This is a genomic window from Nocardia sp. NRRL WC-3656 (assembly GCF_000720265.1).
Classification (GTDB): domain Bacteria; phylum Actinomycetota; class Actinomycetes; order Mycobacteriales; family Mycobacteriaceae; genus Nocardia; species Nocardia nova.
This window is the reverse complement of record NZ_JOJF01000005.1, coordinates 1-114,470: the sequence shown is the minus strand read 5'-3', so window position 1 is coordinate 114,470 and position 114,470 is coordinate 1. Positions and strand designations below refer to the sequence as shown.

At 68.0% G+C, this 114,470-nt stretch carries 106 protein-coding genes and 6 pseudogenes (1 of these 112 running past the window's edge); 50 read left to right on the top strand and 62 right to left on the bottom strand.

Translation table 11 applies throughout. The features are described 5' to 3' along the window. Positions 1-703, bottom strand: the 5' portion of a protein-coding gene (locus tag IG65_RS0109230; RefSeq protein WP_231509112.1) for a DUF2071 domain-containing protein. The gene continues 83 nt to the left of window position 1, outside the view; 703 of the gene's 786 nt are visible here — the first part of the coding sequence; its start codon is at positions 701-703; its stop codon lies off the left edge, out of view. Positions 704-717: 14 nt separating this feature from the next. After that, positions 718-1,053 carry a metalloregulator ArsR/SmtB family transcription factor gene (locus IG65_RS0109225; RefSeq protein ID WP_030514434.1) on the bottom strand — a complete coding sequence of 112 codons (336 nt, stop codon included), beginning with the start codon at positions 1,051-1,053 and terminating at the stop codon, positions 718-720. Positions 1,054-1,555: 502 nt separating this feature from the next. Here IG65_RS0109225 and IG65_RS0109220 point away from each other — a divergent pair. Together IG65_RS0109220 and IG65_RS0109215 are read left to right on the top strand one after the other, a co-directional pair. Further along, complete coding sequence (locus IG65_RS0109220) at positions 1,556-2,698, top strand: hypothetical protein (protein WP_156055543.1); 1,143 nt, start codon at positions 1,556-1,558, stop codon at positions 2,696-2,698. Positions 2,699-2,849: 151 nt separating this feature from the next. Further along, the gene (locus IG65_RS0109215; protein ID WP_197039809.1) at positions 2,850-3,662 is read left to right on the top strand and encodes an SAM-dependent methyltransferase; all 813 of its coding nucleotides are present in this window, start codon (positions 2,850-2,852) and stop codon (positions 3,660-3,662) included. Between the two features lie 24 nt (positions 3,663-3,686). Here the strand turns inward: IG65_RS0109215 and IG65_RS0109210 are convergent, their stop codons facing one another. Continuing rightward, a complete protein-coding gene (locus IG65_RS0109210) occupies positions 3,687-6,860 on the bottom strand; it encodes a carboxyl transferase domain-containing protein (RefSeq protein ID WP_030514431.1) in 3,174 nt (1,057 codons plus the stop codon). A gap of 48 nt (positions 6,861-6,908) precedes the next feature. On the opposite strand from IG65_RS0109210, the gene IG65_RS0109205 reads away from it, so the two are divergent. Continuing rightward, positions 6,909-7,538 carry a TetR/AcrR family transcriptional regulator gene (locus IG65_RS0109205; protein ID WP_030514430.1) on the top strand — a complete coding sequence of 210 codons (630 nt, stop codon included), beginning with the start codon at positions 6,909-6,911 and terminating at the stop codon, positions 7,536-7,538. 74 nt (positions 7,539-7,612) lie between these two features. Then, complete coding sequence (locus tag IG65_RS0109200; protein ID WP_030514429.1) at positions 7,613-8,371, top strand: MerR family transcriptional regulator; 759 nt, start codon at positions 7,613-7,615, stop codon at positions 8,369-8,371. On the opposite strand, the gene IG65_RS0109195 is transcribed toward IG65_RS0109200, so the two are convergent. Together IG65_RS0109195 and IG65_RS0109190 are read right to left on the bottom strand one after the other, a co-directional pair. Continuing rightward, the gene (locus tag IG65_RS0109195; protein ID WP_030514428.1) at positions 8,361-9,314 is read right to left on the bottom strand and encodes a DMT family transporter; all 954 of its coding nucleotides are present in this window, start codon (positions 9,312-9,314) and stop codon (positions 8,361-8,363) included. The genes IG65_RS0109200 and IG65_RS0109195 overlap by 11 nt on opposite strands. A 33-nt stretch (positions 9,315-9,347) precedes the next feature. Then, positions 9,348-10,022, bottom strand: coding sequence for an NAD(P)H-binding protein (locus IG65_RS0109190; protein WP_030514427.1), 675 nt, complete (start codon positions 10,020-10,022; stop codon positions 9,348-9,350). A gap of 248 nt (positions 10,023-10,270) precedes the next feature. On the opposite strand from IG65_RS0109190, the gene IG65_RS0109185 reads away from it, so the two are divergent. From IG65_RS0109185 to narI, 4 genes and pseudogenes are all read left to right on the top strand, one after another. After that, the gene (locus IG65_RS0109185; protein WP_030514426.1) at positions 10,271-13,966 is read left to right on the top strand and encodes a nitrate reductase subunit alpha; all 3,696 of its coding nucleotides are present in this window, start codon (positions 10,271-10,273) and stop codon (positions 13,964-13,966) included. Further along, positions 13,963-15,608 (top strand): annotated as a pseudogene (narH, locus tag IG65_RS34520) (nitrate reductase subunit beta). The gene IG65_RS0109185 and the pseudogene narH overlap by 4 nt, the downstream one beginning before the upstream one ends. Next, entirely contained in the window at positions 15,605-16,240 is a 636-nt protein-coding gene (gene narJ / locus IG65_RS0109175) for a nitrate reductase molybdenum cofactor assembly chaperone (RefSeq protein WP_030514425.1), read from the top strand. Before narH ends, narJ begins: the two are co-directional and overlap by 4 nt. Then, positions 16,237-16,971 (top strand): respiratory nitrate reductase subunit gamma, encoded by a 735-nt coding sequence (narI, locus tag IG65_RS0109170; protein WP_030514424.1) that lies wholly within the window; start codon positions 16,237-16,239, stop codon positions 16,969-16,971. The genes narJ and narI overlap by 4 nt, the downstream gene beginning before the upstream one ends. Positions 16,972-17,026: 55 nt before the next feature. Here narI and IG65_RS0109165 read toward each other — a convergent pair whose 3' ends face one another. Further along, the gene (locus IG65_RS0109165; RefSeq protein WP_030514423.1) at positions 17,027-18,340 is read right to left on the bottom strand and encodes a cytochrome P450; all 1,314 of its coding nucleotides are present in this window, start codon (positions 18,338-18,340) and stop codon (positions 17,027-17,029) included. Positions 18,341-18,523: 183 nt separating this feature from the next. Here IG65_RS0109165 and IG65_RS0109160 point away from each other — a divergent pair, with 183 nt between their 5' ends. Genes IG65_RS0109160 through IG65_RS39035 form a run of 3 tightly spaced genes read left to right on the top strand, consistent with a single transcriptional unit; the run spans position 18,524 to position 20,363 of the window. Continuing rightward, positions 18,524-19,150: a DUF308 domain-containing protein gene (locus IG65_RS0109160; RefSeq protein WP_051755630.1), complete on the top strand. Its 627-nt coding sequence runs from the start codon at positions 18,524-18,526 to the stop codon at positions 19,148-19,150. A gap of 9 nt (positions 19,151-19,159) precedes the next feature. Further along, positions 19,160-19,720 carry a hypothetical protein gene (locus tag IG65_RS0109155; protein WP_030514421.1) on the top strand — a complete coding sequence of 187 codons (561 nt, stop codon included), beginning with the start codon at positions 19,160-19,162 and terminating at the stop codon, positions 19,718-19,720. Positions 19,721-19,751: 31 nt separating this feature from the next. Continuing rightward, positions 19,752-20,363, top strand: coding sequence for a DUF4232 domain-containing protein (locus IG65_RS39035; RefSeq protein WP_231509111.1), 612 nt, complete (start codon positions 19,752-19,754; stop codon positions 20,361-20,363). Between the two features lie 29 nt (positions 20,364-20,392). On the opposite strand, the gene IG65_RS0109145 is transcribed toward IG65_RS39035, so the two are convergent. From IG65_RS0109145 to IG65_RS0109070, 16 genes and pseudogenes are all read right to left on the bottom strand, one after another. Then, positions 20,393-21,217 carry a cyclase family protein gene (locus IG65_RS0109145; RefSeq protein WP_030514419.1) on the bottom strand — a complete coding sequence of 275 codons (825 nt, stop codon included), beginning with the start codon at positions 21,215-21,217 and terminating at the stop codon, positions 20,393-20,395. Positions 21,218-21,254: 37 nt separating this feature from the next. Next, entirely contained in the window at positions 21,255-22,076 is an 822-nt protein-coding gene (locus IG65_RS0109140; RefSeq protein ID WP_030514418.1) for an SAM-dependent methyltransferase, read from the bottom strand. A gap of 110 nt (positions 22,077-22,186) precedes the next feature. Then, positions 22,187-23,444, bottom strand: a pseudogene (gene nuoN / locus IG65_RS34515) (NADH-quinone oxidoreductase subunit NuoN). A 59-nt stretch (positions 23,445-23,503) separates the two neighbouring features. Further along, complete coding sequence (locus IG65_RS0109130; RefSeq protein WP_030514417.1) at positions 23,504-25,153, bottom strand: NADH-quinone oxidoreductase subunit M; 1,650 nt, start codon at positions 25,151-25,153, stop codon at positions 23,504-23,506. Further along, positions 25,150-27,054, bottom strand: coding sequence for an NADH-quinone oxidoreductase subunit L (gene nuoL / locus IG65_RS0109125; protein WP_030514416.1), 1,905 nt, complete (start codon positions 27,052-27,054; stop codon positions 25,150-25,152). Before nuoL ends, IG65_RS0109130 begins: the two co-directional genes overlap by 4 nt. 1 nt (position 27,055) lies before the next feature. Continuing rightward, entirely contained in the window at positions 27,056-27,355 is a 300-nt protein-coding gene (gene nuoK, locus IG65_RS0109120; RefSeq protein WP_025350204.1) for an NADH-quinone oxidoreductase subunit NuoK, read from the bottom strand. Then, on the bottom strand, positions 27,352-28,212 hold the full coding sequence (locus IG65_RS0109115) for an NADH-quinone oxidoreductase subunit J (RefSeq protein ID WP_051755628.1): 861 nt from the start codon (positions 28,210-28,212) through the stop codon (positions 27,352-27,354). The genes nuoK and IG65_RS0109115 overlap by 4 nt, the downstream gene beginning before the upstream one ends. Beyond that, complete coding sequence (nuoH, locus tag IG65_RS39025) at positions 28,209-30,071, bottom strand: NADH-quinone oxidoreductase subunit NuoH (protein ID WP_369801494.1); 1,863 nt, start codon at positions 30,069-30,071, stop codon at positions 28,209-28,211. Before nuoH ends, IG65_RS0109115 begins: the two co-directional genes overlap by 4 nt. Next, complete coding sequence (locus tag IG65_RS0109105) at positions 30,064-32,532, bottom strand: NADH-quinone oxidoreductase subunit G (protein ID WP_030514413.1); 2,469 nt, start codon at positions 32,530-32,532, stop codon at positions 30,064-30,066. Before IG65_RS0109105 ends, nuoH begins: the two co-directional genes overlap by 8 nt. Then, entirely contained in the window at positions 32,529-33,884 is a 1,356-nt protein-coding gene (nuoF, locus tag IG65_RS0109100; protein ID WP_036523812.1) for an NADH-quinone oxidoreductase subunit NuoF, read from the bottom strand. Before nuoF ends, IG65_RS0109105 begins: the two co-directional genes overlap by 4 nt. Next, a complete protein-coding gene (nuoE, locus tag IG65_RS0109095) occupies positions 33,884-34,645 on the bottom strand; it encodes an NADH-quinone oxidoreductase subunit NuoE (RefSeq protein WP_030514411.1) in 762 nt (253 codons plus the stop codon). The genes nuoF and nuoE overlap by 1 nt, the downstream gene beginning before the upstream one ends. After that, positions 34,642-35,973, bottom strand: coding sequence for an NADH dehydrogenase (quinone) subunit D (nuoD, locus tag IG65_RS0109090; protein ID WP_030514410.1), 1,332 nt, complete (start codon positions 35,971-35,973; stop codon positions 34,642-34,644). Before nuoD ends, nuoE begins: the two co-directional genes overlap by 4 nt. Then, positions 35,973-36,599, bottom strand: a complete 627-nt coding sequence (locus IG65_RS0109085) for an NADH-quinone oxidoreductase subunit C (RefSeq protein ID WP_051755668.1) — start codon at positions 36,597-36,599, stop codon at positions 35,973-35,975. Before IG65_RS0109085 ends, nuoD begins: the two co-directional genes overlap by 1 nt. A gap of 170 nt (positions 36,600-36,769) precedes the next feature. After that, entirely contained in the window at positions 36,770-37,324 is a 555-nt protein-coding gene (locus tag IG65_RS0109080) for an NADH-quinone oxidoreductase subunit B family protein (protein WP_030514408.1), read from the bottom strand. A 103-nt stretch (positions 37,325-37,427) separates the two neighbouring features. Beyond that, a complete protein-coding gene (locus tag IG65_RS0109075; protein WP_030514407.1) occupies positions 37,428-37,808 on the bottom strand; it encodes an NADH-quinone oxidoreductase subunit A in 381 nt (126 codons plus the stop codon). Positions 37,809-38,152: 344 nt separating this feature from the next. Beyond that, the gene (locus IG65_RS0109070; RefSeq protein ID WP_030514406.1) at positions 38,153-38,560 is read right to left on the bottom strand and encodes a chemotaxis protein CheY; all 408 of its coding nucleotides are present in this window, start codon (positions 38,558-38,560) and stop codon (positions 38,153-38,155) included. Between the two features lie 230 nt (positions 38,561-38,790). Between IG65_RS0109070 and IG65_RS0109065 the strand changes: the two genes are divergently transcribed. Beyond that, a complete protein-coding gene (locus tag IG65_RS0109065) occupies positions 38,791-39,219 on the top strand; it encodes a CBS domain-containing protein (RefSeq protein WP_030514405.1) in 429 nt (142 codons plus the stop codon). Between the two features lie 226 nt (positions 39,220-39,445). Here IG65_RS0109065 and IG65_RS39555 read toward each other — a convergent pair whose 3' ends face one another. Continuing rightward, positions 39,446-39,568 (bottom strand): hypothetical protein, encoded by a 123-nt coding sequence (locus IG65_RS39555; RefSeq protein WP_255359451.1) that lies wholly within the window; start codon positions 39,566-39,568, stop codon positions 39,446-39,448. A gap of 318 nt (positions 39,569-39,886) precedes the next feature. Here IG65_RS39555 and IG65_RS0109055 point away from each other — a divergent pair, with 318 nt between their 5' ends. Then, on the top strand, positions 39,887-40,279 hold the full coding sequence (locus IG65_RS0109055) for a PASTA domain-containing protein (protein WP_030514403.1): 393 nt from the start codon (positions 39,887-39,889) through the stop codon (positions 40,277-40,279). 3 nt (positions 40,280-40,282) lie between these two features. On the opposite strand, the gene IG65_RS0109050 is transcribed toward IG65_RS0109055, so the two are convergent. After that, on the bottom strand, positions 40,283-41,266 hold the full coding sequence (locus IG65_RS0109050) for an aldo/keto reductase (RefSeq protein ID WP_030514402.1): 984 nt from the start codon (positions 41,264-41,266) through the stop codon (positions 40,283-40,285). A 98-nt stretch (positions 41,267-41,364) separates the two neighbouring features. After that, positions 41,365-41,823 carry a MarR family winged helix-turn-helix transcriptional regulator gene (locus IG65_RS0109045; protein WP_030514401.1) on the bottom strand — a complete coding sequence of 153 codons (459 nt, stop codon included), beginning with the start codon at positions 41,821-41,823 and terminating at the stop codon, positions 41,365-41,367. A gap of 923 nt (positions 41,824-42,746) precedes the next feature. Between IG65_RS0109045 and IG65_RS0109040 the strand changes: the two genes are divergently transcribed. Then, a complete protein-coding gene (locus tag IG65_RS0109040; RefSeq protein WP_030514400.1) occupies positions 42,747-44,804 on the top strand; it encodes a TcpD family membrane protein in 2,058 nt (685 codons plus the stop codon). Positions 44,805-44,830: 26 nt separating this feature from the next. Here IG65_RS0109040 and IG65_RS0109035 read toward each other — a convergent pair whose 3' ends face one another. Then, the gene (locus IG65_RS0109035) at positions 44,831-45,802 is read right to left on the bottom strand and encodes a LysR family transcriptional regulator (RefSeq protein WP_231509110.1); all 972 of its coding nucleotides are present in this window, start codon (positions 45,800-45,802) and stop codon (positions 44,831-44,833) included. 192 nt (positions 45,803-45,994) lie between these two features. On the opposite strand from IG65_RS0109035, the gene IG65_RS0109030 reads away from it, so the two are divergent. The 6 genes from IG65_RS0109030 (at position 45,995) to IG65_RS0109005 (ending at position 51,836) form a co-directional block, all read left to right on the top strand. Further along, positions 45,995-47,437 carry a form I ribulose bisphosphate carboxylase large subunit gene (locus IG65_RS0109030; protein ID WP_030514398.1) on the top strand — a complete coding sequence of 481 codons (1,443 nt, stop codon included), beginning with the start codon at positions 45,995-45,997 and terminating at the stop codon, positions 47,435-47,437. 41 nt (positions 47,438-47,478) lie between these two features. Then, on the top strand, positions 47,479-47,901 hold the full coding sequence (locus tag IG65_RS0109025; RefSeq protein WP_030514397.1) for a ribulose bisphosphate carboxylase small subunit: 423 nt from the start codon (positions 47,479-47,481) through the stop codon (positions 47,899-47,901). Between the two features lie 25 nt (positions 47,902-47,926). Then, positions 47,927-48,958 carry an AAA family ATPase gene (locus IG65_RS0109020; protein ID WP_030514396.1) on the top strand — a complete coding sequence of 344 codons (1,032 nt, stop codon included), beginning with the start codon at positions 47,927-47,929 and terminating at the stop codon, positions 48,956-48,958. After that, a complete protein-coding gene (locus tag IG65_RS0109015) occupies positions 48,943-50,019 on the top strand; it encodes a class 1 fructose-bisphosphatase (RefSeq protein WP_030514395.1) in 1,077 nt (358 codons plus the stop codon). The genes IG65_RS0109020 and IG65_RS0109015 overlap by 16 nt, the downstream gene beginning before the upstream one ends. A 26-nt stretch (positions 50,020-50,045) precedes the next feature. After that, positions 50,046-50,924 (top strand): phosphoribulokinase, encoded by an 879-nt coding sequence (locus tag IG65_RS0109010; protein ID WP_030514394.1) that lies wholly within the window; start codon positions 50,046-50,048, stop codon positions 50,922-50,924. A gap of 75 nt (positions 50,925-50,999) precedes the next feature. After that, positions 51,000-51,836, top strand: a complete 837-nt coding sequence (locus IG65_RS0109005; protein ID WP_156055542.1) for a hypothetical protein — start codon at positions 51,000-51,002, stop codon at positions 51,834-51,836. A 3-nt stretch (positions 51,837-51,839) separates the two neighbouring features. Here IG65_RS0109005 and IG65_RS0109000 read toward each other — a convergent pair whose 3' ends face one another. The 4 genes from IG65_RS0109000 to IG65_RS0108985 all read right to left on the bottom strand — a co-directional run bounded on the left by IG65_RS0109000 (position 51,840) and on the right by IG65_RS0108985 (position 54,046). Next, entirely contained in the window at positions 51,840-52,373 is a 534-nt protein-coding gene (locus tag IG65_RS0109000) for an OmpA family protein (RefSeq protein ID WP_030514392.1), read from the bottom strand. A 38-nt stretch (positions 52,374-52,411) separates the two neighbouring features. Continuing rightward, positions 52,412-52,681, bottom strand: a complete 270-nt coding sequence (locus IG65_RS0108995; RefSeq protein ID WP_030514391.1) for an SHOCT domain-containing protein — start codon at positions 52,679-52,681, stop codon at positions 52,412-52,414. 11 nt (positions 52,682-52,692) lie between these two features. After that, positions 52,693-53,157 (bottom strand): DUF6325 family protein, encoded by a 465-nt coding sequence (locus tag IG65_RS0108990; RefSeq protein ID WP_030514390.1) that lies wholly within the window; start codon positions 53,155-53,157, stop codon positions 52,693-52,695. A gap of 178 nt (positions 53,158-53,335) precedes the next feature. Next, complete coding sequence (locus IG65_RS0108985; protein WP_081879358.1) at positions 53,336-54,046, bottom strand: YoaK family protein; 711 nt, start codon at positions 54,044-54,046, stop codon at positions 53,336-53,338. A gap of 51 nt (positions 54,047-54,097) precedes the next feature. On the opposite strand from IG65_RS0108985, the gene IG65_RS0108980 reads away from it, so the two are divergent. Beyond that, positions 54,098-55,288 (top strand): winged helix DNA-binding domain-containing protein, encoded by a 1,191-nt coding sequence (locus IG65_RS0108980; RefSeq protein WP_231509109.1) that lies wholly within the window; start codon positions 54,098-54,100, stop codon positions 55,286-55,288. A gap of 142 nt (positions 55,289-55,430) precedes the next feature. Here IG65_RS0108980 and IG65_RS0108975 read toward each other — a convergent pair whose 3' ends face one another. Continuing rightward, the gene (locus IG65_RS0108975; protein ID WP_030514387.1) at positions 55,431-56,390 is read right to left on the bottom strand and encodes a patatin family protein; all 960 of its coding nucleotides are present in this window, start codon (positions 56,388-56,390) and stop codon (positions 55,431-55,433) included. 105 nt (positions 56,391-56,495) lie between these two features. On the opposite strand from IG65_RS0108975, the gene IG65_RS0108970 reads away from it, so the two are divergent. Further along, the gene (locus IG65_RS0108970; RefSeq protein ID WP_030514386.1) at positions 56,496-56,915 is read left to right on the top strand and encodes an NUDIX domain-containing protein; all 420 of its coding nucleotides are present in this window, start codon (positions 56,496-56,498) and stop codon (positions 56,913-56,915) included. 15 nt (positions 56,916-56,930) lie between these two features. On the opposite strand, the gene dinB is transcribed toward IG65_RS0108970, so the two are convergent. After that, positions 56,931-58,157, bottom strand: coding sequence for a DNA polymerase IV (gene dinB / locus IG65_RS0108965; RefSeq protein ID WP_063833557.1), 1,227 nt, complete (start codon positions 58,155-58,157; stop codon positions 56,931-56,933). 232 nt (positions 58,158-58,389) lie between these two features. Here dinB and IG65_RS0108960 point away from each other — a divergent pair, with 232 nt between their 5' ends. The 3 genes and pseudogenes from IG65_RS0108960 to IG65_RS0108950 all read left to right on the top strand — a co-directional run bounded on the left by IG65_RS0108960 (position 58,390) and on the right by IG65_RS0108950 (position 60,918). Then, entirely contained in the window at positions 58,390-58,887 is a 498-nt protein-coding gene (locus IG65_RS0108960) for a pyridoxamine 5'-phosphate oxidase family protein (RefSeq protein ID WP_030514384.1), read from the top strand. 39 nt (positions 58,888-58,926) lie between these two features. Next, positions 58,927-59,769 (top strand): annotated as a pseudogene (locus IG65_RS0108955) (RNA polymerase sigma factor); the annotation flags it as partial. Positions 59,770-59,877: 108 nt separating this feature from the next. After that, the gene (locus IG65_RS0108950; RefSeq protein ID WP_030514382.1) at positions 59,878-60,918 is read left to right on the top strand and encodes a fused (3R)-hydroxyacyl-ACP dehydratase subunits HadA/HadB; all 1,041 of its coding nucleotides are present in this window, start codon (positions 59,878-59,880) and stop codon (positions 60,916-60,918) included. Positions 60,919-60,925: 7 nt separating this feature from the next. On the opposite strand, the gene IG65_RS0108945 is transcribed toward IG65_RS0108950, so the two are convergent. Beyond that, the gene (locus IG65_RS0108945) at positions 60,926-61,387 is read right to left on the bottom strand and encodes a hypothetical protein (RefSeq protein WP_030514381.1); all 462 of its coding nucleotides are present in this window, start codon (positions 61,385-61,387) and stop codon (positions 60,926-60,928) included. 71 nt (positions 61,388-61,458) lie between these two features. Then, positions 61,459-62,073 (bottom strand): bifunctional 2-polyprenyl-6-hydroxyphenol methylase/3-demethylubiquinol 3-O-methyltransferase UbiG, encoded by a 615-nt coding sequence (locus IG65_RS0108940; protein WP_030514380.1) that lies wholly within the window; start codon positions 62,071-62,073, stop codon positions 61,459-61,461. 88 nt (positions 62,074-62,161) lie between these two features. Between IG65_RS0108940 and IG65_RS0108935 the strand changes: the two genes are divergently transcribed. The 4 genes and pseudogenes from IG65_RS0108935 to IG65_RS39760 all read left to right on the top strand — a co-directional run bounded on the left by IG65_RS0108935 (position 62,162) and on the right by IG65_RS39760 (position 64,793). Next, positions 62,162-62,839 carry a HEAT repeat domain-containing protein gene (locus tag IG65_RS0108935; protein ID WP_030514379.1) on the top strand — a complete coding sequence of 226 codons (678 nt, stop codon included), beginning with the start codon at positions 62,162-62,164 and terminating at the stop codon, positions 62,837-62,839. Further along, the gene (locus IG65_RS0108930) at positions 62,833-63,876 is read left to right on the top strand and encodes a MerR family transcriptional regulator (protein ID WP_030514378.1); all 1,044 of its coding nucleotides are present in this window, start codon (positions 62,833-62,835) and stop codon (positions 63,874-63,876) included. The genes IG65_RS0108935 and IG65_RS0108930 overlap by 7 nt, the downstream gene beginning before the upstream one ends. 52 nt (positions 63,877-63,928) lie before the next feature. Further along, a pseudogene (locus tag IG65_RS39765) lies at positions 63,929-64,543 on the top strand (aldehyde dehydrogenase family protein); the annotation flags it as partial. A 61-nt stretch (positions 64,544-64,604) separates the two neighbouring features. Then, positions 64,605-64,793, top strand: a complete 189-nt coding sequence (locus IG65_RS39760) for a hypothetical protein (protein WP_051755621.1) — start codon at positions 64,605-64,607, stop codon at positions 64,791-64,793. Positions 64,794-64,827: 34 nt separating this feature from the next. On the opposite strand, the gene IG65_RS0108920 is transcribed toward IG65_RS39760, so the two are convergent. Further along, a complete protein-coding gene (locus IG65_RS0108920) occupies positions 64,828-65,277 on the bottom strand; it encodes an SRPBCC domain-containing protein (protein WP_036523855.1) in 450 nt (149 codons plus the stop codon). 336 nt (positions 65,278-65,613) lie between these two features. Here IG65_RS0108920 and IG65_RS0108915 point away from each other — a divergent pair, with 336 nt between their 5' ends. The 3 genes from IG65_RS0108915 (at position 65,614) to IG65_RS0108905 (ending at position 68,063) form a co-directional block, all read left to right on the top strand. Beyond that, positions 65,614-66,732 carry a nitronate monooxygenase family protein gene (locus IG65_RS0108915; RefSeq protein WP_030514376.1) on the top strand — a complete coding sequence of 373 codons (1,119 nt, stop codon included), beginning with the start codon at positions 65,614-65,616 and terminating at the stop codon, positions 66,730-66,732. A gap of 315 nt (positions 66,733-67,047) precedes the next feature. Beyond that, on the top strand, positions 67,048-67,803 hold the full coding sequence (locus IG65_RS0108910) for an HNH endonuclease family protein (protein WP_030514375.1): 756 nt from the start codon (positions 67,048-67,050) through the stop codon (positions 67,801-67,803). A 35-nt stretch (positions 67,804-67,838) separates the two neighbouring features. After that, positions 67,839-68,063, top strand: a complete 225-nt coding sequence (locus tag IG65_RS0108905; RefSeq protein ID WP_081879356.1) for a hypothetical protein — start codon at positions 67,839-67,841, stop codon at positions 68,061-68,063. A 49-nt stretch (positions 68,064-68,112) separates the two neighbouring features. On the opposite strand, the gene IG65_RS0108900 is transcribed toward IG65_RS0108905, so the two are convergent. Together IG65_RS0108900 and IG65_RS0108895 are read right to left on the bottom strand one after the other, a co-directional pair. Further along, on the bottom strand, positions 68,113-68,553 hold the full coding sequence (locus IG65_RS0108900; RefSeq protein WP_030514373.1) for an SRPBCC domain-containing protein: 441 nt from the start codon (positions 68,551-68,553) through the stop codon (positions 68,113-68,115). 49 nt (positions 68,554-68,602) lie between these two features. After that, positions 68,603-69,187, bottom strand: coding sequence for a TetR/AcrR family transcriptional regulator (locus tag IG65_RS0108895; protein ID WP_030514372.1), 585 nt, complete (start codon positions 69,185-69,187; stop codon positions 68,603-68,605). Between the two features lie 39 nt (positions 69,188-69,226). Between IG65_RS0108895 and IG65_RS0108890 the strand changes: the two genes are divergently transcribed. The 4 genes from IG65_RS0108890 (at position 69,227) to mtnC (ending at position 74,104) form a co-directional block, all read left to right on the top strand. Continuing rightward, positions 69,227-70,471: a KasA/KasB family beta-ketoacyl-ACP synthase gene (locus tag IG65_RS0108890; RefSeq protein ID WP_030514371.1), complete on the top strand. Its 1,245-nt coding sequence runs from the start codon at positions 69,227-69,229 to the stop codon at positions 70,469-70,471. A gap of 623 nt (positions 70,472-71,094) precedes the next feature. Further along, positions 71,095-72,807: a bifunctional S-methyl-5-thioribose-1-phosphate isomerase/methylthioribulose 1-phosphate dehydratase gene (locus IG65_RS0108885; RefSeq protein WP_030514370.1), complete on the top strand. Its 1,713-nt coding sequence runs from the start codon at positions 71,095-71,097 to the stop codon at positions 72,805-72,807. Then, a complete protein-coding gene (locus IG65_RS0108880; protein ID WP_030514369.1) occupies positions 72,804-73,376 on the top strand; it encodes an acireductone dioxygenase in 573 nt (190 codons plus the stop codon). The genes IG65_RS0108885 and IG65_RS0108880 overlap by 4 nt, the downstream gene beginning before the upstream one ends. Continuing rightward, the gene (gene mtnC, locus IG65_RS0108875) at positions 73,373-74,104 is read left to right on the top strand and encodes an acireductone synthase (RefSeq protein ID WP_051755619.1); all 732 of its coding nucleotides are present in this window, start codon (positions 73,373-73,375) and stop codon (positions 74,102-74,104) included. Before IG65_RS0108880 ends, mtnC begins: the two co-directional genes overlap by 4 nt. A gap of 30 nt (positions 74,105-74,134) precedes the next feature. Here mtnC and IG65_RS0108870 read toward each other — a convergent pair whose 3' ends face one another. From IG65_RS0108870 to IG65_RS0108850, 5 genes are all read right to left on the bottom strand, one after another. Then, a complete protein-coding gene (locus tag IG65_RS0108870; protein ID WP_030514367.1) occupies positions 74,135-74,716 on the bottom strand; it encodes an ATP/GTP-binding protein in 582 nt (193 codons plus the stop codon). A 6-nt stretch (positions 74,717-74,722) separates the two neighbouring features. After that, entirely contained in the window at positions 74,723-75,106 is a 384-nt protein-coding gene (locus IG65_RS0108865) for a DUF742 domain-containing protein (RefSeq protein WP_030514366.1), read from the bottom strand. After that, complete coding sequence (locus tag IG65_RS0108860) at positions 75,103-75,528, bottom strand: roadblock/LC7 domain-containing protein (RefSeq protein WP_030514365.1); 426 nt, start codon at positions 75,526-75,528, stop codon at positions 75,103-75,105. The genes IG65_RS0108865 and IG65_RS0108860 overlap by 4 nt, the downstream gene beginning before the upstream one ends. Further along, positions 75,506-77,950, bottom strand: coding sequence for a sensor histidine kinase (locus tag IG65_RS0108855; RefSeq protein ID WP_030514364.1), 2,445 nt, complete (start codon positions 77,948-77,950; stop codon positions 75,506-75,508). The genes IG65_RS0108860 and IG65_RS0108855 overlap by 23 nt, the downstream gene beginning before the upstream one ends. 215 nt (positions 77,951-78,165) lie before the next feature. Then, entirely contained in the window at positions 78,166-79,392 is a 1,227-nt protein-coding gene (locus IG65_RS0108850) for an MFS transporter (protein ID WP_051755617.1), read from the bottom strand. 242 nt (positions 79,393-79,634) lie between these two features. Between IG65_RS0108850 and IG65_RS0108845 the strand changes: the two genes are divergently transcribed. Continuing rightward, positions 79,635-81,188 (top strand): succinic semialdehyde dehydrogenase, encoded by a 1,554-nt coding sequence (locus IG65_RS0108845; protein WP_030514362.1) that lies wholly within the window; start codon positions 79,635-79,637, stop codon positions 81,186-81,188. A 50-nt stretch (positions 81,189-81,238) separates the two neighbouring features. Here the strand turns inward: IG65_RS0108845 and IG65_RS0108840 are convergent, their stop codons facing one another. Beyond that, entirely contained in the window at positions 81,239-81,574 is a 336-nt protein-coding gene (locus IG65_RS0108840; RefSeq protein ID WP_051755615.1) for a hypothetical protein, read from the bottom strand. 123 nt (positions 81,575-81,697) lie between these two features. Here IG65_RS0108840 and IG65_RS0108835 point away from each other — a divergent pair, with 123 nt between their 5' ends. Next, entirely contained in the window at positions 81,698-82,426 is a 729-nt protein-coding gene (locus IG65_RS0108835) for a M50 family metallopeptidase (RefSeq protein ID WP_197039808.1), read from the top strand. On the opposite strand, the gene IG65_RS0108830 is transcribed toward IG65_RS0108835, so the two are convergent. The 4 genes from IG65_RS0108830 to IG65_RS0108815 form a co-directional block, all read right to left on the bottom strand. Beyond that, entirely contained in the window at positions 82,414-83,205 is a 792-nt protein-coding gene (locus tag IG65_RS0108830; RefSeq protein WP_030514359.1) for a tetratricopeptide repeat protein, read from the bottom strand. The two genes, IG65_RS0108835 and IG65_RS0108830, sit on opposite strands and share 13 nt — an antisense overlap. A 95-nt stretch (positions 83,206-83,300) precedes the next feature. Then, entirely contained in the window at positions 83,301-83,507 is a 207-nt protein-coding gene (locus IG65_RS0108825; RefSeq protein ID WP_231509108.1) for a hypothetical protein, read from the bottom strand. A gap of 25 nt (positions 83,508-83,532) precedes the next feature. Further along, positions 83,533-84,450 carry a DAPG hydrolase family protein gene (locus tag IG65_RS0108820; RefSeq protein ID WP_231509107.1) on the bottom strand — a complete coding sequence of 306 codons (918 nt, stop codon included), beginning with the start codon at positions 84,448-84,450 and terminating at the stop codon, positions 83,533-83,535. Between the two features lie 209 nt (positions 84,451-84,659). Next, a complete protein-coding gene (locus IG65_RS0108815) occupies positions 84,660-85,202 on the bottom strand; it encodes a hypothetical protein (RefSeq protein ID WP_030514356.1) in 543 nt (180 codons plus the stop codon). Between the two features lie 449 nt (positions 85,203-85,651). On the opposite strand from IG65_RS0108815, the gene IG65_RS0108810 reads away from it, so the two are divergent. Both IG65_RS0108810 and IG65_RS0108805 read left to right on the top strand, forming a co-directional pair. After that, complete coding sequence (locus tag IG65_RS0108810; RefSeq protein WP_156055541.1) at positions 85,652-86,815, top strand: CdaR family transcriptional regulator; 1,164 nt, start codon at positions 85,652-85,654, stop codon at positions 86,813-86,815. 147 nt (positions 86,816-86,962) lie between these two features. Further along, positions 86,963-87,943, top strand: coding sequence for a hypothetical protein (locus tag IG65_RS0108805; protein WP_030514354.1), 981 nt, complete (start codon positions 86,963-86,965; stop codon positions 87,941-87,943). 11 nt (positions 87,944-87,954) lie between these two features. Here IG65_RS0108805 and IG65_RS0108800 read toward each other — a convergent pair whose 3' ends face one another. The 5 genes from IG65_RS0108800 to IG65_RS0108780 all read right to left on the bottom strand — a co-directional run bounded on the left by IG65_RS0108800 (position 87,955) and on the right by IG65_RS0108780 (position 92,616). After that, positions 87,955-88,992, bottom strand: coding sequence for a phosphotransferase family protein (locus IG65_RS0108800; protein WP_030514353.1), 1,038 nt, complete (start codon positions 88,990-88,992; stop codon positions 87,955-87,957). Next, a complete protein-coding gene (locus tag IG65_RS0108795) occupies positions 88,989-89,759 on the bottom strand; it encodes an SDR family oxidoreductase (RefSeq protein ID WP_030514352.1) in 771 nt (256 codons plus the stop codon). Before IG65_RS0108795 ends, IG65_RS0108800 begins: the two co-directional genes overlap by 4 nt. 1 nt (position 89,760) lies before the next feature. Further along, positions 89,761-90,984 carry an acyl-CoA dehydrogenase family protein gene (locus IG65_RS0108790; RefSeq protein WP_030514351.1) on the bottom strand — a complete coding sequence of 408 codons (1,224 nt, stop codon included), beginning with the start codon at positions 90,982-90,984 and terminating at the stop codon, positions 89,761-89,763. 37 nt (positions 90,985-91,021) lie between these two features. Continuing rightward, positions 91,022-91,840, bottom strand: a complete 819-nt coding sequence (locus IG65_RS0108785; protein WP_030514350.1) for an SDR family oxidoreductase — start codon at positions 91,838-91,840, stop codon at positions 91,022-91,024. Between the two features lie 137 nt (positions 91,841-91,977). Beyond that, complete coding sequence (locus tag IG65_RS0108780; RefSeq protein WP_030514349.1) at positions 91,978-92,616, bottom strand: TetR/AcrR family transcriptional regulator; 639 nt, start codon at positions 92,614-92,616, stop codon at positions 91,978-91,980. 123 nt (positions 92,617-92,739) lie between these two features. Here IG65_RS0108780 and IG65_RS0108775 point away from each other — a divergent pair, with 123 nt between their 5' ends. Then, complete coding sequence (locus IG65_RS0108775) at positions 92,740-94,653, top strand: VWA domain-containing protein (protein WP_231509106.1); 1,914 nt, start codon at positions 92,740-92,742, stop codon at positions 94,651-94,653. Positions 94,654-94,725: 72 nt separating this feature from the next. On the opposite strand, the gene IG65_RS0108770 is transcribed toward IG65_RS0108775, so the two are convergent. The 9 genes and pseudogenes from IG65_RS0108770 to IG65_RS0108735 form a co-directional block, all read right to left on the bottom strand. Next, positions 94,726-95,859, bottom strand: coding sequence for a polyprenyl synthetase family protein (locus tag IG65_RS0108770; RefSeq protein ID WP_081879355.1), 1,134 nt, complete (start codon positions 95,857-95,859; stop codon positions 94,726-94,728). A 149-nt stretch (positions 95,860-96,008) separates the two neighbouring features. Continuing rightward, the gene (locus IG65_RS0108765) at positions 96,009-96,989 is read right to left on the bottom strand and encodes a terpene synthase family protein (RefSeq protein WP_063833556.1); all 981 of its coding nucleotides are present in this window, start codon (positions 96,987-96,989) and stop codon (positions 96,009-96,011) included. A gap of 578 nt (positions 96,990-97,567) precedes the next feature. After that, on the bottom strand, positions 97,568-98,170 hold the full coding sequence (locus IG65_RS0108760; protein ID WP_030514345.1) for a TetR/AcrR family transcriptional regulator: 603 nt from the start codon (positions 98,168-98,170) through the stop codon (positions 97,568-97,570). A gap of 9 nt (positions 98,171-98,179) precedes the next feature. Beyond that, a complete protein-coding gene (locus tag IG65_RS34505) occupies positions 98,180-98,794 on the bottom strand; it encodes an alpha/beta fold hydrolase (RefSeq protein ID WP_036523805.1) in 615 nt (204 codons plus the stop codon). After that, a complete protein-coding gene (locus IG65_RS38420) occupies positions 98,770-99,042 on the bottom strand; it encodes a hypothetical protein (RefSeq protein WP_030514344.1) in 273 nt (90 codons plus the stop codon). Before IG65_RS38420 ends, IG65_RS34505 begins: the two co-directional genes overlap by 25 nt. Positions 99,043-99,135: 93 nt before the next feature. After that, entirely contained in the window at positions 99,136-100,269 is a 1,134-nt protein-coding gene (locus tag IG65_RS0108745) for an LLM class flavin-dependent oxidoreductase (protein ID WP_030514343.1), read from the bottom strand. After that, positions 100,266-101,276: pseudogene (locus tag IG65_RS0108740) on the bottom strand (NtaA/DmoA family FMN-dependent monooxygenase); the annotation flags it as partial. The gene IG65_RS0108745 and the pseudogene IG65_RS0108740, both read right to left, overlap by 4 nt. Continuing rightward, positions 101,267-101,476, bottom strand: a pseudogene (locus IG65_RS39755) (LLM class flavin-dependent oxidoreductase); the annotation flags it as partial. The pseudogenes IG65_RS39755 and IG65_RS0108740, both read right to left, overlap by 10 nt. A 205-nt stretch (positions 101,477-101,681) precedes the next feature. Beyond that, positions 101,682-102,368, bottom strand: a complete 687-nt coding sequence (locus IG65_RS0108735; protein WP_030514341.1) for a rhomboid-like protein — start codon at positions 102,366-102,368, stop codon at positions 101,682-101,684. Between the two features lie 275 nt (positions 102,369-102,643). On the opposite strand from IG65_RS0108735, the gene IG65_RS0108730 reads away from it, so the two are divergent. The 5 genes from IG65_RS0108730 to IG65_RS0108710 all read left to right on the top strand — a co-directional run bounded on the left by IG65_RS0108730 (position 102,644) and on the right by IG65_RS0108710 (position 106,584). After that, positions 102,644-103,840 (top strand): Ig-like domain-containing protein, encoded by a 1,197-nt coding sequence (locus tag IG65_RS0108730; RefSeq protein ID WP_030514340.1) that lies wholly within the window; start codon positions 102,644-102,646, stop codon positions 103,838-103,840. Between the two features lie 30 nt (positions 103,841-103,870). Then, positions 103,871-104,308 carry an META domain-containing protein gene (locus IG65_RS0108725; RefSeq protein WP_030514339.1) on the top strand — a complete coding sequence of 146 codons (438 nt, stop codon included), beginning with the start codon at positions 103,871-103,873 and terminating at the stop codon, positions 104,306-104,308. Between the two features lie 231 nt (positions 104,309-104,539). Further along, positions 104,540-105,046, top strand: coding sequence for a hypothetical protein (locus IG65_RS0108720; RefSeq protein ID WP_030514338.1), 507 nt, complete (start codon positions 104,540-104,542; stop codon positions 105,044-105,046). A 185-nt stretch (positions 105,047-105,231) separates the two neighbouring features. Beyond that, entirely contained in the window at positions 105,232-106,119 is an 888-nt protein-coding gene (locus tag IG65_RS0108715) for a serine/threonine protein phosphatase (protein ID WP_231509105.1), read from the top strand. 51 nt (positions 106,120-106,170) lie between these two features. Continuing rightward, complete coding sequence (locus IG65_RS0108710; RefSeq protein WP_030514336.1) at positions 106,171-106,584, top strand: VOC family protein; 414 nt, start codon at positions 106,171-106,173, stop codon at positions 106,582-106,584. Between the two features lie 132 nt (positions 106,585-106,716). Here IG65_RS0108710 and IG65_RS0108705 read toward each other — a convergent pair whose 3' ends face one another. After that, complete coding sequence (locus IG65_RS0108705) at positions 106,717-107,478, bottom strand: dienelactone hydrolase family protein (RefSeq protein ID WP_030514335.1); 762 nt, start codon at positions 107,476-107,478, stop codon at positions 106,717-106,719. 350 nt (positions 107,479-107,828) lie between these two features. Between IG65_RS0108705 and IG65_RS0108700 the strand changes: the two genes are divergently transcribed. The 4 genes from IG65_RS0108700 (at position 107,829) to hrpB (ending at position 114,375) form a co-directional block, all read left to right on the top strand. After that, on the top strand, positions 107,829-109,226 hold the full coding sequence (locus IG65_RS0108700) for an amidase (RefSeq protein WP_231509104.1): 1,398 nt from the start codon (positions 107,829-107,831) through the stop codon (positions 109,224-109,226). Between the two features lie 81 nt (positions 109,227-109,307). Then, positions 109,308-110,234 carry a cyclase family protein gene (locus tag IG65_RS0108695; RefSeq protein WP_030514333.1) on the top strand — a complete coding sequence of 309 codons (927 nt, stop codon included), beginning with the start codon at positions 109,308-109,310 and terminating at the stop codon, positions 110,232-110,234. 77 nt (positions 110,235-110,311) lie between these two features. Continuing rightward, entirely contained in the window at positions 110,312-111,937 is a 1,626-nt protein-coding gene (locus IG65_RS0108690) for a class I adenylate-forming enzyme family protein (RefSeq protein WP_030514332.1), read from the top strand. Beyond that, positions 111,934-114,375, top strand: a complete 2,442-nt coding sequence (hrpB, locus tag IG65_RS0108685) for an ATP-dependent helicase HrpB (RefSeq protein WP_156055540.1) — start codon at positions 111,934-111,936, stop codon at positions 114,373-114,375. Before IG65_RS0108690 ends, hrpB begins: the two co-directional genes overlap by 4 nt. Positions 114,376-114,470 lie beyond the last annotated feature (95 nt).

Genomic DNA, 114,470 nt, shown 5'->3' with positions numbered 1-114,470 from the left:
ACCCGCAGGGCGGAAGGGGGCGCCAGGACACCGGCACCTGGCGCATGAGCAAGGCGCAGTCGAGCACTGCGGTGCCGGGCGGGAACCGGTCCCGGTCGTCGAAGACCGTGGACCGAACCGCGCAGACCTCGACCGGCTCGACGTGCCACGAGTTCGTCTGGAGCTCGAGCCCATCGAGGCATTGACCGCCACGCGTGGCCGAGAATCCGGCCGAGCCATGCCGGAAGAAGTCCGATGCCTGCGCGAGATCGGCGAACAGTTCGCTTCCGTGGAACCGCTCGGCGGTCCGGACATCCACGCTCACGGAGAGGGACCCGTCATGACTGGCGAAGGCCACATGCAGGTCCTGCGTCGTCTCCCGCACGTCGAACCGCGCCAGACTGTGCTCACCCGGAAACAGTCGGCCACCGGCAAGGACATTGATCACCGAGCCACTGTCGCGACGCGAGATGTACACACCGGTCGAGCGTCCCTGCGGACCATCCCACTCAACCGCGATGCGATGTGCCGCGTTCTCGCTGCGCAGCCCGACCCAGCCGGGTAGCCGACTGGGTCGGAACTGTCCGAGGCGGATCAGGCAGATGCCGGCAACCGCCCAGCCGCCGACCAATTGAGGTCGCATCGGCGGCGGCACCAAGCTCGCGGCAGCCTCAGGGGCGACGCGGTAGTTCACAAGAAGGCGTCGCTCGACGACGCTGGACATCCGCGGAGGTCTCATCAGTTTCCCCTGTTCTTGGTGGTTCGGGGTCTGCGCTGTCTGACGATGACCTGCTCCGGGCAGATCGCGCTCAGGAACCTGCCGACACACAAAGCCAGTCGTTCCTCGACAAGCGAGTAGAAGATTCGATTGGCGGCTCGTCGCTCTCGGACGAGCCCGGCTGCCTTGAGTACGCCCAGATGCCGGGAGATCGACGGACCACTGATCGGAAACTTGGCGGCGATTTCCCCTGCGGTCAACTCGCCGGAGCGCAAATCCTCGAGGATCTGTCGGCGCGTGGGGTCGGCCAGTGCGCGAAACACTCCGGCTTCCTCTTCAGGCCCGATCTCGGTCATATTTGGATTTTAGCACTATAGCTAAATAGCGAACAACGACAGGATTCCAGCCGTCAGATCACATCGTGGTCAAGGTGTTCGGTGAACTGTTTGTTCGTCAGTGGCGCAGCGCACGTATCCGACGCGGAAGGGTTCGACCGCACCGGCGATCGCTCCATATGACGGGGGGCATCCCGAAGCCGGTCAAGCCATTGTCGTTGTTCTTCGCGCGAGTTCTACCGGGACTCCGCGTGTTTCAGGCGCCGAGTGCAACCTCGGGTCCGATTGGTACGTCCGTACCACCGGGCACAGTTTTTGGTGGGTTGCGTTGTAGTTACGTTTAGTTGGGTGCGACCAAACGGAAAGGTAATAGCCAGAGGAGATTTGAGAGCGAAGCGCAGGGCTGACCTCCGATAAGGTTCACTTATCGGAGGCTAGGCAGGAACGGAATCCGCTGGCGTTTCCTAGCTTTCGTTTCGTGTCGTTCCGTTGGTAGTGACGAAACAAACGCTACGATTCCCTGGTGTCGAGCATCTGTAACTTCCCCGGCTGTACGCGCACCATCACCCGCGGCGGGACTCCGGGACGGCCGTCGGAATATTGCGACCATCCCGAACACACGCGATGGCGGGCATGGCGGGAGCGTCAGCGTCGTCAGCAGGAGGGTGAGGGGACGGAGGCGAACGTCACTGTGACGCAACCGGGTCCGGTGACTGCCGCCCGGTTGCGGGCCGACGAGATGCTCACTCAGTTCCGGACTCTGGCCGACCAGCTGAGCAATACGCTGTCGGTCGCCGTGGCCGAATTGTCGACCCTGGCCGACCCCTCGGTGGCCGAGGCGCAGGTCCAGGCCGTGCAGGCCGATGCCGCGCGGCGCATCGCGGAGGCCGAGGTCGCCACCGTCGCGGCGGAGAAGGCGCGGCGCGAGGCCGAAGAAGCCCGCGACGCAGCGGAATCGGCGGCCGAAGATGCCGCCGCGGCCGCCGAGACGGCCGAAGCGCGTATCGCGGAGGCACTCACCGCACGCGACGACGCACTGCGGGAAGTGCAGCGCGTCAGCAAACAGGCGGCCGACGACGTATTCGCCGCACGCACCGAGGCCGACGCCGAGATCCGCGCGGTTCGGGCGCAGTGCGCGCACGACGTCGACGAGGCGCGGCGGGAGGCCGCCGAGCAAATCGAATTGGCGCGCACCACGTTCACCGCGGAACTCGAACAGGTGCGTCGCGACAGTGCCCAGCGCATCACCGCCGCCGGCGCCGAACGCGACCTGGCCGTCCAGCGCGCCGCCGACGCCGAACGCGCCATCGAACGCGCCGAATCGGCCGTCGCGGAACGAAACCGGACCCTGGAGGAGATCAAGGCGGAACTGGCCCGCGCCCGCGGCGAGATCGACCGGATGCGGACGGAGGCGAACGCGGCACAACAGCGCGCCGCCGACGATATCGCCGCCGTGCGCGCCGAAGCCGCCGCGGCCGCCGAACACGTCGCGCAGCAGACCGCGGCCCGGCTCGCGGCGGTCGAGGACGCACGCCGCCAGACCCTGGCCCGGGCCGAACGGGCCGAGGCGCAACTCGACGCCGAACTGTCGCGGCGGACCGGCACGCGTACCGCGCGGGAAAGCGAATCAGGCACTGGCGCACCAGAAATGGCCGATCCCCGTTGACGTGGTGATCAATCACGCAATCAACCGGCGACAGGCTTGGAAACCACGCCGAGACCGAGTCGATCGTCGGCTTCGGCGGGGGTCGACCGCTATGCTCGACAACTAATCAGCCACGGCTGCGACGGGCGTCGTGGGAATCGAGAGGTGACAAGTGAACGACGACGCCATGCGAGCGCGGCAAGCAAGGCCGAGCGTGGCACGGGTATACGACTACATCCTCGGCGGGCGGGACAACTACGGAGTCGACCAGAACCTCGCCGACTACTTCATCGACTTCCTGCCCGGTTCCGAACAGGTCGCGATCACCGCTCGCGCGGCCACGCTGCGCGCCGTACGCAGCATGTGCGCCAACGGAATTCGCCAATACATCGATCTGGGATGCGGACTGCCCACCACCGAGAACGTGCACGACGTGGTGCGCCGCCAGCATCCCGACGCGCCGATCGTCTACGTCGACAACGATCCGTTCGTCGTCGCCCACGGCCGCGCGCTGCTGTCGGTCGACGATCGGATCGCGGTGCTGGGTCGCGACCTGTGCCAGGTGTCCGACATCGCCGACCATGCCGACGTCCAGCGGCTGATCAACTTCGACGAACCGGTGGGCCTGCTGTTCGGGGTCGTGCTGGCTTTCGTGGAGGACAACGAGAATCCCGCCGGTGTGGTCGGTGACTGGGCCGCCCGTGTTCCGGCCGGCAGTCAGGTCTACATCTCCCATTTCCGCTCCGGGCACAACCGCGAGACCAACACCACCGAGCGGAAGGTGCTCGACGCCTTCGGGCGCGGTCGCTGGCGCAACGACGACGAGATCGAGGCGCTGTTCGGCGACCTGGAACTGATCGATCCGGGCCTGCAGCCGTGCGCGCGCTGGTGGCCGCGCTCGGCCGCCGAGGATTCCGGCAGTGGCCGCGAACTCAGCGTGTGGGAGCAACTGATCGTCGCCGGACTGGCCCGCAAATCCGCCTGAGCCGCACCGGATCGGCACCCGCGCTCAGCGCAGGGTGCCGATCCAGCGGCGCGTCTGCGCCGGATCGATGACGTCGTCGAGTTCGAGTACCGTCGCGGCGGTGAGCGCCTTCCCGCTCTCGTACGCGGCGCGGACCAGATTGTCGAATGCGGTGGCCCGCTGCACCGGATCCTCGATCGCCGCGAGTTCCTTCGCGAACCCCAGCCGTACGGCTCCCTCCAGACCCATTCCGCCGATTTCCCCGGTGGGCCACGCGATGACGAAGCGCGGGGCGCGAAACGATCCGGCCGCCATCGCCTGCGCACCCAATCCGTAGCCCTTGCGCAGAATGACGGTGCCCCACGGCACCGACATGGCGGCCGCGTCGATGAACAGGCGGCTGAACTTCGTGACGGTGGCATGGGTTTCGGCCTCCGGACCGACCATGAAACCCGGTGTGTCACACAGCGATACGATGGGCAGTCCGTGTGCGTCGCACAGTCGCAGGAAGGCGCTGAGCTTGTCGGCCGCCGGGGCGTCGATGGCGCCGCCGAGGTGATGGCAGTCGTTGGCGATGAGCCCGAAGGGCCTGCCCTGCACGCGGATCAGCGCGGTGACCACGCCCGCGCCCCAATCGCGGCGCAATTCCAAGACCGAACCGGTGTCGGCGACCGCGGCGACGGCCGCGCGGATGTCGTAGGCGCGCAGCCGGTCCTGCGGCACCACATGGCGGGCCAGCCGCGGGTCCGGCTCCTCCCACGTGTCGAGGGCCCCTTGGAAATATCCGAGGTAGTCACGCGCGATCGCCACCGCCTCGGCCTCGTCGCCCGCGACGATGTGCACCACACCGTTGCGGCGCTGCACCCGCACGGGGCCGATCTCTTCCGGTGCGTAGACACCCAGGCCACCGCCCTCGATCATCGCGGGTCCGCCCATGCCGATATTGGCGTCCGGCGTGGCGATGACGACATCGCACATGCCGAGCAGCGCGGCATTTCCGGCGAAGCAGCGCCCGGACACGATGCCGATCAGCGGGACCGTGCCCGAGAGGGCGGCCATCGCACGGAAAGTCGTCACGTCCAGCCCCGAGATACCCGAGTGATCGGTGTCGCCGGGCCGTCCGCCGCCGCCCTCGGTGAAGAACACCACCGGAAGTCGCTGTTCGCGTGCCAGTTCCAGCATGCGGTCGGTCTTGGCGTGATTGCGCATGCCCTGAGTACCGGCCAGCACCGTGTAGTCGTAGGACATCACCACCGCCCGGGCGCGGTCGTGACCGAATCGTCCGGCGTTGACGGTCGCCACGCCCGCGACGAGTCCGTCGGCCGGCGTATTCGCGATGAGATCGTCGATACTGCGCCGGGAACGCTGCGCCGCCACCGCCAACGCCCCGTATTCGACGAAACTGTCGTCGTCGACCAGATCGGCGATGTTCTCGCGGGCGGTGCGACGCCCCAGCCGGTGTCGCTTGGCCACCGCCTCCGGGCGTGCGTCGTCGAGTCCGGCACGGTGGCGGGCCCGCACCTCCGCGAGATCGTCGCGTTCGGCGTCGAGGTCCACGGCGGTGAGGCCGGCATGTTCGCCGTCGTGGTCCGCGTTGTCCCACACCAGCAGTGCCGCATGCGGATCCACCACCGTCGCGGGTTCGGCCAGCACCCGCACCACTCGCAACGACTGTCCGGCGCGGACCACGTGATGCATCTTCATCGCCTCCACGACGGCGACCTCGGCGCCCGCGGCCACCACCGTGCCCGGTTCGACCACGCTGATCACCGTGCCACCCAGGGGTGAGCGCAGGACTTGCTCGCCGTCGTCGAACTGCTCCGCCGGGGCCGGGGCACCGGCCGCGGGCGGTGTCGGCGGGGGAGCGGATTCCTCGGCCCGGCGCGCCAATTCGGCGCTGTGGCGTTCGAACCACAGCGTGTCGACCGTGGTGTCGCCGGGCAAGGCGTCGAGGACGGCGCGCTGCAGGGCAACCGTGGTGTCGACGCCGTCGATCGTGGTTTCGGCCAGCGCGTCGGCGGCGCGCCGCAGCGCCGCCGGACAGGTCGGTCCGCGCGCGATGATCTTGGCCAGCAGTGAATCGAAGCCGGCGCCCTGACGCATCCCGCTGTAGGCGGCGGTGTCGACGCGCACACCGGATCCGGTCGGGGGAGTGAATCGAGTGAGCACGCCGGTGCTGGGCAGCACATCGCCTGTCGCGCTGAGGATTTCGGCATTGACGCGCACCTGCACCGCATATCCGCGGGCGGCGTGCGGCAGCGCGAGATCGTCCAGTGTGTGGCCCTGAGCGAGGTCGAACTGTACGGCCACCAGATCCAGGCCCGTCACCTCCTCGGTGACGGTGTGCTCGACCTGCAGCCGCGGATTGACCTCGAGGAACCACGCGGTGTCGCCGTGCACCAGGAATTCGACCGTGATCACGCCACGACAACCGACTGTTTCGGCCAGTCGTACCGCCTCGGCATGCAGGCGCTCGCGCATATCCGGCGCGAGCGAGGGCGCGGGTGCGATTTCGATCAATTTCTGGCGGCGCCGCTGCACGCTGCAATCGCGATCGCCGACCGCGACCGCGCGCGAACCGTCGGCGACGATCTGCACCTCGATGTGGCGGGCGTGTTCGACCAACGCCTCGGCGTAGACGGTGTCGTCACCGAAACCCGCGCGAGCCTCGGCGCGGCAATGGGCATAGGCCTGCGCCAGTTCCTCGCGACGGCGCACCACGCGCATCCCACGTCCGCCGCCACCGGCCGTCGCCTTGATCATCACACCCTCGGGGTGAGCGAGGAGCAGGGCCTCGATCTGCTCGGGCCCGGCGGCGCCGGCGGTCGCGGGTAACACCGCGACACCGGCCTGTTCCGCGGCACGCCGGGCCGCCACCTTGTCGCCGAAGGTCCGCAGCACCTCCGGAGCCGGCCCGACGAACACCAGTCCCGCTGCCGCGCATGCGGCGGCGAAATCGGCGCTCTCGCTGAGGAATCCGTAGCCCGGATGTACCAACGCGCCTGGCCCCGCACTACCGGCGGCCGCGACGACGGCGTCGATGTCGAGGTAGGCCGCGGCGCCCGAGCCCGGCAACCGGACCGCCTCGTCGGCCAGCCGCACCGGCATCGCGTCCGGCTCGTCCGCCGTCGACAACGCCCGCGTGCCGTAGCCGCGCTCTCGCGCCGTACGCAACACACGGACCGCCACTTCACCTCGGTTCGCCACCACCACCTGCATGCCGCCAGTCTGATTGACATTGACGTCAACGTCAATATGCTGGACGGTATGACCTCGTCGTGGAGTGTGCGAGCGGCCCGGGAGCGTTCGGATACCGACCGGCATCGTGCCCTGCTCGATGCCGCGGCCGACGTTTTCATCGAACGCGGCTACGCGGCGACGACGGTGGCCGCGATCACCGCCCGGGCCGGTGTCTCCCGCGCGACGCTGTATGTCTACTTCGCCTCGAAGGACGAGATCTTCCACGCGCTCGCCACCCGGGTTCGCGACGAATTCCTCGCCGCCCAGGAACCCGAACTGGCCGATTCCGATCCGCGAGAGATGTTGCGCGCCACCATAGAATCGTTCGCCGAGGCGGTCCTGCACGCCGGCCCGCTGCTGCGGTTGATCGAAGAGCGCGGCGCCGTCGACCCCGAGATCGGCGAGCTGGCCGCCGAAATCTCCGAACGTCCCATCCGCCGCTTCGCCCGCTACCTGGACCGGGAACACCGTGCCGGGACCGTCACCCCCGCGGCGCCGGTTCGCGTGGTCGCCGAAACAGTCGGCTATGCGCTCACCAGCGGCATGCTCGCCCGCCGGGCCGATCCGCCGCCCGAGCGCGCCCGGTATCTCGCCGAGATGCGGCAGATCGCCGAAACCCTGCTCGGGCTGCGCCCGGCCGCCGAATTTTCGGCTTGACCTTCACGTTACGGCAACTTCTACCGTCGAAGACGAGGCCGGAGCGACCGGCCTCAGGACAGATGGGAAGCACCATGAGCTGGTCGATCGCGGAGGTGGCGAAGATGTCGGGAGTTACCGCCCGCACCTTGCGCCACTACGACGACATCGGTCTGCTCACCCCGGCCCGTGTGGGCAGCAACGGCTATCGCTACTACGACGAGCAGAGTCTGTTGCGGCTGCAGCAAATCCTCGTGCTGCGCGAGCTGGGGCTCGGTCTCGCCGAGATCGCCGAGGCGGTCGACTCCGAACCGGACACGCTGGCAGCGCTCAAACGCCAGTACGCCCGGCTGCTCGCCGAACGCGACCGGCTGGGACGGATGGCCGAGACCGTGGCGCGCACCATCGCCGAACTCGAAGGGAACAAGGAGATGTCAGTGCAGATCAACCGCCCGGAAAATCTGTTCGCGGGCTTCGATCACACGCAGTACGACGACGAGGCCCGGGAGCGCTGGCCCGAACAGTTCGAGCAGTCGCGGCAGGCGACCGCCGACATGACCGCCGAGGACGTCGAGCGCATGCAGCGGGAACTTACCGCCGCGATGATCCGGATGGCCGAATTCATGGCCGCCGGAACACCGGTCGAGGATGCGGCGGTACAGGCCGAAATCCACGCTCAGTACGAGGGGATCCGCCGTTTCTGGAGTCCGAACCGGAGTGCGTACACCTGCCTCGGCCAGATGTATGTCGACGACGAACGGTTCAAGGCGAACTACGAGCGGATCGCGTCCGGATTGGCCGAATACCAGCGCGACGCCATGGCCGTCTACGCCGAGCAGCGGCTCACCGACTGATCGGCGTAGATACGGCCGCCTCGCCGCGGCGCACGATGAGCACGCCGGTGAGGACCAGCACGCCGCCGAGCAACTGGACGGGGTGCGGGGCCTCACCGAGCAGTGCCCACGCGACGATCAGGGCCGCCACCACTTCGAGCAGCCCCGTGAACGCCGCCGCCCGGGAGCCGAGCAGGCGGGTGGCGGCGATGCCGGCGACGTAGGCGAGGGCAGCGGTCACGATGCCGAGGATCGCGATCGGCAGCCACCACGGCATCGTGGCACCTTGATACACAACGGGATTCGCGGTGGCTCGCAGCGGAAGGACGCCCGCCGCTCCGGCGGCGAGCAGTCCGAGTCCGCCGACGAGCAGCCCACCGGTGGCCAGGACGGTTCCCGGCAAGGTGCCGTGGCCGTGCGCCGAGAGCAGAAAGTACACCACCCCGCAGGCCATCGCCAGCAGTGCCCAGCAGATGCCGATCCAGTCGGTGGCCGCGCCCGACCGCAGATCGATCACGAAGAACAAGCCGGTGAGGCCGAGGAAAGCTCCGGCCACCGTCGGCGCGGCCGGACGCTGGTGGCGACGCAGCCACAACCAGCCGACCACCGCGATCGGCGAGGTGTACTGGATCAGCAACGCCATTCCCACGGCCAGACGCGATACGGCGGTGAAATACGCCAGCTGCACTCCGGCGATCGCCACCAGCCCGTAGCCGAGGATCAGAACCGCGTTGCCGCGCACCGACTTCCAGTTGTTGCGCAGTGCGACGGCCGCGATCGGCGTGAGTGCCGCGGCGCCGACCAGGACGCGCACGATCACCACCGCCGCGGAACTCCAGCCGGCGTTCATCAGGCCGCGCGCCAAGGGGCCCGAGAGTGCGAACGACACCGCCGACACCACCGCGCACCCCGTGCCCGAACCCAGCCGGTCCCCGGCGGTGACCTCGGGCGCGATCCTCGACATGCCCGAGAACGCTAGGCCGGGCGGCGTCGGCTGTCACATGGTTTTGCGCGGGGTGGTCGCGGCCACCAGTTCGGCCACCGCGTCGGCTACCGGAGTGCTGCCGCCGGTGAGCTCGACGATGACCCGGTTCAGTGCCGGTTCGTGCAAAGCCGCGTCGATGAAGGCGGCGACGTCGTCGCGGGAGACCGAACCGTATTCGATGGCCAGGCCGGCGGTGACGGTGCCGGACCCCGGATCGTCGAGCAGCGTTCCCGGACGCACGATGAGCCAGTCCAGCGCGATGTGGGTCAGATGGACGTCCGCGGACTTCTTCACCCGCATGTAGTGCTCGAACCCTTCCGAGGTTTCGCGGTCGCGCCCGGCATCGGGGAATACCGACACCAGCACGAAGCGCGAGACGCCCGCCTGCGCTGCGGCCGCTGCGGCCTTCTCCAGTCCGGCGCCGTCGATGGCGGTGGTCTTGTCGGGGCCGGTGCCGTGCGCGCCCGCGGAGAACACCACCGCGTCGTGCCCGGCGATCTCGGCCGCCAATTCCTCCACCGTGTCGTGGATCAGATCGCCGGCCACCGGCGTCGCCCCGGTCGCCGCGACGGTCTCGGCCTGTTCGGGATTGCGATGCATACCGGTGACCTGGTCACCGCGGTCCGCGAGCCGTTGCGCGAGGCGGCGGCCCACGCCGCCCGCCGCGCCGATCTGGAATACCTTCACGAGCGATCACCTCTCTGTCGGCGAGTGCGGTCCACTGCCGATTGTGGACTCCGCGCCGAAACGTCCCGCGCCCGGGTACGCCGCGGCACGGCATGCTGGGTGATCGCTGATCGTCACCGATTTCGACTCCGTATCCGCTGTCGCCGAAATACGGCGATTGCCATTGATTAGCGATTACGGTGCCAATGTTCGTGTGATGGGGTGAGGCGATCGCGCGGGACACCGCGATCCGGGCGAGAGGCGGGCAGATGGCACGTACCGCACGCGGCGACGGCGCGGCCTTGGATTCCGAGGTGACGGCGGCGCTGATTCGCAGCCGGCGATTCTTCACCCGCGCCACCGTCTCCGCGGATCTGCGTACCGAATACGTGCGTGGCGGCCGCCAGGCCGACGAGTTCTATCTCGAACGCTGGGCCCACGACAAGGTGGTGCGCTCCACGCACGGCGTCAACTGCACCGGATCCTGTTCGTGGAAGGTGTATGTCAAGGACGGCATCATCACCTGGGAAACCCAGGCCACCGACTATCCGTCCGTCGGTCCCGACCGCCCCGAATACGAGCCCCGCGGCTGCCCGCGCGGTGCGGCCTTCTCCTGGTACACCTATTCACCCACCCGCATCCGCTACCCGTACATCCGCGGTGTGCTGCTCGAAATGTATCGAGAAGCCAAGGCGCGCACCGGCGATCCGGTCACCGCCTGGGAATCGATCGTCTCCGACCCGGAGGCAGCGCGCCGCTACAAGAGCGCCCGCGGTCGCGGCGGACTGGTCCGCGCCGGCTGGGAGGAGGCGGTGGAGCTGGTGGCCGCCGCCCATGTGCACACCATCAAAACCTTCGGACCCGACCGGGTCGCGGGATTTTCTCCGATTCCCGCGATGTCGATGGTGTCGTTCGCGGCCGGTTCGCGGTTCATCTCGCTGATCGGCGGGGCGATGCTGTCGTTCTACGACTTCTACGCCGATCTGCCCGTCGCCTCCCCGCAGGTCTTCGGCGACCAGACCGATGTGCCCGAGTCCGGAGACTGGTGGGACGCGGGCTACCTCATGATGTGGGGTTCGAACGTCCCGGTGACCCGCACCCCGGATGCGCACTGGATGACCGAGGCGCGCTATCGCGGCCAGAAGGTGATCGCGATCGCGCCCGACTACGCCGACAACGTCAAATTCGCCGACGAATGGCTGGCCCCGCATCCGGGCACCGACGCCGCGCTGGCCATGGCGATGGGCCATGTGATCCTGCGGGAGTTCTTCGTCGACCGGCAGGTGCCGTATTTCGAGGACTACGTGCGCCGGTTCACCGATCTGCCGTTCCTGGTGCGGCTGGAGGAACGCGACGGCGTGCACCGCCCCGGCAAATTCCTCACCGCCGCCGATCTCGACGAATTCGCCCGCACCGAACACGCCGAATTCAAGACCGTTCTGCTGGACCGGCAGGGAAATCCGGTGGTGCCCAACGGATCTCTGGGATTCCGCTACGGCGCCGAAGGTGCCGGACGCTGGAATCTGGAGTTGGGCGGTGTGGAGCCGGCGCTGTCGGCCGCCGGCGACAGGGCGGTGGTGGTGGAACTGCCTCGCTTCGACACCGCCGACGGCGCCGCCGCCGTCGTGCGACGAGGCGTTCCGGTGCGCACGGTCGGCGGCCATCTCGTCACCACGGTGTTCGATCTGATGCTGGCCCGCTACGGCGTGCAGCGTGAGGGCCTGCCGGGGGAGTGGCCCACCGGATACGACGACGCCGCCCATCCCGGAACACCGGCGTGGCAGGAGCCGATCACCGGGGTGCCGGCCGACGCCGCGGCTCGCATCGGCCGCGAATTCGCCGCGAATGCCGAACAGACCCAGGGCCGTTCGATGATCATCCTCGGCGCCGGCACCAACCACTGGTTCCACTCCGACACCATGTATCGCACCTTCCTGGCCCTCACCACACTGACCGGCTGCCAGGGGCGCAACGGGGGCGGCTGGGCGCACTACGTGGGCCAGGAGAAGTGCCGGCCCGTCACGGGCTGGGCGACGGTGGCCAACGCGACCGACTGGACCCGCCCGCCGCGGCACATGAACCAGACCGTCTACTGGTACCTGCACACCGATCAGTTCCGCTACGACCCGTTCGCCGCCGACACCCTCACCACGACCACCGGTCCCGGGAATCTGTCCGGACGCAGCACCGCCGACCTCATCGCGCAGGCGGCCCGCATGGGCTGGACACCCTCGTATCCGACCTTCGACCGCAACCCCCTCGATCTGGCCGACGAGGCCGAACGAGCGGGCCGCGCACCCGCGGACCATATCGTCGACCAATTGACCTCGGGCAAACTGCGATTCGCCTGCGAGGATCCCGACGCTCCGGCGAACTTCCCGCGCGTGCTGTCGATCTGGCGATCCAATCTGCTCGGCTCCTCCGCCAAGGGCAACGAGTACTTTCTGCGTCATCTGCTCGGCGCGGACGCCTCGCTGCGCGCTGAGGAAGCACCGCCGGATGCGCGCCCGCGCGACGTGGTGTGGCACGAGCAGGCACCGGCCGGGAAACTGGATCTGCTGCTGACCCTGGATTTCCGGATGACCAGCACCACCATGTACTCCGATGTGGTGCTGCCGGCCGCGACCTGGTACGAGAAATACGATCTGTCCTCCACCGATATGCACCCGTTCGTGCATTCGTTCAGCCCGGCGATCGCACCGCCGTGGCAGACCCGCACCGACTGGGACGCCTTCCTGAGCATCGGCGCCGAATTCAGCCGCCTGGCCCGGCGCCACCTCGGGGTGCGCACCGACATCGTCGCGACACCACTGCTGCACGACACCCCCGACGAACTCGCCACCCCGCACGGTGCGGTGCGGGACTGGAAAACCGGTGCGTGCCAACCCGTTCCGGGTCTGACGATGCCGCGACTGACCGTCGTCGAACGCGACTACGGCGCGGTCCGCGCGAAAATGGGCGCGCTGGGGCCGCTGGTCGACCGGCTCGGCGCGGCCACCAAAGGCGTCACCTTCGACGTGGGTCAGGAGGTGTCGGACCTGGCCGCGCGCAACGGCATCGTGCGCGGCGGACCGGCCGCCGGGCGCCCCAGCCTCGAACGCGATATCGACGCCTGCGAGGCGATCCTGGCGTTGTCCGGCACCACCAACGGACGGCTCGCGGTGCAGGGCTTTCGCACCCTCGAGCAGCGCACCGGGACCCCGCTGGCCGATCTGGCCGCCGAACACGCGGGCAAGCGCATCACCTTCGCCGACACCCAGGTCGCGCCGGTGCCGGTGATCACCTCACCGGAATGGTCGGGATCCGAAAGCGGCGGGCGGCGATATTCGCCGTTCACCGTCAATGTCGAACGCGCGAAACCGTGGCACACCCTCACCGGACGCCAGCATTTCTATCTCGATCACGACTGGATGGCCGAGGTCGGCGAGCAAATGCCGGTCTTCCGGCCGCCGCTGGACATGTCGGCCCTGTTCGACGAGCCCGGACTGGGGGAGCAGGGTGAGCGCGGATTGTCGCTGCGCTATCTGACTCCCCATTCGAAGTGGTCCATCCACTCCGAATATCAGGACAACCTGTTGATGCTGAGCCTGTCGCGCGGCGGTCCGACGATCTGGATCTCCGATCGGGACGCGGCGAAACTCGGTGTGCGCGACAACGAATGGATCGAGGCGGTCAACCGCAACGGCGTCGTGGTGGCCCGCGCCGTCGTCTCGCATCGCATGCCGGAAGGCACGGTCTACATGCATCACGCGCAGGACCGATTGATCGATGTACCGCTGGCCGAAACCTCCGGCAAGCGTGGCGGCATCCACAATTCGCTCACCCGGCTGCTGATCAAGCCCACCCATCTCATCGGCGGCTACGCGCAATTGTCCTTCGCGTTCAACTATCTCGGCCCGACCGGCAATCAACGCGACGAGGTGACCGTGATCCGCCGCCGCGGCCAGGAGGTGACCTACCGATGAGGCCGATGACGCAACTGGCGATGGTGATGAACCTCGACAAATGCATCGCTCGGTGACCTGCAAACAAACCTGGACCAACCGCGCCGGAGTCGAATACGTCTGGTTCAACAACGTGGAAACCCGCCCGGGCCAGGGGTATCCGCGCACCTACGAGAATCAGAGCCGCTGGAAAGGAGGCTGGGTCCTCGACCGCAAGGGCAGGTTGCGGCTGCGTCGCGGCGGCCGCATGCGGACACTGTTCACGATCTTCGACAATCCGACCCTGCCCGAACTGTCCGACTACTACGAGCCGTGGACATATGACTACGACACGCTGACCACCGCTCCGCTGCAACGTCATCCGCCGGTGGCGCGGCCGCGTTCGCTGATCACCGGCCGCGATACCGCCATCACCTGGTCGGCCAGCTGGGACGACAATCTGGCCGGCGCCCCCGAACTCGCGGCGGCCGACCCGCTGCTGGAAAAGGTCGGCGACAAGGTCAGATTCGAGTTCGAGCAGACCTTCATGTTCTATCTGCCGCGCATCTGCGAACACTGCCTCAACCCGGCTTGTATGGCGGCCTGTCCGTCGGGGGCGATCTACAAGCGCGCCGAGGACGGCATCGTGCTGGTCGATCAGGACCGCTGCCGCGGCTGGCGCATGTGCGTGTCGGGATGCCCGTACAAGAAGGTGTATTTCAACCACCGCACCGGCAAGGCGGAGAAATGCACCTTCTGCTTCCCGCGGCTCGAGGTCGGCCTGCCGACGGTGTGCGCGGAAACCTGTGTCGGACGGCTGCGCTATATCGGCGTGCTGCTCTACGACGCCGACACCGTCACCGATATCGCGGCCACCCCCGACGAACGCGACCTGTACGCCGCGCAACGCGACGCCTTTCTCGATCCGTTCGATCCGCAGGTGATCGCGGCATGTGAACGTGCCGGAATTCCGCGCGACTGGGTGCAGGCCGCGCAGCGTTCCCCGGTGTACGCGCTGATCCGCACCTATCGGGTCGCTCTGCCGCTGCATCCGGAATACCGCACGGTGCCGATGGTCTGGTACATCCCGCCGCTGTCGCCGGTGGTGGACGCGCTGCGCGATACCGGCCACGACGCCGAGGACCACGGCAACCTGTTCGCGGCGATCGAGGCCTTGCGCATCCCCGTCGACTATCTGGCGCAGCTGTTCACCGCGGGCGACACCGCGCCGGTCGAGGCGGTCCTGCGGCGCATGGCCGCGATGCGCAGCTATATGCGCGATATCAACCTCGGCCGTCCGCCGCGCCCGGAGATCGCCGCCGCCGTCGACATGTCCGAGGAACAGCTCTACGACATGTATCGGCTGCTGGCGCTGGCGAAATACGAGCAGCGCTACGTCATTCCCACGGCGCATGCCGAACAGGCGCACGGCCTCGAGGAACTGGCCACCGAATGCGATCTGGACCGCGACGGCGGCCCCGGAATGGGCGGCTGGGGTCCCTTCGGCGAGAGCTCCGGCGGCCCGACACCCGTTGCGGTGGAGAACTTCCGCATGTTGCAGGACCGCCAGACCGCCGACGCGCCCACCTCCGAACCGACCCGGGTGAACCTGCTCAACTGGGACGGACGCGGGCGGCCGGAAGGCCTGTTACCGCGGCGCCGGGGCGGGAGGTACCGCACATGACCCGCACGACGACGCGCTGCGCGGCGTGGCAGATCCAATCGCTGCTGCTCGGCTATCCCGATGCGGCGCTGCTGGATTCGCTGCCGCTGCTCACCCGGGCCACGGCGGCGCTGCCGGTGGCAGTCGGCGCACCCGTGCGTCCGCTGCTGTCCCACCTCGCGAGTACTCCGCCGATGTTGCTGGGCGGCGAATACGTCGACACCTTCGACCACCGCAAACGGTTCAGTCCCTATCTCACCTACTTCTCCCACGGCGACACCCGCAAACGCGGGATGGCGTTGCTGCGCCTCAAGCAACTCTACCGCCGCGCCGGGTGGCAACTCGACGACGCGGAACTTCCCGACCACCTGGCGGTCGTCCTCGAATTCGCCGCCACCGAACCGGAAGCCGGCCTGCGGGTGCTCACCGACCATCGCGCCGGCGTGGAGGTGATGCGAGCAGCCCTGCGCGAGTGCGGATCCCCCTGGGCCGGGGTCCTGGATTCGGTCTCGGCCACCCTGCCGCCGCTGCGTGGCACCGACAGCGAGGCCGCCGCCCGGCTCATCGCCGCCGGTCCGCCCGGTGAGGAGGTCGGCACCGAACCGTTCGCACCGCCCACCTACATGCCGACGCCGATCGGAGGCCGCCGATGACCGTGAGCGCGACCGATGTCCTGCTGTGGGTGGCGGTGCCGTATGCGGCGCTGGCGATCTGCGTGGTGGGGCTGATCTGGCGCTACCGCTACGACAAATTCGGCTGGACCACCCGCTCCTCGCAGCTGTACGAGAACAGGCTGCTGCGGCTGGGCAGCCCGCTGTTCCACTACGGCATCGTGTTCGTCTTTCTCGGTCACGTCCTGGGCCTGGTGATCCCGCAGTCGTGGACCGAGGCGGTCGGTATCGGTGAAAACGCCTATCACATCGTGTCGTTCAGCCTCGGCGCCGTCGCGGGCATCGCGACCGTGGCCGGGCTGGCCATCCTGATCTACCGCCGCCGCACCGTGGGTTCGGTGTTCTCCGCGACCACCCGCAACGACAAGATCATGTACGTACTGCTGGGCGTGACTCTGGTGCTCGGGCTCGCCGCCACCGTCTACGGCAATGCGACCGGCAATCCGCACAACTACCGCACCGACGTCTCGCCGTGGTTCCGGTCGCTGTTCTACCTCGATCCGCACCCCGAACTGATGGCCGCGGCGCCGCTGGGCTTCCAGCTGCACGCCCTCTCGGCCTGTGCGTTGTTCGCGTTCTGGCCGTTCAGCCGGCTCGTCCACGTGTTCTCGGCGCCCGTCGGCTATCTGACGCGGCCCTATCTGGTGTATCGCAGTCGGGACGTGTCGCTCGGGGCGCACCGGCCGCCGCGCGGCTGGGAACGAGTGCAGTAGCGGGCCGGAGCGCCGCGGGATCTACGGAATCGGCGCTGCGGGATCGGTTGTGGGATCAGAGCGTGCCCGGATGCGGTCGCAGCAACACCGGCGCACCGTGGGCGGGCACATTGGTGATGTTGCGGATGCGGCCGCGTTCATGGGTGCGCACCGGCGCCAGGGCGAATCGACCCAGCACTTCCGACAGCACCGCCGTGCCCTCCATGAGTGAGAATCCGGCGCCGATACAGCGACGCACACCACCACCGAACGGCAGCCAGGTGTTGGCGGCCACGCTGCCGTCGAGAAAGCGTTCGGGACGGAAACTTTCGGGTTCGGGATGATTGTCCGGATTCGCATGCGCCAGCACGATCGAGGTCTGCACGACGGTGCCGCGGGGCAGGGTGTACCCGCCGATCGTCGTCTCGCGCGTGAGCCGGCGCAGTGTGCCGCCGATGACCGGATGGCGGCGCATCGCCTCCTTGAGCACCGCTTCCAGATATTTGTCGTCGCCCTCGGCGGCCGCGCGGCGCGCCCGCTGCTGCACCTCGGGATGGGCGGCCAATTCGAACATCGCCCACGACAGCGCCGACGCGGTGGTTTCGTGCCCGGCCAGCAGCAGGGTCACCAACTGATCGCGCAGTTCGGCATTCGAGAGCGGCTCGTCGCCGGGCTCCGCGCCCACCGCGAGCAACCGGGCCAGCACGTCGGCGCGCTCACCGGGATCCGCCTCGTCGCGCCGGCGCGCGATCTCCTCGTACAGCAGCGCGTCGATCGCATTCTTGTTGTCGGCGAATCGCTTCCACGGGCCGAAACGCTGCAGCCGATGCCATTTCCAGCCCAGGAAGATCAGCGGGCCGACATCGACCAGGTACCGCAGCCGCGGCGCGAGCTCGGCACGTCCGCGCTGCTCGCTGATGCCGAACACCACCTGCATGATCACATCGAGTGTCAGTTCGTTCATCCGTGGCAGCGTCACCAGCGTGGTATCCGGCTGCCACTGGTCGATGTGGTGTTTGGCGATCGCCTCGACCAGGTCGCGGTAGCCGCGCAGCGCCGAGCCTGTGAACGCCGGCATCAGCAGCCGGCGGGCTCGCGCGTGCTCGTCCTCGTCGGTGAGCAACAGCGAATGCTGTCCCATCACCGGCTCCAGCACCCGATTGCCTTCGCCGGCATGCAGATCGGCCGGGGCGCCGGCGAAGATCTCGCGGATGTGTTCCGGACGCGAGAACACCACCAGATTCTCGGCATACGGTGCGATCATGCGCATCGTGTAGACATCGCCGTAGCGGCGCGAGGCCACCCCGGCGAACCAGCCCCGCCACTTCGCGTGCAACAGCGTCTGCGCCACCCGCGGCAGCCGGGGACCCGGCGGGAACACAGTGGTCATGGGGCTACCTCCCGACGGTCCGCGGCGGTGCGAGATCCGATATCCACCCCACGGTAGCCCGGTAACCGTTACCGGACCACACACGTTCCATGAGCAGTGGGCGGCTGTCCGATAGCTGGATCGGCCGGGCCGAAGCCAGGAAATTGCGCAGGGTGCACCGTCCGGGGCCATATCATCGGGGCCATGCCCACCTTCCGAGCGGCCGGACGCAGGGATATCTTCGCTGGTGATGCCTGGCACCTGGCGTGCGCGATCGGCTGTGCGTCGATCACCGTCGGGGTGCTTCTGCTCGTTTGGCCCGATAAGTCCGTTCCGGTAGCGGAACTATTGCTCGGAACGACACTGCTGCTGACTGCCGCGTGGCAGTTCACGGTCGCCTTCCGCGCGCGCATCCGCGGCGGGCTCAAGGCGCTGGAATTCGGGAGCGGGGCCCTGTCGGTGCTGCTGGCGCTGTGGTGCATGCGCAGCGGTGACTGGGTGGCGTTGCTGGCGATGTGGGTCGGCATGGGATGGATGATCCGCGGCATCGTGCAGGCGATCGTCGCGGCCTGGTCGGAGGACCTGCCGAAGCCGGGCCGGCGCGAGGGCTACGGCCTGGCCACACTGCTGGCCGGGCTCCTCGTGCTGGTGTGGCCGATCGACACCGTCGCGGCCCTGTCGGTTCTGGCCGGCGTCTGCCTGATCCTGCTCGGCGCGATGGAGATCCGCATGGCCGTCCGCGTCCGCCGTCCCGAACGCGGCGGCGACCAGGTCGGGGTGCGCGGCCTGCTCGGACCGCGCGCGCAGACCCCCGTCCGGGCCGCGGATTAGGGTCGGGACATGGCTGTCGTACACCACACCACCCTCGAGCCCGGCAAACTCGAACTGCTCACCGCATGGCTGCCGACGCGCGAATGGTTCACCGGCACAACGCCGCACCTGCACAAGGCGGGCGGGTTCCGGCTCGACGACCCCGCCGGCGAGGTGGGCATCGAGCACATGCTCGTCGTCGACACCGCCGATCCCCGCCACCCCGTCTACCACGTGCCGATGACCTATCGCGGCGCCCCGCTGCCCGGCGCGGAGGCGGCGTTGATCGGCACCTCCGAACACGGTGTGCTCGGGACCCGGTGGATCTACGACGCCGCGCACGACCCGGTGGCCCTCGCGCAGATGGCGGCGCTGCTCGCCGGGCGCGCGGTGGCCCAGGACCAGAACCGCAGCGACGCCCCCGCCGACACCGTCGAGGTGTCCGCCGCCGATCCGGAAACGCCGAACGCGGTGCGCGTCAACCGGATTCCCTCGTCGGCCGTCTCAACGCCCGGGTGGGTCCGGGTGAGCTGGACCGATGCGGAGGGCGCGCCGGCGGCGGGGGTAGTGCTGGAGGTAGCGGTGAACTGAGCGCGTACGCGTGCGGTCGGAAGGAGTCGAGGTGAGGTTCGGCAGATACGGATATCGGACGGCTGCGGTGGTGCTGCTCGGCGCGAGCGCCGCCACCACCCTCGCCGGTTGTGCGCAACGCGACTCCGGGACTGCGCCCTCCGCGCGGCCAGCCACCGAAACGCCTGCCGCGCAGTCACCTTTGCCGCAGCACACCCCCACACCGGGGCCCACCACCGCCGCGCCGGCCGTCGTGGCGTGCCGGCCACGCCAGCTGGACATCACCGCCCACACCCTCTCGCCGGGGATGATGCATCGCGGCGTCGAACTGAGCTTCACCCTCGCCCCCGACACCCCGCCCTGCACGATCGGCGGCTATCCCGGCGTCGACACCGGCGAGGGCGGCCCGGTCCTGCACGCCCGACGCACCCCGCGCGGATATATGGGTGGCCTGCCCCGCGACGACGACACTCCGCCCGCCGTCACGGTGCTGCCCGGTCGCCCCGCCCGCGCGATCGTTGAAGGCTCCGCGATGGGCCCGGCCGGCGAGGACTGCCCGCTGTACACGAGTCTCGATGTGACAGCTCCCGATTCGACCGACACCCGCACGGTGCACACCGCCATCGACACCTGCGCCCTGGAGGTGCATCCGGTCACCGGCTGAGGCGATTCGAGCCGGCGGGGTGCCGGGCCTCAGGTGTAGGCGAGCATTCGGCACGGTCGGCCCGTACCGCCGATGTGTTCGGGCGCGCCGACCACGACGGTGGCACCGGTCGGCGGGACCGAGCCGAGATTGGCCACCATCTCCACGCCGTAGCGCCCGCCGCCGAGGAAGGCGGTGTGTGCGCCGTAGTCGGGATCGGCCGCGTGGTCGAGGCTGAGTGTATCCACCCCCGCGCCGACGATATCGCGCTGGCGCACAAGGTAATCCGCGGCCTCGGCGCAGAAGCCGGGCGCATGCGGGGTGCCCTGGACGTCGAGGTTGACGAAGGCCGCCGGATGGACGAGCCGGCGTTCCCACCCGGAGTACATGGCGACGAAGGCCCGGGGCGGAATGCGGCCGTAGATTCGCTCGAACGCATCGATGTCGTCGATCGTGACCGTCGCGTCGACGTCGAACGCCGCTTTCGCGCTGATGTCGATCACGATGAGCGGAGCCACCAGATCACGCACCGAGATGGCGCCGGCCGACGCCCCGCCGGAGGCGCGGCGCAGCGGCGCATCGACATGGGTTCCGGTGTGCTCCCACAACGCGATCGTGTTCTGGTCGAAACCGCCCAGCGCATGCCATGCCACCGGAACCATCGCGAACGGCGGATTGCCCGGCCACATCGGCGTATTCGGGCCCACCGGATGGGTGAGATCGACGACGGCTCCGGCACGCGGGCGTGCGACGGGTGCGGTGGCCGCGACCGCCAGCGCCGCGAGGCCGGCCGCGCCCGCCAAGGCGCGCCGCGACGGGACCGTCGCGAAATCGGCACCGTCGTGGGCGATCCGGACGATCCGAGGTGCGCACATGGTGCCCGGAAGCTTAGTGCCCCGCGACGTGTGACCGCTACGACTTACGGGCCAGGGCGCATGCGATCAGTTGTTCCCACAGCGTGGGTTCGCGCTCGGCGGGGCCGATGCGCGAGACCGAGGCGTCGGCTTCGGCGGGCCGCCACCGGGCGCAGATCTCCAGCCCCGGCTCGAGCACCTCGAGATCGCCGAACAGATCGAGGATCTCCTCGTCCGACCGCCAGCGGCCACGCCCGAAGGTCGCCTGGAGCTTCTCCTCCGCGGCCTGCGTCTCGTCGTTGAAGCCGGAGCGGAAATGCGAGATGTAGATCTGTGAGCCCACCGGGATCCGGTCGGTCCACCACTTCACCAGGTCGGCCGGATTCTCGTCGTTGTTGAGGTGGTGCAGGATCGCGCTGAAGATCACCGCCACCGGCTCGTCGAAATCGATCAGCCGCCGCAGGTCCGTATGGGCGAAGATGACCTCCGGATCGCGCAGATCCGCGTGGATTACCGTGGTGTTGTCGTCGGCGGACAGCAGGGCGCGACCATGGGCCAGCACGATCGGATCCTTGTCCACGTACACCACGCGCGCGGTGTCGAGGTGACGCTGGGCGACCTGATGCACATTGTCGACGGTCGGCAACCCGCTGCCCATATCGATGAACTGGCGCACACCGGAGTCGGCGATATCGGCGACCGCGCGAATCATGGCCTGCCGATTGGCATAGGCGATGGCGACCGAACCAGGTAGATCGTTGATGAAGTAGTCACCGACCTTGCGGTCGACGGCGTAATTGTCGCGCCCGCCCAGCAGATAGTCGTACACGCGGGCGATGCTCGGCTTCGATTGATCCACCTGTGCGGCGCTGTCGGTCATGGCACCAGTTTCTGTGCGCGGAGGTCGTCGTCGGACTCGATCCTAGAGCCACCGTTGACGTTTCGGTGCGGCCTCGACGAGAACCGTTGTCCCCGAAGCGGTCTCCGGCATCATCCGCTGACGAATCCGACCGCGCGGTTCGCCAGGTCGAGCAGCGGCTGCGGCACGATACCGAGGGCGAGTGTGGCGGCGCCGGTGACGATGACGACCATCGTGGTCACCGGCGCGGTGACCACGGCGGGCGGCGCCTCCGGGGGATCGGTGAAGAACATCTGCACGATGACGCGAATGTAGAAGAACACGGCGATCGCACTCGAGATCACACCGACGATCACCAGATACGCCGCATGTCCGGCGGCGGCCGCCGAGAACACCGCGAATTTCCCGACGAAGCCACTGGTCAGCGGAATACCCGCGAACGACAGCAGAAACAACGCGAAAACCGTTGCCAGCCATGGCGAACGGCGTCCGAGCCCCGCCCATGCCGACAGTGCGGTGGCCTCGTCTCCCACGCGGTCGCGCACCAGCGTGACCACCGCGAACGCGCCCACCGTGCTCACGCCGTAGACGGCCAGATAGAACAGCACCGCCGACACACCGTCGGAATTGGCCGCCACCAGCGCGGTGAGGATGAAGCCGGCGTGCGCGATGGAGGAGTAGGCGAGCATGCGCTTCACATCGGTCTGAGTGACGGCGAGAATCGCGCCCAGCACCATCGTGGCCACCGCCACGGCACCCAGGATCGGACGCCAGTCCGCACTCAGTCCCGGCACCGCGACCTGCAGGATGCGCAGTAGAGCTCCCACCGCCGCGATCTTGGTCGCCGCGGCCATGAACGCGGTCACCGCGGTCGGCGCCCCCTGATACACGTCGGGCACCCACGACTGGAACGGCACGGCGCCGATCTTGAACAGCAATCCCACCGCCAGCAGCGCCACCCCCAGCACCGCAAGGGTTTTCGAGCCGGAATCGCGCGCCACGGCGTCGGCGATCCCGGAGAGGCGAACCGTGCCGGCGTAGCCGTACAGCAGCGCCATCCCGTACAGGAAGAACGCCGAGGCGAACGCGCCCAGCAGGAAGTACTTCAACGCCGCCTCCTGCGACAGCAGCCGACGCCGCCGAGCCAGCCCGCACAGCAGATACAATCGCGACCACCAAGATGGTGCCCTGCAGCATCAGCGTCACGTTGTCGACGGCGACCGCGCCGACGGCCACCGTGGCATGAGTGCCCGCGAGCGCGATCACGGCCACCAATGCCGCCACCAAACCGCCCAGCGCGAGCACCAGCTGGACCGGATAGCGCCACGACCGGGGCAGGAACGCCTCGGCGATCACCCCGGCGACGGCCACACCGAAGACGACGAGCATAGGTGACAAAGCGTGATATTCGATCGAAGGAGCCGGAACCGTCGCGGCCAGAAGCTGATTCACCGGTGGTTACCTCCGCTCGGAGTGGTCGCGGCCGGGACGGTCGCGGCATCCGGCGCGACCGTGGGCGCCGGATCGTGTTTGCCGATGGTGGTGAGCGTGCCGGCCACCGCCGGATTGATCCGGTCGAGAACCGGTTTCGGATACGCGCCGAGGACCAGCAACGCCGCCAGCAGCGGCACCACGACCACCAGTTCGCGCGGCAGCAGATCCGGCAATCGCTCGTTGCCCTTGCGGACCGGTCCGGTCATCATGCGCTGGTACATCCACAGCACGTACAGCGCCGCCAGCACCAGTGCGCCGGTGGCGAACACGGCCGCCACCGGATAGCGGGTGAACGTGCCGGCCAGGACGAGGAATTCGCTCACGAACGGCGCGAGGCCGGGCAGTGAGAGCGTCGCCAGGCCCGCGATCAGGAAGGTGCCCGCCAGTACCGGCGCCACCTTCTGTACCCCGCCGAATTCCGCGATCACCCGAGTTCCGCGGCGCGACACCAGGAATCCCGCGATGAGGAACAGCGCCGCGGTCGAGATGCCGTGGTTGACCATGTACAGCGTCGCACCCGACCCGCCCTGATTGGTCATCGCGAAAATGCCGAGGATGATGAAGCCGAAATGCGAGATCGAGGTGTAAGCGATCAGGCGCATCACATCGGTCTGCCCGATGGCCAGCAGCGCGCCGTAAAGAATGCCGATCACCGCCAGCACGCTGATCATCGGCGCGTAGGTGGTCGAGGCGGCCGGGAACAGCAGCAGGCAGTAGCGCAGCATGCCGAAGGTGCCGACCTTGTCGACCACCGCCATCATCAGTACCGCGCTCGCCGGTGTGGCCGACACCGCCGCGCCGGGCAGCCAGGTGTGCAGCGGCCACAGCGGCGCCTTCACCGCGAAGGCGAACATGAAGCCGAGGAACAGCGCGTTGAGCACGGCCGGACCGGCGCCGAGCTGCCCGGAATTCGCCGCCGCCGTGACCGCCCGGAAATCGAAGGTGCCACCCGCGCCGCCGAGATGTGCCCGTGCGGTGAGTACGTAGAGCCCGATCACGGCGGCCAGCATGATCAGGCCGCCGAACAGGTTGTACAGCAGGAATTTCACCGCCGCGCGCGAACGCTGCTGCCGCAGTGCCAGTTCCGCGGCCGCCGATTCACCGCCGCTGGTGCGGGGCCCGAATCCGCCGATGAGGAAATACATCGGGATCAGCATGACCTCGAAGAACACGTAGAACAGCAGGATGTCGAGCGAGACGAACGAGATCAGCACCATCGACTCGACGATCAGGATGAGCGCGACGTAGATGTGCGCGGCCCGCCGCCCGCCGCCCGCTTCGCGGTCGTCCTTCCATCCGGCGAGGATCAGCAGCGGCACCAGTGCGGCGGTCAACAGCAGCAGCACCAGCGCGATGCCGTCGACGCCGAGGGTGTAGCCGGCGCCGAAAGCCGGTATCCAGCGGTGTGATTCGACGAGTTGGTATTGCGGGCCGCCGGGATCGAACCGCACCGCGACCACGATCGCGACGGCCAAGGTGGCCAGCGACAACACGAGTCCGGCCACCCGGGCCACGGTGCGCCGGCCGGCCGGAACGGCCAGCACGACGACGGCGCCGGCCAGAGGCAGCACCCACAGTGTGGTCAGCCAGGGATACTCCGTCACAGCAACCTCACCGCCAGCAGGGCCGCGACCACCAGGGCCGCGCCGGTGAACATGGACAGGGCGTACGAGCGCACGAAACCCGTTTGCACGCGCCGGATTCGCGCCGACAGGCCGCCGATCACCGCGGCCGTGGTGTTGACGATGCCGTCGATACCGCGGTTGTCGAGGAAAACCAGCGAGCGGGTCAGGTGGGTGCCCGGACGCATGAACGCGGCTTCGTTGAACGCGTCGCCGTACAGATCGCGGCGAGCCGCCACGGTCAACGGCGTGACGTCCTGCGGGGCGGCGCGCGGCACCGGGCGCCGCGCGTACTGGCGGTAGGCGACCGCGACACCGATCGCGACCACGACCAGCGCGGCCACGGTGACCGCCCACGCCGGCACGGCGCTTTCGGCGTGTTCGGTGCCGACCACCGGTGCCAGCCAGTTCTGCAGCGACGATCCGAAGACGAACACCCCACCGGAGAACACCGAGCCGATCGCCAGCACGATCATCGGGCCGGTCATCACCGCGGGGGCTTCGTGCGGATGCGGCTCCGGCTCGGAATCGCCCGCAGTCCAACGCTTTTCACCGAAGAACGTCAACAGCATCACGCGCGTCATATAGAAGGCGGTGATCCCGGCGCCGAGCAGCGCGGCGGCGCCGAGGGTGATGCCGTTCGCGCCGCCGTAGCCGAACGCGGCCTCGATGATCCGATCCTTGGAGAAGAACCCCGCGAACGGCGGCACCCCGATGATCGCCAGATAGCCGAGCCCGAAGGTGACGAACGTGATCGGCAGATACTTTCGCAGCCCGCCGTAATGGCGCATATCCGTCTCGTCGTTCATCGCGTGCATGACCGATCCGGCGCCGAGGAACAATCCGGCCTTGAAGAAGCCGTGGGTGAGCAGATGCATGATCGCCACGGCATATCCGGCCGGCCCCAGTCCGGCGGCCAGCACCATATAGCCGATCTGACTCATCGTGGACGCCGCCAGCGCCTTCTTGATGTCGTCCTTCGCACAGCCGATCACGGCGCCGAACAGCAGCGTCACCGCGCCCACCACCAGCACGCCCGCGCGCGCCGCCGGGGCCGCGTCGAAGATCGCGTTCGACCGCGCGATCAGATACACACCTGCGGTCACCATCGTGGCGGCGTGGATGAGGGCCGACACCGGAGTGGGGCCTTCCATCGCGTCGCCGAGCCAGGACTGCAGCGGCACCTGCGCGGATTTACCGCACGCGCCGAGCAGCAACAGCAGGCCCAGAGCGGTCAGGGTGCCTTCGCTCGCCTGCGGGACACCGGCGAACACGTGCCCGAAATCGACCGAACCGAAGGTGGCGAACATCAGGAACAGCGCGATCGCCAGCCCCATGTCGCCGACACGGTTGACCACGAAGGCCTTCTTCGCCGCCGCGGCCGCGGACGGCTTCTCGTGCCAGAACCCGATCAGCAGGTACGAGGCCAGGCCCACGCCCTCCCAGCCGAGATAGAGCACCAGATAGTTGTCGGCCATGACGAGGATCAGCATCGCGGCCAGGAACAGATTGAGGTAGGCGAAGAACCGCCGCCGCGCCGGATCGTGGCTCATATAGCCGACCGAGTAGATGTGGATCAGCGAGCCGACGCCGGTGATCAGCAGGACGAAACACATCGTCAGCTGATCGAGTTGCAGCGAGAACTCCGCCTGCAGTCCGGCGACCGGTATCCAGCTGAAGAAGTTGTGTGACACCGCTCGATCGGCGCCGGCGCGGCCGAGCATCTCGGCGAACGCCCACACCGCCACGCCGAACGAGGCGACCGCGGTCGCGCAGCCCAGCCAATGCCCCCAGCGGTCGCTCAGGTGTCCTGCCAGCAGCAGGATCAGCGCGCCGGCGGCGGGGAGAGCCGGCAGCAGCCAGAGCAGATTCCCGGTACCCACGTCAGTACTTCAACAGGTTGGCGTCGTCGACCGAGGTCGAGCGGCGGGTGCGGAAGATGGTCATGATGATCGCCAGGCCCACGACGACTTCCGCCGCGGCGACGACCATCGTGAAGAACGCGAACACCTGCCCGTCGAGGTTGTGGTGCTGCCGGGCGAAGGTGACGAAGGCGAGATTGACCGCGTTGAGCATCAGTTCGATGCACATGAACACCACGATCGCGTTGCGCCGCACCAGCACCCCGGCCGCGCCGATGGTGAACAGCAGGGCGGACAGATACAGGTAGTTGTCCGGATTCACCGCGGAGCCTTCCTCTCGTTGTCGCCGGTCGCGTGGGCGCCGTTGCTGTCGCTGCGTCCGTTCTCGCCACCGCCGTTGCCTTCTCCCATACCGATCACCGCGTCCTCGGTGTGGGCCCGACGGCGGCGATGGCGCAGGATGGTGCTCACCGACAGTTCGGCGAACGAGCCGTCGGGCAGCCGGGCCGGCACGTCGACGGCGTTGTGGCGGGCATAGACACCGGGGGTGGGCAGGGGCGTGATGCGGTGGCCTTCGCGCAGGCGGCGCTGCGATTGTTCGCGCTGCCCGGTGCGCGGACCGAACCGTTCCCGATGCGCGAGGATCATCGCGCCGATGGTGGCGGTGATCAGCAGCGCGCCGGTGAGTTCGAAGGCCCACACGTAACGCACGAAGATCAGCTCGGCCAGCGCGCCGATCGGGTCGGCGCCGAATCCGGGACCGGTGGCCGCGACCGAATCGTCGCGCACGCCCCGGGCGATCGCCCCGATCAGCAGCAACCCGAATCCGGCACCCACCACGACGACGGCGATGCGGTGCCCGCGCAACGTCTCCCGCAGCGATTCGGCCGAGTCGACACCGACGAGCATCAGGACGAACAGGAACAACATCATGACCGCGCCCGTGTACACCACGATCTGCACGACGCCCAGGAACAGCGCGTCCTGGGCGATGTAGAACACCGACAGGGTGATCATGGTGGCCGCCAGGCACAGCGCGGAGTGCACGGCCTTGCGGGCACACACCATGCCGAGACCGCCCGCCACCGCGACCACGGCCAGGACCCAGAACAGCACCGCCTCCCCGGTCGAGGTACGGGTGGCAGCTTCGGCGGCAAGCACATTCGCGGCCGGGGTCATTGCGCACCTCCTTGCGCACCGGTGGCGGCCGGTTCGAGACCGGTGTCCGCGGCGGTGGTGCCGGTGGGACGGAGCCCGGTATCGCGGTCGGTGCCGGGGGCGGCGGGGACCGCGCCCAGGTAGTAGTCCTCCTCGGTGGCGCCCGGATAGGCGGCGTGCGGCGGGGCGATCATCCCGTCGCCCAGCGGGGCGAGCAGCCGGTCCTTCTCGTAGATCAGATCGGCGCGATTGTCGTCGGCCATCTCGTATTCGTTGGTCATCGTCAATGCCCGCGTGGGGCACGCCTCGATGCACAGTCCGCAGCCGATGCAGCGCAGATAGTTGATCTGGTAGACGCGGCCGAAGCGTTCGCCGGGGGAGTAGCGCTCGCTGTCGGTGTTGTCGGCGCCCTCGACGTAGATCGCGTCCGCGGGGCAGGCCCACGCGCACAGTTCGCAGCCGATGCACTTCTCCAGGCCGTCGGGATGGCGGTTGAGCTGGTGGCGGCCGTGGTAGCGCGGCGCGGTCGGCACCTTTTCCTCGGGGTAGAACTCGGTGTTCTTCTTCTTGAACATCGTGACGAAGGTGACCCAGAATCCGCCTATGGGTTCCAGCAGACCGGCTTTGGTGGCAGGCGGCGCGGTCTCGGGCATCGGCGGAACCGGGAAGTCCGAGAACTGTTGCGTCCCAGTGATTTCCGGTGCGAGATTGTCACCGGCACGCCCGGCGCGCAGCATTTTCGCCAGCAGGCCCACCGAGATGATCACCCCGGCGATCACGAGGCCCGTGGTCTGCACGTCGTGGCCGTTGTCCTGCACCACCTTCAGCGTCGCCACGATCATCACCCACAGCAGCGACACCGGAATGAGCAACTTCCAGCCGAGATTCATGAACTGGTCGTAGCGCAGCCGCGGCAGCGTCCCGCGCAACCAGATGAAAACGAACAGGAAGGTCCAGACCTTCAGCGTGAACCACAGCAGCGGCCACCAGCCCGAATTCGCGCCGTCCCACAGGTTCAGCGGGAAGGGTGCATGCCAGCCGCCGAAGAACAGTGTGGTGGCCAGTGCCGAGACGGTGCCCATGTTGATGTATTCGGCCATCATGAACATCGCGAATTTCAGCGACGAGTATTCGGTGTGGAAACCGCCGACGAGTTCACCCTCGGCTTCGGGGAGATCGAAGGGTGCGCGGTTGGTTTCGCCGACCATCGCCACCGCGTAGATGACGAACGACGGCAGCAGCAGCCATATGTTCCAGGTGCCCCACTGCCGCTCCACGATGCCGGAGGTGGACATGGTCCCGGCCAGCAGGAAGACCGCCGCGAAACAGGCCGCCATCGCGATCTCGTAGGAAATCACCTGCGCGGTCGACCGCAGACCGCCGAGCAGCGGATACGTCGATCCCGACGACCATCCCGCCAGCACGATGCCGTAGACCCCGATCGAGGTCATCGCGAGGATGTAGAGCACCCCCACCGGCATATCGGTCAACTGCAGCGGTGTGCGGGTGCCGAAGATCGACACCTCCGGTCCGAGCGGTATCACCGCGAACGCCATCACCGCCGGAATCAGCGCGACGATCGGCGCCAGAATGTAGATGGGCTTGTCGACCATCGCCGGGACGATGTCCTCCTTGAGGAGCATCTTCACCCCGTCGGCGATGGATTGCAGCGAACCGCGCGGCCCGACCCGATTGGGTCCGACCCGCATCTGCATCCAGGCCACCACCTTGCGCTCGATCACCACCGCGAGCAGCGGGATGAGCAGCAGGAAGATGAAGATACCGATGGATTTGACCACGACCAGCCACCACGGGTCGTGGCCGAAGGCGGACAGATCGGCCGGGGCCGAGACCAGCAGAGCCGGTGACATCTCACTCATGGGGGTCCTCCCGTTGGATGCGCACGCGGTGACCGAGGGCGGTGGTGAGCCGGTCGTTGACCGTCGACTCCGCCGAATTCCACGGCAGCCAGGCGACGCGATCGGGCATCTCGGTGATCTCGAGCGGCAGCACGATGCGACCGTGCCCGGTGCTGATCCGCACCGAATCGCCGGTGGCCGAGCCGATTTCGGCGGCGGTGGCCGGCGACAGCCGCAGCACCGCGGGCCGTGCCGTGCCGGCGAGATTCGGTTCACCGTCCTGCATGCGGCCGTTGTCGAGCAGCATGCGCCAGCCGGCGAGGATGGCGGTGCCGGTTTCGGTATCCGGTAGTGCGGCCGACGGATGCGCCGGCGGCTGCGGCCGCGGCCCGTCCCAGACACCCAGGGCGTCCAATTCCGCGCGGGCAGCATCCACCGTCGGCAAACCCAGTCGCACACCCATCTCGTCGGCCAGCGAATGCAGCACGCGATGATCGGCCAGCGGAGCAGCCTGCCGCCGAACCGTCGCATCACCGAGAGCGGCGCCGAACGGCCGCGGCCGGCCCTCCCAGGTCAGGTATGTTCCCGCCTTCTCCATGGCCGAGGCGACGGGGAACACCACATCGGCCCGCGCGGTGACCTCGCTGTGCCGCAATTCCAAGCTGACCACGAAGGCGGCGGCCTCGAGGGCGGCCCGGGCGGCGCGGGGATCGGGCAGATCGGCGATCTCCACACCGCCGATCAGCAGCGCGCCGGGGTGACGGCCGGCGTCGAGGATCGCGGAGGTATCGCGTCCGGGTGCGGCCGGCAGTTCGTCGACCTGCCAGAGTCGCTGAACCTGCCGGCGCGCACGCGCATTCGCGATGGGGCGGCCGCCCGGCAGCAGACCGGGCAGCGCGCCCGCTTCGAGCGCGCCGCGTTCCCCGGCGCGGCGCGGCACCCATGCGACCGTGGCGCCGGTGGTCTCGGCCAGTGCCGCCACCGCCGACAGCGCGCCGGGCAGCGTCGCCAGTCGTTCGCCGGCCAGTATCACCGCGCCGCGGCGGCGCAGTGCGCGGGCGAGTTCGTCGAGTCCCGGCGGATCGGGCGGGCATTCGTATCCGGCGCCCGCCACCGCCAGGGCCTGCAACAGTCGCGCCTCGTCACCGGGCACGGTCGGGATCAACCGGCCCGATAGCCGTCGCAGCCCCCGGCTCGCGTAGGCGGCCAGCGAATAGATCGCGGTCGCCGAGGTGCGGGCGGCCTTGCGCAGCCGCAGATGCAGGATCGGGCACTCCTCTTCGGGTTCGAGTCCGGCGAGCAGGACGACCGGCGCCGAATCCAGCGCCCCGTAGTCCACCCGCACCCCTTGTCCGGCGATCGCCGCGGCCAGGAATTCGGCCTCCTCGGCGGAATGGGCGCGAGCACGGAAATCGATGTCGTTGGTGCCCAGTGCGATACGCGCGAATTTGGCGTACGCGTAGGCGTCCTCGACGGTGATCCGACCGCCCACCAGCACTCCGGCGTTCCCGCGGGCGGCGGCCAGTCCCGCACCCGCTCGCGCGAGCGCCTCCGACCACGAAGCCGGAACGAGGACGCCGCTGTCGTCGCGGATCAGGGGAGTGGTGATCCGGTCGGGTTCGGTCGCGTAGGTGAAGGCCCACCGGCCCTTGTCGCAATTCCATTCCTCGTTGACCTGCGGATCATCACCGGCCAAGCGGCGCAGCACTTTTCCGCGGCGGTGGTCGGTGCGCTGGGCGCACCCGGCGGCGCAGTGCTCGCACACCGCCGGACTCGAGACCAGGTCGAAGGGGCGGGCGCGGAAGCGGTAGGTGGTGCCGGTGAGGGCGCCGACCGGGCAGATCTGGACGGTGTTGCCGGAGAAGTATGAGTCCATCGGCTCGCCGTCGGCGATCCCGACCTGCTGCAGTGCGCCGCGGTCCATCAGCTCGATGAACGGATCACCGGCGATCTGCTGCGAGAACCGGGTGCAGCGGGCGCACAGTACGCACCGCTCCCGATCCAGCAGCACCGCGGGCGAGAGCGGAATCGGTTTGGGGTAGGTGCGTTTCACCCCTTCGAAGCGTGATTCGGGCCGGCCGCTGGACATCGCCTGGTTCTGCAGCGGGCATTCCCCGCCCTTGTCGCAGACCGGGCAATCCAGCGGATGGTTGATCAGCAGCAGTTCCATCACACCGGCCTGCGCCTTCTGCGCGGTCGGCGAACTGATCTGGGTGTGGGCGATCATCCCGTCGGTGACGGCCATCGTGCAGGAGGCGACGGGCTTGCGCTGCCCCTCCACTTCGACCAGGCACTGCCGGCACGCCCCGACCGGATCGAGCAGCGGATGATCGCAGAATCGGGGGATCTGGATTCCGACGAGTTCGGCCGCCCGGATGAGCAGCGTTCCGGTGGGCACCGCGATCGTCGTGCCGTCGATGGTGACGGTGACCATGTCCTGGGGGATGACGCCACTGCTGTCGTGGCTCACTGTCGCGGTCATCGCACTCCTTCGGCAGGCGTCGCTGCGGTGGCGGTCGCGGCCGTGGCGGCGGCCCAGGCGGTCGAGCGAGCGGGATCGAACGGGCACCGGCCCAGCCGGATGTGCTCGGCGTATTCGTCGCGGAAGTATTCGAGAGAGGACACGATCGGGCTTGCCGCACCGTCGCCGAGCGCGCAGAACGATTTGCCGTTGATGTTGTCGGCGATATCGAGCAGGGTGTCCAGGTCGGCGTCGGTACCGCCGCCGGACTCCAGCCGTTGCAGCAGCTGCACCAGCCAGTAGGTGCCCTCCCGGCAGGGTGTGCATTTTCCGCAGGATTCGTGGGCGTAGAACTCGGTCCAGCGCAGGACCGCGCGGACCACGCAGGTGGTGTCGTCGAAGATCTGTAATGCCTTGGTGCCCAGCATGGATCCGGCCGCGCCCACGTTCTCGTAGTCCAGCGGCACATCGAGGTGTTCGGCGGTGAACAAGGGCGTGGAGGAGCCGCCGGGAGTCCAGAACTTCAGGGTGTGCCCGGCGCGCACACCACCGGCGTGGCCGAGAAGTTCGCGCAGCGTCACACCCAGCGGCGCCTCGTACTGGCCCGGCCGGGTGACGTGCCCGGACAGCGAGTACAGGGTGAAGCCGGGCGATTTCTCCGACCCCATCGAACGGAACCATTCGACGCCGTTGTGCAGGATGGCCGGCACACTCGCGATCGACTCCACATTGTTGACCACGGTCGGGCACGCGTACAGCCCGGCGACGGCGGGGAAGGGCGGGCGCAGGCGAGGCTGGCCGCGGCGGCCCTCGAGCGAATCCAGCAGGGCGGTTTCCTCACCGCAGATGTAGGCACCGGCCCCGGCGTGCACGATCAGGTCGAGATCGAAACCCGACCCGAGGATGTTTCGGCCCAGATAGCCTGCGGCATAGGCCTCTTCGACGGCGGTCTGGAGCCGGCGCAGCACCGGCACTACCTCGCCGCGCAGATAGATGAACGCATGGGCGGCGCGGATGGCGTAGGCGGCGATGATGGCGCCCTCGACCAGCACATGCGGGGTCGCCATCATCAACGGGATGTCCTTGCAGGTGCCGGGTTCGGATTCGTCGGCGTTGACCACCAGGTAGTGCGGTTTACCGGCCGCCGGCGATCCCTCGGGATCCTGCGGGATGAAACCCCACTTCATGCCGGTGGGAAATCCGGCGCCGCCGCGGCCGCGCAGCCCGGCGTCTTTCACCGTGGCGATGACCTCGTCGGGATGCATGCCCAGCGCCCGGGACAGGGCGCGATAGCCGTCGTGTGCCCGGTAGGTGTCGAGGGTCCACGATTGCGGCTGATCCCAGTAGCGGGTGAGTACGGGCGCGAGCGTCATTACTGTTCCCCCCGTTCGATGTCCGAATCACCCTGCGGCGCAGCAGGTGCCGACTGCTCGGCCGCTACACGCAGACCGGCGAGGGTGGCTTCTCCGGGGGTGCCGTCGTTGGCGTCGGGCCGCCGATCCGGGAATCCGGCGAGGATGCGGGCCGTTTCGCGGAAGCTGCACAACGGTGCGCCGCTGCGCGTGCCGGTGACCTCGCGTCCGGCTCGCAGCGCGTCGGCGAGCGCGCGGGCCAACTCCGGGGTCTGGTTGTCGAAGAATTCCCAGTTCACCATGACGACCGGGGCGTAATCGCAGGCGGCGTTGCACTCCAGATGTTCCAGCGTGATGGACCCGTCCGCGGTCGTTTCCCCGGGGGTGATCTCCAGATGCCGGGTGAGCGCGGCCAGGATCTCGTCGCCGCCCATGACCGCGCACAGCGTATTGGTGCAGACTCCGACGTGATAGTCGCCGGTCGGGGTGCGGCGATACATCGAGTAGAAGGTGGCGACCGCGGTCACTTCGGCGTCGGTGAGCCCGAGTTGTTCGGCGCAGAACGCGATCCCGGTGCTGCTGACATATCCTTCGACGCTCTGCACCAGATGCAGCAGCGGCAGCAGCGCCGAGCGCGGGTGCGGATAGCGATCGATGATCTCCCGTGCCTCCGCCCGCAGATTCTCCTGCACCTGCGGCGGGTAGGGGACGGGCCGCTGCGACAACTGCAGCAGGATCGGGTCGCGACCGGTCGCGGTCGCGGGAATCGGTTCGGCTGTCATCGGTCGACACCACCCATCACCGGGTCGATGCTGGCCACGGAGGCGATCACGTCGGCGACCATGCCGCCTTCGCACATCGCCGCCACGGCCTGCAGATTCGTGAACGAGGGATCGCGGAAATGCACACGGTAGGGCCGGGTTCCGCCGTCGGAGACCATGTGGACGCCGAGTTCGCCGCGCGGGGACTCCACCGATGTGTACACCTGGCCGGGCGGCACCCGCATACCCTCGGTGACGAGTTTGAAGTGGTGGATCAGCGCCTCCATGGAGGTGCCCATGATGGTGCCGATATGTTCGGCGGAATTGCCGAGGCCGTCGGGCCCGAGCTTCAGATCGGCCGGCCACGCGATCTTCTTGTCCGACACCATGACCGGGCCCGGGCGGAGTTTGTCGAGGCACTGCTCGACGATCTTCAGCGACTCCTTCATCTCCTTGATGCGGATCAGGTAGCGGCCGTAGCAGTCGCATCCGGTGTCGGTCATGACGTCGAACTCGTAGTCCTCGTAGCCGCAGTACGGCTGCGACTTGCGCAGATCGTGCGGCAGTCCGGTCGAGCGCAGGACCGGGCCCGTCACTCCCAGAGCCATACACGAGGCCAGGTCGAGATATCCGATGCCGCGCGTGCGCGCCTTGAAGATCGGGTTCTCGTTGAGCAGCAACTCCATATCGCGCAGCCGTTTCGGCATGAGGGCCAGCAGATCCCGGATCTTGCCCACCGCGTCGGGCGGCAGATCCTGTGCCAGTCCGCCCGGACGGATGTAGGCGTGGTTCATCCGCAGTCCGGTGACGGTTTCGAAGATGTCGAGGATCAGCTCGCGCTCGCGGAAGCCGAACAGCATCGGCGTCAGCGCGCCGAGTTCCATACCTCCGGTGGCCAGCGCGACCAGATGGGAGGAGATGCGGTTGAGTTCCATCAGCATGACGCGGACGATGTTCACCCGCTCGGGAATATCGTCGGTGATGCCGAGCAGCCGCTCCACGGCCAGGCAGTAGGCCGTCTCGTTGAACAGCGGGGAAAGGTAGTCCATCCGGGTCACGAACGTGACGCCCTGCACCCAGTTGCGGAACTCGAGATTCTTCTCGATGCCGGTGTGCAGGTAGCCGATTCCGCAGCGCGCCTCGGTGACCGTTTCGCCCTCGATCTCGAGGATCAGCCGCAGCACGCCGTGCGTGGACGGATGCTGTGGCCCCATATTGACGACGATGCGCTCCTCCGCGGCGCCGTCGAGGGCCTCGCGCACATCGTCCCAGTCCTGTCCGACGACCGTGACCGCCGGGCTCTCGGCGACCGGATCCGTTGCGGCGCCGGTGATTTCGGTGTGGTTCATCAGCTGTAGGTCCTCCGCTGGTCCGGCGGCGGAATACGCGCGCCCTTGTACTCGACCGGGATCCCGCCGAGCGGGTAGTCCTTGCGCTGCGGATGTCCACGCCAGTCGTCGGGCATCATGATCCGCGTCAGCGACGGGTGCCCGTCGAAGACGATGCCGAAGAAGTCGTAGGTTTCGCGCTCGTGCCAGTCGGTGGTCGGATATACCGGGAACAGCGACGGCATATGCGGATCCGAATCCGGGACCGCCACCTCGACCCGCACTCGCCGGTTGTGCGTGATCGACAGCAGGTGGTAGACGGCGTGCAGTTCGCGGCCCGTATCGTCCGGATAGTGCACGCCGTTCACGCCGAGGCACAGTTCGAAACGCAGTGCCGGGTCGTCGCGCAGGGCGCGGGCCACGTCGACGACCCGCTCCCGCCGCACATGCAGAGTCAGCTCGCCGGCGAACACCACGACCTTGTCGATCGCGGTGCCGAATACGTGTTCCCCCAGGGACTGCGCCAGCGCGGTGACGACCTCGTCGAAATAGGAACCGTAGGGCGCGGGGGTGCTGCCGGGCAGGCTGACGGTCCGCACGAGCCGCCCGTATCCGGAGGTGTCGCCGGTGCCCCTGACGCCGAACATGCCGCGGCGCACACCGATGACCTCGTCGTCGGGGCGGTCGGGGGAAGGACCTCGCGATTCGGGCTCGATCGCCGGTTCGTTCGCCGGCCCGGGTGCGGGCGGGGGGGAGGAGGATTCGATGTTCGCGGAGCTCTCGGGCGAATCGCCGGCGCCGCGTGGTGCGTCCAGGCTCATCGCAGCAACCCCTCCATCCGGATCGTCGGGGTGGAGGCGAGCGCGGCCGCCTCGGCCGCGCGGACGGCCTCGGCGCGGTCGACACCCAGCGGCATCTCCTGGATCTTCTCGTGCAGTTTCAAGATGGCATGCAGCAGCATCTCCGGGCGCGGGGGACAGCCGGGCAGGTAGATGTCCACGGGCACAACGTGATCCACGCCCTGCACGATGGCGTAGTTGTTGAACATGCCGCCGGAGGAGGCGCACACCCCCATCGCCAGCACCCATTTGGGTTCGGTCATCTGGTCGTAGACCTGCCGCAGCACCGGCGCCATCTTCTGGCTGACCCGGCCCGCGACGATCATCAGGTCCGCCTGCCGCGGCGAGGCGCGGAAGACCTCCATCCCGAAGCGGGCGCTGTCGAAGCGACCGGCTCCCGTGGCCATCATCTCGATCGCGCAGCAGGCCAGCCCGAACGTCGCGGGCCACAGCGAGCCCTTACGCAGGTATCCGGCGAACTGTTCGACCGTGCTCAGCAGGAAGCCGCTGGGCAATTTCTCCTCGAGCCCCATCTCGGATCAACTCTCACTTCCGTGTGCGAATCCTCGGTCCCGGCGGACGCCGGGACGACGGGTTGGGTATGCGGTGCCGACGGGCCGAGCGGCCCGCCCGCGTTCAGTCCCAGCTCAGGCCGCCGCGCCTCCACTCGTAGGCGTAGGCAACCGAGACGTTGAGAATGAACAGCGCCATGGCCGCCAACCCGAAGACGCCGAGGGCATCGAAGTGCACCGCCCACGGATAGAGGAATACGATCTCGATGTCGAAGATGATGAACAGCATCGCGGTGAGGTAGTACTTCACCGGAAAGCGTTGTCCCGCAGCATTTCCCGGCCCGCCGGCGATGGCGTGCGGGGTGGGTTCGATACCGCATTCGTAGGCTTCGAGTTTGGCGCGGTTGTAGCGTTTGGGGCCGATCACGGCCGCCAGCAACACCGATCCCAGCGCGAACGCGGCAGCGATCGCACCGAGCACAAGAGTCGGCACCTGGGTATTCACAACGGCACAACCCCTCTCCCTCGCCGGCAACTGCCGAGGCGGGGCTGACATCGTCGTCTGCCGGGCCAGTCTCACCCCGAAGCGCAGCTCGAGCGCGAGCGCGGGACGACAGGGCAGGCAGGGCGCCATTCATATCAACAACCACGCTCGTGTGAGCTACAGCACAGCCTACAACTGCTCTTTCTGAATACTCACGGTTCCGCCCCGGTGTTTGATCGAATTCGGAACTGTCACTTATGACCGAAACAACGCAATGGCCTCCCCGCAACCGGGCGTGCCGCGACCCTCGCCGCGCACGAAAACGGTCGGCCGACGAGATTGTCGGCCGACCGGGAAAGCGCTGATCAGGCGGCGGGGCGAGCGTTCAGAGCCGTGGTGACCGCCGAGGTGAGCTGGAACGGGTCCAGGGGAAGCGCGACCGCCGCCTCGGCCCGGGACCAAGCGGCGAGCCAGGCATCGTCGGCCCTGCCGGTCAGCACCACGATGGGCGGGCAGTCGGCGATTTCGTCCTTGAGCTGTTTGGCCAGCCCCATTCCGCCGGTGGGTGTGGCCTCACCGTCGAGAATCGCCAGGTCGATCCCGCCGGCGTCGAGCTGTTCGATCACCACCGGCGCGGTGGCGGTCTCGCGGTAGTCGAACGGCGGCAGGTCGGGATGCGGATGCTTGCCCAGCGCCAGCATCACCTGGCGACGGGTGTCGGCATCGCTGCTGTAGACGAGAACCCGCAGCGCGGGACGGTTCGCATCGGCCACGCTTGGGATGCTACGTCCATCGGATCGGCCGCGGTGGCAGCTTGGGCGGCAACGGTCCCCGCGCCGGGCGTGGCGCTCGCCGCCCGCTTCACCGCCAGGTTGATCGTGCCGATCGGAATCGTTGCTGGTCACCGCGGAGAAAACGCGCGATCCTTATAACCGGCGGCAGTTCGGTGGCAGAACTGTCCCGGCAGGGCGTAACAACGACAGGCTCGACAGGGCGGTGGACGATGCGAATTTCGGAGGTTTTGCGCAACAAGGGGGCCGATGTGGTGACGATCGCGCCGGAGGCGACGGTCGACAGATTGCTGGCGGTGCTGGCCGAACACAATGTCGGCGCGGTGGTGGTGTGTGGTGCCGGCGGCGCGTTGGACGGGATCGTCTCGGAGCGGGATGTGGTCCGCTGCCTGTACAGACAGGGTGCGCAGCTGTTGACCCGGCCGGTATCCGACATCATGACCGCGATCGTGCACACCTGCTCGCCCGAGAATCGGGTGGAGAGTTTGCGCGCGACGATGACCGAACATCGGATCCGGCACCTGCCGGTCGTCGATCACGGGCGAATGGTCGGGATCGTCAGTATCGGAGATGTGGTCAAGAGCGCGATCTCGGAGTTGCAGGACGAGCGCGAACACCTCGAGCAATATCTGCAGGGTTGAGCATCCGGCCCGGATCCGGCCGCGACCGGCCGGAACAGCAGCGTGCCCGGGTCCGCCGGGACCCGGGCACGGTCGGTGCCGGTGACAATCAGGCCAGGCCTTACGCCTGCAGCAGGTAAGTGACGTCGGCGGCGAGCGAGGTCCCCGTATCGGCCAGTGCGGGCCGGCCGCAGGCGCGCTGGCCCAGATACGCCGGTGGCGGATTCGGTTTTTCTCGACCGTGTATCTACATCAGATGCAATGCCTGCAGCAGGCTGACGATGTTCGAGGTGCGGGTGTCGAGCCTCGCCACCGCATCGTGACGGCGGCCGCCGAATCCGTCATTGCCGCACGGTGATTGGATATTCACCGGTTCGTAACCACGAAAGGTTATCTGCGCGCTCCGTTTTCGGAGCAGAATTCCCTCGGGCGGTTCGTTCGGAACCACGAGGTCGCCGATGCCGGCATCGGGTGTATCGGGTGGGGTTCGAGACGTGCGCTGTCCCTCGGAGCTCACCGCCCGGCGTCTGCGTTGTGGAGCGTTCCGAACGGCCGCCGACCACGTCGCATATCCGGGCGGTGATCCGGCCGATTCGATCGGTGACCGATCGCGTATTAGGGTGCGTTGCACGCGCGTCCGTTCGCTGGTCGGCGGCGCCGAACACGCCGTTCGATCCGAAGGATATTCATGCGCCGCATCGCATTCGCCGCGTCCCTGCTCGCTGTCGCCTGCACCGTCGGAGCCTGCGGCGGCTCCTCCGGCGACCAGGCGAGCGGCGCCACCGCGACATCCGCTGCGGCGCAATCGAGTTCCGTCGCGGCGGCGGCCGGCCAGGACTGCGGCGCGCAACCCTGGCCCCGTCCGCTACCCGACTTCCGCGGGAAGCCACTGGGGCAGACCGTGGTCGGTGCGGCGCTGTGCTTCGACGTCACCGGTATCACCACCGCGGACGGACGCGACGTGATGCACGATCCGGGCGCTGCGACGACCCCCTGGACGGTCACCGCCCAGCAGCCGGAGGCGGGGACGCCGGTCGCCGCGGACACCCCGGTCACGCTGACGGTCGACGTCCCGCACTGATCACTACTTGCCGGCGGCGCGGGCCAGGTGCTCGGGATACCGGGCTCCGGCGAAGGCGTCGGCCGGGGCGGCGGCCTCGATCCGCGCCAGATCCTCGGCGCTGAGCTCGATCTCGGTGGCCGCCACATTCTGCTCGAGATAGGTGCGGCGCTTGGTGCCCGGAATCGGGACCACGTCGTCACCGCGGGACTGGACCCAGGCCAGTGCCAATTGGCCTGCGGTCACGCCCGTTTCCTCCGCCATCGCACGCAGTTCGGCGACGACGGCCAGGTTGCGGTCGATGTTGTCGTCGGCGAAGCGCGGCAGCGCGCGGCGCAGGTCGTCGGCGGGCAGATCGGCGGTGGAGGTGATCGAGCCGGTGAGGAAGCCGCGCCCGAGCGGGGAGAACGGCACGATTCCGATGCCGAGTTCACGGCAGGTGGGCAGAACCTCCTCTTCGATACCGCGCGTCCACAGCGACCATTCGCTCTGCAATGCGGTCACCGGATGTACGGCGTGCGCGCGGCGGATGGTCTGGGCGGAAGCCTCGGAGATGCCGAGGTAGCGGACCTTACCCGCGGTGACCAGCTCCGACAGCGCGCCCCAGGTCTCCTCGACCGGCACATTCGGGTCGACGCGGTGCTGGTAGTACAGGTCGATGTGGTCCACGCCGAGGCGCTTCAGCGATTCGTCGCAGGACTGCGCGACGTAGGCGGCGTCGCCCCGGGCGCCCATGCTGCCGCCCTCGCCCCACACGATGCCGAATTTGGTCGCGAGGACCACCTGGTCGCGCCGACCGGCGATGGCCCGGCCCACCAGCTCCTCGTTGGCGCCGGCGCCGTAGACGTTCGCCGTGTCGAGCAGGGTCACCCCGAGGTCGAGGGCGCGATGGATGGTGGCGATCGACTCCTCGTCGTTGTCGCGCACACCGTAGGCCTGGCTCATGCCCATGCAGCCGAGTCCCTGTGCGCCGACGGTCAATTCGCCGAGTTTCCTGGTCGCGATCATGCGAGCGGTCCTCCTGAGGTGCCATCGGATTGGATGGTGAGTCCCTGCGAACTCACGAGGCCGACGCTACGACTTGGAGTGCGCTCCAAGTCAAGCCGTTACCGGGAGCCGTCGTCGTCGAGCCGTGCGACGAGCACAGCCAGTGCGTCGCCGAGCGTGCGGCGCTGCTGCGGATCGATATCGTCGAGGGCGGCGGCAAAGCGCTGGATCCGGGCCGATGTGAGCCCGTTGACCAGCGATTTCGCCTGTTCGGTGACGGTCAGCAACTGAGCTCTGCCGTCGGCCGGGTCGGCGGTGCGTTCGAGGTATCCGTACTTCTCCAGACCCGACACGATGCGCGACATCGTGGGGGCGGTGACGTGTTCAGCGGCGGCCAGATCGCCCAGTCGCATCGGGCCGCTGCGCACCAGGGTGCCCAGTGCCGCCGCCGAACCGGGGCTCAGCGAACCCAGATCGCCGGAGCGCCGCAGGAGCCGGGTGATCCTGCCGAGCGCGAAATACAGATCCGCCGCCTCGGCAAGTTCCTCCGCGCTGCGTGCGCGCTCCTGCTGGATCATGGGCGTTGTCGCTCCTACGCGTGTGCTGGGACCGTCGGCAGCCGCACCGTCGGCGATATCCGATTCAGTAAGTATGCCCTCCCGCTCGATCCCGACGCGTTCGGCCGGCTCATCGGCGGCGCCGAGGGTTTCCTCGGCCGACCCGGCCTCGTTCCGCGTGGCGGTTGCACACCGTTCCCGCACGACAGGCTGCCGGCCGGATCGACGGCGGATGTTCCGGGCCCGGTGTCCCAGGCCTGGAGAGTCGAAAATGCCTCGGGCACAGGGTATCTTGGACTTGAATAATGGGTTAACGGACTCAGGACGGCGATGAACACAGCGGCAAACGAACTCCGCGCGCAACACAGCGCTTCGACCACTCGAACCCCCGAGTGGGACGCCCGCGCTCGAGCTGAGCTCGCGATGTAACGTCGATCGCCGTTTCACCGCCTGGAGACGCGATCGCCGTCGCTTGCGATGACGACGCGACTCGGGTGATCACGCCTTTCCGACTGCTTTGCACTGGTTGTCGGCATCGCAGTCTGCAACAGCACTGATATCGAAGCCGGAACGCTGGGCTCCGTAGCCGAATTCTGTCTGCGGCGGTTCAGGTTCCGGCCGCGCGTCACCTGTGTGAACCCCCTCGACAATGCGAGCGGCGGGTAGTCCGAGCATGTAAAAAAGCGCCCCTGGGTCGAAGGGCGGCTTTCGGCACGGCTACAACGCTGCTCTCTTACCGGAAGTTGGCACGACCGATGAGAATCGATCGCATTACCGCAGCTTCACAGCCGATGGCGAGTCCGTCGAAGCCCGGCATTTCGCCGATACGACGTCGGCTCTTTCTTTTCTTGTTTCTCTCGGTGCTGGCCGTCCTCGCACCGCCTGGCATGATCGGAATAGCGCGGGCGCAACCTGGTACCGATACCGAAGACGACAGTTCGTCCGTGGATGCCGTCAGTTGGATGCAGATACACGATTCCACCGGGGCCCCGCTGGCGAACTATCAATTCGCCGCGAAAGACCCCGGAATACTGCATCCCGGCACCACCGTGTTGTGGTCGGCTCTCGGGTTCGAACTGATCCTGTACGTCGTCATCATGACGACCGCCATATGGCTCATCGGCATGGCCCTCAGCTTCAAATGGCTGGATATGCTGGCAAACCCGCTGCGCGGGCTGGCCTCCGCACTCACCGAACAGCTTGCGACTCCGATGATGCTCGTCACCGCGGCAACCATCGGCGCACTCGTCGTGGCCTGGTTCGTCGTGCGCGGATTCCATTCCAAAGCCACGTCACAAGCGGTAACGATGATTCTCATCGGCATAGCAGGACCGTTCTTCCTGGCGAATCCGCTGGCCGATGTCCTCTCCTCCGACGGACTGATGGCTCAGGGCCGCGACCTCGGCATTGCCGTGGTAGCAGGCCTCCAAGGCCGATCCACGCCTGCGGCCGGCGAATTTGTGAAGAACATCCAGAGCGCCCTGGCGGACAACTTGGTACGTAAGCCGGTCCAGGTATGGAATTTCGGACATGTCATCGACGGCAATTCCGCGTGCCGGAACGCGTGGACCGCCGGAATCACGGCAGGCAGCAAGAATCTGCTGCACTCGGGCCTGGAGAACTGTCATGACATGGATGCTATCCACCGCATCGACCATCCGACGATGTCGCAGGTCGGTACCGGCCTGGTGCTGATCCTCTGCGGCTTGATAACAATCCTGTTCGGCGTCTACATGGCCCTCAAAATCATGCGCACCGCGTTCGACGCCATCTACTACGCGTTCATGACGATATTCGGGTTCGCCGCGGGCGGATTCATATACGGACCCACCCAGACACACCTGGTGCGAAGTCTCGTGCATTCCTTCGTGTCCGGATTCAAAATGGTCGCCTTCATTATATTTCTCGGAATATATCTCGTCCTTCTCGGCGGCCTGTTCGACCAGGCGCAGGGCCAGGTGTTCGCGGTTCTGATAATCGTCGTGTGTGTCGAGATCATCGCGATCACGCAGCTGCGCCGCCTCGATTTCAACCTGGACAGAGGAAACGACTGGATCGCCAACCGATTCGCGCTCGCGACCCAGGGTGGCTTCGCCACGGGGGCCGGCGGAAAGACCGCCCTCGGCATGCCCGGTGGCGGATCCGGCGCGCATTCTCCGACAAAGCTTTTGACCACCGTGGCGGCCCTGAACACCTTGAACTCGTCACCGATCGCCGCCTGGGCTGCCGGGCGCACCATGGGACCGCTGAATCCGTTCGCGCTACGGCGCAAGCGCGCGGATCTGGCGAATATGGACAGCGCGCCGCTGAACCGCGAGGGTGCGCAATGGCTCCAGCTGAACCGGCTGAACTGGCGCGAGAAGGCGCTCGCGCGCGCCGGCGGCGACGGTTTGGAGTCGACCCTCGGCGTGGCCAATGCGCTGGACGGGCTGACCGACAGCCGGGTGCCGGATCTGTATCTCGCTCCCACCCTTTTGGCGACCGGAGCCACCGATCAGGGAGTTATCGACGCGCTGCGGGCATTGGCCGTGCAGAAGGCGAGCCTCCGGGACGCGTCGCCGTACGGGTTCGCCCCGCTGCAAAAGGCGCTCGCTGCGTCGATGGCCGTCGACAACCACGTCGGCGATCGCGCGCACGAGGCCTTCTCCGCGCAGGCGGTGGTGGCCGCGGCCAACTTCAGGCGACACGCCAACGCTCCCGAGGACGGCGCCGCGATCGATCACAATTTCGTGCGGCTGGTCGAGCGATCCTGGGACTCCGAGACGGCGATACGCCGGATTACTCCGGACCAGTGGAACAATGCCGGGCGCGACACCCGCTACTACATCGGCAACCGACTGGCCGAGAACCACCTGGCGACCGCGGAGAGATATCACCGGTCGGTGGTGACCAACGACCCCGCGTTGGAGCAGCACAGGCGCCAGTTGCGGGAATCCGCACGCCGGATCACCAATCTGCACCATCTCAAACCAGAGATGGGCGCCGATCCCTGGCAGCCGTGACGCTACGGCTCCGGCGGTGGAGACACTTACGGTCCGGTGCCGGGGCGTCGTGTGGTCGAATGAGGCTTCGGGGCCGGGTCGGAGGCGGTGGAGGTGGTCGGCAAGGGGCCGGTGGGGTGGTCGGTGGTCGGGTGGAAGGCGTGGTCGCCCACCCGGGCGGGGTCGACCATATGCGCGACGAACAGGCGGGCCGCCGGAGTCGGGGTGCCGGTCGTCACCGCATGCCACGGGCGGTCCAGCGGTGTTCCCTCGACCGGCACGACGACCAGGTTGCCTTGCGCCACATCTGCTTCCACCGCGTCGCTGTGAATCAGCGTGATCCCCAGCCCTTCCCGGGCGGCGGCGAGGACGGCGCCGTGGGTGCCGAGGGTGAGGGCGGGTGGGCGGATCTGCAGCCGATCCAGCAGGGCCAGTGTGGTGTCCCTGGTGCCCGAACCGGGGCCGCGCAACAGCCAGGTCGTGGTGCGCGGATCGTGGGATCGTCCCGGCGCTCCCACCACGACCAGGCGGCTGGGCCGGCGCGCCCGCACCACCAACCCGGTGTCGCGGGGCGGACGCCCGGCGATCACGAGATCGGTTTCGTGGTGCTGTAATTCGATGAACAGCAGATCGCGTGGGTGGATCGACAGACCCAGTTCGATCTCGGGGTAGCGGTCGCGAAACGACACCAGCAGCCGCAGCAGCACGTATTCCCCGGCGGTCGCCACCACCCCGATACGCAACCGCCCCGTTTCGGCGCGGCGTACTGCGGCATGCGCTTCTTTCATCAAACCGAGGATGCTGCGGCAGTATTCGGCATAGACCCGCCCCGCCTCGGTGAGTGCGATACCGCGTCCGGATTTCGCGATCAGTTTCGCGCCGAGTTGCTTTTCGATATGTGCCACCGCCGCCGATGCGGCCGCCTCGGTGATGTGCAGTTGCGCAGCGGCGCGCCGAATGCTGTTGTGCCGGGCCACAGCCAGAAACGTTTCCATTCGGACCGCACTCACCGTTCCCATCTACAGACGGTAGCAAACCCAACGATTCGGTTGAGCGAGACCGGAAACAATCGAATTGTCCTCGCCGGGCGGTGCCCGCATCCTGAATCTGCGCACTCGCCGCACCATCCCAGGAGGTGTCGCAGGTGAGATTCGCGCAGCGGCTCGCGACGCCGACCGGGTGCGGGTGTCCCGCAAAATACAGGAGGACCGATGACCGACGAATCGACTCGTGACCGCTGGGATCCGGGCGTGCACTCGTATGCGTCGATGGGCTATTACGACGCGGACTATCAACCCTGCGATACCGATGTGCTGGCGGTGTTCCGGGTGACGCCGCAACCGGGGGTGGACCCGATCGAGGCGGCAGCTGCCGTGGCCGGCGAATCCTCCACTGCCACATGGACTGTCGTGTGGACCGACCGGCTCACCGCGCACGACCGCTACCGGGCCAAATGCTATCGGGTCGAGGAGGTGCCGGGGCGGCCGGGAGAGTATTTCGCCTATATCGCCTACGATCTGGACCTTTTCGAAGAGGGCTCGATCACCAATCTGACCTCCTCGGTGATCGGCAATGTCTTCGGTTTCAAACCGCTTCAGGCATTGCGGCTCGAGGACATGCGTATTCCGGTGGCCTATGTCAAGACCTTTCAGGGACCGCCGCATGGAATCGTTATGGAACGGGAATATCTGAACAAGTACGGCCGGCCGTTGCTGGGGGCGACCGTGAAGCCGAAACTCGGCCTCTCGGCACGCAACTACGGACGGGTGGTGTACGAGGCGTGTAAGGGTGGCCTCGATTTCACCAAGGACGACGAGAACATCAACTCACAACCGTTCATGCGATGGCGCGATCGCTATCTGTTCGCCATTGAGGGCGTGAACCGCGCGACCGCGGAAACGGGAGAATTGAAGGGTCACTATCTCAATATCACGGCCGCCACGATGGAGGATATGTACGAGCGCGCGGAGTTCGCGAAATCGCTCGGCAGCGTGATCGTGATGATGGACCTCACCGTCGGCTACACGGCGATGCAGTCGATGTCGAAGTGGGCGCGGCGCAACGGGATGCTGTTGCATCTGCACCGGGCCGGGCATTCGACCTTCACCCGTCAGAAGACCCACGGTGTCAGCTTCCGGGTGCTGGCGAAATGGTGCCGCCTCATCGGCGTGGATCACCTGCACGCCGGCACCGTCATCGGCAAGCTCGAGGGGGACCCGCACACGGTGAAGGGTTTCTACGATACGTTGCGCGACAACCACATTCCGGCCAATCCGCGCAACGGCATCTTCTTCGACCAGGACTGGGCGAGTCTGCCCGGAGTGATGCCGGTGGCATCGGGCGGAATCCACGCGGGGCAGATGCATCAACTGCTGGATCTGTTCGGCGACGACGCGATCCTGCAGTTCGGCGGCGGCACCATCGGCCATCCGATGGGTATCGCCGCGGGCGCGGAGGCCAACCGGGTCGCCCTGGAGGCAATGGTCAAGGCGCGCAACGAAGGTCGCGATCTGCTGAAGGAGGGGCCCGACGCCCTGCGCGCCGCGGCGAGGATCTGTCCGTCGCTGGACGTCGCGCTCGCGACCTGGGGCGATGTCACCTTCGACTACACCTCCACCGACGCCCCCGACGCGGTACCGACGGTCACCGCCTGACCGCCCGGCCCGATCGACCCGACGACACACAAGGAGACGCAATGCATCTGCGTCAAGGGACGTTCTCCCATCTGCCCGACCTGACCGATACCGAGATCGGCGCTCAGATCCGCTATGCGCTGCTCAACAACTGGCCCGTCTCGATCGAGTACACCGACGATCCGCATCCACGCAACGTCTACTGGGAGATGTGGGGGTTGCCGCTGTTCGACCTCGACGAACCCGACGGTGTGCTCGCCGAGGTGAACGCCTGCCGTTCGACGTTCCCGCACCACTACATCCGCGTCAACGCCTACGACGCGAGCTACGGCCGGCAGACGACCGCACTGAGTTTCCTGGTGCAGCGGCCCGCCGACGAACCGGGCTTCGTGGTGGTGCGCACCGAGACCGAGGATCGCCGGCAGCACTACGGCCTGCGGTCCTACGCCACCGACGTGCCCGCGGGCGCGCGCTACCGGGACTGAGGCGATGGTGGACGGGAGGCCGGCGATGTCCGGTGGCACACAGGGCAGCGGATCGGGATTTCGGATGTACCGGCCCGGCGCGAGCGGTTCGGGTGCGAATCACATCGAGCCGCACGCGGATCCCGACCCGTCGGAGATCACGCTGGCCGACGACGCGACGGTCGATCTGTCGACGGATCTGGCCGGTAAGAACGTCGAGGACACTCTGGCCCGGCTCGATGCGGAACTGATCGGGCTGGCCACGGTCAAGCAGCGGGTGCGTGAGATCGCGGCGTTGCTGCTGATCGACCGGGCCCGGCAGCGGTTCGGATTGCAGGCCGACCGTCCCACCATGCATATGAGTTTCACCGGCGGTCCCGGCACCGGGAAGACGACGGTCGCGCTGCGGATGGCGGAGATGCTGCACGCCCTCGGCTACATCCGGAAACCGAAGGTGCACACGGTGACCCGCGACGACCTGGTGGGCCAGTTCATCGGCCACACCGCCCCCAAGACCAAGGAGGCACTGGCCAAAGCGGCGGGGGGAGTGCTGTTCATCGACGAGGCCTATTACCTGTTCCGGCCGGAGAACGAGCGGGACTACGGACAGGAGGTCATCGAGATCCTGCTGCAGGAGATGGAGACCGAACGTTCCAGCCTGGTGGTGATCTTCGCCGGATATCCGGACCGGATGGAGACGTTCTTCTCCGCCAATCCCGGTTTGTCCTCGCGGGTGGCTCACCACATCGAATTCCCGGACTACACGCGCGAGGAATTGCTGGCGATCGCGGAAGTGATGGTGGCACAGCAGAATTTCCGGTTCGGCAATTCGGCGGCAGCGGCCTTCGACGACTACCTCGAGGTGCGGATGGCGCGGCCGCGGTTCGCGAATGCGCGCAGTGTCCGCAACGCCGTGGACCGGTGCCGGCTGCGCCAGGCCAATCGGCTCGTGCAGGAGCATCGCCCGCTCGGCAAGGCCGACCTGATGACGCTGACGGCCGAAGACATCTACGGCAGCAGCGTTTTCGGCGATGGTGCGCGTGCCGCGGAGGAGGCGCCGGCGTGCCCGACGGAATGAAAACCCTCACCCGCTACACGATCGAACAGGAACATCGGCATCCCGGTTCTTCCGGGGAATTTTCCGCGCTGCTGAATGTGGTGTCCACCGCGGCGAAGATCATCGCCAATCAGGTGACCCGCGGTCGCATCGTGGGCGCGCTCGACGCATCCGACGGCACGGATCCGCCGGTGAGCCTGCATCGGCGCATGGACGCCATCGCCAACGACATCATGGTGGAGCAATCCGAATCGAGCGGGCCGTTGTCGGCGTTGCTGTCGGAGCAGATGAACGGATTTCATCCGGTGCCGGGGGAGGTGCGCCGCGGCAAATACATGCTGGCCTTCGATCCACTGGACGGCTCCTCGAATATCGATGTGAATCTGCCGGTCGGCACGATATTCAGTGTGCTGCGCGCACCGGAGGACGGGCGGGCGCCGCAGGCGGCGGATTTTCTGCAACCGGGCGTACGGCAGGTGTGCGCGGGATTCACGCTGTACGGCCCGGCGACGATGCTGGTTCTCACCACCGGCAGCGGAGTCGACGGATTCACTCTCGATCGGGAGATCGGCGCCTTCGTCCTCACCCATCCCCGCATGCGCATTCCGGAGGACACCTCGGGATTCGCGATCAATGCCGCCAACGAGCGGTTCTGGCAGCGCCCGGTGCGGCGTTATGTGCACGAATGTCTCGACGGAGTGGAGGGGCCGCGGTCGCGCGACTTCAATATGCGCTGGGTGGCGTCGCTGGTCGCCGACGCCTTTCATATCCTCACCCGCGGCGGGGTCTATCTGTATCCGTACGACACCCGCGATCCCGGCCGGCCCGGGCGGGTCTCGCTGCTCTACGGCGCCAATCCGATCGCCTTCGTCATCGAACAAGCCGGCGGTGCCGCGACCACCGGCCACGAACGGGTGCTCGAGGTGATTCCCGAGCACCTGCATCAGCAGATCCCGCTGGTTTTCGGATCGCGCAACGAGGTGCGCCGGATCGAGCGCTATCACCGTGAACCCGATGCCGGACCGCCGTTCGACGCGTCGTTGTTCGGTACCCGCACCCTGTTCCGACCGGCGCGTCATTGAACGCCGGCTGATCGAATCGAGATGTCATGTCGCGCAAACATCCCGTGGTCGCCATTACCGGTTCCTCCGGCGCCGGAACGACCAGCGTCACCCGGACCTTCCAGGAGATCTTCCGGCGGGAGGGCATCAATGCCGCGATCGTAGAGGGGGATTCGTTCCATCGCTACGATCGCGGCCAAATGCAGGCGGCGATGGCCGAGGCCGAAGCCGATCTGAACCTGCATTTCTCGCATTTCGGCCCGGAGGCCAATCTGCTCACCGAACTGGAAAGCCTCTTTCGCGATTACGGCCAGTCCGGCGTCGGCCTGGTGCGCAAATATCTGCACGACGAGACCGAGGCCAAACCTTACGGACTGGAACCGGGCACGTTCACGCCGTGGGAGGAACTCGCCCCCGGCAGCGACCTGCTGTTCTACGAGGGGTTGCACGGCGCCGCGGTCACCGGCGCCGTCGATGTGGCGCGTTACGCGGATCTGCTGGTGGGGGTGGTGCCCATCGTGAACCTGGAGTGGATTCAGAAGGTCATTCGCGACAAGACCGAGCGAGGCTATTCCAGCGAGGCGGTGATCGATACGATCCTGCGGCGCATGCCCGACTACGTGAAGTACATCTGCCCGCAGTTCTCGCGCACGTACGTCAATTTTCAACGGGTGCCGACCGTGGACACCTCGAATCCGTTCACGGCCCGCAGCATTCCGACCGCCGACGAGAGTTTCGTCGTGATCCGTTTCGCCGATCCGAAGGTGATCGATTTCCCGTATCTGCTGTCGATGCTGCACGATTCGTTCATGTCGCGCCCGAACTGCATCGTGGTGCCGGGCGGCAAGATGGATCTGGCGATGCAGCTGATCTTCACCCCGCTCATTCTGCGGTTGATGGACAAGCGACCCGGCCCGCGCGCATAACCCCGCCACGAATATCGGGGGTTTCGGCGCTCGCGCACAGTCGTCGGCCGGAGTTGAATCGACGCTATGTGGTCGATGAATCTGAGCGCCCCGACGGCCGCGGCGCGCCGGGGTTCACCGGGTTCCTGGTCCGGGCCGCTCCGGCAGGTGATCGGCGAATTCGCCGATATCGAAATCGTGGATCGATCGATGACGCTGGCGGCCAAGATCTTCACCTGCGTGCTGCCCGTGATCATCGCCGGGTCCGTCTTCTCCCAGCTGGATCTCGCGACCCGCGCGATCGACGACCAGTTGGGCCTGGACCGGGCGACGTTCCGGTCCGCCTTCGGTGTCGTCGCGGCCGGCGATCCGACATTCGCCGCGTTCGGGGTCGTCGGGTTGCTGATGGTCGTGATCAGCGGCGCCTCGTTCGCCAAAACCCTCGCCCGGATCTACGGCAAGCTGTGGGATGTGCCGGCGATCGGCTTGCGCGACGCTTGGCGCTGGCCTGTGGTCCTGCTCGTCGTCGCATTCTCGGCGGTGACCATCGGGGCCGTGCGCGAACTCGCCGGACTGCGCTACGTCGGACTGCCCCTCACCGTCGGCGGCGAGTTACTGGTGTGGATGATCGTGTGGCCCCTCTGCGCGTACCTGCTCACGCTGGGCAAGCTGCGCGGGCCGGCACTGTGGACGACCGGGGCGCTGACAGCCGTCGGACTGACGACGGTCCGGGCGGCGGGACGTCTGGTACTGCCGAAGATCACGGCCTCCGCGCAGGCCAAGTTCGGGCTGCTGGGCCCGGTGTTCACCGCCATCAGCTGGCTTTTCGTACTGTCGCTGGTGGTGGTCGGGGCGGCGACGATCACCAAGGTGCTGATTCCCGGCCCGACCCGCACGGAGGCGGAGGGCGGCGAGCCGGACGCCGAACGGTGATCGCTATTTCATGGTGACGGAGATCGTCGCCTGATCGATCTGCACGTTCGACTCGATCGGATTGCCCTCCGCGTGGACGGTGATGCGCCCCTTGTCGATCCCCTCGTTCTGCAGGGCCGTGGCGACGTTGTTGCCTCGCGCCTCGGCGAGCGAGTCTGCCGCCCCGGAATTCGAGTCGACGGCGTAGGTTTCGATCTTCACCGCGGTGTCGTTGCCCTTGAGCGGAAGCGCCACCGCTTTGATCGTGGCGACGTCGGTCGGGCTCAGATCGGAGCTGCCCTTGTCGAAGGTGATCGGCGCCGCGGACAGGACGCTGTTGATCGCGTTCTGCACCGCCTGCTGCGCGGAGTTGAGGGCCGAGCCGACCACCGACGAGGCCGTGGTGGCGAGACTGCTTCGCATATCGGTGTGCTCGCCGTGCGCCGTGGTCGTGGTGACCGCGGCCGGACTGCTGTTGTTGTCCGAGGAACATGCGGCGATCGGAATCAGCGCTGCCGCACCGGTCGCCAGCACTGCTACCGCCTTGACGAGTTTCATGCTGCTTCTCCTGATCTCCGTGCGGTGGCGCCCGGTGGTCACGACGCGAGAATGCGCGCCTTCTCCGATTCGAATTCCTGCTCGGTGAGCACCCCCTGGGCTTTCAACTCGCCCAATTGCTTCAGGGCGGCGATGCGGTCGGTGCCCCCGCCGCTCGGTGCGGGCGGCGGCGGTTGTTGCTGCTGGTCCTGGTACTCCTGCTGCGTGGCCCAGCGTTGGCCCTGGCGGCGCGACACGCGATTGGATACGGCCGTGGCCGTTCCGGCGACCACCGCGGTGCGGGCGACGCCACGAAGTAATCCGGGCATGCTGCTTCTCCTCAGCTATCAGCCTCGAGTTTGTCGAGGGTCGAAAGGATGGCTTGCACCGGAATGCGACCGGATGCCACGAGTTCGGCGCCGTTGCGCCGCAACGCGACGGCCAGCGGGGCCGCCCACGCGTTCTCGTAGAGGAGGACGGCGGCGGAATGGCCGGGCTCCAAGGCGTTACCGGCTTCGCGCAGATCACCGTCGTCGAGCAGTCCGGTCGCCGCCTCGGCGAACAGGGTCACATCCAGGTCACCGGTCAACCCGACATCGGCGATGTCGATCCCGGTCAGTGAACCGTCGGCCTCCTTCTGCACGAAGGCCAGATCCAGGACCCGGATGACACCGCGGTCCACCAGATCGCGAAGTAGCGGCAACGCCGAACCGTCGGGTTGCCGGTCGGCGGGAAACTCGATGACGAGATAGTCGATCGGACCCATCTCGTCGATATCGGCAGCAGTGTTCACCGGACACCTCATTTCTCCGACGCCTGACCCTCTGATACGAATCCTCCGAGACGAACATCCACCGCAACCCAGGTCCGGGCGGGTCGGCGACAGCGCGAACGCGGCCGGCGAGACGACCTGACATCTATTGATTCGGTGCCGCCGGTCGCGCAGATACCATGGCCGTGCCCGTTACTCGAAGAAGGGCCCGTTACTCCGAGGACGGATGGCGCTGCACCCAGCTGAGGTCCGCGCGCCAGGTGTAGGCGGCCACGATCGCGGAGGCGATGACGGCGGTGTAGAGCATGTCGGCGCCCTCGACGACGAGGGAGACCAGACCGCCGAACAAGGCGCCGGCGGCGAACGACAGCCATTGCACCGCGTAGCCCAGCCACTCACGATGGGTGCCGCCGGCGATATGCCGCTCCACGCCCTGGGCGAATTTCACCAGGGTTCCGGTGACGTAGGTGACCGGGATCGACACCTCGCCCTTCTTGACGAACGAGGTGTTCAGCGAACCCATCGCGAACGAGACGAACAGGATCGGTACCAGGCCGAGATCGGAATCGTGCCGGTAGAGAATCGTGTCGAGGACGGCGGCCCCGGTGAGTGCGGCGGTGGCGAGCATGGTCGCGCCGTGCGGATGATTGCGCCACCAGTGCCGGCGGCAGATCGACGCCACCAGTACTCCGGCGAGAAAGAAAACGATCAGGGCGAAAGCGCCGGCCGCGAGGGTGTAATCGCCGAGAAATCCGCCGATGGCGGCGCGCTCGGTATTACCGGTCATGAAGGTGACGAAGTAGCCCTCGGAGTGGGTGTAGGCGGCCGCGCCCACGAATCCGGCCAGGATCAGCAGTGCCGAGGCGAGCCGGGTCTCCAGCGTCCAGAACGGCTCGGGGGAGTCTTCGGATTTCGGAGTCACGGCAACAGACTAGCAATACATGCATGAACACGCATGAATTGCCCTCGAGGTGTGCGAGGCGTCACGACTCTGTGGTTGTCGGTGGCGAGCCGTAAGGTGAGCGCGCGGATCGGCGGGTGTGCGGATGTGGGAGGTGCGGTGGAGGCCACATGGGGTCAGGTGTTCGCGTGGCGATTGCGGCGAGGCTTCGTCGAAGCGCGTGACGGCGGGGATGCGGTCGCGGTGGCGCGGCGACTGGCCGGGGTGCAGGCGCAGGTGGCGTCCGCGGCGGAGACCGCGGTGGCCGTGCGGCGCGGGGGAGTGCCGGGAGAGCTCGTCCGCGCGCTCGACGCCGGTGAGTTGCTGAAGACGTGGGCGATGCGCGGCACGCTGCACGCGATGACACCCGACACCACGGCCGCCGCACTGGCTCTGATCGCCTCGGCGCGCACATGGGAGAAGCCCGCGTGGCAACGCAATTTCGGCGCCGACCCCGGGGAAGTGAAGGCGCTGACCGACGCGGTCGCCGAACTGCTCGACGGCGGCGCCGTGCTGAGCCGGACGGAACTGGTCGACGAACTGGTACGTGACCGCCGCTTCGCGGCGATGGGTGAGCAGTTGCGGTCCGGCTGGGGCGCGCTGTTGAAACCGCTGGCCTGGCAGGGGGTGCTGTGTCACGGGCCCGCTCGCGGATCGTCGGTGACCTTCACCGCCCCGGCGCATGCGGTGAGCGGTTGGAGCGGCCTGCCGCCCACCGACATCGCGGCGTCACGCCTGATCCACGCCTATCTCGGCGCCTACGGTCCGGGCACACCGGAGGCGTTCAACGCCTGGCTCATCCGCGGTGTGTTGCGCAAAACCACTGTGCGCCAATGGTTCGCCGATCTGGGATCCGAACTCACCGAAGTCGACGTCGAGGGCCGCCGGACCTGGATCCGCACCGAGGACGCCGCCGGTCTGGCCGCCACCACTCCCACCGACAGCGTCCGCCTGCTCGGCCCCTTCGACCAATACGTCCTCGGACCCGGCACCACGGATCCGGTCCTCCTCCCTCCGGCCCATCGCACGAAGGTCAGCCGGACCGCCGGCTGGATCTCGCCCCTGGTCCTCGTCGGCGGCCGGATCGCCGGAACGTGGGAAACCATCGACAACACCCTCACCGTGAGCATGTTCGACGACGAACATGTCGACTCGGAGCTACTCCGGGCCGAAGCCGTCCATCTCGCTCGCGCCACCGGCCGCGACCAACTGAACCTGGGCTGAGCTCTTTGAGAGCTGCTCCCGCTGCCGGTCGGCCACCGCTGCATCGGTACGACTTGGCCCTGGAACAGGTAAGCCGGCCTGATAAGGGAATTTGCCGCAGGTTGTTGCCGGGATTCGAGTGGATTCGACAGTTGGAGCCGACTCAGATTGCGACGTCTCCCGCGGATTCGAGCGCGCCGCCGAGCGCTGCCAAGGTTGCCGCGCGCCCCAGGTCCAAGGCGCGCAACAGAACCGCGGAATCGCGGGCGACTCTGCCGATCGTGGGCGCGCCCAGGGGTGGGCGGATCTGCAGAATCGACGGGTCGGCCGTCATGCGGTGCTCGTCGGCGGCGAATTGCGCGGCGCGGGCGAACCAGCTCTCGGCGACTTTCGGACCCGAAACGCCGAGCACCCGAGCGACCACGCGCCGTTCGAAATCCGAAGGGACGCTCGGCTTTTCATCGGCCCGCCGGGTGCGCAACACCACGATGTGGGTGGCGCCCTGGGCGCGGGCGGTGGTGATCGGCACCGATTCGGACAGTCCGGCATCGACGTAGCGCCCGTCGCCCACCGCCACCGGGCGTCCGGCCAGAACCGGCATACAGGTGCTGGCGCGCAGCGCGCGCTGCAGGGTGGGGATATCGCTGATGTGCGGGCGCAGGTCGACGGCGCTGCCGTCGGCGATATCGGTGCCGATCGGGTGGAAGGTGACCGCATTGTCGAGGATCGCCGCGAAATCCATCGGGACGACGCGCTCGTACACGGTGTGCACCAGATATCGGGTGTCCACGACCAGACCGCCGCGCAACGCCCGGGCCGGGGAGATCACCCGCCGCACCACATCGGAATGCCAGGCGCGCCGCGCCCGCGCCGCTCGCCCGCACAGCAGCCACGCCCCGTTCAGCGCGCCGGCCGAGGCGCCGTAGACCGCGTCGAAACACCGCAGCACCCCGAGTTCTTCCAGACCGGTCACCATGCCGTGCGAATAGACCCCGCGGGCCGAGCCACCCTCGATGACCAGGGCCAGGCGGGCCCCATCGCGATGCTCACCGGTGGCGCTGCCGCGGCGGAAGCGTTGCGCGATCAGCTCCACCGGACTCGTCGGCTGCGTACTGTCCGGCATCGCACCACACCTTCCGATCACTGCGTTCAGCTCTGTCTATCACGCGGCCGCGGAGGCGCCGCCCGAGGCTCGGGCGGTCGGGGTACACCCGGGTAGGCTGCGCGGATGCGGATCGAATCGTCACGACGCCTCATCGATACCGTGGCATGGGTGCTGATCGAGGACGGCCGGATCCTGTGCGCCCGCCCGGACGGTAAGGACGAGTTCTACATTCCCGGCGGCAAGCGCGAGGGCGAGGAGACCGATCGGCAGACGCTGATCCGGGAGATCTCCGAGGAGCTCACCGTGGTGCTGATTCCGGAATCGGTGGCCCACGTCGGCACCTACGAAGCCGAATTGCCCGGCGCCACCGAGGTTTCGGTGCGAATGAGCTGTTACACCGCGGACTACGCCGGCACCATCGAGCCGAGCAGTGAGATCGCCGAAATCGCCTGGTTCACCTACGCCGACCGGGCCGCGGTGCCGCCTGTCGACCAGGTGCTGTTCGATGATCTGGTGGCGCGCGGACTGCTGCCGGCGCAGTGATCGTGGCCCGACGAATCAGTCGGGGAGCAGCGGCACCGACAAGCCCTCACCGCGCCCGAGCAGTGCGGCCCGGGTGACGGTTCCGGCGCCGAAGCGGTCGCGCACCGCGTCCAGTGCCGCGTCGAGGGTGGTGTCCGGGCGGGCATCCAACGGCAGCATCAGCTGCCGCGGATCCGTATTCTGCAGGTTCGTCAGCGCGAGGCCGATGAGGGTGATGCCGCGCTCCTCGATCAGGGGGCGAGCGGCGCCGAGCAGGGTGCGGGCGGCCTGCAGGATCGTCGCCCCGTCGTCGGTGGCGGTCGGCAGGGTGTGCGAACGGGTCGCGCGACCGAAATCGGCGAACCGTAAGCGCAGCACCACGGTTCGGCAGATCCGTCGTGCCGCCCGCAACCGGTGTCCGAGCCGATCCGCCAGGCCGTGCAGGTAGGCCTCGATCTCGGCATCGGTGCGAGGCCGGTTTCCCAGCGCGCGTTGCGCACCGATCGATCGGCGCCGGCGACCGGTGTCGACCCGGCGCGGATCGCGTGCCCAGGCCAGGGCGTGCAGATGCCGTCCGGCGGCGCGACCGAGCAGACCGCACAACTCCATCGGGTCGGTATCGGCCAGTTGCCCGATCCGGGTGATGCCGTGTTCGTGCAATGTCCGGGCGGTCGCCTCACCCACCCCCCAGAGCCGTTCGACCGGCAGCGGATGCAGGAATTCGAGTTCGGCCTCGGGACGCACCAGCAGCAGGCCGTCGGGTTTGCAGACCGCACTGGCCACCTTGGCGAGGAATTTGCTACGCGCCACGCCGACCGAGATGGGCAGTCCGACCTCGGCCCGCACCCGCGCCCGTAATCCGGCCGCGATATCGATCGGGGCGCCCGAAATGCGATGCAGCCCAGCGATATCGAGAAAGGCCTCGTCGATGGAGATGCCCTCGACCTCCGGAGTGGTGTCGCGGAAGATCTCGAATACGGCCCGGCTCGCCTGCGCATAGGCAGACATCCGCGGCGGCACCACGACCGCATGCGGACACAGCCGCAACGCCTGCCGCGCGTTCATCGGCGTCCGCACCCCGTACGCCTTCGCCTCGTAACTGGCCGCCAGCACCACCCCGCCCCCCACGATCACCGGCTTTCCCCGCAACTCCGGTGCGTCCCGCTGCTCGACCGACGCATAGAACGAATCCAGGTCGGCATGCAAAATCGCCGCCCGCCCCTGACGGCCCCCTTCCTCCGCCCCCTCATCCGATACGAACACATGTTCGATACTAGACCACTCTCGTGGCGCCGCCTACGGTCTCGGGCGGCTCGGTCCCAGGGGTGCGAGCATCGGAACGCACGGGACCGATCGACTCGGATGGAACGGACGCCTCGAAAAAGTTTCGTCAAACATTCGCCACCGATGTCGAGAACGTCGAACCGGCTCCGTCCCAGAGATACGAGCAACCGAGAACGGCCCGCTCGACCACACCGACACGGGAGCGACAGTCATGGAACAGTACGAGATCACCGAAATCCTCGACCGCCCGATCAGCCGGGAGTTGCTGGCCCGCGACCTGCTGCGTCTGGCGTACGTCGCCAAGGACGGCACCCCGCGCAACGTCCCGATCGCGTTCACCTGGAACGGCTCGCAGATCGTGCTCTGCACGACGAAGAACGCCCCGAAACTGCACTCGCTGCGGCACAATCCTCAGGTCGCGCTGACGATCGACACCGAGGTTCATCCGCCGAAAATCCTGCTTCTGCGCGGACATGCCGAACTCGACGTCGTCGACGGCATCCCCGAGGAATACCTGCAGATGAACGGCAGCTACGAGATGACCCCCGAACAGCGCGTGGAGTGGGAGGCGGAAGTCCGTTCGCTCTACGACGGCATGGTCCGGATCGTGATCACCCCGACCTGGGTGAAGCACATCGACTTCGACAACACTCTGCCCAGTGCGGTCGAGGAACTGGTCCGGCAGCGGGCCGAACGTCAGCAGGCCTGACCACACGGCCGGTTCCGCGTGGCGAAAGTTCCTCGACGCCTCGCCTTGACGCTGCGCGCGGTCGGCGGCCTGACGACGCGGCAGGTCGCAACGGCATACCTTGTTCCGGAAGCCACCATGGCGCAACGCATCGGCCGGGCCAAACGGCGTCTGGCGGGACTGCCGCTGGACCGGCCCGGCGATCCGGCGACGGTGCTGCGAGTTCTCTACCTCGTATTCAACGAGGGCTACAGCGGCGACATCGACCTGGCCGCCGAAGCCATCCGCCTCACCCGCCGGCTCGCCGCCGCGACCGACGAGCCGGAGGTCGCGGGGCTGCTCGCCCTCATGCTGCTGCACCATGCCCGCCGCACCACCCGCACGGGCGCCGGCGGGCGCCTCGTACCACTGGCCCAACAGGACCGGACCCGTTGGGACACAACGTTGATCACCGAAGGAGTCGCGATTCTGCAAGCGGCATTGGCTCGTGATCGCCTGGGCGAATATCAGGCGCATGCAGCGATCGCCGCCTTGCATGCCGATGCTCCGACCGCCGCCGAGACCGACTGGGTACAGATCGTGGAGTGGTACGACGAACTACTGAATCTCACGCGTAGCCCGGTGGTGCAACTCAATCGCGCGGTCGCCGTCGGCGAAGCCGACGGACCGCAGGCCGGCCTCGCGGAACTGAGCAAGGTGGACCCCAGCCTGCCCCGATACGCCGCAGTCCACGCCTACCTCCTCGAACGCGCCGGCGACCTCGAACAGGCCGCCGACCTGTACGCCGCGGCATCGGCCACCGCCACCAGCGTGCCGGAGCGTGACCACCTCACCCGCGAGGCCGCACGGGTGCGGAGCTTGCTGCGCCGCCGACCCGACCGCCCGACGACATCCACCGAGTGAGCTTGGCGCCGCGCGCCGAAGCCGGTGTCGTGTGAGAAGGTGAAGTCTCACTCGTGAATCCGGTGCTGCCGGTGCGAGTGTCGACATGATCCGAATGGAGGAGAGGCCTTGGTGGAGGCGACGTTCGATGTGACCGGGCTGGTGGGGCATCGCTATCGCACGGACGACTTCTACGAGGTGGGACGGGAGAAGATCCGCGAGTACGCGCGAGCGGTACAGGACTTCCACCCGGCACACTGGAGCGAGGACGCGGCCCGTGAGCTCGGATACGCTGGGCTGATCGCGCCGGCCACCTTCATCTCCACCGTCGCGATGCTGGCCAATCGCCGGCTGCTGGAGGACGTCATGAACGGCTACGACGTGGTCGTGCAGACAGACCAGGTATTCGAGATGTACAAGCCGGTGCTCACCGGCGACCGCTTGGTCAGCGATGTGGAATTGTCCTCGGTGCGTCGTATCGGGGGCAGGGATCTGCTCACCATCACCAACACCTTCACCGACGGATCCGGTGACATCGCGCAGATCATGCACACGACCGTCCTCGGCCTCACGGGTGCGGACGTCGGCGCCGAGATCAGCGAGACGATCGAACGCGTCGTCATGAGCGGTCTCGACACCATTCCCCGGATCACGACCGCTGCCGCGGAGGTGAACGTGTCGCCGGCAGGCCCGGATTCCGGTGCCGCGGTGCGCCTTTCGCCTGTCTCACGCACGCGCACCCCGCATACCGCGCTTCGATTCGAGGACATCGCCGTCGGTGCCGAACTTCCCGCGCGGTCGGTGAACCTGACGCGCGGCGATCTGGTGAATTACGCCGGGGTCTCCGGGGATGCGAATCCCATCCATTGGCATGCCGAGATCGCCGCGCTCGCGGGACTTCCCGACGTGATCGCGCACGGCATGCTCACGATGGGTTTGGGGGCCGGCTTCGTCACCGAATGGCTCGGCGACCCGGGCGCGGTGATCAGATACGGTGTCCGGCTGTCGAATTACACCGTTATCGAGGCCGACGCCGCCGGCACGGTCGAGTTCACGGGCCGCATCAAGTCGATCGATCCCGAGACCAGGACGGCGGTCGTCGTCATCGTCGCGAAGTCGGCGGGCCGCAAGGTTTTCGGCCTTGCCACGGCGGATGTCCGCCTGGCCTGACCGCGAATCAGTACTGGTTCTTGATGACGAAGTAGGAGCCGCGGATCGTGCCCGCCAGCTTCGACTTCTGCCTCGCGAACTTGAAAGACGAGAGTTCCGTGGGGATTTCCATCCCGTCGGACAGCTTGAAACCCACCGCTCGCTTACCGGAATCGTCGATCGAATACATGACGTTGATCGACAGGCCACTTTCGTAGAAGACGTAGGCGAAGCGGATGCCGTCCGCTTCGAAGGCCGTGGCCTCGAGCGGACGGGAGGCGATGACGATGCCGCGTTCGTCTTCGAGGATCCGGCTGACCCAGTCGACGGTCGACTGGGCCTCCTTGGCCGGCTCCACCGTGAAGACGTGGTCGTACTTGTTCTTGAAGTATCGGGCCTCGTTGGCGCGCAGGCCTGCCAATGCGTCCGCGACCGGGGACGATTCGAGGCCTTCGGTCGAAACTGTCGTGAAGTCCACTGTGTAGGTCATGGCGAACTCCTCCGCGAGTGTGTCGGTCGAACTCTACAGCGTCGTGCGTCGCGAACCGGGCAGGCTCGGTCTCAGTCCCCGCGCGAGAACACCGCCACCAGAAAGTCGGAGTCGTCGGTGAACGGGCGCAGATCCCATGTCGAAAGCCGCAGATCCACCCGGAGTCCGGCGTCTTCGGCGTCGGCCAGGAATTGCGGGAATTCGTAACCGCGGTCGGCGCCGAACCCGACCACCACTCGCCCGGCCGGCGCCAGATGGCGCGCGAAACCGGCCAGCACCGCGCCTCGGGTGGAGGGTGCCAGGAACGTCATCACGTTGCCCGCGCACACGATCACATCGAAGCCGGCTTCGATCCCGCGCCGGGGCAGATCCAGTTCGGCGAGGTCACCCACCAGCCAGGTCGGACCGGGATGGTCCTGTTCCGCCGCGGCGATCAACACCGGGTCGACGTCGACGCCGACCACGACATGTCCGGCGCGATACAGGTAGCCGCCCAGCCGCCCCGGCCCGCATCCGGCGTCCAGGATCCGGCTACCGCGCCCGACCATCGCATCGATCAGGCGCGCTTCGCCCACGATGTCCGCGCCTTCGGCCGCCATCGCCCGGAAACGTTCCACGTACCACGTCGAATGTGCCGGATCGGCCGCAGTGATCTCTTCCCACTGGCTGGGCGTGCGTCCGCTCATGGTCTGTTGCCTCTTCTCTCGGTCCGGTGCGTGTACTTGACCTTGCCATCGTGACAAGGTCTTCACTTGACTACCGGAGGTGGTCCCGATGACTTCGACACACAGGAACCCACAGAACATGCGACTACTCGACGCGCTGGCGGCGGACAACTCGTCGACACGGCTCGAGGCGGCGCTGGCGCTCGGCACCCGTCCCGCGGCCGACGCCGTCGATGCGCTGGTCGAGCGGTGCGCGATCGAGCCGGACTTCTTCGTGCGCGACATGCTCACCTGGGCGCTCACCCGGTTTCCGGCTGCGGTGACGGTTCCGAAGCTGCGTGCGCAACTGGGTTCGGACCGTCCCCAGGCGCGCAGCCAGGCGCTGCACACCCTGTCCAAGATCGGGGACCGCAGCGCCTGGCCCGCGATCACGCGGTCGTTGTTGCAGGACGCCGACGACGACGTCGCGCGCAGTGCGTGGCGGGCCGCCGTCGTCCTGGTGCCCGACGCCGACACGGACGTGCTGGCGCAAACGTTGGCGACCCAGTTCGGCCGCGGTGACCGGGAGGTGCGGCTGAGTCTGAGCCGCGCCCTGGTCGCCTTGGGCGAGCTCGTCGAGCCGGTCCTGCGGTCGGCGATGACGAACCCGGATCCGGTGGTGCGGGCACATGCGCGCGCCACCGAAGTCCTGCTGCACGATCCGGACGCCGGTTTCGACCTCGCGATCGACCAGGCCAGACGGGTTCGTGCGCTCGGACCGGACCGGGAGGAGTCGACCGCGTGCTGATCGGCGAGGTGGCCCGTTACTCGGGAGTGAGTGCCCGCATGCTCCGGCACTACGACTCCCTGGGGCTGGTGCGGCCGACCGGCCGTACCGTCGGCGGCTATCGCGAATATTCCGTCGAGGACATCCGTCGGATCTTCCATGTCGAGGGTCTGCGGTCGCTGGGCTTGTCGCTGACTCAGATCGGGCGGGCCCTCGACGACCCCGGCTTCACACCGTCCGCACTGGTCGGCGACCTCGTGCGGGCGACCGAAGAACGGCTGAGCCGGGACCGGGAGCTGCTCGAACGGCTGCGTGCGGTCGAGGCGGCCGAACCCTCCGGCTGGCAGGACGCGCTGCGCATCGTCGAACTCCTGCGTGGACTGGGGTCGTCCGATGCCGCCCGGCGGCAGCAGGCCGTCCTCGCCCCGGCCGAGGAGATGCCGGCCGAGCTGCTCGCCGAGGCGGTGCTCACCGAATCCGATCCCTATGTCGCGGGAGCGCTGCGGTGGGCGCTCGCCCGGGCCGGAGCGGAGGGCGTGCTGCACGTGGCCTCCGGCCTGGACTCCGCCGATGTCGAGGTCCGGCGGCGGGCGGCCTCGGCACTCGCCGAGATACCCGGGGAGGAGGCCGGCGCGGTGCTGCTGGACGCGCTCACCGACGCGGACCCGACCGTCCGCAGGATCTCCGCCCTCGCTCTCGGCGCGCGCGGGCAGACCCGAGCGGTTCCGGAACTCGTCGCCACCGTGATCGAGGGCCCGAACGATGTCGAGGCGGCCGAACTCCTGGGATCGCTGGCCCGGGACGCGAAATGGGCCGATCACATTCTGAATGCACTGGCCGGCGAGCTGGCCGCGCACCCGCCGGGTTCACCGGTGCGGCTCCGGCTCACCCAGGCACTGGCCGAGCTGCCCGGCTCCCTCGCGCTGAATACGTTGCGGCCCTTGATGAACGACGGCGATCGGACGGTCGCTCTGCTCGCCGCGGCCCTCGTCCGCACGCTCGAACAAGGGCCGCCGGCGGTCCGCGGCGGCGACCGCGGTTCCACCGAACTCGCATGATCGCGTCCCGCGCCGGATATCACGCGATGCGCGGGACGAGAGGAGTGACGTGATGCGGTTGCGGCGCAGCACGCCCTACGGGCACATTCAAGCGGTCGGAGTGGACGCGGCGGGGCGGCGGCAGTACCTGTATCACGAACAGGGGCGGCGAGAACGCGACGAGGAGAAATTCGACCGCATGCTCGAGGTAGCGGCACAGCTACCGAGCCTGCGCGAGCAGGTCGGCGCCGATCTGCGGCATTCCGGCTTGGATCACGGTGGCAACGATCCGCTGATCGTCGACGCCGATGTGGACCCGGTATGGGCCGCCGAGCAGGCCGCACTGGGCGCCTTCGCCAACGCCGGGCAGATCTGCGTCTCCGTGGAGCGGATCTACGTGCATCGCGATGTCGCCGAGCAGTTCGTTTCGGCACTGTGCGAACAGGTGCGGCGGTGGAATCTCGATCCGCAAGCGCTGGTCGACGAGCGGTTGCGTACGCAGGTGCGGGAAGCGACCTCAGCGGGCGCGAAAGCGCTGGTCGGCGGTCACATTCCCGAGGGGCCCGGCACGACCTATCCGGCGACGGTGCTCACCGACTGCCGCCCCGGAATGCGCGTCGTGCGCGAGGAGACCTTCGGGCCGATCGCACCCGTCCAGGTGGTCGCGGATTTCGCGACGGGCCTCGATGCGGCCTGCCGCGACGACTACGGCTTGGCGGCGACGGTCCTGACCGACTCGATGGGAACATATGCAACAGGCCTGGCGCACACTGCCGGTGGGCACGGTGAAGATCAACTCGGTCTTCGGTGGCGCACCCGGCGGCGCGGCACAACCGCGCGGCACGTCCGGCACCGGATTCGGTTACGGCCCCGAACTTCTCGACGAGATGACCACCACCAAGGTGGTGCACATGGAGCCCGCGCCGCTGCGGCGCTGAGCGTTCACCCGACAGAGCGCGCAATTCGACCGGGTCAGGATTCGACCTCGTCGAGCACCTCGTGCAGCCGGTTCAAGGTGCCCCGCCATCCCCGCTCCATCGCGTTGCGGGCCATCTTCTGCCGCCGATCGCCGATGTCGAAACCGGTCTGGGTCAACAACACTCGCGTCCCACGCCCCTGCGCTTCGAGCACCCAGTCGACCACCCAGCGGGCGGGAAACTTCGCCCGCAGGTCGATCCAGGTGTAGGTCAGTTGCTCACCCGCGCGGGCCGCCAGCACCTCACACGCGATCTCCGCGCTCGGCTCGGTCGGGACGGCGAAGATGAAATGTGTGCCCACCACCGGTTCGAGCCCGATCGACCGCATCAGCCAGCGTTCGACCAGATCCGGTTCGGTCAGCGCCCGCCACAGCAGTGCCGGAGGGTGCGGGAAGAACCCGCCGATCTCCACCGCGGCCGGATCCAATTCCGATTCGTAGGTCACCGGCACACCCCCGGCCCGATCACATCCATGGCACGAGCATTCCACGTCTCCGGGCGGCGCAGGCGGAACCGGCCGGTCGGCAAAGGTTGCCGCGCGTCCGGATGGCGCAGACTCGACGAAGCGGTCGATCAACCACCAACTAGAACATGTTGCCCACACTGAATGACGAAAACCGGTCGATGACCCCCTGCTCGACAACGGCGTGTAACCGCCATCGACCGGCATTTTCGGCTCAGCTCTCGATTCCTGACCGATGAGTCACTAGTCTGAATATGAAACGTGTTCTAGTGTTGTGGCGAAGTTCCAGCGCCGGAAGACCAGAGGAGTCACCCCGCCATGCATACCGAGATCTGCGAACGACTGGGCATCGATGTCCCCATCTTCGCTTTCACCCATTGCCGCGACGTGGCCGCCGCGGTGAGCAACGCCGGCGGGCTCGGCGTCCTGGGGGCGGTCGGTTTCACCGCCGAGGAGCTGGAGGTCGAGCTGGCCTGGCTCGATGAACATGTGCACGGCGTGTACGGCGTCGACCTCGTCATCCCGTCCAAGTACGAGGGCAAGGGCATCGACGGACTGAGCCCCGCGCAGCTGGAAGCCGAACTGGCCAAACTGGTTCCGCAGGGCCACCGGGATTTCGCCGAGAAGATCCTCGCCGACCACGGCGTCCCGAAGCTGCCCGAGGACGAACATCACGAGCAGCTGCTGGGCTGGACCGCCACCACGGCCGGTCCGCAGGTCGACGTCATCCTGAAGCACCCCAAGGCGAAGCTGGTCGCCAACGCGCTCGGCACCCCGCCCGACGACATCATCAAGAAGGTCCAGGACTCCGGCCGTTTGATCGGCGCACTGTGCGGCTCGGTCAAGCATGCGCTCAACCACAAGCGCGCCGGCTTGGACTTCGTGGTCTGCCAGGGCACCGAGGGCGGCGGCCACTGCGGTGAGATCTCCTCGCTCGTGCTGTGGCCGCAGGTGATCGACGCCGTCGGCGATCTGCCGGTGCTCGCCGCCGGTGGTATCGGCAACGGCCGCCAGGTCGCCGCCGCCATGGCGATGGGCGCCGCGGGTGCGTGGACCGGTTCGATCTGGCTGACCGTCGAGGAGGCCAATGTGCCGCCCGCGCAGATGCAGACCTACATCGATGCCACCAGCCACGACACCGTGCGGTCGCGGGCGTGGACGGGTAAGCCGGCCCGCATGCTGCGCAACGACTGGACCGAGGCGTGGGAGCGGTCGGACACCCCGGATCCGCTGGGCATGCCGCTGCAGATGATGGTCGCCCTCGACGGCGTCAAGCGCGGCCACCGCTATCCCGAGGCGGCCAAGGACGTCAACTTCAACCCCGTCGGCCAGGTCGTCGGCATGATGAACAAGGTCGAGCGGACCTCCGACGTCATGCAGCGCCTGATGGAGGAATACCTCGAGGCCTGCGAGCGGCTGAACAAGCTCAACAGCTGAACAAGCCTGTCCGGCAGGGCCCGCCGCGCCCTGCCGGACAGTTCTGTCCGGGCTGGACTCCATATCGAAGCGGCTACGGAAGCAACTGGTGCACTTGCGGTTTGCCGGTGCCGGTTGACACTCTGTATGCGCGATGAGAAGTACATATGGTGAACGGCACGAATGCGGCCGGCAAGTTGATCAGAACCCCACCGTCCGGAAGTTTGCTCGGATTGCGCTCGAAGGCACCGCTTTCCGGCCCCGGGCATTCCGCGGCCCCCGGTGCGCGACCGGCGACACGATCGGGGCGCGGTGGTGAAAATATCCTCTCCCGGTATGCGCCGGTTGGCCGCGATCGTGGCGCCCGTCCTCCTCGCCGTCGTGCTGGCCGTGGTGTACAGCTTCATCGACGACACCGGCAAGAAGAACGATCCGAAACCCGATTCCGCTGCCGCCGCGACCTTTTCCGGTAAAGAAGTCAACGCCCTGCTGGGCAAACTCGTGGTCGCAACGGAAGCGCCGATGACCGGGTACAGCCGCGAACAATTCCCGCATTGGGATCAGAACACTCCCGAACACGGATTCGGCGACAAATACGCCCAGTACGCCAAATGCACCACCCGCGATGTGATGATGCTGCGCGATGCCACCGGATCGGTGACCCTCGACGCCGCGACCTGCAAACTGACTCTCGGCAAGGACGGCGGCTGGCGCGACCGCTACGGCGTACTCGACGCCAAGACCGGAAAACTCAAGCCCTACAAATGGATCACCGACCCCGCCGGAGTCGACGCCGAACATATCGTCCCGCTGGCCGAGGCCTGGCGTTCCGGCGCGCAATCCGCCGATACCGATACGCGCCGCAATATCGCCAACGACGCGATCAATCTGGTCGCCTCCGACCCGTCGGCCAACCGGTCCAAGGGTGACCAGGATGCGGCGAATTATCTGCCACCCGGCGTGTTCCGGTGCGAGTACGTTCAGCGCTACATTCGCATCAAGGTAAAATACGGTTTGACCATCGACACGGCGGAACAGACCGCATTGCGCACCGCGGTCGACGACTGCCTCCACCGAGGAGAGTTCACATAGGCGACATCATCGAAATCACCGGGAAGGCCGCCGTCATGACCGACGAGGAAGGGACGGTGTCCGGCGAACTCGATGTCACCGTCGACGAGCAGGGCAGGGGACTGGTTCGCTATCGGGATACCGAAACCTGGTATCATATCGGCAATCTCGATGGCGAACCCGCCCACACCTGGACCGACGTCGCCGAACTCGTCAGCGCGATCGACGCCGGTCGCGGCAACCGTGACGCCGCGGGCAACACGATCCCGTTCGAGGCCTGAGCGCCCGGCCCCAGAAGTCGACCGTCCGCGACGCTGCGCGCATCGATGCTCAGCGCAGCGATTCCGCGCGCTGCTTGACCGCCGCGGTCATGCCGCCGAAACCGGAATGCAGCGCCTTGCCGAGCGCCAGCGTCACAACCGGTCCCAGCAAGCCGCCCAGTTCGAAATGCGACCGGTACCGGGTACGCCCGTTGTCGAGCGGCGTCACGGTGTGCGAGCGCAGGCTGTGCAGGATGCCCAGCGGCACCGGCTTCATGCTGTAGCTGAATTCGGTTCCGGGCGTGTGGGTCCGGACGTATTCGACCTGCTTGCGCGGCTTCGGCGAACCCAGCCGCACATGCATCTCGATCGGGTCGCCGGGTTCGAGCGTGCTGCGGCATTCGGCGACGAACGGATTCCACTCACCGTAGCTGCCCAGGTCTGTCAGCACTTTCCACACCACCTCGGCGGGTGCGTCGATCTCCACGGTGTCATCGATCACGAAAGCCATGGCGGCAACAATACTGAAACTTGTTCCATCAGCGATACCGCGGGCCCGCTCATCGACCGGCACCGGGTTCGGGCAATGTGAGCGATTGGGTGATCAGCAACCGCGCCGCGCGTGACACGCGGGCGGTGTCGCCGGTGACGAACCGATCCTGCAGCAACCCGCGCACGCCCGAAATGAGCAGAGTGGCGGTCGATTCCGGATCGGCGACGGTGGGGTCGAAGCTTCTCAGCACATCGGTGAGTGCGGTGACCAGCACGTGCACGGCGTCTTCGCCGTAGGAACGGAAGGGGCTGCCGGGCACCGCGGCCACCCCCATCACCTGCAACAAAACGCGCGTGCTGGACACCCATTCGGTCGTGATGTTGACGCTGAACGATTCGATGAGGCGGCGGCGCAGGGCCGGCAGATCGGGAACGTCGGCGAACATGCCCGCGATATCGGGGCGCTGGGTCTCGAGCGCCGCGATCAGCATCTGCTCCTTGGTCCCGAAATAGTGGATCAACATACGCGAGCTGGTTCCGAGATATTCCGCCAGCGGACGCAGCGACAGTTCGGTCAACCCGTATTCGCCGATATAGGCGATCACCCCGGCGAGCAGTTCCGCGCGCCGAGCCTGGTCGAGTGGTCGAGGCACATGTTGACTGTAGCGGTCACTACGGGTATCCATATCCGCATGAGTGTAACGACTGCTACACAAACGTCGCGGAATGTCGTCGTCACCGCCATGGCCGCCACCACCTGCCTCGGCCCCGACCTCGACAGCACCTGGTCGGCACTGCTGGCAGGCAAGAGCGGGATCGGCCCGCTCACCGACGAATTCGTGACGCGGTACGACCTGCCCGTGCGGATCGGCGGGCGGCTGACCGAACATCCAGGCGCTCACCTGACCCGCATCGAACAGCGCCGGCACTCCTATGTACAGCAGCTGGCGCTGGTACTGGGCCGCCAGGTCTGGTCGGAGGCGGGGACACCGGAGGTCGACGCCGAACGCCTCGCGGTGGCCGTCGGCACCGGACTCGGCGGCGGCGATGCCTTTCTCACGGCCGTCGACGCGATGCGCGAGGGCGGATATCGCAAGGTGCCGCCGCTGACGGTTCCGATGGTGATGCCGAACGGTCCGGCCGCCCGGGTGGGGCTCGAATTCGGCGCGAAGGCAGGCGTTTACGCCCCGACCTCGGCGTGTTCGTCGGGTGCCGAAGCCATCGCGCACGCGTGGCGGCTGATTCGCACGGGGGAGGCCGACGTGGTGATTGCCGGTGGCGTGGAGGGATATATCGAAGCGATCCCGATCGCCAGCTTCGCCATGATGCGGGCGATGAGTACCCGCAACGACGAACCCGGCCTGGCCTCACGGCCGTTCGACCGCGATCGCGACGGGTTCGTCTTCGGAGAGGCGGGGGCGCTGCTGGTTCTGGAATCGGAGGAGTTCGCCCGGGCCCGCGGGGCCACCGTGCACGGCCGAATTCTCGGCGCGGGAATCACTTCCGACGGCTACCACATCACCGGCACCGACCCCGACGGCGCGGGCGCGGCCCGGGCGATGCGCAAGGCCATCGCCACCGCGGAGCTGACCGCTGCCGATATCGACCACATCGACGCGCACGCCACCTCGACACCGATCGGTGATGCCTCGGAGGCCAATGCCATTGCGGCCGTGGCCGAGCACGCCTCGGTGTACGCACCGAAATCCGCGCTCGGCCATTCCATCGGTGCGGTGGGTGCGCTCGAGGCCATCCTCACCCTGTGCACACTGCGCGACCAGACCGTGCCTCCCACACTGAATTTCGACAATCCGGACCCCGGTGTGGAACTCGACATCGTGCACGGGATCGCTCGTCCACAGCGAATCTCACAGGCGTTGAGCAATTCCTTCGGCTTCGGAGGACACAACGTCACACTCGCATTCGGACGCGCGTGAGGACTTCGAGCCCGGGGAGCTCCGGCGATGTGGAACAACCGCTGTTCACGCTTGTCCACCGGTTGTTGTGGATGACACGCCGACTGTGGAAAACTGCTCCGGAACTGCGGTAACGGCAGGACATTTCGCCCATACAGCGACGGAAAACCCTGACCGGCAGCGTCTTCGAGCGAGTTCGGCGAACGGATGGTTCGGGCCCGGTCGGCCGTGACGCCGCCGACTGCTTCACCATGGGCCGACGAGTGCACCCGGCGAGATCGGCGTGCCGACAGCACTGGGTCGCACCGCCGGCGAGGTGTCCCGCAGACGTTGTCACTGCGGTCCGCGCCGGGCGGTTGCCGACGCCGGCACTGCGCTACGCACCGACGGGTACAGACGGCCACTCGCTGCGCGCACATGCCGGATCGCGACGGTTCGCGACGAGCGCCACAGCGGAGTCGGCCCCCTGCCGCCGTGCACGCGGTGCACGTTTGCACCCACTGCCGTTGTCAGGAGTGCTCACGACCCCTGCCGGGAGCCATGGGATCGGATCCGGGCGAGGGTAAACCTGGTGCGGGCCGATGGCCTCTGATTCGCTACCGTTTGAGGGGTAGCAGGGTCGAGTGGTGAGGGTTGTGCGCGGAATGGGTGAAAGTTCGATCACGTGGGTCGACGGTGCCGTGGTGACGATCGATCAGCGCGCGCTGCCGCACGAGGTGCGCACGCTGCGGCTGACGACGGTCGACCAGGTGATCGACGCGATCGCGACCCTGGCCGTGCGCGGCGCCCCCGCGATCGGCGTGACCGGCGCCTTCGGAGTCGCCCTCGCCGCGCTCGCCCATCCCGGCGATCCCGAACAGGTCCGAGCCGAGGCCGTCCGGATCGAGGCCGCCCGGCCCACCGCGGTGAATCTGTCCTGGGGCGTGCGACGAGCCCTGGCGAAATTCGACGACGGCGGCGCGGCGGGAGTGCTCGCCGAGGCGCAAGCACTGCTCGCCGAAGACGGCCGGGTCAACCGGGCCGCCGCCGAACACGCCGCCGACCTGGTGCAACGGCTGTGCCCGGACCGTCCCTTGCGGATGCTCACCCACTGCAACACCGGCCGCCTGGCCACCACCGCGTTCGGCACGGCGATCGGGGCGCTGCGGGTGCTGCACGCGCGCGGCGTGATCGACAGCGTCCTGGTCGACGAAACCCGCCCGCTGCTGCAGGGCGCGCGCCTGACCACCTGGGAACTGGCCGAGGCCGGCATTCCGCATCGGCTCACGGTCGACTCCGCCGCCTCCTGGGCGATGGCGACCGGGCAGGTGGACTGCGTGATCGTCGGAGCGGACCGCATCACCGCCGACGGCTCGGTGGCCAACAAGATCGGCACATACGGACTGGCACTGGCCGCTCGCCATCACGGCATCCCGTTCATCGTGGTGGCCCCCGAATCCACGCGCGACGCGGCGACCGCGACCGGCGCCGGCATCGTCGTCGAACAGCGCGGGTCGGCCGAGATCACCCACGTCGGCGACTACGCGGCCGCCCCCGAGGGTACCGCGGTCTTCAACCCGGCCTTCGACGTCACACCGCCCGAACTGGTGACGGCCGTGGTCACCGAGAACGGCTTGATCGACGAGGCGAATCCGCTTGCGGCGCAGGCGATCGTGGCCCACGATTCCCGCGCCGCCGATTCCGGTGCCCAGGACCCCGCCGATTCGCCGACCGCCGCCGCGATCGCCACTCTGGCGCGCGACCTCTACGCCCGCGGCTGGATGCCGGGCACCGCCGGCAACATCTCCGTCCGTGACGGCGCTTCCGGAGTGGCATCGAATACGGCCTCGGATTCCACCGCGGTCGTCACCGGCAGCGGCCTGTCCAAAGGCGAGTTGACCGCCGCGGATATGGTCCGGGTGCGGATCGAGAACTCCGAACCGATCGCCGGAGACCGCCGTCCCTCCGCGGAGACCGCGATCCACACCGCGATCTACCGCACGACCGAGGCCGCGGCGGTGGTGCACGTACATTCACCGCGAGCGACCGCGGCCTCCGTCGGCGCCCCGAACCCGATGCGGTTCACCGGTTTCGAACTGATCAAGGGTCTGCGCTCCGGCGACACCATCGACATTCCGGTATTTCCCAACCACGCCGACGTGTCGCTGATCGGCGCGGAGATCGACCGGTATCTGCGCGCACATCCGGCGGCCCCGCCGGTGCTGTTCATCGCCGGGCACGGCATCACCGCCTGGGGCGCCGATCTCGCGCAGGCCCGCGACCGCGCGGAATGCCTGGAAGCCCTGTGCGAACTGGTGTCGCTCACCGGGCGCCGCGACATCTCCACCGATCGCATTCTCGAGGAGCAACCGCAATGACCCTGTTGCATATCGCGGCCGATACCGATCCGGCCGACGTGCGCCTGCACACCACCGACCCGGACCGCATCGCGGCCGAGCTCGCCACGCGCGGAATCGTTTTCGATCGCTGGCCCGCTCAGGCCGTGACCGCCGACATCGCGTCCGAGGAGATTCTCGGCCACTACCGGGATCGGATCGGCGATCTCAACGCCGACGGCCGCTACCGCCACATCGACCTGGCCCGCCTGCATCCCGACGACAGCGATCCGCAGTGGCTCGAACAGGCGCGCGCGGCGCGGCAGAAGTTCCTGTCCGAGCATCGCCACGCCGAGGACGAGGTGCGCTTCTTCGTCTCCGGTCGCGGCTGCTTCTATTTGCACCTGGAACCGGAGGTGGTCGCGGTCGTGTGCGAGGGCGGTGATCTGGTGTCGGTGCCCGCAGGGACGCGACACTGGTTCGATATGGGAACCCGGCCGGACTTCGTGGCGATCCGGTTCTTCGAAGAGGCCGACGGGTGGATCGGCGATTTCACCGGCGACCCCATCGCACAAGGCTTTCCGACGCTGGACGAGCTCGTCGCCGCATGAGCGACGAGCATCGAGACGACAACCGGGCACGGCCCATCCGAGCGGTCGTCGTGGATATCGAGGGCACCACCAGCCCCACCAGCTCGGTCCGCGAAGATCTGTACGGCTACACCCGCCGCCGACTGCCGCAGTGGCTGGCGGAGGACTCCGACAGCACCACGAAGACCGTGATCGAGCAGACCCGTGACCTGGCCGGGCGGCCCGACGCCGACCTCGACGAGATCGCCGGCATCTTGCGCGGCTGGCTGGATTCCGACGTCAAGGCGGCGCCGCTGAAGACCGCGCAGGGGGTGATCTGCGCTCGGGGATTCCGCGAGGGCGCCCTGTTCGGCGAGTTCTTCCCCGACGCACCCGTGGCGCTGCGTGCCTGGCACGGCGCCGGACTCACCCTGTGGGTGTATTCGTCGGGTTCGGTACGCAATCAACAGGATTGGTTCGCGTATGCGCGCGGCGGCGAGCTGGCGTCGCTGATCAGCGGCTGGTTCGACCTGGCCAATGCCGGGCCGAAGCGCGAGGAGCAGTCCTACCGCCGCATCGCGGCGGAGATCGGCGTGCCGGCGGAGGAGATCCTGTTCCTGTCCGACCATCCCGACGAGTTGGATGCGGCGGTGGCCGCGGACTGGCAAGCGATCGGCGTCACCCGTGCCGGGGAGCCGAATGCGCCGCGGCCGCCGCACAGGTGGATCGGCAGCTTCGCCGAGCTGGATCCGGTCGCGGCCGCCCGCTGAGCGGCCGCGCCGATCCGACGCTCGGAACGCTCAGGCCACCGAGCTGGTGGCTCGCGCGATGAGATGTTCGACCAGCGTCATCAGCACCGTCTTGCAGGAACTGCGGTCGCGCGCATCGCAGAGCACCACGGGAATGTGGGCGTCGAGATCGAGCGCGTCGCGCACCTCCTCGGTGGTGTAGACCGGGGCGTTGTCGAAGCAGTTCACCGCGACCGCGAACGAGAGCCCGCGCCGTTCGAAGAAATCGATGGCGGCGAAGGAGTTCTCCAGCCGGCGGGTGTCGGCGATGACCACCGCGCCGAGCGCGCCGCGCGCCAATTCGTCCCACAGGAACCAGAATCTGTCCTGGCCGGGTGTGCCGAACAGGTACAGCACCAGGTTCTGGTCGATGGTGATGCGACCGAAGTCCAGCGCCACGGTGGTGGTGGTCTTGCCCTCCACGCCCGACAGATCGTCGATGCCGGTGGACAATTCGGTGATCAATTCCTCGGTGCGCAGCGGCGTGATCTCGCTGATCGAGGACACCATGGTGGTCTTCCCGACGCCGAAACCGCCGGCTACGAGGATTTTGACCGAGGCAGCCAGGTCGGCCGAGGACGAAATATCAGGCACGGTGTTCTACAGCTTTCGGATTCCATCGAGTACTGCTCGCAAAATGTTCAGTTCGCCGGTCCCGCCGGTATCGGTGTCGGTCCGGGCGGGGGCCCGGAAATTCAGCAGACCCTCACCGATGAGATCACCGACGAGGATCTTGGTCACCGCCAACGGTAGCTTGAGTCTCGCCGAGACTTCGGCTACCGATTGCGGGGTCCGGCACAGCCGAACGATTTCCGCGTATTCGGGTTCGACGCGCCGCAGCGGCGGACCCGGTGACACGGTCACCACCAGGGTGAGCATGTCCAGATCGTGTCCCGCCCCCATGGTGCGGCCCCGCGTCACGGCGTACGGTCGGACCAGAGGGCCGGCCGCATCGTCGAACCACGGTTGACCGAAGCGCGTCATGACAATCTATGCTCCACGTGCTCGGCCAGACCGTTACGCGGATCGGTGGACAGGTAACCACCGACTCGCTGCACGGTCAGATTCATTTCGTAGGCCACCATACCCAGATTCGCGTTCTCGTTGGCCTGCAATGCGATACATGCGTTGTCACCGGCCGCGGTGACGAACAGTACCGCACGGTCGAGTTCGATGACGGCCTGGCGTACGCCGCCCCCGTCGAACCGGTTTCCGGCGCTGCGCGCCAGCCCGTACAGCGTGGCCGACATGGCGCCGAAGTGTTCGGCGTCCTCGCGGCTCATCGACGTCGATCGGCCCAGCAGCAGCCCGTCGGTGGAATGCACCACCGCGTAGCGCACCCCGGCCAGGCGATCGACCAGATCGTCGAGCAGCCAGTTCAGATCACCTGCGTTGGAAGAAGTCACCTTCGCCTTCCTGTTCGTCCGGGGTGGGGCCGGGCTGCGATCGCCGCCCCTGCCTGGTTCCGTTCTCGATGGCGGACATCAGGTCTCGAGCCTGTTCCGCCGAGCGCGGCCGCTGCGGGGACGCAGCGTCGGGTTGGGGGTCGTGCGCCAATTCCGGTGCCAGACTGGCCTGTCGGCGACGGCGGGGCAACGGTGGGCGAGCATCGCTGCCAGTGTAGGACGGGCGCTGCGGACTGCGACGGGCCGGTTGGTCGGTGGGCGTCGCGGGCAGCTCGTGGCGCGGCGGAGCCTCGCGCCGGGCCGGGGTGTCGGCCCAGCTCCGGTCGTCGGTGCGTGGCGCGCTGTCGGTGCGCGGGTAATCGGACCAGGCCTGCGGTTGCGGCGGCGACAGGGTCGCCAGCGACGTTGCGGCCGAGGTCGTTTCGGCCGCGGGGATGGCCGGCATCTCACCGGTCATCGCGGGCTCGGGACGGCGGCCGGCGAAGCGTTCGGGCAGATGGTCGGCCAGCGGCGCATCGGCGGCGACGACGGCGGTCGGCACCAGCACGATGGCGCGGATGCCGCCGTAGTCGGATTCCGACAGCCGCACGGTGATGCCGTGGCGAGCACCCAGCTGGGCGACCACGAACAGGCCCAGGCGCGAATTGGCCGACAGTGTGGCCACACCGAAATCCGGTGGGTTGCGCAGCATGTCGTTGGCGCGTTCGAGTTCGTCGGCGGGCATGCCCATGCCCTGATCGCTGATCTCGATCGCCACGCCCTTGCCGACCACGTTGCTGCTCACCTCGACCCGCGATTGCGGCGGGGAGAACGAGGTGGCGTTGTCGACCAGCTCGGCGAGCAGGTGGATGAGGTCGGCGACCACGTTGCCGACGATGAACACCTGCGGCATCCGATGCGCGCGAACCCGCGCGTAGTCGAGGGTTTCACCGATCGCGCTGCGTACCAGCTCGACCAGCGGCACCGGGCGCCGCCACTGCCGGCCGGGTTCGCCGCCGCCGAGGATGATCAGATTCTCGGCGTTGCGGCGTTCGCGAGTGGCCAGGTGGTCGAGCCGGAAGAAGGTCTCGAGCAGCGCCGGATCCTCCTGGCGCTGTTCGGCTTCGTCGAGAATCTCGAGCTGGCGATGCACCACGATCTGGCTGCGGTGCGCGATGTTGAGGAATACCGCGCGCACGCCCTCGCGGGTGCGCGCCTCGGTGACCGCGGCGGCGACGGCCGCGGTGTGAGCGCGGTTGAACGCGTTGGCCACCGAACCGATCTCGTCGTGACCGAAGTCCAGTCGGGCCGCCTCGATCTCGGGATCGACGTTCTCGCCCTCGCTCAGGCGGCGCATCGTTTCGGGCAGGCGCACCTCGGCCAGCGCGAGGGTTTCGGTGCGCAGCCGCTTGAGCCGTCCGATCAACCGGTTGGCCAGCCACAGCGAGAGCAGGAAGGCGATGATCGCGATCGCCAGCACGCCGGCGCCGGCCCACAGCGAGTTGGTCGCGGTGCGGTCGCCGTCGTCGACGGCGGTCTGGTTGGCGTGGTCGTTCTGATACTGCCAGGCGGCGAGCAGCTGGTCGCCGAGTTGTTCGGCCGAGGTGCGCCAATCGGCGAAACTCATCGGCGGCGGCGGCAATTCGCCGTTCTTGTTGGGCGCCGGCGGATGGATGAGGTAGTCCTCCATCGCGGCCAGCTGCTGCCAGGCCGGGGAGGCGATGACGGTCTTGATCTTGTCCGCCGGGGGCCCGGTGAGATCCGCGGCGAGCTGGGGGAGTTCGGTGCGGTAGTAACCGACCAGGTTGCGGTAGTCGTCGCGCATCTGCCCGGCCAGGATCTGGCCGTTGAGTTCGGCCGCGGTCAGGGCGGCGCTGCGCGACATGCCCTCCATCGCGTGCAGCGTGCGCAGACCGCCGGCGAGCTGCTGGGCGACCGCGGCGTCGGGCGCGGTCGGGATGGTGAGATTGGTGCCGACGACGACGGCATCCAGAATGCGGTTGTAGATGGCGTAGGTTTCGGGAATCGGCAGCGCGCCCGCGTCGATCCCGCCGCGAATGGCCGGAAGTTGCTTCTTGAGGGTTTCGAATCCGCCGGTGTCGTCACCCATCGGATTCGAACCGCTGGTCATCAGTTTGTTCTCGGTGGCGGCCAGGGCCTGCAGGGCATTGTCCACTCGCGTGCGCGCCGCGCCGAGAGCGGCGGGGTCGCCGTGCTCACCGGCCAGATGCCACAGCGACAGCATCCGTTCCTGTTCGACCGCGGCGATCATCTCGCGAGTGTGCACATTGGCATTGCCCAGGATCGATGCCCAGTCCTTGGCGTGTTGCCCCTCCCGTACCAGATAACCCGCTGTGCCCACACCGATTCCGAGCAACGTCAAGCTCGGAATCACGGCGATGGCCAGGATGCGGGTTCGGATACCGAGCCTCGCTCTCAACATCGGCACAACATAACGGGCGATGTTTCAAACTTCAGGGCGGATGCCACTGAGCGAGACCTACATTGACTTTCGCGACCCGGTATGAGTTCGCAGGTCAGAGGCGGATTATCAAGTGTGGCGAAGATGACTGCCGTCGAGACATTGTGGCAAGTCACACGTTTGAACAGTGTTAGGTATATCTGCGCTCGAATACCGCTGTGAGTCAGCGCGTTCTGTCACCGGCCCGCCGCTGGGCGTCGGCGGGCGGCGAGGGCGGACAGGACGACCACGGCCGCGCACTCGACCACGACGACGGTGGCGATCAATGCCGAATACGATGTGTCGGAGAGGAATCCGGTGATCGCGCCGCCGGCGGCGGTGGCGGCGCCGAGGACGGCGGCGTAGATGCCGTAGGCGGTGGCACGGCGATCGGCCGGAACCAGATCGGCCACCACGGCGCGCAGCGTGGATTCCTGTACACCGACCGTCGCACCCCACAGCAGTGCACCCGCCAGCACAGCGCCCATGCCACCCGCGAAACCGAAGACCGGCACCAGTGCGGTCGAAACCGGCAGGACGAGTAGTGTTTTCGCGCCCACGCGGTCGTACAGCCAGCCGGAGGCCAGCGCGGCCACGGCGTCGGCTCCCATGGCCGCGGCATAGACCACCGGCACCGTGGCCGCCGTGAACACCCCGGCCGCCACCATGTGCAGTGACAGCACGCCGTAGGTGGTGGCGCCGAGCATCGAGACGGCGGTGAACAGGCAATACAGCCAGAACCGGCGCGGCAGCGGAACTCTCGAGATTCCGGGCCGAGGCGCCGCGGCGGCGGGTTCGTATCGTGCCGGATCGGGAACACGGATTCGGATGCGTACCAACAACAGCAGCGTCGCCGCACCCGGGATCGCCAGCATGGTGAGGGCGGGAGTGAAATCGTCGCCGGTCGCGGCCAGAACCGCCGCGACGGTCAGCGGCCCGGCGACCGCGCCGACCTGATCGAGCGCCTCGTGCACCGCGAAGCCGCGACCGCGGCCGGTGACCGTGGTGGCATGCGAGAGCAACGTGTCCTTGGCCGGACTTCGCACCGCCTTGCCGACCCGTTCGGCGATCACCAACGCGGCCGCCACCCACAGCACCCCCGCGAGGCCCAGGAGCGGGACGCTGACCACGGTGAGCACATAGCCGGAGATGGTCCACGCCCAGAACCGCCGCGTCCGGTCGGTCAGCGGGCCCGAGACCAGGCGCAGCACCAGTGCGGCCGCCTCGCCCACGCCGGTCACCACGCCCACGACGAATCCGGACGCACCCAATGACCCGAGGAGCGGCCCGGTGATCGACCGCGCCCCTTCGTACACGAAATCCGCCAGCAAGCTGACAATTCCGAACCGGACCACGAAACCCCAGGCCCCCAGCGGCGGGGCCGGGTCCCGCCTGGGCCGCGCATCGGCTCGCCGAGCCGCCATGATCCGCCTCCGGTCCTCGCCGATCTGCCCGCCGCCCCGATCGGATCCATGATCGCATCGGCATGCGGCCGGGGCAGGGAAAACGCCCGCCGGAGCGCCCCGGTGTGACGCATGTGCCGCTCGGTGGCCCACCCCGCCGAAAGTCCGGGACAATATCCGTCCCAGGGCGGAGATATGCCCGCGCAGCGCGCGGTAGATTATGTGTATCGGAGGGTTACATTACTCACAAGTAGGAGGCGACGATGCCCGTGCCGGAAGCTGCGGTGTTCGAGCGTCTGCGGGCGTTCGCGTCCGTCGACAGTTCCCGCGAACACGCGAACAAGACCATCGCCGAGACGTTCACCGGGCGGCCGCTGGGCGAGGTGCCGGTGGGTACCGCCGATGATGTGAGCGCCGCGTTCACCCGCGCCCGCGCCGCACAGGCGGAATGGGCGAAACGCACGCCCAAGGAACGGGCGGCGGTGCTGGAACGCTTCCGCGAACTGATCATCAGCGAGCGCGAATACCTGATGGACGTGATCCAGGCCGAAACCGGCAAGGCCCGGTGGGCGGCGCAGGAAGAAATTCTGGGCATGATGTTCGCGGCCCGCTACTTCTCGCGCGTCGCGCCGAAATTGCTGGCACCGCATTCGGTGCCCGGTGCGTTCCCGGTGCTCAACCGCGCGCAGGTACGCACCCAGCCCAAGGGTGTGGTCGGCGTCATCGCGCCGTGGAACTATCCGATGGTGCTGTCGATCGGCGATTCGATCCCGGCGCTACTGGCCGGCAACGCGGTCGTGGTCAAACCCGACAGCCAGACACCGTACTCGTCGCTGGCCAGCGTGGAGTTGCTGCTGCGCGCGGGTCTGCCCCGCGATGTGCTGCAGGTGATTCCGGGCCCGGGCGGCGTGGTCGGCACCGCGATCGTCGACCGGTGCGACTACCTGATGTTCACCGGCTCCTCGGCGACCGGGCGCGAACTGGCCCAGCAGTGCGGCAAGCGGCTGATCGGATTCTCCGCCGAGCTCGGCGGTAAGAACCCGATGATCGTGGCCCGCGGCGCGAATCTGGACAAGGTCGCCAAGGCGGCCGTGCGTGCCTGCTTCTCCAACGCCGGCCAGTTGTGCATCTCGATCGAGCGGATCTACGTCGAGGAGTCGATCGCGGCGAAGTTCAGCGAGAAGTTCGTCAAGGCGGTCGGCGCCGCGAAACTCGGTGCGGCCTACGACTTCTCGACCGATATCGGCAGCCTGATCTCACCGGCGCAGCTCGAGACCGTCACCAAGCATGTCGCCGACGCCACGTCCAAGGGCGCCGAAATTCTCGCCGGCGGCAACGCGCGCCCCGATCTGGGGCCGCTGTTCTTCGAGCCGACCGTCCTGAGCAAGGTCACCGACGAGATGGAATGCGGACGCAACGAGACCTTCGGTCCGCTGGTCTCGATCTATCCGGTCGCCGATGTCGAGGAGGCGATCGCCCGCGCCAACGACACCGAATACGGGCTCAACGCCAGCGTATGGGCGAGCAGCGCGTCCGAGGGCCAGGCCATCGCGGCCCGGCTGCGCACCGGAACCGTCTGTGTCGACGAAGGTTACGCACCGGCGTGGGGGAGCACCGGCGCACCGATGGGAGGTATGGGCATCTCCGGTGTCGGTCGCCGCCACGGCCCCGACGGACTGCTGAAGTTCACCGAACCGCAGACGGTTGTCGTCACCCGCGGAATGAATCTGGATGCGCCGCTGGGGATTCCGCAGTCGAAATGGCAGGCCTTGCTGATGACGCTCGCGCGCAGCTTCCGCTACCTGCCCGGACGCTGACAACACCGGGTCGGTCACCGGGAGCCTCCGGTGACCGACCCGGCGCGCACCTACTGGTTGAAGAAGATTCCGGTCAGATTCGCGTTCTTGATCGGTGTGTCGGCGTTGCGCTGGTTGGCGCACAGGAAGTCCACCGCCGCCATGGTGGCGTCGACCTGGGTGCCGGCGGGCTCGTGATCGTTGTTCGTCTGCTGTTTCACGAATTTGGTGATCGTGACCCGCTTGGTGTCGGCGTCCTGTTTGACGTAGTCGCTGCACGGGGTGTCGCCACCCTTGTTGATCGCGCGCTGCACGTCCGAGCATCCACTCAGCAGGCCCGCGGTCACCGCGGCCGCTGCGATGGTGCCGAACAGCGCGGCGATGCTGCGATGGGCCCTGGGTGTCATCTGGTCTCCTCGTCGAGGCCGCGTGCCGGGCCGATCCCGGCAATTCGACCGCAAGCCTAAGCGTTCACCGGCCGAATACCCCGTCGTATCCGGCCGAATCGGAGGGACCGCTACCCTACGGCGGTGCAGCTGTCTCGAACGGCCGATGCGGTGTCGTCGGTAACCGATAAATTGACGACGATCTCTCCGCAGCCGCCGGTATGGGTGGTGCTGGCGACGGCAGCGGCGGCACTGGCGGTGGTGCTCTACCGGCCGGTGTGGCGAGTGCTGCGGACCTGTGTGACGATCGCCCACGAGATCGGCCACGCGGTGGTGGCGATCTGCACGGGCCGCACCCTCAGCGGTATCCGGCTGCATTCGGACACCTCGGGGGTGACCGTATCTCGCGGCAAGCCACGAGGTTTCGGGATGGTGCTGACCACCCTGGCCGGTTATCCGGCCCCGTCGGCGGTGGGGCTGGGATTCGCGATCCTGCTCGGCACCGGACGCCAGACGATGATGCTGTGGATCCTCATCGCGGCGCTGGTGGTGCTGATCGTGGTGATCCGCAATCTGTTCGGCTTCCTCGCCGTGATCTGCGTGGGCGGGGCCGCCTTCGCGGTGTCCTGGTACGGAACCGCGGTGTGGCAGGGTGTCTTCGGTTATGTGGTCACGTGGTTCCTGCTGTTCGGTGGCGTGCGCGCGGTGATCGAACTGTGGCAGGTGTCGGTGCGCGGCGACGGATCCGATGCCGATCAGCTGGCCTGGCTCACCCGCATTCCCGCGCGGCTGTGGGTCGTCGTGTTCGGCCTGCTGACTGTCGCGGCGCTGGTGCTGGGTGGGGGGCAGCTACTGGGGATTCAGCCGTCCTGAGCCTGTGCACGCCACCGGCGGGCCGCATCCGAATCACCCCGGCGTTCGAGCACTTCCGCGAGACCGGCCATCGCGCGCGGGTCGCCCTGCTCCGCCGCGACACGCCACCAGCGTTGCGCCTCGTCGAATTCGCGTGTGCGGTAACCGAGTACGCCGAGATCGTAGGCCGCTCCGGTATGTCCGAGATCGGCCGCCTGCCGCCACAGCCGCCGGGCCTGGTCGAGGTCGCCGCGAGTGTGCGCCTCCACGCCGAGGTGGTAGAGCGCGGACCGGAACCGGTCCTGATCGCCGGCGGCGTCGACGGTGGCGGTCACCGCCACCACCAATTCGCCGAAATCGGGTTCTCCGACGCCGGTACTGCAGCGCAGCACCATGGTCGCACCCGAGCCGCGTTCGATGACGAGTCCGTAGTTGCCCGTCCATGATTCGACCGCGCCCGCGGCCGTCATCCACACCGGGGTGAGGGTGTAGGCGGCCGCCGGGCCGGTTCCCGACAGGCGTAGATCGATCCCCTCGGCGAGGGCATCGCTCCACACATCGACGCCCGGCAGCCTGCTCCCGCGCACCATCACAGAGCCGTCGATCACCGACAACCCGATACCCAGGCCCAGCAATCCCGACGGGGGCGCCGCGGCGCGCAGCGACAACCGCACCACCGTCGGTTCCGCTCCCAGGCGCTGCGAGTACATCGGATGGACCGTGACACCGCACCAATCGACCGGCTCGGTGCCCGGATATCGCTCGGCCAGGGGGCGATTCGCCTCACCGGTACCGGCCATCGCGCCGCCTTTCGCCGCAGCTGTAGGGGGGAATCGATGCGCTGCCGCGCACACCGTAGTCCCTGCGGCCGGAAAATGGCGCCGAACCGGCGGGTTCAGTCCTCGCTGCTGCCGCGCTGCCCGACGAACGCCCGCAGGGCCGGGTCCGTGGAGACGATGCGGTCCACCTCGTCTCCGCCGGTGCATTCGAACAATCCGATGGTCACGTGCGTGCCGCGCCTGCCCAGCACGCGCCAGACGCCACCGCTGTCCTGCCAGCGGATCAGCGCGGCGACGGCGGGGGAGATCTGCGAATCCGGCACTCCACCATTGTGACTGCCGAATCCGTCAGGCGAATTCGTGGTACAGCTCGGGCAGGAAGCGAGCCAGATGGTTCATCTCCTGCCCGCAGTGCAACAGCAGATCACGAGCGAGGTCGAGTCCTGGTACGAGGTCGTCGACGTCGGCGGCGGCACCGCGCTGCACCGCACGCGCGGTGTGCACCGGATCCAGGGTGTGGACTCCGTAGATGCGCAGATAGAAGCGGCTGCGCATCTCGCATCCACCGGCAACGGGGCGGACCTGGTGGGCCAGCCAGCCCAGGTCGACGGGCGCGACGCTGCTGCCGACCCGTCCGAGCACCACGGTGTGGTCCTCGGGGACGGTGAACCCGTAGGCGACCGGATCGTGGAAGGCGATGGCGAGCTGCTGCAACTTCGGGCCGATGTATTCATCGACGTAGGAGATGTTGCCGACATACCGCTGCCGGTCCGGCATCGCCCCGCCCGTCCGGTCGGCCGCGACCTCCGCGTACATGTGCGCATCCGGATGCCACAGCTTGTACCGGGCGGATTCCGCCAGATGCCACCCGAACCACCAATCCCACATGGCGGCGGTCACGCGCGGCATCTCCGTGCGTACCGCCACCCAGACGATTCCGGAATCGGTGTGCCCGTATCCGGTTTCGATCGGCGCGCAGCCGGACGGGCCCAGTTCCGCGGTCAGCGCGGAGAAGGGCGGAATACGTTCCGCCGGGGTGGGTGGCCCCGCGTACGCGTCGGTGACCGCCGGTTGCGGTGGGGCGGTGTGCTCGGTCATGAAGTGGGCATAGGGCTGGGCGCGGTCCTGCGCGGAATACCCGCCGTAGCGGACGTTGTCGGGCCCGTCGGCGTGAGCCGGTGACGACCGGACCACGGCGAACGCCCCCGCGCCGACGGCCGCGAGGGCCAATGCCCTGCGCCGCGAGAGAGCCGACGATTTCACCATGCGACGAGGCTACTGCCGGGCGCGCCGCGCGGGCGCGCCGATCATGGCGGCTCCCAACAGGATTCGTGAATGCCGGTGGGTTCACCGGCCCCGCGGCGACATGATCATGACATGTCCCAGTGTGGCCGCCGCATATGGTGATCGGGCGGCCCGTCGCGGGCCGTGCGGGTTCGCCGGGCGAGGGACCGCACGGCCGCGCGAGGTGCCGGCTACGGCGTGGAGTAGCCGATCAGGGCTCCGATCCCGGCACCGATCGGAATGGTGACCAGGGCGCCGACACCACCGAGGAAGAAGCCCAGCACCGCACCGATTCCGGCGCCGACGAGGGCACCGACGCCCGCGTTGTACTGCTTGCGAGCGAGCGTGTCGGAGGCCTCGTCGATGGCCTGCGCGGTCCGATCGGTGGCCGACTGCGGTGTCAGCGTGAGGGTCCGGCCGGCGTTGTCGATGCGCGGTGTGAGGCCGACCGTTCCGGACGCCGTGCGCAGACCGAGCGGCACCGAGGCGACGGCACGGCCGGCGGCATCGGTGAGGGTGACCGCATCACCGGTGACGGTGAAGGATCCGGCGTCCACGGTGGTCGTCAGACCGGTGTGGTCGGCGGTCGGCGCGGTGACGAAACCGACGCCCTGTTCGTCCCCGCGCACAGCGATCTCGGAGGCCGTGGCCGGTGCGGCCTGCGCGACGCCCGCGGCCGCGGTGGTGGCACCGACGGCCAGTAGCGCGGTAGCGGCGAATTTCTTGGCTCTCATGATCTTTCCCCACATTCCGTCGGCCCGGCCGGGCCGACATGTCCCCTGTGGCCGGATCTCGGCCGTTCTCATTCTTACCCAGATAGCGCGCCGGTGTTCGGTTTCCGATCCGCGGTTCGTGAAATCGCTTCGCGCACAGTGGGTTTGCCGAGCGTTCGCGGAAAATGTGAATCGTCGCGACCGGCCCGGAAGCAGACGTCCACCGGTGGCATCGCCGGGCGAACGCCGCGGCCGGTTCGAACCGCGCATCGCGGCGATGCTCCCGGCTCCCGCGGCGTACCCCACCGCTCGGGAATCCGCGCCACGTCCACACCCGCATCGGATCGACTCGGCACCACCGATTCGATGTCGCGAAGGCCAGGGTGCTGCGACAACGGATTCCTTCCGACTCGGCGGCCCCGTCGCGAACACCTTCGCTCCCGCACCCGCGCGTCGTATTGTCGATCGATGTGAGCGACGACGACGGTTCGACGCCCCTGCGATTGCCCCCCTCCGCGATCGGCGATCCCGTCGAGCTGGCCGATTACATCTGTACCCGGCTGCAGCGGGAGATTCCGGCGTACCGGGGGATTGCCGCCGCCAGCCTGACGCCGTCGATCGCCGCCGTGATCGATCGTCTGATCACCGCCACCGCGGCCGATCGGCCACTCGACGAGCAGGAGCTCGCGGAATTCCGAGCCTACGGCGCGTTGCGGGCCGAACTCGGTGTGCCGCTCGACGCGATGCTGCGCGGATGGCAGATCGTGGTGGGGGAGGTGATCGAACGCATCAGTACCTCCGAACACTGGGCGACCCGGCGCGGCTCGGCGCTGCTGTCGGTCCTCGGTTCCCTGCTGCGCGCCTCGGACGCGGCCACCGTCGCATTCACCTCCGCCCACCGCGAAGCCGAAGCGCAGATCACCCGCCGCCTCGATACCCGGCGCGACGATATGGTGCGGGCGCTGACCGAGGGAGTTTTGCCCGCCGGTGAGTTGCGCCGCCGTGCCCAACACATCGGACTCCGCCTGGACGCGACGTATTCGGCCTTCCGCGCGATCACCGCGGAGCCGGAACAGACGGAGTGGGAGCTGCGGCAACGGCCGGGATTCCGGCCGCCAGGTGGTGTGGTGGCGATCCTGGAACGCGATGTGGTCGGCATCTGCGATCCGCGCGACGATTCCGCACCCTCGGCCGGAGTGTTCCTCGGGGTGGGCCCGGCCTGTCCGCTCGAGCGGGTTCCCCATTCGCTGCATATCGCCGGCCGGGTCGCCGAGACCGCGCGCCTGTTCGGGCGTCCGGGGCGCCACACGCTCACCGACCTCGGCCTCCTACCGGCCGTCGTCGGCGACAGCGATGTCGGGGCCGCGATGGTCCGCCGCTACATCGACCCGCTCGTCGACGTCGACGCCGACGCGATCCTCGAGACCGTCGATGCCTATCTGGCGGCCGGCTGCAATGCCAGCGAGACCGGTCATCGGCTGTATCTGCATCACAACACGGTCCGCTATCGGCTGTCCCGGTTCGAGGAGCTCACGGGTGCGTCACTGAAGGATTCGCACGTGATGCAGCAGGTGTGGTGGGCGTTGCGCTATCGGGAACTGTGTTCCGGTCACCCGGGCTCGTGCGTCGATTAATAAGGAGAATCGTCCACATTTTGTCAACTATTACGAAACTCCGCGCCCGGGCCGGCGGTTGATCGATACATGGGAACAACGCGGGCCCGAGATCCGGGCACCGCGCCCAGATGTCCGTGCGACGCTCGAAAGGAAAGGACCGGCACCATGACATTCGCCGATCCGGTCACCGCGGTATTCGCCGACGCTGTCGATATGGCCGTGCGCGCACCCTCGGTGCACAACACCCAACCGTGGCGGTGGTCGCTGCGCGAGGACGCCGCCCACCTGTACGCCGACCGGTCCCGGCAATTGGTCGTGACCGATCCGGCCCAGCGCGCACTGCTCCTGAGCTGCGGGGCGGCACTGCATCACATGCGGATGGCGCTGGCCGTGCTCGGCTGGTCCGCGCGGGTCACCTACCTTCCCGACGACGCCGATCCCGATCACCTCGCGGCCATCACCGTGCGCCCGTACCGGCCGTCGCCGCGCGATATCGAACTCGCCGCGGCGATCGGCCACCGGCAGTCGGATCGCCGCCGCTACAGCGCGCGGCCGGTGCCGCAGGCATTCGTGCGGGAGGTGTCCGCCGCCGCCCGGACCTACGGCGCCGCCGCCCGGCAGGTGCCGCGGGAGTTGCGCCCGGAATTGGCCGAAGCCGCCCGGGTCGCCTCGCTGCGCCACGCCGCCGATCCCGCCTATCTGCACGAGCTGGCGGTCTGGAGCGGTCGGCACGGGACCTCGGACGGTGTCCCGGCCGCGAATACGCCTGCCCCGCGTGCCGATGACGAGATCGCCAGACGCCGGTTCGAGTCACCGGAACTAGCCGATCCGGCCACCGAACCCGAGGCCGCCGAATGGCTGGTGATGTGCACGGCCGGCGATGACCAGCTCTCTCGGCTGCGAGCGGGGGAAGCGCTCAGCGCGCTGCTGTTGTCGGCGACCACGCTGGGCCTGTCATCCAGTCTGCAGTCCGAACCGCTGGCCATGCCCGACCTGCGCTCCCACATTCGCCGCAGCGTGCTGTTGGAGTGCGCCTACCCGCAGACGATAGTGCGACTGGGCTGGTTGCCCGCCGGCGCGGCGTCGCTGCCGCAGACGCCGCGGCGACCCGTCACCGAGGTACTCGCGACCCCTGTGGCGATCTGAGCGATCCGCGGCTAGAGCCCCGCGGCCGCCGCGATCTCGCGGGCGTGGGCGATGATCGCGTCGATGCGTTCGACGGTCGGCGTGCCCGCGGCGGCCTTGTTGCTCGGCGTATCAGCCGCGCGCCGCATCACGCCCTCGGCGATGATCGCAAGCTTCCACAAGCCCAGCACATGCCAGAAGGTGAGGACGTCGCGGTCGCGGCCGGTTTCGTCGAGGTAGGCGCGCGCCATCTCGGCTCGGTTCGGGAAACCCGGCAGTGCCGACGCCGGGAAGTCACCGCCGAGGTCCTCGCCGGCCTGGACCCAGTAGGCGAGCAGACTCCCCATATCCGCGAGGGGATCGCCGAGGGTGGACAATTCCCAGTCCAGCGCGGCCACCACCGCGCCGGTCTCCCGCGAGGTGATCACGTTGCGCAGGTGGAAGTCACCGTGCACCAATGTCGTTTCCCGTTGCGGCGGAATCGATCCGGCGAGCCGGCGGGTGAGATCGTCGAGTTCGGGCACCTCGCGGGTGCGTGACTGCTCCCACTGCCGCGACCATCGATTCAGCTGCCGCTGCGCATACGGTTTGTGACTGGCCAGATCCGCCAGCCCCACCGCCTCGAGATCGACCGCGTGAATACGCGCCAGCGTGTGGGTGAGGGACCGGGCGATGGCCAGGCGCCGTTGCGGAGTCAGCGACTCCGCGACCTCCATGGTGTCCACGACTTGTCCGTCGACGTATTCCATCAGCACCACCGGTGCGTCGCAAACCTCGGAATCCGTTGTGACGGAAAGGATTGCCGGCACCGGAACATCGGTTCCGGCCAGCGCGGACATGATCCGCGACTCGCGCACCACATCGTGCGCGGAGGCCAGCAGCCGGCCGAGGGGTGGCCGCCGCAGCACCCAGCGGTGTCCGGCGTCGCGCACCAGATAGGTGAGATTGGACTGGCCGAGACCGATCCGGGTGAAGGTCGGGGCGCCGGTCAGCCCGACCCCCAGACCGTCGATCCACCGGGTGACGGCGGCGGTGTCGATGCCCCCGGCCTGCTCCGGCGTGGCGGTCACGGTGCCGCCCGGAATGCCGCCGGGTGGCCGAGCCGCTGCCCACCGTCGACGACCATCACCTCACCGGTGATCCAGCGCGCGGCGTCGGATACCAGGAACGCGATCGCCGAACCGATATCGTCGGGTTCGCCGATCCGGTCCAGTGCGGTCGCGTCGGCCACCAGATTCTCGTGCTCGCGCCACAGGGCCTCGGCGAGCTTGGTCCGCACCACGCCGGGCGCGACGGCGTTGACTCGGACCCGAGGCGACAGCTCCAGCGCCATCTGCTTGGTGAGGTGGATGAGCGCCGCCTTGGAGGCGTTGTAGAGACCGAGGTTCGCCTCGAAACCCATACCGCCGATCGAGGCGGTGTTCACGACCGCGCCGCCGTGTTCACCCATCCAGGCCTTGGTCGCCAGCGAGGTCCACAGGATCGGCGCCCACAGGTTGACGTCGAAGATCTTGGCGAACCGGCCGTGGTCCTGATCTATCACCGGGCCGAACGCCGGATTGGTGCCCGCGTTGTTGACCAGGATGTCGACGCTGCCGAACCGCTCGAGGGTGCGGTCGATGCAGCTGCGCGCGGCCTCCTCGTCGACGGCGTGGGCGGCGATGCCGAGCGTGTTGCCCTCCACCTGTGCGGCCGCCGCGTCTGCCGATTCCTGATCCCGCGAGGTCAGCACCACGTTGGCCCCGGCCGCGGCGAGGGCCTGCGCGGTCGCGAGGCCGATGCCGCGCGAGGCGCCGGTGACGATCGCGGTGCGGCCGGTCAGATCCGCGTTCGGCATATCAGTTGTCCGCCTTCACATCTCGATACTTGCGCAGTTCCTGCCGGGCCAGCGTGCGCTTGTGCACCTCGTCGGGGCCGTCGGCCAGCCGCAGCGTGCGCAGATGCGCCCACGCCATGGCGAGCGGGAAGTCGTCGGTGACACCGGCGCCACCGTGGACCTGAATGGCCCGGTCGACGATCTTCAGGGCGATATTCGGCGCGGCGACCTTGATCGCGGCGATCTCGGTGCGCGCCTCCTTGTTGCCGACGGTGTCCATCAGATAGGCCGCCTTCAGGGTCAGCAGCCGGATCATCTCGATATCGATGCGCGCCTCGGCGATCCAGTCCTGGATATTGGCGTTGGCAGCGATCGGCTTGCCGAAGGTGATGCGCGTACTCGCGCGCCGGCACATCAGCTCCAGGGCGCGCTCGGCCATTCCGATGGCCCGCATGCAGTGGTGGATGCGGCCGGGGCCGAGCCGGGCCTGGCTGATCGCGAAGCCCTCGCCCTCGCCCTCGAGCACGTCTTTCAGCGGTACCCGCACATTCTCGAAATCGATCTCGGCATGACCCTCGCGGTCCTGATAGCCGAAGACCGGCAGGCCGCGCATGACGGTCACGCCCGGTGCGTCGATGGGGACCACCATCATCGACTGCTGGCGGTGCGGCGCGGCGTCGGGATCGGTCTTGCCCATCACGATCAGCACGGTGCAGTTCGGATGCAAGGCGTTGGAGGCGAACCACTTACGGCCATTGAGCACGTACTCGTCGCCGTCACGCACCATCGACAGTTCCACATTGGTGGCGTCGGAACTGGCGACCGCGGGCTCGGTCATCGCGAACGCCGAGCGGATCGTGCCCGCCAGCAACGGCTTCAGGTACTTCTCCTTGTGCTCGTCGGTGCCGAAGAGCGTGAAGACTTCCATATTTCCCGTATCCGGGGCATTGCAGTTGCACGCCTCCGGCGCCAAGTGGCTGCGGCCCATGATCTCGGCCAGCGGCGCGTACTCGAGGTTGGTCAGACCCGGACCCCATTCCGGGTAGGGGTGGAACAGATTCCACAGGCCGCGCCGCTGCGCCTCGGCCTTGAGCTCTTCCAGGATCGGCGGCTGGAAGTGCGGATCGCCGGCGGCGCGCATCTGCTCGTCGTAGACGGCCTCGGCGGGGTAGACGTGCGAATCCATGAACTCCAGCAGCTGGGCCCGATACTTCTCGGCCCGCTCGGAGATGTCGAACATCGACATGTGATCTCCTGATCGTTGTGAAATCTGTTGTGAAGCTTCAGTTCTCGTCGAGCAAGCTGCGCTGGTACCGGCGCATGCCGGCCAGCCAGCGGTCGTAGTCGGCCCCCTTGCGCCGATACATCTCGAGCACGCTCGGATGCGGCAGGATCAAGAACTGCTCGGCGTCGATCGCGGCGAGCACGGCGTCGGCGACCTGCGCGGGTTCGAGCACCTCCCCGGCGGCGGTCACCGCCCGGGTGGAGGCCGCGCCGAGCCGGTCGCCGGAGTCGCGCCCGGCATACAGCAGGGGCGTGTCGACCCCCATGGGGCACAGGCAGCTGACCCGAATCCCCTGGTCGCCGTAGGTGACCGACAACCATTCGGCGAAGCCGACAGCGGCGTGCTTGGTGACCGAGTAGGTGGCCGATCCGATCTGGGTGAGAAGCCCGGCCGCGGACGCGGTGCTGACGAAATATCCTTCGCCGCGCTCGAGCCATCGGGGTACGAGCTGGGAGGCGGCGCGGATGTGCGCGCGCACGTTCACGTCGAAGGACCGGTCCCAGTCGGCCTCGGCGACGTCGAGCCCGGCCGCACCGGCGATGCCGGCGTTGGCGAAGTACAGGTCCACCGGGCCGAACGTGTTCTCCGCCAGCGTGATCAGACCGGCGATCGCCTCCGGATCGCTGACGTCGGCCCCCGCGCTCACGCAGGCACCGGGATGGTCGGCGGCCACGGCGTCGGCGACGCTCTTCGCGGCGGCCTCGTCGAGATCGGCGACGACGACTCGCGCGCCCGCTTCGGCGAGGCGGGCGGCGAGAGCGCCGCCGATGCCGCCTCCGCCGCCGGTCACGATGGCCACCTTCTGCGCAACCTGCACTGCCGTACCCCTGTCCGTGTCCGTGATGTCACCCCACCGTAGTTGAGGTTGACGTCAAGTTCAATTTCGGGTGTGCGCGTGCGCCGCACTCCGCTGTTGTAGCAGGTCTGCGCTGCGCCGGAGGGCGAAACGGCGAGTCAGGACTTGGCCGGAATACGCAGCGCGTTGACCCACAAGCGGGTCGCGGTATAGGTGAGCTCGTCCAGGTCGACCGGGCGATCGGTGTCGTCACCGGCCACGAAATGCCCGAAGGCCAGGCGGCTGACCATTCCGGAGAGCGCCCGCGAGGCGAGGAGCGGATCCAGTTCGGGATCGGCCAGCCCGCGACGTTGCAGCGATTCGATACTGCGAGCGTTGCGGTCGATGAACGCCTCGGCGCGGCGCTGGCGCAGCACCCGGAATTCGGGGTCGATATTGGCCACCTGTTCGAGCAGGCCCATCAGTTTGGCGTTGCGCTGATAGGCCTCGAAGTAGGCGCGGTTGCTCGCGGCCACCACGGCGGCCGGATCGTCGGCCTCGGGAACATGCGGCATTCCCGGGTGCATCATGTCCTCCTGGGCGACCTCCAGGACCGCCGCGAAAATCTCCTCCTTGCTGGAGAAGTAGGTGTAGAAGGTGCCGGAGGAGCAGTGCGCCTCGGTCGTGATGTCGACCAGCCGGGTGTCGAGATAGCCGCTGGTCTCGAAGACGCGGCGCGCGGCGGCGATCAGCGTCGAGCGGGTACGCAGCCCGCGCTCGGTGGTCGGCAATTCCCGCAGCAGGGAAGTCCGGGCCATCGACGGCGCTGCGTCTGTGCTGCGACCATCCTCGCCGAACTTTCCCATGCAGCAGTTATAGCCGACGAGGCCGATGGCGGCACGTAGGGTCTGTTGATCTTGGAAGTCATCGGAGTGGAGAGTATGTCGATATTGAGGAAGCTGTTGACGCTCGGGGCGGCAGCAGCGGCGGTTGCGCTCACCGCGGTTCCGGCGCACGCGCAACAGCAACCCGAATACGCCCCCACCATGCTGGTGCTGGACGCCTCGGGATCCATGCGGGCTCCGGATCCCGCCGGCGGCACGAAACTGGATGCGGCCAAGGCCGCCGTGCACAGTTTCGTCGCCGCGGCCCCGGCGCGGTCGAAGGTGGGGCTGACCGTGTACGGGACCGGAACGGGATCCTCGGATGCGGAAAAGACCGCCGGATGTGCGGACGTGCGCACGCTGCACGGCGCCGACATCATCGACAGAGCGGCTCTGAATACCGCCGTCGATGGTGTCGAGGCCAGTGGGTATACGCCGATCGGCGCCGCGCTGCGCACGGCCGCCGACGCGCTTCCGAAGCAGGGCCCGCGGTCGATCGTCCTCGTCTCCGACGGCGAAGACACCTGCGCGCCACCGGATCCGTGTGAAGTCGCCCGGGAACTCGAGCGTCAGGGCGCCAAGATCGTGGTGCATGCCATCGGATTCGGTGTGGACGGGCCCGCGCGCAAACAGCTCACGTGCATCGCACAGCAGACCGGGGGTACGTACACCGACGCCGCCGACGGCACATCGCTCGAACGTGTCCTGCCCCGGGTGAGTCAGGCGGCGTTGCGCACGTACACGCCGGTCGGCGCGCCGATTTCCGGCACCACGACCTATCGGGACGCGCCGGTCGCCGGGCCGGGCCGATATCTGGACACGATCGCCCAGCACGAGACGAAGTACTACGCCCTGGACGTGCCGCAGGGCGCGATGGCCTACTTCAGTGCGACGCTGGCCTTCCCGCACGTCCGGCAGAAACCGCCCGGCAACGACAACAGCGTTCTGTACCTGCGCGTCTACGGCGAGGATGGCAAGGACTGCAACGTATTCGAGTTCGAGCAGGTGGTGAACACCAGTGACGGCGTGGCACTGACCGTCACGAAGGCGTGGGACGGCGCGACGAAGACCGACTCCGGATCCGACAGCGCCACGAACGCGTGCCGCGGCGGCGGTCGCTACTACTTCGCACCCGAGTGGCACGGCGTCGCCGACACGAGCCCGCAGCAGATGCCGATGGAGTTGCTGTTCGGAATCGAGCCCGCGGCCGGCGACCCCGGTCCGCCCGCCTCGGCCACACCGACGGCGTTCACGCCACCGGCCGGTAGTGTCGTCGCGGTCTCCGGAAGTGGATCATTCAACGCCGCAACGACATTGGAAGGTTCCGGTAGCTATTCCGACACCCTGCAGCGCGGCGAGTTCGTCTTCTATCGGGTCGCGCTCGGATGGGGCCAGGGCCTCGCATACCGGGTGAATTTCCTCGATTCCGACAAGCACGGACTCGACGGGCTGTCGCGGGTCACGACCACGCTGTACTCGCCGATTCGCACCGAGATCGACCACGACTTCGGCAGCTACAACGGAGAATCGGCGACGATGCCGGCCGGTGGTCCGCTGGCGACGCTGCCGGTGCGCTACAGCAATCGCACGGCCGGGGACGCCAAGAGCGCCGAACAGAGCCTGGCCGGTTGGTACTACATCGCCGTCTCGGTCAGCGCATCGAATGTCGAAGGACTCGGTGCGCCCGTCCCGATTCGCCTGGATGTGACCGTCGGCGGGGCTGCCGAGCCCGGACCGCGGTACGAATCGGCCACGGCGGCGGGCATATTCGGCGAGCACGCTGCGCAGACACCGGAGGCGTCGTCCTCGTCGAACAACGGAGGGCAATCGCGGGCGTCGGCCGCATCGGAATCCGGCGACGGGGTGTCGCCGGCGGTCCTCGCGGCCGTCATAGCCGGTGTGGTCCTCCTCGGACTGCTTCTCGGCGCGCTGGTGGTGATACGAAGCCGCCGCAAGAACACCCGTCCCTAGGGCACCGCTACCGAGAGGCCGGCGGAAATACAGGGCCGGTCCGTGATCGCTTGCGAGTGATCACGGACCGGCTCACCTGTTTCGCCGGACCACCACGTGAGCCAGGGTTTCGAGATCGCCCCGGGCGACGCCTGCCGGCAGCCCGGCGAGCGCGGAACGCAATGCCCGGTCGGCGTATTCGCGGGTGAGTTCACGCCCACCGGCGGCGGCGACCAGTTCGGCGGCGCGCGCTACGTCGGCCGTCGTCATCGGACGTGGCTCGCTGTACAGCCGGGCCAATTCGCGGCCCGCGTCGGTGTCGGAGGCCAACGCGCACACCACCGGAAACGACCGCTTCCGGCCGGCCAGATCGCTGAGCGCGGGTTTACCGGTCACCGCCGGATCACCCCAGATGTCGATGGCGTCGTCGACCAGTTGGAACGCCAGGCCGAGATTGCGGCCGAAGGTGTTGAACGCGGCCACCGTTCGCGAATCCGCACCCGCGCACAACGCGCCCAGGGCGCAGGAACAGCCCAGCAGCACAGCGGTTTTGCCGGCCGCCATGGCCAGGTAGTCCTCGACGCTCACATCCGGGCGGGTTTCGAAATCGCAGTCTTGATATTGGCCGTGGCACAGGGTCGCGGCGGTGCGGGCCAACCGGATCACCGCGGCGGCGCCGGCCTCCTCCGGCACTCCGCCGTCGGAGAGCACCGCGAACGCCAAGGCCTGCAACGCGTCACCGAGCAACGTGGCGTTGGTGGTGCCCCACACCCGCCAGACCGTGGGCCGGCCGTGGCGAAGCGGATCGGCGTCCATCACGTCGTCGTGGACGAGGGAGAAGTTGTGCAGCAGTTCGACCGCGGCGCCGGCGTGTACGGCATCGGCGGCCGGTGCGCCGCAGGCGGCCGCGGCGGCCAGCGTCAGCGCCGGGCGCAGCCCCTTGCCGTGGGAGCCGGCGCGCAGGTTGCCCTCGGCGTCGCACCAGCCGAAGTGGTAACCGGCCATCCGGTCGAGCGGGTGGCCGAGGGTGGCGACGGCGGCCCGCAGGACCGGCGCGATCGCCGTGCGGGCATCGGCGAGCAGGGTGGCCGCGGTGCGCGCGCCCGGGGCGGCATCGGTGGTGGCGCGTGCACGGCGCCCGGGTTCACGGGCGACCGCGCAGTCCTTGCGGTCCGCCGCGGGAAGATGTTGCGCCGGAGAGTGAGTGGTGGGTTTGGATGCTCGCATTACCGGCCCCGCTCGCTAGGGCACAGCCGCCGCGCCCGCTCCGCGTCGCGGTCGGCGGTGCGTGAAGGTTTCATCGTCGCACCGGAACCCGCGGGCCGGGCGATGGCCCGGGTTGCGTTTGCGCAACGCCAGCGCCCGCGGGTTCGTCGTCAGGCCAGGGGAGCGCCGTGCTCTAGTGCCTCGCGCGGCGCGCTGGTGTAGCGCGCGGCCTGATAGTGGTAGTCGAAGTTGGCTCGGACGTATCGGGTGTAGCAGGTCGCGATGGTGAGGATATCGGTGCGGTCGCGGCCGGACAGTCCCGCCGCGTCGAGTTCGGCCGGCAGCGCGTCGATGCCCGCGAGCATACGGCGCACGCATGCGGTGAGCATGCGGTCGACCACATCGACCGCACGTTCCCGGTCGAGACCGAGCTGACGTTCGGCCAGCAGCACCGAGTTGTACAGATAATCCGACGCCTCGTCGGAATCGATGGACAGAATGTCGTTGAACAGACCCATATGTTCGACGGATGCCTCCCGGATCGCGCGCAATGCCGGCAGCGCCCGCGCGCCCGCGCACAGGTCGACGCCCTCGGCGATCTCGCTGATATCGAGAAAGACGTACAGCGCCACCGAGTCCCGCCGGTGGGCGCGGTAGTCGTCCAGATCGGGATAGCGATCGGTGAGCCGCCCGATGCTCTCCGTGTAGTAGGTCCACAGCCATGCCGAGAGTTCGGTGCGCACCGCGTGACGCCACTGACTCGAGCGTCCCGCGCACAGTTCGCGCCACAGCTCTGCGAAGGCCACCGCGAGCACCCCCGTCGGGCGGGCGCCGGGCTCGAATACCTCCTCCAGTGCGGTGATGGTCGCCAATGTCCGTGCCGGGTCGGGAATTTCGATGTCGAACTGATCGTCGACGATGAATGCCCATGCGGTGAATCTGCTCAGCAATCCCAGCGCGTCCGCCTCGGCATACGGGCACCACAGCGCGTACATGCGAGCCGGCCGGGTCCGGCGCATGCGCCGACGGGTCGGCTCCGAGGGAACCAGATCACAACGTTCGAGCCAGGCCCACATGGCCTGCTCGGCCTCCGATTCGGCGGGATTGGCCCCCTCCGAATCGAACGGCATGAAGAACTCAGTTACATGCATCGAAACCGCCTATCTCCCAAGCAGTTTAACGCGAGTACGGCAATCCGGGCATTCGGTTTGCGATATCGGGTCGATCCCGGGTGACGACAAGGCGAAGTGCCACAACGGATTCGGATCGCAACCCCTCATGCACCCCGGCTCCCGACGGATTCGACCGAACAGTGGACAGCTCGCCCGAGCCGAGCGGCGGATACGCCACCTGCTCGGGAGCATTCACCCGGCGATCGTCGACAGCCGGAACGGAAGACTGCCCGTGCCGTCCGGCCGGGATCGGCGCGGCGCCGTACCCCACGGAGGGACTCGGCGGACATTCGACGGCCGCAGACGTGCGTGCGTTTCGTGCTCGGCGTGCAGCCGACGAGCGACGGCGGACACCGACCTCAGCATGATCGTGGCAATCGGGCACAGCATGCCGATCGGGTCGTCGCCCTCGATACTGCGAACAACTCATGGCCCCCTCGTTTCGCCACCCTGCGCGGGCGCCGCCAAGCTTACGGCAGGCTACCCGCCCGGCGCAGCGCGAACCGGGCCGGCAAATACTCCGAAACCTCCGGGAGATAGCCCGAAAACCTTGCAGTTCAGCAGGTTTCGTCGGCGGTTCGCAGGGCGTCGATTCCGGTGTCGATGGCGGCCTCCAGGAAACCGATGTCACCGGTCGCCAGTAGGATGCCGACACCACCCTGGATTCCGGCCAGCAGTGCGGCCGCGGCGCGGCCCGCGTCGAGTCGCACCGCGATCTCGCCCTGGCTCTGCATGCCGCAGATGCCGCGCTCGATGTCGCCGTGCCATCGGCGCAGCAGGGCGGCGCTCACCTGCTGGGCGCCGGGAGTGGTGCGGCCGAGCTCCGACATCAGCACCGACAGCGGACAGAACCGGCCCTGCTCCCGGTACCGCTCGACCACCACGTCGCGCCAGCGCTGCCACGCCGCCCAGGAGTCCAGCGCGCCGAGATAGGGCTGCTGATCGGCGAGCACCGCATCGGCCTCGTGCTGCGCGACCGCCAGCAGCAATTCCTCTTTGCCGTCGGGAAAGTAGTGGAAGAGCTGACTTTTCGATGTACGGGTGCGGGCCCGGATGTCGTCGAGGGTGGCGACGGTGACTCCGCGGTCACGGATTTCGGCGGCGGCGCCCTCGATGATGCGTTGCCGGGTGGCCGCCCCCTTGGCCGTCAATGGACTCACGAGTCCATTCTATGTGTCGTCGAGTGCCAGCATGGCGATGAGCAGTTGATCCCACGTGGACGCCGGCAGCTCGTGCCCGATGCCGGGCAGGGGAAGCAGATCGGCGCCCGGGATCTCCCGGGCCATGGCCTGGCCGTTGCCGTACGGGAAGAACGGGTCGTCGGTGCCGTGCACGACGAGGGTCGGCACGGTGAGCTCGCCCAGCCGCTCCCGCCAGCGCTCGCCCGCATCGACGAAGGCCAGGTTGAGCACGCTGGAACCCATATCGGTGGTGCGATCGACCGTGCGCCGCGCCTGCCGTCGCGCATGCTGTTCGTCGAAACCGTATGCGCCCGAGAGTATCCGGGCTTGTTCGACGCGGTAGTCGATCACCGCGGCCCGGTCGGACCAGTCCGGAGGCGGTGTCGCGGCGAAGAAGCCCATGATCCCGTCGGAGTGGTCGGGCAGATCGGGGTCCGCGGGTCCGGGAGACGTCGGCCTGGTGTTGATCAACGTCAGGGCCGACACCCGGTCGTGGTGATCGAGCGCGGCGAGCTGACAGATCCATCCGGCCACCGAGAACCCCACCAGGTGGGCTCGCCGGAGTTCGAAAAGATCCATCAGCCCGACCAGGTCGGAAGCCAAATCACGCAGGGTGTAGCCGGGGGAGCCGGTCGGGTAGGCGGTCGACGGCCGGTGTCACGGATGTCGTAGCGCAGGACGTACCGGCCGGCGGCGGCCAGCCGGTCGCAGAACTCGTCCTCCCAGAAGAGCCCCGACGTGGACGGCAGCACCGCCGCGGGCCGGCGCCGGTCTCCGAAGGTGGACACACACAGGTCGATGTCATCGACGGCGACCAGATGCTCGGACGAGCGTTGACCATCAAGCGGCATAGCGACTCCTCTGCGGTTGCGTCTGTTGAGGAGACTCGTCCGGCGGCCGAAACTCATCGGTCCGGGAGCCGGTTCACCAGCGGCGGCACCGCCCTAGGCCGCGCGGAGCTGCGGTAGACCCCACTCGGAGGCGAGCAGTTCGTGCGAGCGCAGCCGGTCCTCGTACCGGTAGGTGACGCTGGTGACGACGAGTTCGTCGGCGCCGGTCAGCTGCTGCAGCGCCGAGAGTCGTTCGGCCAGCACATTCGGCGCGCCGACGAACTGGGTGGTGACGCGATCGTGCACCAGGCGCTGCTGCTGTTCGGTCAGCGGGGCAGCGGTATCGGGATCGAGGTATTCGGCTGCGCCGGCGCCGCTGCGGATGCTGTAGACCCAATGTCCGTAGGTCGAGGCCAGATGGGTGGCGGTCGCGTCGTCGTCGGCGACCACCACGTCCGCCGACACCACCAGATACGGCCGGTCGAGAACCGCCGAGGGCCGGAAGGCGGCGCGATACGCCTCCACCGTCTCCACGATCGTGCCGGGGGAGACGTGGTAGTTGGCCGCGAACGGCAGTCCGAGCCGGCCCGCGAGCTGGGCGCTCTCACCGCCGGAACTACCGAACAGCCACAGCTGAACCTCGGCGCCCTCGCCCGGAACGGCGTGCAGGACAACACCTTCGGAGCTGCGGTAGTTCCCGGAGAGCAGGTCGCGGATCTCGCGGACCTGACGGCCGTAGTCCAGCGGCTGTGTTCCGGGCAGTTGCAGCGCCTCGAAACTCGCCGCCAGCCGGGTCGTGTCCAGCAGCCGCCCGGGGCTGAACGGCGGCGGGATCACCACACCGTCGCGCACCCGGGTCGGGCGGTCGGGCGCGGGTACGGGTTTCACCCCCGCCGAGCGCACCTCCGCGATCCGGTGCGCCGAGCGTCCGAGCCCCAGATCCAGCCGTCCCGGATACAGCGCGTCGATGGTGCCGAACGCCTCGACCACCGCCGCGGAGGTGTATTGACCGGCCTGCACGGCGGCCGAGCCGACGCGGATGCTGTCGGTGGCGGCCGCGATCAACGCGATGAGGGTGGTCGGCGCCGAGGAGGCCACCGCGACGAAATGATGTTCGGCGACCCAGAATCGGCGATACCCCCACGCCTCGGCGTGATGGGCCAGATCGATGGTGTTGCGCAGCGCCTGCCGCGGTGTGGATCCGGCGCTGACGGGGGAGAGATCCAGAATCGACAACGGCACGGTCATGACGCTCGCACTCCTTCGCTGCCGCGATGCGGATGGCGCAGACCCAGATGTTCGCGCAGGGTCACACCGGTGTACTCGGTTCGGAAACTGCCCAGCTCCTGAAGTTCGGGAACGACCTTGTCGACGAATTCGTCGAGGCCGGCGGGCGTGAGATGCGGGACCAGCACGAATCCGTCGGCGGCGTCGGACTGCACGTACCGATCGATCTCCGCGGCGACCCGAGCGGGCGTGCCGACGAACTGCTGGCGCGCGGTCACCTCGATGATCAATTCGCGGATGCTCAGCTTCTTCGCGGCGGCCTTGGCGCGCCAGTCCTCGGCGATCACGCGCGGATCCTTGGCGTGCCGGACGCGTCCGCGGGTGATGTTCGCGTTGTCGACCGGATCGATCTCGGGCAGCGGCCCGTCGGGGTCGTAGCCGGAAAGGTCACGGCCCCAGACCTGTTCGAGGAAGGCGATCGCGGTCTGCGGCCCCACCTGCTGCAGGCGGATCTCCCGGGCCCGCTCCTGCGCGTCGGCGTCGCTGTCACCGAGCACGAAAGTGGCGGCGGGAAGGATCTTCAGATCGTCGCGGCGGCGGCCGTACTTCGCGAGCCGGGTTTTGATGTCGGTGTAGAACCGGCGCCCGTCCTCGAGTTCGCCGTGGCGGCTGAAGATCGCATCGGCCTTCGCGGCGGCGAATTCCCGGCCCTCCTCGGAATCACCGGCCTGAATCTGCACCGGATATCCCTGCGGGCTCGCCGGCAACCCGTAGACGCCTTCGATGTCGAATTGCGTTCCGCGATAGGCGAATCGGGACGCCGGGCCGCCGAATACCCCGCGTTCGCGGTCGACGACCGGCGCCCCGCCGGCGCGACTGTCCCAGATCGCGCGGGTCGCGTCGACCACCTCCGCCGCGCGCACGTAACGCTGCGAGTGGTCCAGATAGCCGCCACGGCGGAAATTCTCGCCGGTGAACGCGTCGGAGGAGGTGACCGCGTTCCAGGCGGCCCGCCCGCCCGAAAGGTGAACCGGCCGGTCGCGAGATCGCGGATCTCGGCGTCGTCCTCCCAGCTGTCCCACAGCCGGGTCACCACCTCGATCGCCTCGTCGGCCTCCCGCCACAGCGAGGTGTCGTCCTGCGGCTGCTTGCGGCCGAACAGTGTCGTCTGCTCGGCCTCGGCGGAGACGGCGACCTCCCACCCCGCCCGGCCGTAGGTGGCGTAGTCGTGCCGGGTGGACGGCTGGAAGTGGTCGGCCGGTCCCGGCGGTAGCACCCACACCCAGTCGGCGGGTTGCTGCGACGTCGTGGAGCCGGGTCTCTCGATCGCTCTGGATGGGCGAAACGTCACGCTAGGGGAATTCCGATGCGGGGTCAGCACTCTGGATCGCGCTGAATCCAATCCTTGTCGCGAAGACGGCCCGGCGGTGTGATTACCGGTGTCGCACGGACCCGGCGAGCCCACGCACCGCCACCTCCGGATCCCACACGCCCGGCCGCCCCAGGGTCAGCGGGTAGCAGGCCAGGCCGAGCACCATCGCACTGAAATGCCCTATGTCGGTGAAGGTTCGGTTCGCGAAGACCGGAATCGCGTAGAACACCACCACTCCGAGTAGATACACGTACCGCCACGGCTTCGCGATCCGATACACCAGCACGGCGATCACACCCGCCAAGGCGTAGCTCACGCCGTAATCGAGGGTGTTCACCGCGGATTCGGGTGCGTAACCGTGATGAATAGCCCAATACAGCACGCCCTCGCTGATATAGGTCGCGCCGACGTGCGCGATCACCACCACCGCCAGCCAGCGCAGCGTTCCCAGCCAGCGTTCGGCCTGGGCGTGGAAGAGGGTGTAGCTGACCGCGTAGCCGAACCAGCCACCGCCCGCGAGCCAGAACGCACTGGAGATCAGCACGTGCACCGGATCCTCGCGCAGATGATGCAGATTGGTCGAGCGGTTGCCCAGCAGGATCTCGGCCTGATCGGGAGACAGGTGCCGGACCACGAGTGTGGACACCAGCAGGATGGCCAGCCAGATGTAGGTGCCGGGCGCGTGCCGGATGTAGTCGCCGACCGCGCCCGCGGCGGTCCGCCACCGGAAGCGCTCTCGCCTGGGCATCGGTCACCTTCCTCGACGAATCGCGAAGATCGCTCCACTATGAGGCCGCACTGTCCGCGCGCAATCACCCGTCACGGGTGAGCCCGCATCATCCGTCACCGAATGCCACGAATGCGGCAAAACACCTGGTCCGGCCATGCCGGGCGCGCGGCGGGCGGCGACGACACGTACTCTGCTGCTGCGGTGCGACACCGAATTGATGGTGTGGACTGGAGGGTGCTGTGTCCCGGGTGGGCGCTGTGCATGCGAGGGTGCGAGACAGAGGCGGTGAGGACGTGCGCAGGCGTCGATCTCTACTGGTGGTGTCGGCGGTGCTGACGGCGATCGTCGTGCTCGTCGGCGGATGTGGCGGCTCGAATGGCGGCACGTCGTCGGCGCCGGTGTCCAAGGGGCCCGATATCACCGCGCCCGCGACGATCGATGTGCCCGCGGCCGACCACGGACCGCTCAATCCGGCGACGCCCCTCGTGGTGAACTCCGCCGACGGCATGCTGACCAAGGTCACCGTCACCGATGGGGACGGTAAAGCGGTCGCCGGCGATTTCGGTGCCGACCATCGCAGCTGGACCTCGAAGGATCCGCTGAGCTACGGGACCACCTACCGCGTCGACGCCCAAGCGGTGAACCTCGCCCAGGTCGCGACGAACAAGACATTCACCGTGGCCACGATCGACGCCGGTCACAAGGCGTACGCGAATGTGGTGCCCGCGCCCGATCTGGTCGCCCAGACCGGGATCGGGGTCGGGCAGCCGATGGTGTTCCAGTTCACCGCGGCGGTGGCGAACAAGGCCGAGGTGCAGAAGCATCTGAAGGTCACCGTCACGCCACCGCAGCCGGGCGCCTGGTACTGGGTCGACGACAAGGATGTGCACTACCGCGCCGCGCAGTACTGGCAGCCGGGCACCAAGATCCATATCGAAGCCGACGTCTTCGGTCTCGACCTCGGCGACGGGGTGTTCGGCGCCGAGAACAACAGCGCCGACTACACGGTGCACGACTCCTGGATCGCGCAGGCCGACGGCAACACCGAACAGCTGACGATCCTGCACAACGGCGCGCAGGTGAACCAGATGCCGATGAGTCTCGGCTCGCCCGGGTTCCCGTCGCACGAAGGGCCACATGTCATTTCGGAGAAATCGCCGTCGATCATCATGGACTCCTGCAGTTACGGGGTCTGCGCCGGCCAGCCCGGGTACTACCGCGAGAAGGTGGACCTGGACGAACGGATCTCCAACGACGGCGAATTCGTCCATTCGGCGCCCTGGTCGGTGGGGCAGCAGGGGGCCAGCAACGTGTCGCACGGCTGCGTGAACCTCTCACCCGACAACGCCCAGTGGTTCTTCGACCACTTCGGCGTCGGCGACGTCGTGGAGATCACCAACTCGGGCGGGCAGCCGCTGCCCGTATGGGACACCTACGGCGACTGGGAAGTCCCGTGGACCACGTGGCAGGCCGGTAACGCGAACAGCTGATCCGCCCCACCCGGCGGCTACCATCGGAGCATGTCGGCGAATATCCTGCGAATCGTTCCGGTCCTGGCCGTGCTGGCGGCAGGCGCCGCCTGCTCCTCCGGAAACGATTCCGCCCCAACGGATTCCACGCCCGCCACTCCCGTGGGCCACACCTACGTCTCCACCGACGTCCAAGGCCCGCGAATCCCCGGCGACGGCCCGCTCCGCCTGAGCTTCACCGAGGGTCACCTCAGCGCCACGGCCGGCTGCAACACCCTCATGGGCTCCGCCGACCTGACTGGGAACACCCTCCACACCGGCCCCCTCGCCGCAACTCGCATGGCGTGCGTAGGCGACCGCGCCGGAGCCGACGAATGGGCGATTTCACTCCTGCAAGCAAGCCCGACATGGAGTCTCGACGGCGCGACATTGACGTTGAAAACCGCCGACCGCACCGTGACTCTGCACGAGTCCGAACCCGCGGGGTGACTCGACAATCCGAGCAGCACATTGTGGATGCCGGTTTCCACCCAGCCGGTCCGGCAGTTCGCCGAATCTCCCTCGAGCCGTAGGTCGAGTGCTATTCGCTTCCTGGCCCAGGCGTGACCGCCACATGCTCGCCGCAATCACGCTCGGCGAACAGAGTCGCCGGCGGTCGGCATGCACTTCTGGGACAACCCCAGGTTGAATTATGCAGGTGAATGCCTGCATAATTTCTCCATGTTGGACACCACCGCGTTGAGCGGCGCCTACCGCACGCTTCTGGAAGCCGCCGGCGCCGTAGCCGATTCGCCCCAGACGATCGCCCCCGCACCAGGCGAATGGAATGCCGACCGGATCCTCGGGCACGTCTGCCTGATCACCGCCGCCACCATTGCTGCCGCGTCGGCCGTCGCCGCGGGCCGGCACACCACCTACGACAACCGCAATGCCCTCGATATCTGGACCATCGACCGTGTCGTGGAGCTTGCCGGCGACAGCACCGGCCTGCGGGACCGCCTACGCCGGCAAGCCGAGGTCCTCTGCAGCCTCTCCGGCCCGGCCCTCAGCGAAACCGAACTCGACACCCCGGTTCCGACTCGTCTGCTCTCCAACGACACCGTGCTGGTCGATCAGCCACTACCTCTGCGGGATCTGATCACCGGCCTGACCGACGTGGAGCTACCGGGCCACACCGAACAACTGCAGGCCTTGCTGCACGGTCGGCCCACCGAAGCCCCGGTCTGACCACGTTCGAGGCGCCTGTCCGGTGCCACAATCGTGCGATGACAAGTGCCAGAACCGCCCGCTATCAAGAAATCTCGGCATTCCTGGCGTCTTGCAGCGATCTCCAGCTCGCCGAGTTGGTAGGCACCGGTCGAGTCGTCAGCGTGGGTGTCGGTGGTGGCGCGGCGCTGGTCGACGTCGACGGCGTGCCGGTGTTCACCAAGCGGATCCCGCTGACCGACCGCGAGGTCGCCAACTCTGGCTCCACGGCGAACCTGTTCGACCTGCCGATGTTCTGCCAATACGGTATCGGCGGCCCGAGTGTCAACGCCTGGCGCGAGCTGACGGCGAACATTATCGTCACGGATGCCGTTCTGGCCGGCGAGACGCAATCCTTCCCGATCCTCTACCACTGGCGGGTGCTCCCCGGCCGGTCGCCGGTCACAGCCGAACACGCCGACATCGACACCGTGGTCACCGCCCAGGGTGGCAGCCGAGCCGTGCGGGCCCGTCTCGAAGCGCTAGCCGCCGCTCAGTGCAGCCTTGTGCTGTTCTGCGAGTACATCCCCCATCCGTTGGCGGACTGGCTACGGGAGGACCCGGTTGACAGGGCCGTCGCACTCGAGCGGCAGCTTTCGGAGATCGTGACGTTTCTCCGGGATCGGGAGTTGCTGCACATGGACGGGCATTTCGGCAACATTCGCACCGATATGGAACGGATCTATCTCAGCGACTTCGGGCTGGCCATATCGCCACGATTCGCCCTGTCGACCGCTGAGCACGGCTTCACGAAAAGACACGTCGCACATGACGCCGGCTACGCCGCCATGCGACTGGTCAACTGGATGGTGACCGATGTCTGCGGTGTACCGACACCGTCCAGCAGCGGTCCGGTCGCCCGCAATGAGTACGTACTCGAGTGTGCCGCTGGGCGTATACCGGATGACGTGCCACCGGTGATCGGCGCGATCTTGACCCGGCACGCACCCGCTGCCGCGAAGATGAACGCCTTCTACTGGAAGCTGTTCGGCGGCGACCTCCACGCGGAGTATCCCGATATCCGAGGGCGATGGGCCGATGCGCGCGGCCGGTAGTCGGCGGCCGGGAACCTGCGGGTAGGGAGGCGGCGTGCGAGCATGATCGTTATGGCGATTGCTACGGGATCTGTTGCTCACGTCCGTCTCACGGTGTGCGATATCGGCCGGTCGCGGGCCTTCTACGAGCAGGTATTCGGCTGGCCTGTGGCGCTGGAGGTTCCGGCCGATGCGGATGAGGAGACGCGTGAGCGTCTCGGTTTTCTCTTCGGCGGGGTGATCTACAAGATGGAACACGGTTTGATCGGGCTGCGGCCGGTTGGTTCCGACCGTTTCGACGAGAATCGTGTCGGTCTCGACCATCTTGCTTTCACTGTCGCGTCGCTCGCCGAATTGGAAGCCGCCGCAGCGCATCTGGACGCCTGCGGGATAGCGCATGAGGACATCAAGGACATCGGTGTCAGTTACATACTGGAGTTTCGGGATCCGGACAATATCGCGCTGGAGCTGGTCGCGCCCAAGTAGTCGTCAGGGGAGGTGACTGCGGCGTCGGTAGGGCGATATCCGGGCTCGGTGTTGTCGGCGTTGCCGCCGAGCCCGGATACTCGGCTCCCATCCATCCGGCGTCGCACCCAGTCGCGGGTCCGTGTTCTCGACCTACCGGCGCAGGTTGCGGTCGAACAGGGCCAGGAGTTCGCGGTAGTGGCGTTCGGCGGCTTCGGCGTCGTAGGCGGAGGTGTCGGCCTGGGTGAACCCGTGGTGGGCACCTTCGTAGACCTCGGTGCGGTGGCGGACACCGGCGTCGGCGAGTGCTTTGTCGAACGCACCGATGTGTTCGGGGGTCATGTGGTCGTCCTCGCCGGCGTGGGCGAAATACAGTTCGCCCGCGATGTTTCCGGCGCTGCGGTGCGGACTGTCGGCGGCGTCGGTGACGAGCGGTCCGCCGTGGAATCCGGCCACCGCCGCGATCCGGTCGGGGAACATGCCGGCGGTCAGTACCGCCAGGCGGGCGCCCATGCAATAGCCGGTGACGCCTACCTTGCCCGCGGTGACCTTCGGCGATGCCGCGAGCCAGTCGAGGTAGGCGGCGGCATCGGAGCGCCAGAAATCCGCTGTGAGGTCGCGGATCATCGGGAAGACCTGCTGGAAGATCTCGGGTCGCCGCGCCGGGTCGATGTAGTCCGGCAACTCGATCACCGGTGCACGCCCGTGACGGTAGTAGGCGTTGGGAAGCAGGACGGTATAGCCGTGGGCGGCGATCCGGTCGGCCAGCGCCCGCAGGCTGGGGCGTAGCCCGAAACCGTCCTGGACCACCAGCACTCCCGGATGGGCGGCGCCATCGTTGGGGGAGGTGAGGTAGGCGTCGGCGACACCGTCGGGCGTCTGCACGTCTACCGAGATGCCGTGTGTTTCAGTCATTATCGAATCCTTCTGTCGTCGTTGAGGTTTGTGATCAACACGACGAAGGCGGAGCCCGCGCGATACCGCAGCAGTCGATATGCGAGCCCGTATCGGCTCGCAGGGCGCTCAGCAGAGCACCGGGTAACCCATCTGTGTGTGGCGTGAAGCCGTCCCGGTAGTCATCGCCTGACACCGTAGCTCACCGCGCCGCGCCGCCGTCAAATCCTCGACGCGCGGGAAACGGCAGATCCCGGTAGGCGGAATACCGGTCCGTCCAGGGCCCGATGGTTGGTAGGACCAGACTCGCGATTCTCGGGACGGCACGACTGATAGGGACTTCGATGCGGGATCTGTTCGATACCACCGACATGACAGGACTGGCCGCGGCGATCGAGGCCGGCGACGTGTCGGCCGAGGAGGTGCTCGAATTCAGCCTGAGCCGGCTCGCGGAGCGCAATCCCGCGATCAACGCGGTGGTGAGCGAGCGCGGTGACGAGGCGCGTCGTGAGGTGGCCGCGGGGCTACCCGATGGGCCACTGCGCGGGATCCCGTTCGTGATCAAGGATCTGCACATGGACGTCGCGGGGCTGCCCACGACCAACGGTTCCCGCCTGTTCGCCGACGCTGTCGCCGCCGCGGATTCCGAACTGGTGCAACGGTATCGGCGCGCCGGCATGGTGATCATCGGCAAGACGAATTCACTGGAATTCGGGTTGAACGCGAGCACGGAACCGCTGCTGTTCGGGCCGACGCGCAACCCGCACCGCCTCGATCACTCGGCCGGCGGTTCCTCGGGCGGCTCGGCGGCGGCGGTGGCCGCCGGAATCGTGCCCGCGGGTCATGCCAGTGACGGCGGCGGTTCCATCCGCATCCCGGCGTCGTCGTGTGGGCTGGTGGGTCTCAAACCCAGCCGCGGCCGGGTGCCCGCCTATCCGGCGCGGAATCTGCTGGCCGCGCCGATGAGCGTCAACCACGCCGTCACCCGCAGCGTGCGCGATACGGCGATGCTGCTCGATATCGGCGCCGGTGCCGTCCCCGGCGATCCGTACGTCATCGCCGCGCCGTCGATGCGCTACGTCGACGCCATGCGCATCGATCCGGGGCACCTGCGCATCGGGATCGCGACGACGCTGCCTTCGGGCGCTGCCATACATCCCGATTGTGTTGCGGCGACGCGAGATATCGCCGGCGTCCTCACCGATCTCGGCCACGACGTCGTGGACGAGGCGCCCGACTTTCCCTTCGAGGAAATCATGAGCGGGTTGCAGTATCTGATGGCGGTGCCGGTCGCGGTGGATGTGAAGGCGCGGCTGGCAGCGCTCGGCCGCGACGTGCGCGACGACGACCTCGAACCGATGACCCGGATGATGTACGACGCCGCGAATCAGGACAGTGCGGGCGATTACGTCCGCGCACTGCGCGACCTCGAGACGGCGGCCACCACGCTGGGCGGCTATTTCGCGGACCACGACCTGCTGCTCACGCCGACGCTGGGGACGGTCGTCGCGCCGCTCGGCCTGCTCGACACCACGGACCCGGCGTCGTTGTGGGAGCACGCGCTGTCGTTCAGCGGCATGACGAGCCCGTTCAATGTGACCGGGCAGCCGGCGATCTCGCTCCCGCTGGGCACCGACAGTGCCGGAATGCCGGTCGGCATTCAACTGGTCGCCGCCTTCGGCCGCGAAGATCTGCTGCTGCAGGTCGCGGCACAACTCGAGCAGGCACGCCCGTGGCGCACGGCCCCCGTGTGGCCGCCCGTCGGCTGACCGCCGGACGGCCCGAACGGCCGTTTCGCTCAGTGGGAGTGAAAGATTGGCAACCCACGGGACCGCCGGTACCGTGCGCACATGCCGGACATGTCTGTCTTTCGTGAGATCGCGGCGCGCGTGAACAACTGGGGACGCTGGGGCGCCGACGACGAAATCGGCACCCTCAACTTCGTCACCCACGAGGTGGTCCGGGCCGCCGCGGCGACCGTGCGCACGGGACGGCGAGTCGGGCTGGCACTGCCGCTGCATCAGCGTGGCGTGCAGACCGGACTCGTGCCGGGACGAGTGAATCCGCTGCACACCATGGTTGCCCTGAACTGGGAGATGTTCGGGCCCGGCACGATTGCGACCAGCGACGATTCGATCACCATGGGGTTGCAGGCGGGCACGCACTGGGACGGCCTCGGACATGTCTCCTACGCCGGGCGTCTCTACAACGGCCGACCCGCCGACTCGATCACCGCCCACCGCGGCGCCCGATTCAGCGGTATCGAGAAGGTGCCGCATCTGGTGTCGCGCGGGCTGCTGCTCGACGTCGCCCGCGCCCGCGGAGTCGACCGGCTGGCCGGCGATCACGCCGTCTCGCCGGAGGATCTCGACGCCGCCGCGGCGATGGCGCAGGTGAGCGTGCGGGCCGGGGATGTGGTGCTGGTGCGCACCGGGCAGATGCGGCTCTATCTGGCGGGCGACCGCGAGGGCTACGGGACGCCGTCACCGGGGTTGTCGGTGCGCTGCCCGGAATGGTTCCACGCCCGCGACGTCGCCGCCGTCGCCACCGACACCCTCACCTTCGAGATCTGCCCGCCCGAAGCCGACGGCCCATGGCTGGCGGTGCATGCCCTGCACCTGGTCGAGATGGGCATGCTGCAGGGCCAGAACTGGAATCTCGAGGACCTGTCCCGGGTGTGTGCCGAGGAAGGCCGCTACGACTTCCTGCTGTCGGCGATGCCGGAACCGTTCGTCGGTGCCACCGGCAGTCCGGTCGCCCCGGTCGCGATCTTCTGACCGCTGCGCAGCGCGCCGGGACGCGGTGGCTACGGTTGAGGATGCGACATCGGTGGCGGTAGGTGAGTGAGGTGATCATGACGAACCGCGCTGCGGAGTCGATCGTGCCGGGCAGTTTCGCGACCACGCCGGAGTCGTACACCGACCACGCGATCAGCGACATCGTTCGCATCTGGGCGCAGCGGATTCCGCACCGGGCCGCATTCGTCACTACCGGTGGGCCGACCAGTTGGAGCGAATACGACCGGTCGGCGGACACGATCTGTGCGGCGTTGCGTTCTACTCCCGGCGGTCCCCGTTCGCGGGTCGCGCTGCTGCTCCCGGATACCGCGTCCGTCCACGCGGCGCTGTGCGGGTGCTACCGCGCGGGACGCATCGCCGCGGCCGTCGGGGTGCGATCCGGCGTGCGCGAGATCGCGCACGTGATGCGCCGGACCGAGGCGTCGACGCTGGTCACCGTGCCCGAAATCCGAGGCCGATCCTGGCAGGCGCTGGTCCGGGAACTCGAGGCCGAGCGAGTGATACTGGGCGACGTTCTCGTCGTCGACGAGCAGTCCGGCGCCGTCGCGAACCACCGTCCCGGCACGGCGTCAACGACCGAAACATATTCCGCCACAGTGTCTTTCACACCATCGCAGGTGACCATCCTCAATTCGACGTCGGGGACGACCGGGACGCCGAAGATCGTCGCGCACACCGAGCGACGATGGACGGCCTTCGCGCGCGAGGCGATGCTGGGCGCTCGAATCGGATCGCGGGACATCGTCTGCTCGGTGGTCCCGGCGCCGTACGGATTCGGCCTGTGGTCCGCCCATTTCCTGCCCGCCCTGCTGGGCATACCGGTCGTCGTCGGCGCGCGCTTCGACGCCGAGGAGACCGCGATGCTCATCGAGCGCGAGCGGGTCACCGTATTATGCTGCGTCAGTACGCAATTCAAGATGCTGTTGCGTTCCGGGGCGCTGGAGCGCCATGACATGTCGAGCCTGCGGGTGCTGTACACCGGCGGTGAGCCCGTTCCCTATCGCGATGCCCGCGCGTTCGAGGAACGGACCGGCGCGAAGGTCCTGCAGTTCTACGGCTCCAACGAGAGCGGCGCGGTGAGCCGGACCACCCTCGACGACGACATCGACACCAGACTGCGCACCTGCGGCCGGACTCTCGACGCGATGAACGTGCGCGTGCTCGACGATGCCGGCGCCGACGTGGCCGGTGCGGTCCGCCGCGGCCGGCCGGCGGTGCGCGGGCCACTGGTGTCGGCCGGGTACTGGGACGACCCGGCCGCCGACGCCGAGCTCTACACACCCGACGGGTGGACACTGCTCGGCGATATCGTCGAGATCGACGAGACCGACCGGGTGCGGGTGGTCGGGCGGACATCGGATTTCGTCATCCGGGGCGGCAAGAACGTCTCGATCCCCGAAATCGAGGAGCTGGTGCGCGAGCACGACTCGGTCACCGACGTCGCTGTCGTCGGTGTTCCCGACGACGTCTACGGCGAACGCGTCTGCGCCGTGGTCGTGCTCGCCGACGGCGCGACCCTGGACGCGCCCGGTCTGTCGACCCGGCTCGCATCGCGCGGGGTGACCAAGGAATACACGCCCGAATATGTCGTGGTGGTGGACGGGCTCGACCTCGGCCCGGGCGGCAAGACCGACCGCGCGGCCGCGCGCGACACCGCGATGCGCATGCTGGGGCTGCGGTGATCGCACTCGAACTTCCCGATCTGCCCGTCCGGGCAGTTCTCGATCATCTCGTCACGACGTTGGCCGACCGCGAGACCGCGGTCCTGGTCGCGCCACCGGGCACCGGAAAGACGACGTTGGTGCCGTTGGCGCTGGCGGCGAACAACTCCGGCCGGGTGCTCGTAGCCGAGCCGCGGCGGCTGGCGGCACGGGCCGCGGCCGCGCGGATGGCTACGCTGCTCGGCGAGCAGGTGGGCGAAACCGTCGGCTACTCGGTCCGCGGGGATCGACGGGTCGGGCGGCGGAACCGCATCGAGGTCGTGACCTCCGGCTTGCTGGTGCGCCGCCTGCAGGACGATCCGGAGCTGGCGGGGGTCGACGTGGTCGTCCTCGACGAATGTCACGAGCGCCATCTGGACGCGGATCTGCTGCTGGCGCTGCTGCTGGACGCCCGGGCCGGATTGCGGCCGGACCTGCGGGTCCTCGCCACCTCGGCCACCGTTGCCGCCGAACGCCTTTCGGCGCTGCTGGGCGCGGACGACGCGGCGCCGGTGGTGCGGGTCGACGCGCAGACCTTTCCCGTGGCCACAACCTACGTCCCGCCCTTGCCCCGGGAGCGAATCGACGCACAGGTCGCACGCGCCACCCGCACCGCACTGGCCGAAATCGACGGCGACGTGCTGGTCTTCCTTCCCGGTGCGGCCGAAATCCGAAGAGTCGCCGCCCTTTTGGACGGCCACGACGGCGTGGATATCGTTCCGCTGCACGGCAGACTCTCCGCGGCGAGCCAGGACACGGCCTTGCGTCCCGGACCTCGGCGGCGCGTGGTGCTCGCCACGGCGGTGGCGGAGTCGAGCCTGACGGTGCCGGGCGTGCGTGCCGTGGTGGATTCGGGCCTTGCCCGCGTGCCACGCATCGATCGGGCGCGGGGGCTGTCCGGACTCGCCACGGTCCGCGTCTCGGCGGCCGTCGCCGACCAGCGTGCCGGGCGGGCCGGGCGCGAGGCGCCGGGCCGGGTGTGGCGATGCTGGACGGAGCACGAGCACGCCACCCTGCCCGCCTATCCCGAACCGGAGATCCGCACCGCCGACCTGGCCCGGCTCGCACTGGAACTGGCCTGCTGGGGCACGGCGGACGGTCACGGTCTCAGCTGGTGGGATCCGCCGCCCGCCGGTGGGCTGACCGCCGGCCGGAATGTGCTGCACGCCTTGGGTGCCGTGGACTCCGGCGGTGCGGTGACCGACCGCGGGCGGCGCATGGCCCGCATCGGACTGCATCCGCGGCTGGCGCGCGCGTTACTCGACGGAGCGGCCGAGGTGGGGGCGCGACCGGCTGCGGAAGTCGTCGCCGTCCTCGACGACGACACCCTCATCTCGGGGGTCGACCTCACCGCGGGCCTGCGCCGGCTCCGGCGTGAGCAGCCGGTGCGCTGGCGACGCGAGGCCGAGCGGCTGGCCCGAACGGTCGACGGGCCGGACGGGGCCGATGATCCCGCTTATATTGTGGCGCTGGCATATCCGGAACGGTTGGCGCGCCGACGCGCCCCCGGCTCGGCGAGCTATCTCATGGCCGGCGGAACCGCGGTCACACTGCCGCCCGACTCGGGAACCGCCGATCCGGAATGGCTGGCGGTCGGTGTCGCCACCCGCGACCCCGGGCGTTCCGAGGGGTACATCCGGCTGGCCGCGGTCGCGGACGAGCGCCTGGCCCGCCGCGCAGCCTCGGATCTGCTGACGACCACCGACGAGGTCGAGTGGGTCGACGGCGATGTGGTGGCGCGGCGGGTCGAACGACTGGATGCGATCACCTTGTCGGAGAAGCCCATTCGCGATCCGGATCCGGATTTGCTCGGCGCCGCCTTGCGCCGCGGGCTGGCCTCGTCGGGGCTCGGCCTGCTGAGCTGGCCCGCCGAGGCGACCGCCCTGCGTCAGCGCCTCGACTTCCTCCGCCGAACCCTGGGTGACCCGTGGCCTGCGGTCGACGATGAGGCGCTGCTCGCGGCCGCCGACACCTGGCTCGGCCCCGAACTCGCCGCCGCCCGCCGCCGCGCCGATCTCGAACGCATCGATACCGCACAGGCTCTGCGCCGCTTGCTGCCCTGGCCGGACGCGGCGCGCATCGACGAACTGGCACCGGAACGCGTGCAGGTTCCATCCGGCAGCCGCGCCCGCATCGACTATTCCGCCGATCCGCCGGTGCTCGCGATCAAGGTGCAGGAGATCTTCGGCTGGACCGACGCACCGCGCCTCGCCGACGGCCGCGTCCCGATCGTGCTGCATCTGCTCTCACCCGCTCAGCGCCCGGTCGCGGTCACCGCGGATCTCGCCTCGTTCTGGCGCACCGGCTGGCCCCGCGTGCGCGCGGACCTGCGCGGCCGCTATCCCAAACACGCCTGGCCGGAAGACCCCACCACCGTGCCCGCCCACCGCGGCACGGCCCGCAACGCCGGCCGCGGCTAGGTTCTGTCTCGAAGTGGTGAGGGTGGGTGCGGGCTCGCTTTTCACGAGTGTCTGAGCCATTGGTTGATCACGGCGATGTGGATTGTGGCCTGGTA

Excerpts from the sequence above, each read along its gene's own strand:
- IG65_RS0109225 (WP_030514434.1), bottom strand. The coding sequence starts at position 1,053 with ATGACCGAGATCGGGCCTGAAGAGGAAGCCGGAGTGTTTCGCGCACTG.
- IG65_RS0109210 (WP_030514431.1), bottom strand. The coding sequence starts at position 6,860 with ATGCAGGTGGTGGTGGCGAACCGAGGTGAAGTGGCGGTCCGTGTGTTG.
- IG65_RS0109205 (WP_030514430.1), top strand. The coding sequence starts at position 6,909 with ATGACCTCGTCGTGGAGTGTGCGAGCGGCCCGGGAGCGTTCGGATACC.
- IG65_RS0109200 (WP_030514429.1), top strand. The coding sequence starts at position 7,613 with ATGAGCTGGTCGATCGCGGAGGTGGCGAAGATGTCGGGAGTTACCGCC.
- IG65_RS0109195 (WP_030514428.1), bottom strand. The coding sequence starts at position 9,314 with ATGTCGAGGATCGCGCCCGAGGTCACCGCCGGGGACCGGCTGGGTTCG.
- IG65_RS0109185 (WP_030514426.1), top strand. The coding sequence starts at position 10,271 with ATGGCACGTACCGCACGCGGCGACGGCGCGGCCTTGGATTCCGAGGTG.
- narJ (WP_030514425.1), top strand. The coding sequence starts at position 15,605 with ATGACCCGCACGACGACGCGCTGCGCGGCGTGGCAGATCCAATCGCTG.
- narI (WP_030514424.1), top strand. The coding sequence starts at position 16,237 with ATGACCGTGAGCGCGACCGATGTCCTGCTGTGGGTGGCGGTGCCGTAT.
- IG65_RS0109165 (WP_030514423.1), bottom strand. The coding sequence starts at position 18,340 with ATGACCACTGTGTTCCCGCCGGGTCCCCGGCTGCCGCGGGTGGCGCAG.
- IG65_RS0109160 (WP_051755630.1), top strand. The coding sequence starts at position 18,524 with ATGCCCACCTTCCGAGCGGCCGGACGCAGGGATATCTTCGCTGGTGAT.
- IG65_RS0109155 (WP_030514421.1), top strand. The coding sequence starts at position 19,160 with ATGGCTGTCGTACACCACACCACCCTCGAGCCCGGCAAACTCGAACTG.
- IG65_RS0109145 (WP_030514419.1), bottom strand. The coding sequence starts at position 21,217 with ATGTGCGCACCTCGGATCGTCCGGATCGCCCACGACGGTGCCGATTTC.
- IG65_RS0109140 (WP_030514418.1), bottom strand. The coding sequence starts at position 22,076 with ATGACCGACAGCGCCGCACAGGTGGATCAATCGAAGCCGAGCATCGCC.
- IG65_RS0109115 (WP_051755628.1), bottom strand. The coding sequence starts at position 28,212 with ATGACCCCGGCCGCGAATGTGCTTGCCGCCGAAGCTGCCACCCGTACC.
- nuoH (WP_369801494.1), bottom strand. The coding sequence starts at position 30,071 with ATGAGTGAGATGTCACCGGCTCTGCTGGTCTCGGCCCCGGCCGATCTG.
- IG65_RS0109105 (WP_030514413.1), bottom strand. The coding sequence starts at position 32,532 with ATGACCGCGACAGTGAGCCACGACAGCAGTGGCGTCATCCCCCAGGAC.
- nuoF (WP_036523812.1), bottom strand. The coding sequence starts at position 33,884 with ATGACGCTCGCGCCCGTACTCACCCGCTACTGGGATCAGCCGCAATCG.
- nuoE (WP_030514411.1), bottom strand. The coding sequence starts at position 34,645 with ATGACAGCCGAACCGATTCCCGCGACCGCGACCGGTCGCGACCCGATC.
- nuoD (WP_030514410.1), bottom strand. The coding sequence starts at position 35,973 with ATGAACCACACCGAAATCACCGGCGCCGCAACGGATCCGGTCGCCGAG.
- IG65_RS0109085 (WP_051755668.1), bottom strand. The coding sequence starts at position 36,599 with ATGTTCGGCGTCAGGGGCACCGGCGACACCTCCGGATACGGGCGGCTC.
- IG65_RS0109080 (WP_030514408.1), bottom strand. The coding sequence starts at position 37,324 with ATGGGGCTCGAGGAGAAATTGCCCAGCGGCTTCCTGCTGAGCACGGTC.
- IG65_RS0109065 (WP_030514405.1), top strand. The coding sequence starts at position 38,791 with ATGCGAATTTCGGAGGTTTTGCGCAACAAGGGGGCCGATGTGGTGACG.
- IG65_RS0109055 (WP_030514403.1), top strand. The coding sequence starts at position 39,887 with ATGCGCCGCATCGCATTCGCCGCGTCCCTGCTCGCTGTCGCCTGCACC.
- IG65_RS0109050 (WP_030514402.1), bottom strand. The coding sequence starts at position 41,266 with ATGATCGCGACCAGGAAACTCGGCGAATTGACCGTCGGCGCACAGGGA.
- IG65_RS0109045 (WP_030514401.1), bottom strand. The coding sequence starts at position 41,823 with ATGATCCAGCAGGAGCGCGCACGCAGCGCGGAGGAACTTGCCGAGGCG.
- IG65_RS0109035 (WP_231509110.1), bottom strand. The coding sequence starts at position 45,802 with ATGGGAACGGTGAGTGCGGTCCGAATGGAAACGTTTCTGGCTGTGGCC.
- IG65_RS0109030 (WP_030514398.1), top strand. The coding sequence starts at position 45,995 with ATGACCGACGAATCGACTCGTGACCGCTGGGATCCGGGCGTGCACTCG.
- IG65_RS0109025 (WP_030514397.1), top strand. The coding sequence starts at position 47,479 with ATGCATCTGCGTCAAGGGACGTTCTCCCATCTGCCCGACCTGACCGAT.
- IG65_RS0109020 (WP_030514396.1), top strand. The coding sequence starts at position 47,927 with ATGTCCGGTGGCACACAGGGCAGCGGATCGGGATTTCGGATGTACCGG.
- IG65_RS0109010 (WP_030514394.1), top strand. The coding sequence starts at position 50,046 with ATGTCGCGCAAACATCCCGTGGTCGCCATTACCGGTTCCTCCGGCGCC.
- IG65_RS0109005 (WP_156055542.1), top strand. The coding sequence starts at position 51,000 with ATGAATCTGAGCGCCCCGACGGCCGCGGCGCGCCGGGGTTCACCGGGT.
- IG65_RS0109000 (WP_030514392.1), bottom strand. The coding sequence starts at position 52,373 with ATGAAACTCGTCAAGGCGGTAGCAGTGCTGGCGACCGGTGCGGCAGCG.
- IG65_RS0108995 (WP_030514391.1), bottom strand. The coding sequence starts at position 52,681 with ATGCCCGGATTACTTCGTGGCGTCGCCCGCACCGCGGTGGTCGCCGGA.
- IG65_RS0108990 (WP_030514390.1), bottom strand. The coding sequence starts at position 53,157 with ATGAGGTGTCCGGTGAACACTGCTGCCGATATCGACGAGATGGGTCCG.
- IG65_RS0108975 (WP_030514387.1), bottom strand. The coding sequence starts at position 56,390 with ATGCCGGACAGTACGCAGCCGACGAGTCCGGTGGAGCTGATCGCGCAA.
- IG65_RS0108970 (WP_030514386.1), top strand. The coding sequence starts at position 56,496 with ATGCGGATCGAATCGTCACGACGCCTCATCGATACCGTGGCATGGGTG.
- IG65_RS0108960 (WP_030514384.1), top strand. The coding sequence starts at position 58,390 with ATGGAACAGTACGAGATCACCGAAATCCTCGACCGCCCGATCAGCCGG.
- IG65_RS0108945 (WP_030514381.1), bottom strand. The coding sequence starts at position 61,387 with ATGACCTACACAGTGGACTTCACGACAGTTTCGACCGAAGGCCTCGAA.
- IG65_RS0108940 (WP_030514380.1), bottom strand. The coding sequence starts at position 62,073 with ATGAGCGGACGCACGCCCAGCCAGTGGGAAGAGATCACTGCGGCCGAT.
- IG65_RS0108935 (WP_030514379.1), top strand. The coding sequence starts at position 62,162 with ATGACTTCGACACACAGGAACCCACAGAACATGCGACTACTCGACGCG.
- IG65_RS39760 (WP_051755621.1), top strand. The coding sequence starts at position 64,605 with ATGCAACAGGCCTGGCGCACACTGCCGGTGGGCACGGTGAAGATCAAC.
- IG65_RS0108915 (WP_030514376.1), top strand. The coding sequence starts at position 65,614 with ATGCATACCGAGATCTGCGAACGACTGGGCATCGATGTCCCCATCTTC.
- IG65_RS0108910 (WP_030514375.1), top strand. The coding sequence starts at position 67,048 with ATGCGCCGGTTGGCCGCGATCGTGGCGCCCGTCCTCCTCGCCGTCGTG.
- IG65_RS0108905 (WP_081879356.1), top strand. The coding sequence starts at position 67,839 with ATGACCGACGAGGAAGGGACGGTGTCCGGCGAACTCGATGTCACCGTC.
- IG65_RS0108900 (WP_030514373.1), bottom strand. The coding sequence starts at position 68,553 with ATGGCTTTCGTGATCGATGACACCGTGGAGATCGACGCACCCGCCGAG.
- IG65_RS0108890 (WP_030514371.1), top strand. The coding sequence starts at position 69,227 with ATGAGTGTAACGACTGCTACACAAACGTCGCGGAATGTCGTCGTCACC.
- IG65_RS0108885 (WP_030514370.1), top strand. The coding sequence starts at position 71,095 with ATGGGTGAAAGTTCGATCACGTGGGTCGACGGTGCCGTGGTGACGATC.
- IG65_RS0108880 (WP_030514369.1), top strand. The coding sequence starts at position 72,804 with ATGACCCTGTTGCATATCGCGGCCGATACCGATCCGGCCGACGTGCGC.
- mtnC (WP_051755619.1), top strand. The coding sequence starts at position 73,373 with ATGAGCGACGAGCATCGAGACGACAACCGGGCACGGCCCATCCGAGCG.
- IG65_RS0108865 (WP_030514366.1), bottom strand. The coding sequence starts at position 75,106 with ATGACGCGCTTCGGTCAACCGTGGTTCGACGATGCGGCCGGCCCTCTG.
- IG65_RS0108855 (WP_030514364.1), bottom strand. The coding sequence starts at position 77,950 with ATGTTGAGAGCGAGGCTCGGTATCCGAACCCGCATCCTGGCCATCGCC.
- IG65_RS0108850 (WP_051755617.1), bottom strand. The coding sequence starts at position 79,392 with ATGGCGGCTCGGCGAGCCGATGCGCGGCCCAGGCGGGACCCGGCCCCG.
- IG65_RS0108845 (WP_030514362.1), top strand. The coding sequence starts at position 79,635 with ATGCCCGTGCCGGAAGCTGCGGTGTTCGAGCGTCTGCGGGCGTTCGCG.
- IG65_RS0108840 (WP_051755615.1), bottom strand. The coding sequence starts at position 81,574 with ATGACACCCAGGGCCCATCGCAGCATCGCCGCGCTGTTCGGCACCATC.
- IG65_RS0108830 (WP_030514359.1), bottom strand. The coding sequence starts at position 83,205 with ATGGCCGGTACCGGTGAGGCGAATCGCCCCCTGGCCGAGCGATATCCG.
- IG65_RS0108820 (WP_231509107.1), bottom strand. The coding sequence starts at position 84,450 with ATGGTGAAATCGTCGGCTCTCTCGCGGCGCAGGGCATTGGCCCTCGCG.
- IG65_RS0108815 (WP_030514356.1), bottom strand. The coding sequence starts at position 85,202 with ATGAGAGCCAAGAAATTCGCCGCTACCGCGCTACTGGCCGTCGGTGCC.
- IG65_RS0108805 (WP_030514354.1), top strand. The coding sequence starts at position 86,963 with ATGACATTCGCCGATCCGGTCACCGCGGTATTCGCCGACGCTGTCGAT.
- IG65_RS0108795 (WP_030514352.1), bottom strand. The coding sequence starts at position 89,759 with ATGCCGAACGCGGATCTGACCGGCCGCACCGCGATCGTCACCGGCGCC.
- IG65_RS0108790 (WP_030514351.1), bottom strand. The coding sequence starts at position 90,984 with ATGTCGATGTTCGACATCTCCGAGCGGGCCGAGAAGTATCGGGCCCAG.
- IG65_RS0108780 (WP_030514349.1), bottom strand. The coding sequence starts at position 92,616 with ATGGCCCGGACTTCCCTGCTGCGGGAATTGCCGACCACCGAGCGCGGG.
- IG65_RS0108775 (WP_231509106.1), top strand. The coding sequence starts at position 92,740 with ATGTCGATATTGAGGAAGCTGTTGACGCTCGGGGCGGCAGCAGCGGCG.
- IG65_RS0108770 (WP_081879355.1), bottom strand. The coding sequence starts at position 95,859 with ATGCGAGCATCCAAACCCACCACTCACTCTCCGGCGCAACATCTTCCC.
- IG65_RS0108765 (WP_063833556.1), bottom strand. The coding sequence starts at position 96,989 with ATGCATGTAACTGAGTTCTTCATGCCGTTCGATTCGGAGGGGGCCAAT.
- IG65_RS38420 (WP_030514344.1), bottom strand. The coding sequence starts at position 99,042 with ATGCCGCTTGATGGTCAACGCTCGTCCGAGCATCTGGTCGCCGTCGAT.
- IG65_RS0108745 (WP_030514343.1), bottom strand. The coding sequence starts at position 100,269 with ATGACCGTGCCGTTGTCGATTCTGGATCTCTCCCCCGTCAGCGCCGGA.
- IG65_RS0108735 (WP_030514341.1), bottom strand. The coding sequence starts at position 102,368 with ATGCCCAGGCGAGAGCGCTTCCGGTGGCGGACCGCCGCGGGCGCGGTC.
- IG65_RS0108725 (WP_030514339.1), top strand. The coding sequence starts at position 103,871 with ATGTCGGCGAATATCCTGCGAATCGTTCCGGTCCTGGCCGTGCTGGCG.
- IG65_RS0108720 (WP_030514338.1), top strand. The coding sequence starts at position 104,540 with ATGTTGGACACCACCGCGTTGAGCGGCGCCTACCGCACGCTTCTGGAA.
- IG65_RS0108710 (WP_030514336.1), top strand. The coding sequence starts at position 106,171 with ATGGCGATTGCTACGGGATCTGTTGCTCACGTCCGTCTCACGGTGTGC.
- IG65_RS0108705 (WP_030514335.1), bottom strand. The coding sequence starts at position 107,478 with ATGACTGAAACACACGGCATCTCGGTAGACGTGCAGACGCCCGACGGT.
- IG65_RS0108700 (WP_231509104.1), top strand. The coding sequence starts at position 107,829 with ATGACAGGACTGGCCGCGGCGATCGAGGCCGGCGACGTGTCGGCCGAG.
- IG65_RS0108695 (WP_030514333.1), top strand. The coding sequence starts at position 109,308 with ATGCCGGACATGTCTGTCTTTCGTGAGATCGCGGCGCGCGTGAACAAC.
- IG65_RS0108690 (WP_030514332.1), top strand. The coding sequence starts at position 110,312 with ATGACGAACCGCGCTGCGGAGTCGATCGTGCCGGGCAGTTTCGCGACC.